We start from the raw sequence: 112,976 nt of genomic DNA, 5'->3' as shown, positions 1-112,976 counted from the left end.
TCCGGTCTTCTCGCACTCACCCAGTTGGTGACGCCCACGGACGCGGCCGCCGAAGCGCGGCTTGCGCTGGTGATCGGCCAATCGGCCTATCGCACCGTGCCGGAGCTGCCGAACGCCGCCAACGACGCCAAGGGCATGACGGAGCTGCTCGGCAGTGCCGGCTTCACCGTCACCACGGCGGCCAATCTGGCGCAGACCGAGATGCGCGCGGCGATCTCGGACTTCGCCGGCAAGGTCAGTGCCAGCGGCCCCGACACCGTCGCGCTGGTGTTCTATGCCGGCCACGGCCTTCAGATAGACGGCGAGAACTATCTGGTGCCTGTCGATCTCGATCCCAAGCGCGAGGCCGACATCCCGCTGCAGGGCGTGCGGCTGAACGACATGCTCAACACGCTCGGCGCGCTGCCGACGCGGGCGCGCATCTTCATGCTCGATGCCTGCCGCAACAACCCGTTCCCCGCGCTCAGCGGCGCCGGCCACGGCCTTGCGATCGTCGATACCAAGGCCGGCGCGCCCGGCACGTTCATCTCCTATTCGACCTCGCCCGGCGCCGAGGCCGAGGACGGCAACGGCCTCGACAGCCCCTACACGACGGCCGTGCTGACGGTCGCCAAGCAGCCGAACCTGCCGATCGAGGAGATGTTCAAGCGCATCCGCGTCGCGGTGGCGCAGTCGACCGACGGCCGGCAGATTCCCTGGGAAAGCTCCTCGCTGACCACCGATTTCAGGTTCTTCGGCGAGAGCGGCGGCAGCACGCCCGCTATTCCCGGCGCATCCGCCATGGCGCTCGCCGGCGGCACGCGCAGCGTCGCGGACTGGCGCAAGACATTGCAGGGCAAGCCGGCCATGGTCGCCTATGAGCTCGTGATCACCGAGGACACCGTGGAGGCGTATCAGGCCTATATCGAGCTGTACGCCCAGGACACCCGCACGCCGCGCCTTCGCACCGTGCTGGAGCGGCGTCGCCAGATGCTGGCGTGGGAGCGTGCCACCGCGATCAACACCCGCGCCTCGTTCGAGGCATACCTCGCGAACTGGGACAACAGCGATCTCGCGGCAACCGCGCGCCGGCTGCTGCTGCGCGTGCAGAACCGCAACTACACCGTGCCCCTGGCCGCCGCGGCGACGCCCGTCGCGGTCGCGATGGCGCCGACCTGCCCGTGCTCGACGCCCGCGACCCCGGCAACGCCGGTCCCGCCCGTGATCAAGAAGCGCGTCGAGGAGACCCCGCCGAAGCGCAAGGTGGTCGAGACGCCGCCCAAGCGACGGCCGCCGTCCGAGCAAGTGGTCTACGAGCGCGCACCGCCGCCGGATCGCGGCCCGCCGCCCGAGGCCGTGATGCAGGGCATCGGCATCGGCGTGGGGATCGGCCTCGGCATGGGAATGGGCGGCCGCGGCGGCGACCATAACAGCGGTGGCTACCGCAGATACTGAGCCGGTCCGGCAGCAGCAGCATTCGGCTCGCGCCAATCGCGCGAGCCGAGCTTATTGCGACAGGGCCGGATGGTCCCGGAGCACGGCTTCTCGAATCCAGCCTGCCTGGATCGCACGCGACAAGATCTGCGCCGTCTTGATGTCCTCAGCCTTCATGCAGAGATCCACGATGCGGCGCACGGCGTCGTCGCGCATCAGATCGTCGGAGATCTTCATCGCGATCTCCATGGCAGCGCGGGCTGCGCGCTCATAGCGCTCGCGCGTGCTGGTCGGCGCCGAAGCGCCGGCGGCTTCGGCGATCGCCCGCGCAGCCTGGCAGATGTTGCGAATCCGGTCGGCTGCGTCGATGTCGCCGAGCGGCCCCCCGATCGGCTCGTCCCAGACGTCTGCCGGCTCTCGCCTCGCGAACCACTTCATTGCCCCACCAATGGTCTTCAATTGCTCACGGCGTTCAGGACATGCGGCGCGGGCCGATCGCCTCGAACTGCGCCTTCTGCTCGTCGTTGAGCGTGGCGTAGAAATCATCGAGCGCCGCCCGCACCGACTTGATTCCGTCCAGCATGACATCGAGGCGCTTGCGGATCGCGGCCATGCGGGCCGGAGGCGTCATCACCTCATTGGGCTCGCAGGACGCCTTGAGCGACGTGCTGACTTTGGCGCTGGTGTCCTGGAGCACCTGGAGTGCCGCGCGCTGAGTGTCGTTCGGACGAAGCCGTTCTTCGATCGTGGCGCCGGGCCAATCGAACGCGGCGGACGGGCTGCAAGTCTGCACCGACGATCCGCCCGCATTGTTCGATGCCGCGGCACGACGTTGATCGTCGGCAAGCGCATTGAAGCGCGCCTTCTGCTCGTCGTTGAGCGAACCATAGAACTGGTCCAGCGCAGGCTGAACCAAATCGACGGCCTTCTGCATCGCCTCGACCCGCTGCTGCATGGCGGCGAGCCGGCCGGGCGCCGTCGCCGCGGCCTGCGTCGGACAGGAGGTGCGGATCAACGCTGCCGCGTCGACCGAGGCGTTGCCGAGCGCATCGAGAGCAGCGCCTTGCGCGTTCGTCGGCTGCACCGCGGCTGCGATCTGATCGATCGGCAGGCCGACGATGGCGCGGCGATCGCTGCCGCAGAGCTGATCGAGCGGCGCGCTGCGCGCCCGCCGCCGTCCCTGCGGCTGCTGTGGCAGATAAGCCGATAGCCGATCATAGCCATAGGGGCCGAAAATGCCGGCATAGATGTCCGGATAGCCGTAGCCCCAGAAGCCGAGCCCGTCGCCCCAGATCGTGTAATCGTAGAGATCGTTATAGGCGAACGGCCAGAACAGCGGCCCGACCCAGCCGTAGCCGCCGCCGGGATGTTGCCACCATCCGCTGCTTGCACCGCTCCAGCCGGCGAGTGCCGCCGCCGCGGCAATCTGCGCGCGGGCCGCCGGATTGCTGATCAGCCGGCCGTTGCGGAAGGCGCTGGCGTTCCAGGCGTTGCGGAAGTTCGCCGGCCGTATCGCGGCATTGCGGATCTGGCCGAAGCTCGGGCCGCCACGCCGGGCGCCGGTTGTGAACCGCATCCCGCGATGATGCCCGCCATGCGCATGCCCGCCGCCGTGGCCGCGGACATGGCCGCCGTGGTGACCGCCGCCGCGCCCGCCGCCATGGCCACCTCCATGGCCGCCGCCGTGTCCGCCCTTCGCGAACGCGGCCCCCGCAAGCATGCAGGCAAAGGCCACCGCGGCAATTCCCATGACCGGTCGCACCATCGCACCCTCCCGCGCAAAGCCCCGCCATTGAGCATCGGAAATTGGCGGGAATTGGAACCGGCAGGATTGCCGAAAGTTCCCGGTCAGAGATGCACTGGCCCTTAGGCCTCCGGCACGATCTTGCCGGGGTTGAAAATGTTGAGCGGATCGAGTGCCTGCTTCAGCGCCCGCATCGCATCGAGCGCTTCGGGGCCGAGCTCGGCCTCGAGATATTTCTGCTTGCCTTGGCCGATGCCGTGTTCGCCGGTGCAGGTGCCGTCCATGGCCTGCGCACGCTCGACCAGACGATGCATGAACTCCTCGCCGCGCGCCATCTCGTCGGCGTCGTTGGTGTCGCACACCAGCGAGCAGTGGAAATTGCCGTCACCGACATGGCCGACGATCGGCGACAGCAAATTGAGGCGCTTGAGATCCTCCTCGGTCTCGCTGACGCAGTCGGCGAGCCGCGAGATCGGCACGCAGACGTCGGTCGCGACCACGCCGATGCTGTCGCCGGGCCGCAGCGCCTTCACCGACCAATAAGCATCGTGCCGCGCCTGCCACAGCTTGGTGCGGTCCTCCGGCTTGGTGGTCCAGGAGAAATCGCCGCCGCCGCAGTCCCTCGCGATCTCGCCGAACGCCTTGGATTGCTCGGCGACCTCGATCTCGCTACCGTGGAATTCCATCAGCAGCAGCGGCGTCTCCGGCAGCGTCAGCTTGGAATAGGCGTTGCAGGCCTTGACCTGCGCGGCATTGAGCAGCTCGATGCGCGCGACGGGAATGCCGGTCTGGATCGCCAGGATCACGGCCTGGCAGGCGCCGTGGACGGTCTCGAACGACACCGCACCGGCCGCGATCGTCTCGGGGATGCCGCGCAGGCGAATGGTCAGCTCGGAGATGATGCCGAGCGTGCCTTCGGCGCCGACGAACAGATGCGTCAGGTCGTAGCCGGCGGACGATTTCTTGGCGCGCGTGCCCGTGGTGATGATCTCGCCGTCGCCGCGCACCACTTTCAGCGCCAGCACGCTGTCGCGCATGGTGCCGTAGCGCACCGCATTGGTGCCGGAGGCGCGGGTCGAGGCCATGCCGCCGAGCGAGGCATCCGCGCCGGGATCGATCGGGAAGAACAGGCCCTGGTCGCGCAGATGCTCGTTGAGCGCCTTGCGGGTGACGCCGGGCTGGATCACGCAGTCGAGGTCCTCGGCATGCACCGCGAGCACCTTGTTCATGTCGCGCAGGTCGATCGAGATGCCGCCCGCGGGCGCGTTGACCTGCCCCTCCAGCGAGGTGCCGGTGCCGAAGGGAATGACGGGCACGCGATGTCTGGCGCAGATCCGCACCACGTCCTGGATGTCGGCGGTCTCCTGCGCCATCACCACGCCATCAGGCGGCTGGTTGGGGATCCAGGTGGTGGTATGACCGTGCTGCTCGCGCACGGCCTGCGAGGTGATGAGGCGGTTGCCGAAGCGCGCGGCAAGCTGCTCCAGCGCGCTCGCGAGGGCTTTCGGCTCCGGCCGCGGCGGATTATTGGTGATGGTCGTACCCACGGAATTCCTCCCGACGAGAAGAGACCGTGGCAAAGGACATATAACCGGTCAAGTCAAGGGACCGGACGCATAGCTTGGGAAGGACACATGCCGGAGACTGCCGCCACAGCGCCGAACGCAGAGCCGTTTCGCTCCTCGATCATGCAGGTCGAGCCGCAATGGATCGACTATAACGGCCATCTCAACATGGCCTATTACAACGTGATGTTCGACCGGGCGATCGACGAGTTCTGGCTCGAGCTCGGGATTGGCCCGGTCTACAAGACAGAGCGCCACGGCTCGACCTTCACCGCCGAATGCCACGTGCGCTATTTGCGCGAGATCCATCTCGGCGATCCCGTGCAAATCCTGGTGTGGCTGCTGAACGCCGACGACAAGCGGCTGCACACATTCGAGGAGATGCGGCACGGCACCGAGGGCTGGCTGTCGGCGACGTCCGAGAACATGTCACTGCACATGGACATGAATGCGCGGCGCGTTGCGCCGTTTCCGACCGACATCCAGCAGCGCATTGCAGGGGTCGCCAAATCCCACAGCGCCTTGACGCGACCCGAGGGCATCGGCCGGAGCGTGGCGATGCCCTCGAAGCGTTAATGGCTCAGGCGCCGTCTGCCGCCTGTGGTTCACCTCTCCCCGTCGGAGAGAGGTGAACATCGCAGCTATATTCTGTTGCGGCCGCGGGCGAGGCCGACGACGGCCGAGACCAGGAACAGAACGACTGCGATGAAGAAGATGATCTTGGCGATCTCGATCGAAGCGCCGGCGACGCCGCCGAAGCCCAGGATGCCGGCGATCAGTGCGATAACCAGAAACGTCACAACCCAGCCTAGCATGGTCAAACCCTCGTCTTGATGTTGTCTGCGATCGACGCGGCTGGCCGCGCCACCTGTCCTGACAATCTCGACGCGAGAACGATAGTTCCGGTCCCGGCGGGAGCGAAATTCACTGGCTCAGCTGGAACCAATCGGCCTGCCGCGCACGTGGAAAACCCCGCCCGGCGCCCCATATAGGCACCAATCCCTGTTAAGAAGGCTCCCTTCCACCACCCCGCGGTGCCATCGTGGGGCCGATGATTCGCATGACCGAGCCGAGCAAGATCACAGCCGTACCCGACCACCAGCCCGCAGCCGGCGGCATCGCCGCGCGTGCGCGCGCCTCGGTGGGCCCGAAATACCTCGCCGGGCTCAATCCGGAGCAGCGCGAGGCAGTGGAGACGCTGGATGGCCCGGTCCTGGTGCTGGCCGGCGCCGGCACCGGCAAGACCCGCGTCCTGACCACGCGCATCGCGCACATCTTGAGCCAGGGCCGCGCCCGCCCGGCCGAGATCCTGTCGGTGACCTTCACCAACAAGGCCGCGCGCGAGATGAAGCACCGGCTCAGCCAGATGCTCGGCCACGCCGTCGAAGGCATGCCATGGCTCGGCACCTTCCACTCCATCGGCGGCCGCATCCTGCGCATCCATGCCGAGCTGGCGCAGCTCAAGTCGAACTTCACCGTGCTCGACGTCGACGACCAGGTCCGGCTGCTCAAGCAGCTGCTGCAGGCCGAGAACATTGACGAGAAGCGCTGGCCGGCGCGGATGCTGGCGGGCCTGATCGACGGCTGGAAGAACCGCGGCCTGATGCCTTCACAGGTACCGTCGGGCGAGGCCGCGATGTTCGCCAACGGCAAGGGCGGCAAGCTCTATGCGAGCTATCAGGAGCGGCTGAAGATTTTGAATGCGGCCGACTTCGGCGATCTCCTGCTGGAGAACATCCGCATCTTCCGCGAGCACCCGGATATCCTCAGGCAGTACCAGCAGCGCTTCAAGTTCATCCTGGTCGACGAGTACCAGGATACGAACGTCGCACAATATCTGTGGCTGCGGCTGCTGTCGCAGGCGCCTTCTTCCACCTCTCCCCGCTTGCGGGGAGAGGTGGCATCGCGAAGCGATGCGGGTGAGGGGGCCTCTCCAAGCACCGAGCTCGTGGAGACTCCCCCTCATCCCGGCCTTCTCCCCGCAAGCGGGGAGAAGGAGAAGACCAAAAACATCTGCTGCGTCGGTGACGACGACCAGTCGATCTATGGCTGGCGCGGCGCCGAGGTCGACAACATCCTGCGTTTCGAGCACGATTTCCCCGGCGCCAAGGTCATTCGCCTGGAGCGCAACTATCGCTCGACGGGTCACATCCTCGCCGCCGCCTCGCACCTGATCGCGCACAATGAAGGCCGGCTCGGCAAGACGCTGCGCACCGAGGACCAGGACGGCGAGAAGGTCACCGTCACGGGCTCATGGGATTCGGAAGAGGAAGCCCGCGGCATCGGCGAGGAGATCGAGCAGCTGCAGCGCCAGGGCGAGAAGCTCAACGAGATCGCCATTCTCGTGCGCGCCTCCTACCAGATGCGCGAGTTCGAAGACCGCTTCGTCACGCTCGGCCTGCCCTACCGCGTCATCGGCGGCCCGCGCTTCTACGAGCGCGCCGAAATCCGCGACGCGCTGGCCTATTTGCGCGTCATCAATTCGCCGGCCGACGATCTCGCCTTCGAGCGTATCGTCAATACGCCCAAGCGCGGGCTCGGCGACGCCACCGTGCAGATGCTGCACGACCACGCCCGCAAGCGCCGCATTCCCCTGTTCGAGGCGGCGCGCGCCGTGGTCGAGACCGACGAGCTGAAGCCGAAGGCGCGCGGCTCGCTTCGCGATCTCATCGTGCAGTTCGACCGCTGGCGTGCCCAGCGCGAGGTCACCGCGCACACCGATCTCGCCCAGATCGTGCTCGACGAGAGCGGCTATACCGAGATGTGGCAGAAGGACCGCTCGGCGGACGCCGCGGGCCGGCTGGAGAATCTGAAAGAGCTGGTGCGCTCGATGGAGGAGTTCGAGAACCTGCAAGGGTTCCTGGAGCACATCTCGCTGGTGATGGACCGCGAGGGTGGCGCCGAGGACGACGCGGTGTCGCTGATGACGCTGCATTCGGCCAAGGGGCTCGAATTCGACAACGTGTTCCTGCCCGGCTGGGAGGAAGGCCTGTTCCCGAGCCAGCGCACCTTGGACGAACAGGGCCGCGCCGGCCTGGAAGAAGAGCGCCGGCTCGGCCATGTCGGTCTGACCCGCGCCCGCCGCCGCGCAAAGATCTATTTCGCGACCAATCGCCGGATCCATGGCACCTGGTCGACCACGATCCCGTCGCGCTTCCTCGACGAATTGCCGGCGGCCAATGTCGAGATCACGGAATCCAAAGGCGGCTCCGGATGGGGCGGCAGCGGCGGCTACGGCGCCTCGCGCTTCGACGACATGGAGGCGTTCGGCTCCAGCTATTCGACGCCGGGCTGGCAGCGCGCCCAGGCCAACCGGAATCGCGGCGGCGGCCGAAGCGGCGGCTTCGAGGAAGAGGCCGCGACGTTCTCGACCTCCTCGTCATCCGGCCCCGATTTCGGCAGCTTCGCCTCGCGCCGGCGCGGGCCCCTGACGATCGAAGGCGAGCTGGTCGCCAAATCGACCGGCACGACGTCCGAATTCTCGCTGGAAGACCGCGTCTTCCACCAGAAATTCGGCTATGGCCGCGTCACCAAGATCGACGGCAACAAGCTCACCATCGCCTTCGACAAGGCCGGCGAGAAGAAGGTCGTGGACAGTTTCGTGCAGCGGGCGTGAGACCCGATATGGCTCAGTACGTTGCCATCATCGAGGACGCCGACCCGGACGAAACCGTGAGCTTGTGGTTTCCGGACCTGCCCGGTTGCATCTCCGGCGGCGACGACGTCGAGGAGGCCCTGGAGAATGCGCCCGAGGCGCTCGCATTCTATGCGCAGGAGCTGACCGCGGACGGGCGCCAGCTGCCCCCGCCGCGGACGCTGGACGAGCTCAAGGCCGATCCCGAGGTTGCCGAGGACCTCAGGAACCATACCGTCGCCCTGGTCGACTGGCCGCCCCTCGCTGAGGCCGAGTGAGGACTGTTCGCCGCACTGCGCAACTCTCGACAGTTCTCGCCCGAACGCCCCTTGACCGCCGCGAACTTCCCCGTATCAGATGCAACCCATGGTCCGGGGCTCCGTCACATTGATCGTGCTTGCATTGGGGATGCCGTCGCTTGCGGCGGCGGAGACCATGAGCTTTGGCGATTCGATCGGCAAGCTGGCGGCGAGCTGCGGGGCGGAAATCGTCGCCAATTGCCGCGGCGTCAACCCGGATTCGAACCGGCTGAAGGAATGCCTGTCGCGCAATCGCGACGTGCTCTCGCCGCAATGCACGAGCGACTATCTCGGCGTGTTCGACGCCATCCAGAAGCGCGTCGCCGCGCGCGTGACGGTAGCGAACGCCTGCCAGCGCGAGATCGTCAAGGTCTGCGGCGGCTCGACCAAGGAGACCAGCAAGTCGATCCCGTGCCTGGTCTCGACGCCCAAGGGCATCAGCAACAACTGCCTGAAGGCCGTTGACGACGCGGGGTATCGCTGATGCGCGCGAACGGGCTCGCTACCGCAGGACTGGGCTTGGCGCTGGGGCTCGCTTTGCTCGCGGGCCCCGCCGGCGCGCAGACGGCGGCGCCGACCCGCGACGACATTGTCACGAAGCTGAACCATTTCGAAGAGGCCGCCGAGGTTGACCTGCCCGCGCTGAAGCAGCAGGTGATGGAGCGCGCCAAGACCAGGATCAAGAACGATCCGGGGCCGGTGAACCGGCCGCTGATCGCGCCGGAGCTCGCCAAGCTGCCCGCCTTCAATGCGCAGATCCAGTTCGACGCCGACACGCCGATCATCCAGCCGGCGTCCTACCAGACCGTTGGCCGCATTGCGGACGCGCTGGTTCATTCCTCGCTGCTGCCCTACACTTTCCTGATCGTCGGCCACGTCGAATCCAATTCGAAGACGCGCGAGGCCAATGCGATCCTGAGTCAGCGCCGGGCCGATGCGATCCGTGACGTCCTGGTGAACACCTTCAAGATCTCGACTAAGCGGCTGCATCCGATCGGCCTCGGCGAGGAGCAGTTTCTCGATCGGGCCAAGCCGACCTCCGCCGTCAACGGCCAGTTGCAGATCCTGACTTATGCCAAGCTGCCGGAAGAGACGCGTCCGGCTGCGACGCCAGCGCCTGCGGCGAAAAAGCCCGCCAAGAAGCGCTGAGCGAAGGCGGCTCCGCGGCTGACGGAACCCCTTGAAGTGCGGATTATTTTGCAGCCTGTCCCGGGCGCGCGCGCACGGTTTCACGCGACAAAAGTGCCGGTTTGTGCACCGCTCGGTCCAGTGCTATAGCCTCTATTCGCCCTTCCCGACCCCGTGCTGCATGAGACCGAAATGGGTGGCTTTTTCCAGCGCCAACTTGCCGTTTATGTCGAGTACCATCGCGATCCCCGCAATACGGCGATGCATGTGGTCGGCATCCTGCTGCTGTTCACCGGCGCCGTGCTGCCGCTGACGCTGGTCAAGCTTCCGCTGTTCGGATTCAACGTCAGCCTGGCGGTGGTCCTGGCTGTTCCGGTCTTGATTTATTGGCTGCTGCTCGACGCGGCGCTCGGGCTCGGCATTCTGGCCGTCTCCGTCGTGCTGTTTTCGGTTGCGACGACCATCGCGGCGCAAGTCGGCACCGCGACGATGTGGGCGATTTTCGCCACGCTGGTGGTGCTCGGCCTCGCCGCACAGGCCATCGGCCACAAGGTTTTTGAGGGGCGCGAGGCCTCGTTGTTCACGTTCCCCTCGCATCTTTTGCTTGGACCGATGTTCGTCATGGCAAAATTATTCATTGCACTGGGTTTCCGTCGCGACCTTGCCGCGATTCTGGCGCCTCTTCCGGCCAATTCCCTTTCAACCCGATAACGCTCGAAGCGAAACAGCAACCTACTGCATGGCTCTCGTCCTGGTTACCGGTGGCAGTGGCTTCATCGGACATCACCTCGTAGAAGCGCTCCGCGCCCGTGGGCAGCGGGTCCGCGTTCTCGATGTCCGTGTGCCGAGCGCGGCGAACGCGGATGTCGAGCACGTCCACGGCTCGGTGCTGGACTGTGCCGCGGTCGATGCGGCGATCGCCGGCTGCGATCAGGTCTATCACCTCGCCGGCCTGCCCGGCATGTGGGTCGACAACAAGCAGGACTTTCACGAGGTCAATTGCCGCGGCACCGAGATCGTGCTGGCGGCGGCGATGAAGCGCGGCGTCTCGCGCTTCCTGCATTGCTCGACCGAATCGATCCTGTTCCCCTATTCCGACCTCAAGGGCGTTCCCGCCGAAGAGGCGCTGCAGCCGGCCGAGGCAATGCCCGGCGCCTACACCCGGTCGAAATCGCTCGCCGAGCATCATGCCGCCAAAGCGGCAGAAGCGGGCTTCCCGCTGGTGATCGGCACGCCGACCATGCCGATCGGCGCCGCCGACCAACATCTGACACCGCCGACCGCGATGCTCTGGTACTTCCTGCAGAAGAAGGTGCAGCCGCACCTCAACTTCCTGGTCAATCTGGTCGACGTCCGCGACGTCGCCATGGGCCTGGTCCTGACCATGGAACGCGGCCGCCTCGGGCAGCGCTACATCCTCGGCGGCGACTGCGTCCCGCTCGGCGACATCCTGCGCATGATGTCGACGATGAGCGGACGCCGGCAATTTCCCGTCGTCGTACCCGGCAAGATCGCCGAGCTCTCCGCGATCATGCTCGAATACATCGCCGACCACATCACGCGCCGGCCGCCCAACGGCACCGCCGAGGGCGTGCGGATCGCGCTCGCCGCGAGCGATCTTTCGATCGGCAAAGCCCGTACCGAACTCGGCTATTCGCCGCGTCCGATCGAGCCCGTCTTGCGCGAAACCATCACCCACCTGCTCGCCCGCAACGGCCAGCAGCCCTCCGGCGCCCTCAAGCATCACGCGCTGTCCTCGCGCGCGAGCTGACGCCGCTTCAAACGCAAAGAACCTTCATGTCTTTCGATTTCAGCAAGCTTCTCTCTGTCGCCTGGGGTGGCTGGACCACGACCTGGCCGACGCAACTGCTCGCCCTGATCTGGCTCGCTTTTCTGGTCAGCTGGGTCGGCGCCTCGTTCTGGCAGGGGCAGACCAAGAAGCAGGTCATGACGCTGGAGTCGCAGCGCTATCGCCTGCCGATCCTGGTCGGCGGCATCCTGTACACGCCGTTCATTGCGGAAGCCATGGGCTGGAAGCCGCTTTGGGTGCTCGGCAACACCGGCATCATCATCGCTGCGGTCCTCTCCGTCGCCGGCATCGCTTTCGCATGGTGGGGGCGGCTGCATCTCGGAAAATTCTGGTCCAACACCATCACCCAGAAGGAAGACCACCGCGTCATTGACACCGGCCCTTACGGTATCGTCCGCCACCCGATCTACACCGGCCTAATCTTCGGCATGCTGGTGACCGGCGTTGCGATCGGCTTGGTGACGACGATCCTCGGCGCGATCCTGATCTCGCTCGGCATGTGGCAGAAGGGCCGGATGGAAGAGGTGTTCCTCTCGAAGGAGCTCGGCGAGGACGCCTATGGAGCCTATTGCCGTCGCGTTCCGATGATCATTCCGTTCACGTCGCCGCGGTGAGGGCGTCACTCTCCTGTCCGGACGCGCTGCGCTGCGTCCGGGGCACGAGTGCACGATCCGACTCGCCAAGGAACCACACCTCTGCTGGTCCGTTAGCCCTCGACATCTGTCAACGGCCGCAGAGCATCGAGCCATGTCGGACGCCTACGATTATTTTCGCGCCCACGCGATCGCCGCCGTCCGCAAGGCGCGGGCGCTGCCCCCCGGGCGTACGAAGCAGAAGCAGCGCACGGTGGCGCGGGTCTATCATCTGCTCTCCAGGGAAGCGGCGCTGGCGCCGAACATCCGTCACTTGGATGATTTTCGCGCGGCACGACGGCTGGAGCGGCAGATCGGCCGTTGATCTCCGGGCCGACGCCGCGACCTGTCCCATGCAAATTCGATCGGCTGCCATTCCACGGGAATAGGCCCGTGCTGAGCTCCGCACAGGTTGACGTCGGCCCCGTCAGCCAGTTGGATGCGCGCGCAACCGGGGGCTTGTCATGACGTTTTCCAGCATCTTCGCGCAGTTCGTCGCCTTCATCGGCGGCATCGCGCTGCAATGGCGCAAGATGACGGGCACCGACCCCGCGCCGGCCTGGGGCGAGAAGCCCGCCATTCCCGAAGCGAAACCGCAAGGCGCGATCCCCACCTTGAAGATGCCGACCGCACGCGGCTGGCGCGACGGACAGAAGCCGATCGCTGCACCCGGGCTCAAGGTCGATGCGTTCGCGACCGGTCTCGACCATCCGCGCTGGATCGAGGTGCTGCCCAATGGCGACGTGCTGATCGCGGAGGCAACGCAGATCGCGGGCGCCCCGCGCAGCGTGTTCCACTATGCGATGCAGGCGACGATGCGGCGCGCCGCCGCGCTCGGCGTCTCCGCCAACCGCATCACGCTGTTGCGCGACAAGGACTGCGACGGCGTTGCGGAGATTCGCGGCGCGTTCATGGAGAACCTCAGCCAGCCGTTCGGCATGGCACTGGTCGGCGACACTTTCTACGTCGGCAACACCGACGGCGTGATGGCTTTTCCTTACGTTGCCGACGCCGACCGCATCACAGCACCGGGCAAGCGGCTGACGACATTCAAGCCCGCCGGCCACTGGACGCGCAGCCTGCTCGCCAGTCCCGACGGCAAGAAGCTCTATGCCGGCGTCGGCTCGCTCAGCAACATCGCCGAGATGGGCATGGAGGTCGAGCAAGGTCGCGCCGCGGTCTACGAGCTCGATCTCGTCGCCGGCACGCATCGCATCTTTGCGGCCGGCCTGCGCAATCCCGTGGGCCTTGCCTGGGAGCCGGCGACCGGCGTGCTTTGGACCGTCGTCAACGAGCGCGACGGCCTCGGCGACGAGACGCCGCCCGACTATCTCACCTCCGTGCGCGACGGCGGCTTCTACGGCTGGCCCTATTGCTACTGGGGCAAGACGGTGGACGACCGCGTGCCGCAGGATCCGGCGATGGTTGCCAAGGCAATTCAACCGGACTATGCGCTCGGTGGCCACACCGCTTCGCTCGGCCTGTGCTGGATGCCCGCAGGCACCCTGCCCGGCTTCGGCGACGGCATGGTGATCGGCCAGCACGGCTCGTGGAATCGCAGCAAGCTGTCCGGCTACAAGCTGGTGTTCATCCCGTTCGCGAACGGCAAGCCGTCCGGCCCCGGTCGCGACATCCTGTCGGGCTTCCTGTCGCCGGACGAGAAGGAATCCTACGGCCGCCCGGTCGGCGTCGCGATCGGTCCCGACAGGAAATCGCTACTGATGGCCGACGACGTCGGCAACGTGATCTGGCGCGTGACGGGGGCGTAATGCGCCACGCCATCGGGTGCGCGTAACCTCTCCCGCTTGCGGGAGAGGTCGGCGCGAAGCGCCGGGTGAGGGCTCTCGCCTCTTGGGGAGTGTCCCGTTGCGGAAACACCCTCTCCCCAACCCTCTCCCGCAAGCGGGCGAGGGAGCGCACTGCCGTCTGGGCTAATTGAGTCTCACCCCACTACGTCCCGACGCAGAGCGTGGCGCGCTGCTTGCGGAGCAGCGCGATCACCGACAACGCGGTGATCAGGCCGGTCTTGGGATTCTCGGACGGGATGTTCTCGATGCCCATCGAGAAGCGCGCTGAGTCCGCCTCGACCTCGATGCGGTGAACGTTGCGCGTCACGGTCGGGTCGGCCCAAACCTGGATCTCGGTGCGATCGGGCCCGATGCCCGCGAGCGACAACGCAACGGCGACATTGACGTTGGCCGGAAAGCCCTTTGCCGCTTCGCGCGCGCTGCCCTCGAACAGCTTCAGCGGTTCGCGCAGATTGTCGATGTCGATGTTGTTCTGAACGATGAACGGCGCGCCCTTCAAGCCGTCGATCGGCTTGCGGGTCACCATCTTCACGGAATGGATGGTGCCGATTGCGGCGGCGTTGACGGCATCGAGGCCGATCAGCGCGCCGGTCGGCACCAGGATACGGCCGCCATTGGCGCGGGCGAGATCGACCAGATCGAAATTGTCGAGCAAGCCGCCGACGCTGACTACGACCGCGGCCTTGCCGCGCTTCACCGCAGGCTGGACGATCGCACGCAGCTGGCTGCTCGGCGCGCATTCGACGACGATGTCGGCGGCCTTGCCGAGCTGGTCGAGCGGCAGGATTGTCGGTGGGCGACGCAAGCCGTCGATGAAGGCTTGATGCTTGGCGGGATCCCGCACGGCCACGGCCGCGAGCGACAGGCCGTCGATGCCCTGATCGAGTGCGGTCGCGATCTTGGTGCCAATCGAGCCCAGCCCTGCAACAGCCACCCGCAATTCGCCTGAAGCCGTCTGATCCGTCATCACCATCCCTCTGTCCTGGCCTCTGTCTTGGCCGATGTCATAGCCGCTCACGCCTCCCGCGCATAGCTGCGCAGGCGGGCTTCCAGAACGGCCAGCATGGCATCGCGGGCCGGATCGCGCGAGCCGCGCAGCCAAGCGGCGGCAAGCGGCAGCCGTCCGACCGGCCCGCTCTGCCTCAGTCGAAGCGGCACGAACCGCACACCGGTCACCGCCATCCGTGCGGTCCAGCGCGGCACGATGGCGACCCCGAGCTTCGTTGCCACGAGGTTGATGATGGTCTGCTTCTCGTCGGCGACCTGAACGATGCGCGGCGTCAGGCCGGCCTGTTCGAACAGCTTTATGGTGAGGTCGTGGCTGTGCGGCCGCGAGCGCCGGTCCGGCACCAGCATGGCCTCGTCGGCGATATCCGCCAGCGTGATCGCTTTGCGCCCGGCCAGCGCGTGCCGCCGCGGGATCGCAACGATCGCGCTCTCCTGGAGCAGGCCGCGGAATTCGAGCCGCTTGTCCGGCCGGTCAGGCGGACGGACGAAGGCGAGATCGAGCGCGCCGGTCAAAATCCTCGGCAGCAGCCGGACAGTCTTGTCTTCGAGGAGCTGCACCGCGATGTCAGGATGCCTGACGCGGAAATCGCGCAGGAGCGGCGGCAACAGTCCGGCCGCCGCGCTGTCGATAGCACCGACCCGCAGCCGCCGCGCGGTCCCCGCGCGCGAGCGATTGCGCAGGTTGCTCTCGACCGCCTCGACCTTGGCGAGGATGGTGCGGGCATCGCGCAGCAGCGCCGTGCCGTCCTCGGTAAGCGACACCGCGCGCGTGGTCCGCGCGAACAGCCGAGTGCCCAGGTCTTCCTCCAGCAGCCGGATCTGCCGGCCGAGCGCGGAGGGCAGCATCTGAAGCTGCTGCGCCGCGCGGCCGAAATGCAGCTGCTCGGCCGTCGCCACGAAGCATCGGAGCTGATGCAATTCCATTCGCCGTCCTCTCGCCTCGCCCGACCGCGCTTGAGACTTGCGCGAGGTCGTCATGCCCGGGCTTGTCCTGGGCATCCACGTTCTTGGGCCGCGGGGAAAGGCGTGGATGGCCGGGTCAAGCCCGGCCATGACGCCGTGGCGACCTCCCGATGATTATATCATTTTTTTGTATAAACCAGCGCCGATTGAGTTTGCCCGGCACTCCCGTCTAGATTCGCCAGCGACGCCGACGGCCGGATATGCCGGCGCGGTCTCTCAAACGGAGCCTTCCCATGCGCACCCATTCGATCGCAGCCATCCCCGCCGACGGCATCGGCCCCGAGGTGATCTCGGCCGGCGTCCGCGTGCTGGAGGCTCTCGCAAAACGCAGTGGCGATCTCGCCTTCAACGTCAAGACGTTCGACTGGGGCTCGGATTATTACAAGAAGCACGGCGTGATGATGCCGGCGGACGGCCTCAGCGAGCTGAAGAAGTTCGACGCGATCTATTTCGGCGCGGTCGGCGCCCCCGACGTGCCCGACCACATCACGCTGTGGGGCCTGCGCCTGCCGATCTGCCAGGGTTTTGACCAATACGCCAATGTGCGGCCGACCAAGATCCTGCCGGGCGTCGCCTCGCCGCTGCGCAATGTCGGCGTCGGCGATCTCGACTGGGTGATCGTGCGCGAGAACTCGGAAGGCGAATATGCCGGCATGGGCGGCCGCGCCCACAAGGGCCTGCCGGAAGAGGTCGGCACCGAAGTCGCCGTCTTCACCCGCGTCGGCGTCACGCGGATCATGCGCTATGCGTTCCAGCTCGCGCGGTCGCGCCCGCGCAAGCTGCTGACCGTCGTGACCAAGTCGAACGCGCAGCGCCACGGCATGGTGATGTGGGACGAGATCGCGGCCGAGGTCGCCGGCGAATTCCCTGACGTGACCTGGGACAAGATGCTGGTCGACGCCATGACGGTGCGCATGACGCTGCATCCGAAGAGCCTCGACACCATCGTCGCAACCAATCTCCACGCCGACATCCTCTCCGATCTCGCCGGCGCGCTGGCTGGAAGCCTCGGCGTCGCCCCGACCGGAAACATCGATCCGCAGCGCCGCTTCCCCTCGATGTTCGAGCCGATCCACGGCTCGGCGTTCGACATCACCGGCAAGGGCATCGCCAACCCGGTCGCGACGTTCTGGACCGGCGCGCAGATGCTCGAGCATCTCGGCGAGAAGGATGCCGCCTTACGGCTGATGGCCGCCGTCGAGCGTGTCTGCGCCGCGGGCGTGCTGACGCCGGATGTCGGAGGCAAGGCGACCACGAAGGAGGTCACGGACGCCGTGATCGATGCGATCCACGGATCGAATGTTTAGTCTTATCGGATCGAGTGTCGCCAAGGACTCGCTGCACCTCTCCCACTTGCGGGGAGGCGACGCGCTCGGCAGCGCAATTGCGCGCCAGAGCGCGGCGGGTGGGGGCTCTCTTCTCTGGGGTCCTCGATCGAGGAGAGACCCCCTCCCCAACCCTCCCCCGCAAGCGGGAGAGGGAGCGCACCGCCTTCTGCGGCAAGATAACGGCCCCTACCTCCGCGCCGCCGGTGACGCCGGCGGCGTGGCCATCGCGGCGGCCGGCTCGGGCGGCGTCAGATGGCGGGGGACGATGATGGTCTGGCCCGGCGTCAGCTGCGCGTTCTCGGGCAGCGAGTTGCTCTGCGCGAGCGTCCACAGCGGCACGCGGTTGGCTGCTGCGATGCTCTCCATGGTGTCGCCGCGGCGCACCGGCACCCGCACGCCGCTGTCCCACAATTCGACCAGCGTGTCCGCCGGCACGAGATAGCGCAGCGGCACGGCATCGGCCTGCGTTTGCGGCGGAATGCGCGGCAGCTGCGTCACCATCTCGACGATCTGACGATGGATATCGTCGGACTTCTCGATGTTGATGTGGGTGACGCGCGCGTTCCGCTTGAGGTCATAGCTGGCGTAATGGCCGCGAAAGCCGGGAACAGCCACGACGTCGCCGCCGCCGAGCACGCTGTCGGACAGGAAGATGTTGATGAAGCGCTCGACGTTGAGGGGGACATCGCCGGTCGCTTGCGCGGGATCGATAGCGATGACGAGGCTGATCGGGATGTTCTCCTTGGCCGCCATCTCGGAGATGACGATCGAGCACAGCCCGCCCATGGAATGGCCCATCAGCACGATCGGCGCCGGCGATTCCTTATAGCTGGAGATGGCGCGATCGCCGATCCACCGGCAGATGGTGAATTCGTAGACGTTGGCCGAGAAGCCGGCCTTCGTTAGCTTCTCTTCGAGCCGATCCATGCCGGTCGAGAAGATCGGGCCCATGGCGCCGCGGAACAGGTAGATTTTTGGCGGCGGCAACGGCTCGAACGGCGGAGGCGGCGGCGGCGCGGCGGGGGCGGTCGCGTTGGTCTTGGACTTGGGGGGAGTAGCAGCGGCCATGCCACTGCTCAAGGCGAGCAGCACCACTGCTGCCAGCGCGAGGAGTCGCCTCGAATGAATCATCAGTCCAGCAGTCCCACCACGGGAGGCAGGGGCCTCCCCTGACCGGCTTAGTGACCATCGATTGGGTGGATTTTGGGGCACGGAACCGACCATCTCTCGTCCGGCGCCCTCTCCGGCTGCCGCGCCGCTGGACGTGGCTGCGACCGTCGGCCTCAGGCGGGCCTCTCCCGGGCTAAAGCGGCAGCAGCCGGTTGAGCAATTCGAGCAGGGTGCGCTGCTCCGCCTCGGTGAGCGGGGCCAGCATCTTCCGGTTATAGAGCCCCGTCAGGCTTGCCCCGTCCTGAATGAGCTTGGCGCCCTTCGGCGTAAGCATCAACTCGACGGCGCGGCGGTCGGATTTCGAGCGGTTACGCTTGATGAAGCCGGACGATTCCAGCTCGTTCAGGATCTTGATCAGGTTCGGCAGGCGCAGGCGGAGCAGGCTGGCAAGGCTGCTGGGGGGAACGCCCGGATTGTCGCGAATGACGACGAAGATCGCGTAGGTCGCCGGCGTCAGGCCCAGTGCGGCGAACTCCTCGTAGAAGCCTTCGAAGAACTTCAGCTGCGCGAGCCGCAGCATGAAGCCGGGCGTGCGCTGCAGCGCGCGCAAGTCCAGTGACGTCTCCGACGGTTGAGCGGGCTTCGCTCCGGGTCTGACTGCTTTCGGGCTCATGATCCTGGATCCGGCGGCCACAAGTCGGCCGAATTGACACCCTCGAAAATAGCTATAAAATATAACTATTATAGAGCGGCACCAAGACCGCCCATGGGAGGGACACAATGAACAGCAAATTCCTGCATAAACTGTGCATGGTGGCCGCGGTGCTGACCGCCGCACCGGCCTTGGCCCAGGACGTCGTGAAGATCGGCATCCTGAACGATCAATCGGGGCCGTTCGCGAGCTATCAGGGCATCGGCTCGGTCGTCGCCGCCAAGATGGCCGTCGAGGACTATGGCGGAAAGGCCGCCGGCAAGCCGGTGGAAGTCGTTGCGGCGGACCATCAGAACAAGACGGACATCGGCATCGGCATCGCCCGGCGCTGGTACGAGAACGAGAGCGTCGATGCGATCTTCGACATTCCGAACTCGTCGATTGCGCTCGCCGTGGCCGGCATGAGCGCCGAGAAGAACAAGGTCTTCGTGGGCTCGGGCGCCGGCACGGTGCTTCTGACCGGGGAGAAGTGCACGCCAAACACCGTGCACTGGACCTACGACACCTATTCCTACGGGCGCGGCCTCGGCAAGGCCATCGTGCAGCAGGGCGGCAAGAAATGGTTCTTCATCACCGCGGATTACGCGTTCGGCCATGATCTGGAAAAGCAGGCCGCGGAAGCCGTGAAAGCGTCCGGCGGTGAGGTGCTCGGCAGCGTGCGGCATCCGTTGGGCACGGCTGATTACGCCTCATTCCTGCTCCAGGCCCAGGCGTCGGGTGCGAGCGTCATCGCATTCGCCAATGCAGGGGACGATACCATCACCTCGATGAAGCAGGCCGCCGAGTTCGGGCTGACAAAGGATCACAAGCTGGTCGGATTGATCCTCGGCATGAACGGCCTTCCCGCGCTTGGGCTCAAGTTTGCGCAGGGCGCGCAGATCATGAATCCGTTCTACTGGGATCTGACCGACGGCACGCGTGCTTTCGCGAAGCGCTTCGCCGAACGCATTCCCTCGAAGGCCTATCCGAACGACATGCAGGCCGGCGTCTATGCCTCGGTCATCCACTACCTCAAGGCGGTCGACAAGGCCGGCGGCGCCAAGGACGGCAAGGCCGTGGTCGCGACGATGAAGCAGATGCCGACCGACGATCAGTTGTTCGGCAAGGGCTACATCCGCAAGGACGGCCGCAAGATCCATCCGCTCTACCTGTTGCAGGTCAAGGCTCCCGAGGAATCGAATTCGTCCTGGGATCTGCTGAAGGTCGTTGCCACGATCAAGGGCGAGGACGCGTTCCGGTCCGAGAGTGACGGTCAGTGCCCGCTCGCAAAGCAATAGCGGTTCGGAGCTGACCATGAGCGGCATTGCATCCAGTCCGGTCGATCCGTTCGCGCCCGGCTTTCTGACGGATCCCTATCCCGCCTATGAGGCGCTGCGCGCAATCGGGCCGGTGTTCGAGGTGGAGCGCTACGGCGTGTGGGCCATGGCGCGCAATGCCGAGGTCGAAGCGGCCCTGAAGGACTGGAAAACGTTCATCAGTGGCGAGGGCGTCGGGCTGAACGGGATGAACCCGGCGCTGCCAAAGCCGCTGACCCTGCAGATCGATCCGCCCGACCACGACAAGGGCCGCCGCGTGCTCGGCCGCACGCTGTCTCCGGGCGTCGCAAGGAAGCTGCGCGAGACGTTCCAGCGCGAAGCAGAGAGGAAGGTCTCGGAGCTGATCGACAAAGGCACGTTCGATGCCGTGACCGATCTTGCGGAAGCCTATCCGATGAAGGTGTTTCCGGACGCGATCGGCATCCGCCCCGATGGGCGCGAGAAGCTGCTCGCCTGGAGCACGTTCGTATTCAACAGCTTCGGCCCGGAGAACGAGATCCTCGCGGCGTCGCGGAAGGACGGTCTCGCGGCGCAGAGCTGGATCATGGAATGTTGTGCGCGCGATGCGCTACGGCCCGACAGCCTCGGCATGATGATCTACCAGGCGGCCGATGAGGGCGAGATCACCGAGCACGAGGCCACGCATCTGGTGCGGCCGTTCCTCACGGCCGGGATCGACACCACCGTCAATGGCATCGGCAATACCCTGCTCGCGCTCGCCACCCATCCGGACGAATATCGCAAGCTGCACGAGAAACCAGAGCTGGCACGCAACGCCTTCGAGGAAGGTCTGCGCTACGATACACCGGTGCAGACGTTCTTTCGTACCACCTCGCGCGATGCCGAGATCGGCGGCGGCATGATCCCGGCGCACCGCAAGGTGCTGCTGTTCATGGCCTCCGCCAATCGCGATCCCGCACGCTGGGACAAGCCGGCCCGTTTCGACGTGGAGCGGGTTGCGACCGGCCATGTCGGCTTCGGCGCAGGCATACACGCCTGCGTCGGCCAGATGATCGCGCGTCTGGAGGGCGAATTGATCTTCGGCGAGCTCGCAAGGCGCGTGAAGACGATCGAGCTCGCGGCGGAGCCGAAGCGCAGGCTCAACAATTCCCTGCGCGGGCTGGAGAGCATGCCGGTTCGCGTGACGCCAGCTTAGGCGGCATCACGCGGCAGGATGCGCGACGGCTCAATTCCTCGCCGGATCCGTTGCCGCCGCCGCGCGTGCGGGCCGCGGCGCAGCGGGTTCGGCGACTCGCGCAGCCGGGGCGCGCGAGCGCATGATGGCGGCGTCGATCTCGGCGATGACGCGGCGCTGGATCGCCTCGTTCTTGTCGATCGAGATGTGGCCGACGCCACTGCCGCGGATGTCGACATTGTCGAGCTTGCCGCGGAACCCGGCCGCGGCCCGCACCGGCTCGCCGGGGCCATCGCCGATATAGATGTTGATGTAGCGTTCCGCGCCGGTCGAGAGCTTGGTCTTGAACACGGAGTCGAGGCCGATCGCGAGCTTCACGGGCACGCCGAGCTGGTTGAGCTTGGCGATCATGTCGGGCAGCGCGGTCGCACCCGAGGAATGGCCGACCAGGATGATGGTCTTGAGCCGACCGGCCTTGTAGGCAGCCGCCGCTTCATCGGCGAGCGAGGACCAGGACACGAAATTGGCGACGGTCACCGGAACGCCCTGCGCCTGGAGCCGGGCGCCGATGGTGTCGAGGCCGAGCGAGAAGATGTTGAGCACGCCGCGGAGCAGATAGACATGCGTGGTCGCCGCCGCGGCCTGGCTCGGCGCGGCCTTGGCGGTGGTCGGGCTGATGGCAACAGCTGACAGCAGGAGCAGGCCCATCGCCCAAACACGGAGGGCGGACAATTGGCTGGCGCCGGCGGTGTGACGGCCGTTCGGTCTCATCGATCTTTTCCCTGGAGACAATACGCTTCGCGATTGGCCGGAATCGTAGCCACGGCGCGCTCGCAGACGCAACAAAGAGGCGCGTGAGCGCCAATCTTAGCAGCAAGCCGTGACCATCGCGCAACACTTGCCCGGAACATGCCACTAAAGCGCCTGTTTTGAGACCATTTTTCTCCGGGGAATTGCGGAGGGACAATGGCGTTCCTATTTCAGGGCTCCGCCGACCTGTCCTCCTGGATGGTCCGGCCCCCTCCCCAGCCTTTGCTCCTCAGCCTCGCGGCCATCATGTCTTCCATCATCTCCGTCGCCAATCTGTCGAAGACCTATGGGTCCGGCTTCAAGGCGCTCAAGAACGTCAATCTCGACATCAAGCGCGGCGAGATTTTTGCGCTGCTCGGCCCCAACGGCGCCGGCAAGACCACGCTGATCTCGATCATTTGCGGCATCGCCAATCCGAGCGAAGGCCGCGTCCTGGTCGGCGGCGAGGACATCCAGACCTCCTACCGCAAGGCGCGCTCGCTGATCGGCCTCGTGCCGCAGGAATTGCACACCGACGCCTTCGAGAGCGTGTGGGCGACCGTGAGCTTCTCCCGCGGCCTGTTCGGCAAGCCGAAGAACCCCGATCACATCGAGAAGGTGCTGAAGGCCCTCTCGCTGTGGGACAAGAAGGACAACAAGATCATCACGCTCTCCGGCGGCATGAAGCGCCGCGTGATGATCGCCAAGGCATTGTCGCACGAGCCGCAGATCCTGTTCCTGGACGAGCCGACCGCCGGCGTCGACGTCGAGCTGCGCAAGGGCATGTGGGAGGTGGTACGCGGGCTTCAGCAATCCGGCGTCACCATCATCCTCACCACGCATTACATCGAGGAAGCCGAGGAGATGGCCGACCGCATCGGCGTCATCAACAAGGGCGAGATCGTGCTGGTCGAGGACAAGACCACCTTGATGCAGAAGCTGGGCAAGAAGCGGCTGACGCTGCATCTGCAGAACAAGGTGACGGCGTTGCCGGAAAGCCTCAGCCAATACGAGCTCGAGCTCTGCGACGGCGGCGCGACGCTGGTCTACGATTACGACACCCAGGGCGAGCGCACCGGCATCACCAGCCTGCTCGGCGATTTGCGCGCCGCCGGCATCCGCTTCAACGACCTCGACACGACGCAATCGTCGCTCGAGGACATCTTCGTCGACCTCGTGAGGACGTCATGAACCACCGCGCCATTCGCGCCATCTACCTGTTCGAAATGGCGCGCACCTGGCGGACACTGCTGCAAAGCATCGTCTCGCCGGTGGTCTCGACCTCGCTCTATTTCGTGGTGTTCGGCGCTGCGATCGGCTCGCGCATCAGCGAGGTCGAGGGCGTCAGCTACGGCACCTTCATCGTGCCGGGCCTGATCATGCTCTCGGTGCTGACGCAGAGCATCGCCAACGCCTCCTTCGGCATCTACTTCCCGAAATTCACCGGCACGATCTACGAGATCCTGTCGGCGCCGATCTCCTATTTCGAGATCGTGCTCGGCTATGTCGGCGCCGCCGCCACCAAGTCGATCATCCTCGGCCTAATCATCCTGGCGACCGCCGGGCTCTTCGTTCCATTGCATATCCAGCATCCGGTCTGGATGCTGGCCTTCCTGGTGCTGACGGCGGTGACGTTCAGCCTGTTCGGCTTCATCATCGGCATCTGGGCCGACGGATTCGAGAAGCTGCAGATGATTCCGATGCTGGTGGTGACGCCGCTCACCTTCCTCGGCGGCAGCTTCTATTCCATCGACATGCTGCCGCCGACATGGCGCACAGTCGCGCTGCTCAACCCGGTCGTCTATCTGATCTCCGGCTTCCGCTGGAGCTTTTACGAGATCGCCGACGTCAGCGTGTCCGTCAGCATCGGCATGACGCTGGCGTTCCTGGTGATCTGCCTGGTCGTGATCTGGTGGATTTTCCGAACCGGATACCGGCTCAAGAACTGACCACGCGGCGCTCGCGAAAATGTCAGCGCCGCCGGCCGGCGCGGCACAAAGCGGCCTTGCTTACGCCTGCCATCACGTTAACGATGGACAGGCTGGCCGCTGGAACCAACGCCGGGCTGCAGGCATAATGCACGCCGGGGGACGGAGAGCCGCGGCGCTAAGCATGAACAGGCCGGAGGCCAGAAGTCAGATGCGTTCGTTTTTTATTGCTCTCACATCCCTGATGCTTTTGAGCGCGGGCACCGCGCAGGCCAAGGTCGAGATCACCGTCGACAAGGACAATCAGCAGATGACCGTCGCCGTCGACGGGGTCGCGCGCTACCGCTGGCCGGTGTCGACCGGCCTCCCCTCGCGCGAGACGCCGAACGGCGCCTTCCGGGCCTTCCGCATGGAAGAGGATCACTACTCCAAGGAATTCGACGACGCGCCGATGCCGCACGCGATCTTCTTCACCAAGGTCGGGCACGCCATCCACGGCACGGACTCGGTCGGCCGGCTCGGCTCGCCGGCATCCCATGGCTGCGTGCGCCTGTCGCGCCAGAATGCCTCGACGCTCTATGCGCTGGTGCAGCAGCAGGGCGTGCTCAACACCACGGTGACGCTGACCGGCTCGGCCCAGGTGGCGCTGGCGCGCAATCCGCGCGGCCGCAACAACACTGCGGTGGCCCGCGCCCCGCAGCCGGCCGAAGACCAATACGCCACCACCGGCGCCCCCGTGGACCTGACCCCGCCGGCGCAGCCCGCGCGGCGCTACATGCCGCAGGACGACAATTACATCTACCCGGCCGACGGCAGCGACACCGGCGCGCGCTATCCGGCGCCGCGCTCGGCCACCCGCCCGCTCTACGACGCGCAGGTCTATCAGCAGCAGCCGCGGCCTTATTACGACCAGGGCTACGGCCAGCAGGGCTATTACTATCAGCCGCAGCCGCGGCAGGTTTATCAGCCGCGCGGCTACTACTATCAGAACTGACCCGGCGACCATCAACCGCCCTTGACCGTCGAGGCACCATGCCATCACGTGCCACGACAATCCCGGTGCTGCTCTCGCTGCTCACTGCCGGACAAGCCATGGGATCTGATTTGGCCTTCGACCTCGAGGCGCATCGCGGCGGGCGGGCGCTGCTGCCGGAAAACACCCTGCCCGCCTTCGCCCATTCGCTGACGATGGGCGTGGACACGCTGGAGCTCGACGTCGGCGTCACCGCCGACGGCGAAGTGATCGTCGCGCATGAGCGCGGGCTCAATCCCGATCTCGCACGGCGGCCCGATGGCGCCTACATCGCTCCGCCCGGCACGCCGTTCGTGAAATTGCGGCTCGACGAGATCAGGACCTATGACGTCGGCCAGATTCGGCCGGACAGTGCCTATGCGAAACAATTTCCGGGCCAGCGTGCCGTCCCGGGGACTCGCATTCCCACCTTGCGCGAGCTGTTCGCGCTGGTGCGCAAATCCGGCAACAGGCAAGTGCGCTTCAACATCGAGACCAAGATCGATCCGAACCGTCCCGATGAAACGCTTGATCCGCAAGAATTCGTCGCGAAGCTGCTCGGGGTGATCGAGACCGAGGGAGTCTCCGATCGCGTCATGATCCAGTCGTTCGACTGGCGAACCTTGCGTCGCGTCCAGCAGCAGGCGCCGAACATCCCGACCGCGTACCTGACGATCCAGCGCAGCCTGGCTCCGACGGTAGCGCTCGACAAGGCGACAAACTGGACGGCGGGGTTCAACCCGGCCGATCACGCCGGCTCGCTGCCGCGCACGATCAAGGCTGCGGGCGGCGCGATCTGGTCGCCCTATTTCGGCGACGTGACCGCGCCTCTGGTCTCCGACGCCCACGCGCTCGGACTGCGCGTCGTGGTGTGGACGGTGAACAAGCGCGAGGACATGACGCGCATGATCGAGCTCGGCGTCGACGGCATCATCTCGGACAGGCCGGATCTATTACGAGAGGTGGCCGGCGCTAAGGGAATTGCGCTGCCGGTGGGGACGCCCGTGGCGCCGTAGTTGCGATGCCTCGTAGCCCGGATGGAGCGCAGCGAAATCCGGGACAGTACCACGCCGGGAGCGCCCCCGGATTGCGCTTCGCTCCATCCGGGCTACGAAGAGAGCCCTACTCGCCGTCCTTCCAACGCCGATATAGCGCGCCCAGGATGTTGGAATAATCGTCGGTCCAGACCCGCGCTCTGTCGTCGGCTTCGGTCTGTTCCCATTGCTTGGAGGACGCGAGCCTGCCGATGTCGGCCTCCTCGCGCGCGGAGATGACGACGTCGGTGGAGAAGATGTAGTCACCATCGCGCCCGGAATCCTCGTTGAAGACCCAGCTCTTGAGATCATTGGCGTCCGCGATACCGACGACGACGGTTTCGAGATCCAGATGCCGGTTCGAGACGTGCATCACCACGGCACCGTGCGGCGCGAGCTTGTCCTTGTAGATCTTCATCGCCTCTTCGGTCGCAAGATGGATCGGGATCGCGTCGGACGAATAGGCGTCGACGATGACGAGATCATAGGCGCCGTCGGGCTCCTTGGCGAAGGTTAGGCGCGCATCCCCGATGACGGGCTTCATGTCGGGCATGCAGCTCGAGATGTAGCGGAAATTCCTGGGATCACGCGCCGCATCGACCATGGACTGGTCGATCTCGAAGAAGGTCCAGTCCTCCCCCTGCTCGGCGGCGCAGGCGAGCGTGCCGGAGCCAACGCCGATCGCGGCAACCTTCAGCGGCGCGCCCTTACGCTCGCGGATCGCGCTGACCGCCTGACCGATGCCGCCGTCCTTGTGGTAATAGGTGATCGGCTCGGGCCGGCCGGCAACAGGCGTGCCGTCATTGTTGCGGAAACGCTCGGCGCCATGAATGGTGGTGCCGTGCATCAGCACGTGGAAATAGCCGCCGGGCGTCACCACGATCTTGTGCACGCCGAAGAAGCTGCGCACGGTCGTGACGCGGCCCTCGTCCGCGGGATAGACGCGGATCAACGCCAGCGCCAGCACGACGGTGGCAAAGATCTTCCAGCGCCCGGCATTGAGGATCAGCGCGAGCAGCGCGGCGAGCACGCCGACGGCGCCGGCGACCCAGACACGATGATCCTCGAACCAGGTCGAGAGGCCACCGGTCGTATATGACGGCGCGATGAGCGCCACCGCGAGCGCGGCGAGCGCCAGCCAGTACCATTTGACGATTGCGGCCAGCCGCTCATTCCCGGACGGACGGCACAGCGCGGCAAGCGCGATCAGGATCGGATATTCGGCGATCCACGAGAAGGTGAAGGGCGCAACGAGCCCCGCGAACAAGCCGCCGACCATGCCACCGAACGACAACGCGACATAGAAGCCGGTGAGATATTTGGCGGCAGGCCGCGTCCGCGCCAGCTCGCCGTGGCAGGCCATGGCGATGACGAAGAAGCAGAGTTGATGTCCGCCGAGGGTCAGCAGCAGGTTCTGCTCGCCGCCGAAAGCCAGCAGGACGACGACGCCCGCAATCGCGACCGGCTGGAGCATCAGCATCCATTTGTGCGGCAGCAGCGGCCGGGACTGGAACACGACGACCCAGGTCAAGAGGTAAAGCGACAGCGGCAGCACCCACAAAAGCGGCGCCGCCGCGACGTCGGTCGAGATGTGCGCGGTGACGGCGATGAGCAGGCCCGATGGCACGGCGGCGAGGAAGATCCAGCGCAGCCGCGTCAAGAGGCCGGGCGCGGGTGCATTCACGTCCTCGGCCCGCGTGTCGGTCAGCGCCAACTTCGGCGAACGCAACAACAGCACGCCGCAGGCGCCGATGAGGAGGATCAGCAGGCCATAGCCACCCGTCCAGAACCGGTTCTGCATCTGCAGCGTGAACATCGGCTCCAGCAGGAACGGATAGGACAACAGCGCGAGGAAGCTGCCGATATTGGAGGAGGCGTAGAGGAAATAGGGATCATGGCCGGCCGGATGGCCGGTGCGGACGAACCAGGCCTGCAGCAGCGGATTGTTGGCGGCGAGCGCGAAGAACGGTAGCCCGATCGAGACCGCGAACAGGGCGAGCAGCCAGATTGCGTAGCCCGAAGCCGGCGGCTCGCCATAGGCGGAGGCGATGCCGAGCGGCAGCGTCGCGAAGGCGGCGAGCAGTAGCACCAGATGCACCGCCACGGGGACGATCCGGTTCCGCGCCTGCATCAGCAGATGCGCATAGGCATAGCCGGCCAGCAGCAGCGACTGGAAGAACACCATCGCCACCGACCACACCGCCGGCGAGCCGCCGAGCCGCGGCAGCACCATCTTGGTAAACAGAGGCTGCACGGAGAACAGCAGCAGCGCGCTGACGAAGATGGCAGCGGTGTAGACCGCCAGCAGCAGCCGGTTGCGCGACGACGACGGCTGCTCCGTGGCGGCGGGTTGCACGATCGAATCCATGGAAGCTCCGGCTCAAACCCCGGCGGGCGCCGGATCGCGCGCAATGGAGCACAAGGCGCCTGGACGGGCAATAAAGTGTGGCGTGATGTTGCAGCAAGGAATGCCTGATATAGAGATGTCGTTCCGATGCGACGCGCGACATCGAACCCGGAACCTCGAGATTCTCCGGTGCGGAGCCCGCATCATAGTTCGGCTCTGCCGAGTAGCCCCGGAATTATGCCAAGGAAGTCATGACAGATACCGACGTCATCATCATCGGCGCGGGACATAACGGCCTCACCTGCGCGACCTATCTGGCGATGGCGGGCCTGCGCGTGCGCGTGGTCGAGCGGCGCAAGGTGGTCGGCGGTGCCGCGGTGACGGAGGAGTTTCACCCCGGCTTTCGCAATTCTGTCGCCGCCTACACCGTGAGCCTGCTCAATCCGCAGGTGATCCGTGACCTCAAGCTTGCCGAGCAGGGCCTGCGCATCGTCGAGCGGCGTGCGCAGAATTTTCTGCCCGCGCCAGACGGCAGCTATCTCCTCACCGGCGAGGGGCGAACGAAAGCTTCGGTGGCGCGGCTCAGCGCGCATGATGCGGAAGCGCTCGACGGCTTCGCGCGCGAGCTGGAAGACATTGCCGACGTGCTCAGGCGGTTCGTGCTCCGCGCGCCGCCGAACCTGCTCGACGGTTTTGGCACCAACGCGGTCCGCGAGGCCGTGAACGCTTTGCAGAGCGCCAACATTCTGCGCGGCCTGACGCTGGAACAAAGCCGCAGCCTGCTCGATCTGTTCACGCGCTCGGCCGGCGAGATGCTGGACGAACGTTTCGAGCACGATCTAGTCAAGGCGCTGTTCGGCTTCGACGCCATCGTCGGCAACTATGCCAGCCCCTACGCCGCCGGCTCGGCCTATGTGATGCTGCATCATGCGTTCGGGGAGGTGAACGGCAAGAAGGGCGTGTGGGGCCACGCCATCGGCGGCATGGGCGCGATCACGCAGGCCATGGCGCGCGCCGCGCGCGACCGCGGCGTCGCGATCGACACGGATGCCAGTGTGCGTGAGATCATCATCGAGCGCGACCGCGCCGTCGGAATCGTGCTGGAGAACGGCTCTGCGATCCGCGCGAAATATGTCGCGGCCAATGTCAATCCAAAGCTGCTCTACACGCGCCTGATCGCGGCCGATGCTCTGCCTGCGGACTTCCTCGCCCGCATGCGGCATTGGAAGAACGGCTCCGGCACCTTCCGGATGAATGTGGCGCTGGACCGCCTGCCCTCCTTCACGGCGCTCTCAGGCGAGGGCGATCACCTCACCTCCGGCATCATCCTGGCGCCGAGTCTGGGCTATATGGATCGCGCCTGGCTCGACGCGCGCGCGCAGGGCTGGAGCCGCGAGCCTGTCGTGGAAATGCTGATCCCCTCGACGCTCGACGACACGCTGGCCCCGGCCGGCAAGCATGTCGCGAGCCTGTTCTGCCAGCATGTCGCACCAGGGCTTCCCGATGGAAAGTCGTGGGATGACCATCGCCACGAGGTCGCCGATCTCATGATCGCGACGGTGGATAAGTACGCGCCGGGATTTGCGGCAAGCGTGCTCGGCCGTCAGATCCTGTCTCCGCTCGATCTCGAGCGGCAGTTCGGGCTGCTTGGCGGCGACATCTTCCACGGCGCGCTGACATTGAACCAGCTGTTCTCGGCGCGGCCGATGCTGGGCCACGCCGACTATCGCGGGCCGCTGAGAGGCCTCTACCATTGCGGATCCGGCGCCCATCCAGGCGGCGGCGTCACCGGCGCGCCCGGCCATAACGCCGCGCAGGCCATCCTGCGGGATCACCGCGCCCTGTTCGGGAGCCGTGGATAGGGCTGTGGATTGGCGGTGGACAGGCTGTCGAAAGGCCTGTGAGCGGCCAGAGGAGGCCTGGGCGATACGGCCAGGAGCGATCCTGGGGAAAGCCGGAGGGAAATCGGCGGGGCGATCAGGGGAAAAGTGGTGGACAAAGTCCGGACAAGCAGGCGGATAAGCTGTGAAGTCGGGCTGCAAAAACGACCTCGCCCGCCAGGGGAAACCCCTAGCGGGCGGTGATCAGGAACAGCCTTTGAAGAAAATAGCCCCCGCTGGGAAATGGCGGCGGAAATTACTTCAAGGAGGTGCTAATCGAAGTGAACTTCTCGTTCATGGTGGTGCCCAGGCCGTTCACCACGGTAATGATCGCCAGGGCGATACCCGCGGCGATCAGGCCGTATTCGATCGCGGTTGCACCGGACTCATCCGACCAGAACTTCTGAATCATGCGCTTCAAGACTCGCCTCCGTTTCAATTCAAAGCTGCGTGGACTTGCTTGTACATCCGAAAATATACGGGCCACACACTGCAGGCGCGTTAATATGGGAACCTCAACTTGTCCGAAAACTGGGCAGCAAAAGTTCCAAAAATTGAACGCGACGGAACCCTGAATGCAGCCTTCCCCGACCTATCGCGCCAGCTTTTCGATCGGCAATGAAGCCGACGCCAAGCGCCTCGTCGACGTGCTCACCGAGGTCTTTTTCGACGGCGATGCGGCGGTCGCCGCGTTCGAGCGGCCTGACGGACGCTGGGACGTCACGTTGCATTTCGCCGCAGCGCCCGATCAGGCATGGCTGCGCGAACTCGTTGCAACTTCAGCAGGAAATGAGATCGCGGCGACGCTCGTCTTCGACACTGTCGAAGCCAAGGACTGGGTCAAAGCCAGCCTTGAAGATCTCGTCCCGGTGCCGGCCGGCCGCTTCGTCGTGCACGGCAGCCACGATCGCGACCGTGTGGCGCCGAACAAGCTTGCCATCGAGATCGAGGCGGCGCTCGCCTTCGGCACCGGTCACCATGGCACGACGCGCGGCTGTTTACTTCTGCTTGACCATGTCCTGAAGAGCTCCCGCCCAAGGAGCCTGCTCGATCTCGGCACCGGCACGGGCGTGCTGGCGATCGCGGCGGCGAAGGCGCTGCATCGCGCGGTGCTGGCTTCCGACATCGATCCGCCATCGGTCCGGGTGGCCGCCGAGAACGCCACGCTGAACGAAGTTGGCAACCATGTGCGGGTGATCCGCGCGACCGGCTTTGCCGCGCCAGATTTTGCGCGTGCAGGCCCGTTCGACCTGGTGCTCGCCAATATCCTTGCCAATCCGTTGCGGCAATTGGCGAGCCCGATGACGCGGCACCTTGCGCCTGGCGCCCGCGTCATCCTCTCCGGCCTCTTGACGCACCAGGCGCCCGCCGTGATCGCCGCCTACCGCGCCCGCGGCCTCGTGCCGGTGAAACATCTGCGCATCGAGGGGTGGAGCAGTCTGCTGCTGAGGAAGGTGGGATGAACTAACCGCGTCGCGACGGCGGTGCGCTCCCTCGCCGCGCTACTCGGCCGGCTTCACGTCGCGGCGTGACGCGCGCTTGCCCCGCAAGGCGCGCTTGGCGCGGCGCTCGGCGAAACGGTCGATCATCTGGCTGATGAGGCCGCGCGGCTTCTTTGTTACTGCCGCTGTCGGAGCGCGGCGCGCCGGCGGCGAAATCTTCTCAAAGGTGAACGCTGGCATTGTGTGTCCCCTCGCCGTTGAGATGAACCACCCGCTCGAATTTCCCTGTTATCCGGACGAAGCGCAACTGCCGCATCCTTTACTCCACTCGATTCGAATGGAACTATTTCAAGCACAGTCCATGCCAGATGCGACGCAAATGCGTCTACATTGCGGACTGATCTCCATGATCCTAAAGTGATCCACCATGTTCGAAGCGCACTTCCAGACATTCGAGGAGCCGGAGGCCGGCGTCGCGTTGGCGGCACGACTGGCCGCACTTCGCGAAGAACTTGCCCGTCGCAAGTTGACCGGCTTCGTCGTGCCACGTGCCGATCAGCAGCAGAACGAATATGTGCCGCCATCGGAAGAGCGGCTCGCCTGGCTGACCGGCTTTACCGGCTCGGCGGGACTAGCAGTGGTTCTGCCGCAGGAGGCTGCGCTGTTCGTCGACGGCCGCTACACGCTGCAGGCGGCCAAGCAGGTCGATGCCAAGGCATGGGTAGTGGAATCGCTGATCGACCCGCCGCCGGAGAGCTGGGTGGCGGTGCATCTGAAAGCCGGCGACCGCCTCGGATTTGATCCGTGGCTGCACACTTTTTCGGCAGCCGAGCGATTGTCCGCCGCCTGCGCCAAGGCCGGGGCCGAGCTGGTCGCGGTCGACAGCAATCCGATCGACGCGATCTGGCAGGACCGGCCGCAGCCGCCGCTCGCCCCCGTCGCGGTGCACAGCCTTCAGCACGCCGGTATCACTGAAGCGGAGAAGCTGACCCAGATCAGGGCCGAGATCGCCAAGCTCGGCACCGATGCCTTGGTGCTGTCGGACAGTCACGCGGTGGCCTGGACCTTCAACATCCGCGGCGCCGACGTCGCCCATACGCCGCTGCCACTGTCCTACGCGCTGGTGCCGAAGGACGGCCGTCCCACCATCTTCATCGACCACCGCAAGCTCTCCAACCTCACACGCGACCATCTCGAGCAGTCCGCTGACGTGCGCGAACCGGACGCCATGGCGCCGACGCTGATGGCGCTGGCCAAGAGCGGTGCGGCCATTGCGCTCGACAATGCCACAGCGGCCGACGCACTCAGCCGCCTGATCAGCGGGGCCGGCGGCAAGCCGGTGCGCGGCAGCGATCCGGTTGCACTGCTCAAGGCGGTCAAGAACGCGACCGAGATCAAGGGCACCAAGACGGCTCATTTGCGCGACGCCGTGGCGCTGGCGCGCTTCCTCGCCTGGATCGATCGCGAGGCGCCAAGCGGCAAGCTCACCGAGATCGACGCGGTCGAGGCGCTGGAAACCTTCCGCCGCGACACCGGCGCGCTCAAGGACGTCTCGTTCCCGACCATCTCCGGCACCGGCCCGAACGGCGCCATCGTGCATTACCGCGTCACCCGCAAGAGCAACCGGCGGATCGCGCACGGCGATCTCCTGCTGATCGATTCCGGCGCGCAATATGAAGACGGCACCACCGACGTCACGCGCACCATGGCGATAGGCGAGCCGACGGATGAGATGCGCGACCGCTTCACCCGCGTGCTGCGCGGCCACATCGCGATCGCGCGCGCCGTCTTTCCGGACGGCACCACGGGCGCGCAACTCGACACGCTGGCGCGGCAATATCTCTGGGCCGTCGGGCTCGATTTCGAGCACGGCACCGGCCACGGCGTCGGCAGCTATCTCTCGGTGCACGAAGGACCGGCACGAATTTCGAAGCTCGGCACCACGCCGTTGAAGCGCGGCATGATCCTGTCGAACGAGCCCGGCTACTACAAGACCAATGGCTTCGGCATCCGCATCGAGAATCTCGAGCTAGTCGTCGCCGCCGACATCAAGGGTGCCGAGAAGCCGATGAACGCGTTCGAGACGCTGACCCTGGCGCCGATCGACCGCCGTCTGATCGATGTCGCGATGCTGAGCCGCGACGAGCTCGATTGGCTGAACGCGTACCATGCGCGCGTCAGGGACGACGTGCGGCCGGCGCTGGACGAGGCGACGAAGACCTGGCTCGATCAGGCCACGGCGGAGCTGAAGCTCTAACTCCGTCATAAGACTGCCTGCGTAGGGTGGGCAAAGCATCCGCTGCCGCTCGAAGAGCGGAGGCGGATGCGTGCCCACCATCCATCTCCGGGTGACGGCAGCAATGGTGGGCACGCCGCGCAAAGAGCGCGTCTTTGCCCACCCTACAGGCCCAGCGCCTTGACGCCTCGCGCATAGCCGTATGCCGAAATGAGCGTATTCGCTCGCAACGCGATGCGGCTAGTGTCCGGCGATGCACGGCATCATCAGCAAGCCGCCCGAAGCGGCCGGCAACCTCGCGACCTCGCGTCTGGTGTTGCTGCTGCTGGTGGTGATGACCGGGGTCGCACCGATCTCGCTCTACATCCTGGTTCCGGCGCTGCCGGTGCTGGCGACGGATTTCGGCAGCGACATCTCGATCGCGCAGATGACGGTGTCGCTCTACATGGTCGGCATCGCGCTGTCGCAGCTGATCATGGGCCCGCTGTCGGACCGGTTCGGGCGGCGTCCGGTGCTGCTCGGAGGACTTGCACTGATGGTGGCGGCCAGCGTCGCCTGCATTTTCGCCGAGACCCTGCCGCAATTGATCGCCGCACGCTTCTTCCAGGCGCTCGGCGGCGCATCCGGCATGGTGATCAGCCGGGCCATCATCCGCGACATCTACGAGCGCGACCGCGTCGCCTCGATGATCAGCCTCGTGGTCGCGGCGCTGATGATCGGGCAGATGGTCTCGCCGCTCACCGGCGGCCTGATCGAGACCGCGTTGGGATGGCGCGCGATCTTTTATGCCATCACCATCGCCGCCATCGTCGTTGCCGTCGGGATCGCCTTGGCGCTGCCTGAGACCCGTCGCAGCCGCGCCGCCGGCAGCGGCTTCCGCGGCGATATCGGCATGCTCATCCGCAACCGCGCCTTCGTCGGCTATGTGATGTGCCAGGTGCTGGCGTCCCAGATCATCTTCACCTTCGCCGGCGGCGGGCCCTACATCGTGGTGACGCAGATGGGCCGCAGCAGCGCCGAATACGGCGCCTGGTTCGCAACGACGGGCTTTGCGTTTCTGGTCGGCAACCTGCTCTGCGTGCGCTTTGCGCCGCGCCACTCACTGGAGAAGCTGATCTGGTTCGGGCTCGCCCTGCAACTCTGCGGCAGCCTTGCGAACCTGCTCTGGAGCTTCGTCGGCTGGAACGAGGCGCCCGCCTGGCTGTTCGGCACCCATATGATCGTGATGGCCGGCAATGCCTTCGTGATGGCGAATTCCGCCGCCGGCGCCATCAGCATCCGTCCCGAAGCGGCCGGCACCGCCTCGGGCGCGATGGGCTTCCTGCAGCAAGGCATTGGCGCGCTGATGTCGCAGTTCGGCGCCTATCTCGGCGGCCACTCCGCAACGACGCTGCCGCTGACCTCCGCGGTGCTCGCGATCTCGATCCTTTGCGCCTGCGTGATGATGTTCGTCGTGCCCCGCCGCGAGGCGGTAGCGAGCGAGGCGCTGATCGGGCAGGCCGAGGAGGATGAGACGGGGATGATGTGAGGGGCGCCGAGCAGAGTCCCTCTGCGGAACGACTCTGGATTGCTTCGTGGAGCCTGTCATCGGGCCGCGCTTTGCGCGGACCCGGTGGCTCGCAATGACGACGCGGAGAGAGCAGTGCCAAAAATGAGAGGCGGGGCTGGGCCCCGCCTCTCTCAATTCAAGTCTGTGTTTCGGCTTACGCCTGGCTCGCGATCGCCTTGCCGAGCGCGGCCTGCGCCGCTGCAAGCCGCGCGATCGGCACGCGGTAGGGCGAGCAGGAGACGTAGTCGAGACCGATATGGTGGCAGAAGGCGACGGAGGCGGGATCGCCGCCGTGCTCGCCGCAGATGCCGACCTTGAGCGAAGTGCGGGTCTTGCGGCCGCGGGCGACGCCGATCTTGACCAGCTCGCCGACGCCTTCCTGATCGAGCGAGATGAAGGGATCGACCGTGAGGATGCCCTTCGCCACATAGGGACCCAGGAAGCTCGCCGCGTCGTCGCGGCTGATGCCGTAGGTCGTCTGCGTCAGGTCGTTGGTGCCGAACGAGAAGAACTCGGCCGACTGCGCGATCTCGCCCGCGAGCAGGCAGGCGCGCGGCAGCTCGATCATGGTGCCGACCTGATAGGCCAGCTTGGCGTTGGTCTCACGCATCACGGCCTGTGCGGTGGCATCGATCCGTGCCTTGACCAGGTCGAGCTCGGCCTTGGTCGCGATCAGCGGCACCATCACCTCGAGGCCGACGGCCTTGCCGGTGCGCTTCTGCGCCTCGACCGCCGCCTCGAAGATCGCGCGGGCCTGCATCTCGGCGATCTCGGGATAGGCGATGGCGATGCGGCAGCCGCGGAAGCCGAGCATCGGGTTGAACTCCGAGAGCTCCCGGGCGCGGTCGGCGAGGCGCCGCGGGTCGGTGTTCATGGCGCGCGCCACTTCCTCGACCTCGGCATGGGTGTGCGGCAGGAATTCATGAAGGGGAGGATCCAGAAGCCGGATCGTGACGGGCAGGCCCTTCATGATCTCGAACAGCTCGACGAAGTCGGCGCGCTGCATCGGCAGCAGTTTTGCCAGCGCGGCGCGGCGCGACTGCTCGTCCTCGGAGAGGATCATCTCGCGCACCGTGCGGATGCGCGTCTCCTCGAAGAACATGTGCTCGGTGCGGCAGAGGCCGATGCCCTCCGCGCCGAACTTGATCGCGGTGCGCGCGTCGTCAGGCGTGTCGCCGTTGACCCGGACGCCGATCTTGCGGACCTGGTCGGCCCAGTTCATCAGCGTGCCGAACTCGCCGGACAGCTCCGGCTCGATCATCGGCATGCGGCCGGCGAGCACCTGGCCGAGCGAGCCGTCGATGGTGATGACATCACCGGTCTTGAAGGTGCGCGAGCCGATGCTCATGGTGCCGCGGCCGTAATCGACGCGGATGGTCCCGCAGCCGGAGACGCAGGGCTTGCCCATGCCGCGCGCGACCACCGCCGCGTGCGAGGTCATGCCGCCGCGCGTGGTCAGGATGCCTTCGGCGGCGTGCATGCCGTGGATGTCTTCCGGGCTTGTCTCGATGCGGACCAAAATCACCTTGCGTCCGTCGCCCTGAAGCTTGGCCGCCTCGTCCGAGGAGAACACGATCTCGCCGGAGGCCGCACCCGGCGAAGCCGGCAGGCCGGTTGCGATCACGTCGCGCTTGGCGTTGGGATCGATGGTTGGATGCAGGAGCTGGTCGAGCGAGGCCGGATCGATCCGCGTCACCGCTTCCTTCTTCGAGATCAGGCCCTCATTGGCGAGCTCGACCGCGATACGCAGCGCGGCCTTGGCGGTGCGCTTGCCGCCGCGGGTTTGGAGCATCCAGAGCTTACCCTGCTCGACGGTGAACTCCATGTCCTGCATGTCGCGGTAGTGCTTCTCGAGCAGCGTGTAGATCCGCGTCAGCTCCTTGAAGGCTTCCGGCATCGCCGCTTCCATCGACGCCTTGTCGGAGCCCGACTCCTTGCGCGCCTCCTCGGTGATGTCCTGCGGCGTGCGGATGCCCGCGACTACGTCCTCGCCTTGTGCGTTGATCAGGAACTCGCCGTAGAGCTTGCTCTCGCCGGTCGAGGGGTTGCGGGTGAAGGCAACGCCCGTGGCCGATGTCTCGCCCATGTTGCCGAACACCATGGCCTGCACGTTGACCGCGGTGCCCCAGGATTCCGGAATGTCGTGCAGCTTGCGGTAGGTCACCGCGCGCGCGTTCATCCAGGATGAGAACACCGCGCCGATCGCGCCCCAGAGCTGGTCGTGCGGATCCTGCGGGAATTCCTTGCCGGTCTCGCGTGCGACCGCGTCCTTGTACTTGCCGACCAGTTCGACCCAGTCCTCGGCGGACAGATCGGTGTCGAGCGTGTAGCCCTGGCTGTCCTTGAAGGTGTCGAGGATCTCCTCGAAGTGATGATGCTCGAAGCCGAGCACCACGTCGGAATACATCGTGATGAAGCGGCGATAGCTGTCATAGGCGAAACGGCGGTCGCCCGACAGCTCGGCCAGCGCTTCCACGGTCTGGTCGTTGAGGCCGAGATTGAGCACGGTGTCCATCATGCCCGGCATCGAGGCGCGCGCGCCGGAGCGCACCGAGACGAGCAGCGGGTTCCTGGTGTCGCCGAACACCTTGCCGGTCAACTTGCCGACATAGTCGAGCGCCTTCTCAACCTGCGGCTTCAGTTCCTTCGGGTAGGTCTTGTCGTGCTCGTAGAAATAGGTGCAGACCGAGGTCGGGATGGTGAAGCCCGGAGGCACCGGCAGGCCGAGATTGGCCATCTCGGCGAGGTTGGCGCCCTTGCCGCCGAGCAGGTCGCGCATTTCCGTCCGGCCCTCGGCCTTGCCGTCACCGAACGTGTAGACCCATTTGCCGGCCTTCGCCGCTGCCGGCGCCGCCTTGGCAGGCACAACCTTCTTCGGCGCAGGCTTCGCGGCAACCTTCGGCGAAGCCGCCTTGGTCATTGCCTTTGCCACCGGCTTTGCAGTGGGTTTGGCGACCGGCTTCGGCGCGCTCTTGGCCAGCGCCTTGCGGGCCGCCGGCGCGGCCTTCGCCTTGGCGGAGGGCTTTGATTTCGCTGCAGTTTTAGAAGGCTTCGAGGCGGCTTTGGCCATAGCTTGCACACAACCTGCGAGAGGAATGGGAAATCGCGGGCCTTACACCACTTTGGGCGGGCCCGCGCAAGACGGACAGTTCCGAAAAGTGAACGCCTAGAAGCGGAGCCACTTCAGGAGCCCGAGCCCGATCGCGCCGTTGACGATGAGGAAGATCGCGACGATGAGGTTGAGAAGCCGCGGCATGATCAGGATGAGCACGCCCGCAATCAACGACAGGATCGGCGAAATGTGGGCGACGGTGATGTGCATGAACTATCTTTCTGTGAGGTGAGGCGAATCGCGCGCGGATCATAACCGGATGGGTTCCGGGAGTAGAGATGCGCAAGGGCTGCTGCGAGTTCCGGCCTCACGAAAACTGCCCGAAATTGCCGCGAATGCGGCATGCCTTTTCCCGGAACATTGGCTTGAGGCACGCATTGGCAACCGGTCGCGCCGCTCGCGCGCCCGCAGAATCACGTCGAAGGAGTTGTCCATGCGGAACAGGATTTTTGCTCTCGCAGCGCTCGCGGCCGCAACCGGCGCGCCCCTTGCGGCGCAGGCGCAAAGCGATGTCACGATTGGACGCGCGCCCGCCATGGTCGACGGCGCGCCGACGATTGCCGTCGAACAACGGCCCGCCTTCCGCGAATATGTCGTTGAACAACGTGTGCCGCCCTTCCGCATTCCGGATCGCGTGGTGGTCGGCACCACCTTACCCGAGGCAGGCGTCACCTATTATGACGTGCCGCAACGTTTCGGCGCCACGACCTATCGCTACACCGTCGTGAACGGCGAAACCGTGCTGGTCGAGCCGCGCTCGCGCCGCATCGTCGAGGTGCTGGACTAAAGACGCAGCCGCTCCATTCGATGTCCGGCGCGTCACAGCAGGCTGGCGCGAGCAGTGTAAATCGGACATCAGGCCCCGCCCGGTCCTCCCCCCGCCGGGCGGGGCTTCTTTGGGCAAGCCACATCAGCAGCCGTCATTCCGGGACACGCCGGAGGCGTGGGCTATGGTGCGCAATTGCGCACCTGAGAATCCATACTCACGATCGTGGTTATGGATTCCGGGCTCGCGCTACGCGCGCCCCGGAATGACAGCGGTGTTTGCCGCAAACCGCGCCTCAATCCTGGATCTTCGAGAAGTCCGCTACCGCGCGCGTGGCGCTGCGGATCTCGTTGAGGAGCTTCAGGCGGTTCTCGCGCACCTTCGGATCATCGTCATTGACGCGCACTTTGTCGAAGAAGGCATCGACCGGCGGACGCAGCTTTGCCATCGCACTCATCGCGGCGGCGAAGTCTTCCTTGGCCACCGCAGCGCTGGCTTCCGCCTTGACCTCACCGATCGCCTTGGCCAGCGCCTTCTCCTCAGCGAGGCTGTAGAGCGCAGCATCCGGCGCGCCGTCGAAGCTGCGCTTGTCCTTCTTCTCCTCGATGCTGAGGATGTTGCTGGCGCGCTTGGTGCCGGCGAGCAGGTTCTTGCCGTCGTCGCTATCGAGGAATTTTCCGAGCGCCTCGATGCGGCGGACGATCATCAGGAGATCGTCCTGGCCGCCGAGCGCGAACACGGCATCGACGAGATCGTGGCGCGCGCCCTGCTCGCGGAGTTGGACCTTGAGGCGATCGGCGAAGAAGGCGAGCAGATCGCTCGGAAGCTTCGAGGCATCGGCCGGCTTCACCGACAAGCCGGCGAGCGCTGATCCCGCCACCTTTATGAGCGACAGACGCAGCGCGTTCTCAGCGATCAGCCTGATCACACCCAGCGCCGCACGACGCAGCGCATAGGGGTCCTTGCTGCCCGTCGGCTTCTCGTCGATCGCCCAGAACCCAACCAGGGTATCGATCTTGTCCGCGAGCGCCACCACGACGCTGACCGGATCGGTCGGAACGCGATCAGCAGGCCCTTGCGGCTTGTAGTGCTCCTCGCAGGCCGCGGCGACGGAGGCGTCTTCGCCCTGAGCCAGCGCATAGTATTTGCCCATCAGGCCCTGCACTTCCGGGAATTCGCCGACGACTTCCGTCAGCAGATCTGCCTTTGCCAGATGCGCCGCGCGCGTCGCCTTGGCGACATCGGCGCCGACCAGCGGCGCGATCTCGGCGGCCAGGCGCTCGATGCGCTTGATGCGTTCCGCCTGCGTCCCGAGCTTCTCGTGAAACACGATCTGATCGAACTTCGGCAGCCGGCCCTCGAGCTTGGTCTTGAGGTCGGTCTCGTAGAAGAACTTCGCATCGCTCAGCCGCGCCCGGATGACGCGCTCGTTGCCGGCGATGATGGTTTTGCCACCGTCGGTCGCCTCGATATTGGCGACCAGGATGAACTTGCTCGCGAGCTTGCCCGTCTTGGGGTCGCGCACCACGAAACACTTCTGGTTGTTGCGGATGGTGGCGCGGATGACTTCGTCGGGAGTCTTCAAGAATTCCGGCTCGAACGAGCCCATCAGCACGACCGGCCACTCGACGAGGCCGGCGACCTCGTCGAGCAGATTCTGGTCCTCGACCAGCTCAAAACCTTGCGCGAAGGCGAGCTGCTTGGCGTCGGTGAGGATGGCGTCCTTGCGGCGCTCGGGGTCGAGCACGACTTTTGCTGCAAGAAGCTTAGCGTCGTAGTCCTCGAAGCGGCGCACGGAGATCGGCGCCGGCGCGAGGAAGCGGTGGCCGTAAGTGGTCTGGCCGCTCTCGATGCCGTCGACCTCGAACTTCACGACATCGGGCTCTTCGGTCTCGAGGCCGAAGGTCGCGGTAATCGCGTGCAGCGGACGCACCCAGTTCAGCGAGCCGGGCTTGCCCGAGCGCGCGCCCCAGCGCATCGATTTGGGCCAGGGGAAGGTGCGGATGATGACAGGCAGGATCTCGGCGAGCACGTCGATCGCGTCGCGGCCGGGCTTCTCGATCAAGCCGATGTAGAAATCACCCTTGGGGTCGCGCTGGATCTTGGCTTCGTCCAACGACTTCAAACCGGTCGCCTTGAGGAAGCCCTGCACGGCCGCGTCGGGCGCGCCGACCTTGGGTCCGCGGCGCTCGGTCTTCAGATCCGGCTGGCGCGCAGGGATGCCGTGCACGGTGAGCGCAAGGCGGCGCGGCGTCGCGAACGACTTTGCGCCCTCATAGACCAGGCCTTCGGCAACCAGCTTGTCGGTGACCATGCGGCGCAGATCGTCCGCCGCCTTCGCCTGCATGCGCGCGGGAATTTCTTCGGAAAACAGTTCAAGCAAAAGATCGGGCATCAGGCCGCTCCGCCCGCTTCAGTGTGGATCCAGGCCTCGCCACACGCTTTTGCCAGCTCGCGCACGCGCAGAATGTAGCTCTGCCGCTCGGTCACGGAGATCACGCCGCGGGCATCGAGCAGGTTGAAGACGTGGCTCGCCTTGATGCACTGGTCATAGGCCGGCAGCGCCATCAGATGCTGTTTCCGGTTGCCGCCGTCGCGCCAGCCCGCGTCGAGATATTTTCTGCAGGCCGCTTCCGCCATCTTGAACTGCTCGAACAGCATCGCGGTGTCGGCATATTCGAAATTGTGCCGCGAATATTCCTGCTCGGCCTGCAGGAACACGTCGCCATAGGTGACCTTCTGGTCACCGTCGCGGCCGTTGAAGTTGAGGTCGTAGACTCGGTCGACGCCCTGCACATACATCGCGAGGCGCTCGAGGCCGTAGGTGAGCTCGCCCGCGACCGGCGCGCATTCGAAGCCAGCGACCTGCTGAAAATAAGTGAACTGGCTGACTTCCATGCCGTCGCACCAGCATTCCCACCCCAAACCCCAGGCGCCCAGGGTCGGGCTCTCCCAATCGTCTTCGACGAAGCGGATGTCGTGCACGGCGGAATCGATGCCGATCGCGGCGAGCGACTTCAGGTACAGCTCCTGAAGGTTCGGCGGCGAGGGCTTCATGATCACCTGGAACTGGTAATAGTGCTGCATCCGGTTCGGGTTCTCGCCGTAACGGCCGTCCTTGGGCCGGCGCGACGGCTGCACATAGGCCGCGTTCCACGGCTTTGGCCCGAGCGCACGCAGCGTGGTCGCCGGATGGAAGGTGCCCGCGCCCATTTCCATGTCGTAGGGCTGCAGGATCACGCAGCCCTGCTCGGCCCAGAACCGCTGGAGCGCGAGGATGAAGCCCTGGAACGAGCGTTCCGGGCGCATATGGGCGGGCAATGAGGCGTCCATCGTCAGATCGGGCTCTCGCGGGGGGTTTTGAATCGCGCGGGACCGTATCGACGGCGGGGATGGGAATCAAGGCGAAGGGGGCGGATTCGGGCGTCATTCCGGGGCGCCCGCAGGGCGAGCCCGGAATCCATTGCGCCGCTCACTCCGTGGTTCGATGGATTCCGGGTTCTCGCTTCGCGAGCCCCGGAATGACGAACGCGTGGAGGTGTGCCCTAACCCGGCCGGTAAGCTCCGGTCACGGGGTCACGCTTCAGCGTCTGGATATCCCCCATGCGGGCGGCCTCGGTGACGCGCGACAGGCGCATCTCCTCCAGCTCCTGGTTGATCCGGATGGCGGTCTTGTAGGCCCAGCGGACCACGGCAAGCCCGCCCAGGACGCCCGCGAAAGCGACGAACGGCGGCATCGGTCGATCCTCGTCTCATGCTCAGCCCCCACACGCATTGTTGCGCAGATGGACCTGCGCCGCAATCGGCGCCGCCCGGGCGAAATGGCGCGGGAGCGCGAGACCTAGAACCCGAATTTCGCCCAAATCGCCCGCGTCTCGACCGCCGAGATCAGCTCGTCCGGCAGCCCGGCCATTGATTCCAGGGCCGAAAGCTGCCCCGCGCCGGGCGATTTCCGGCCCAGAAGGCCGGAGAGCAGCCCGGTCGGCTGCGCGATCACGGGGGTGAGAACCTTCTCACCATAGCGGGCACGAAGAGTTGAGCGGAGATCGCCGATGCTGTCGGCGAGCCCCAGCGCGATCGCGCTGTCCCCCGCCCAGTATTCGCCCGTGAACAGCGTGTCGTCCGCTCCCTTCAGCCGGGCGCCGCGGCTTTCCTTGACCAGCGCGATGAAGATCTGGTGGATCTCGCGCTGGATCGCCTTCAGCCTCATGACGTCGTCAGGGTTTTCCGGAAGAAACGGGTCGAGCATCGCCTTGTGCTCGCCCGAGGTGTAGAGGCGCCGCTCGATGCCGAGCCGCCTGATCGCCTCCTGAAAACCGAAACTGCCGCCGACCACGCCGATCGAGCCGAGGATCGAGGAGGGATCGCAGATGATCTCGTTGCCCGCGCAGGCGATCATGTAACCACCGGAGGCCGCAACGTCCTCGACGAACACGAGCACCGGCAGCTTCTTCTCCGCGGCGAGCTGCTTGATGCGCAAGTAGATCTGGCGCGACTGCACCGGCGAACCGCCGGGCGAGTTGATCACCAGCGCCACGGCCTTGGCGTGCCGATAGGAAAACGCGCGCTCGAGCACCCGCGCGACGCCGGCAAGCGTCAGGCCCGGACGCAGCGGCGTCACCGCACCGATCACACCGGACAGCCGCACCACCGGCACGACCGCCGTGCCGGGACGAAAGCGCGCCGGCAGATATTGCATGAGCTTGTCGGCCAGGCCGGAACTCTCACGATCGTTCAATTGTTCGGCCATGGCCTTACCTCTGATTAACCATTTCTTATCACGCGAGTGTCATTGAAAGTGCCAGGAACGTGTTTTGCAGAATCCGCGTTGGGAAGCTGCAATAGGCAGCGGAAGGAAACGCCATGAAGATCTATCTGCTGTTGCTGTTGATCGGTGCGCTTTTCACGGCGCTTCACTTTACGTCGCCGCAAGAGCAACAGACGGAATCGCTTCCGCAATAAGCCGTCACGGCCTCGCCAGCGGCAACGCCGCCCTCCCCTCCAGAATATCCTTCACCTCTTTCTTCGGCACGTTTGACTCCTCGTTGAGCATGAGGCCCGGCAGCAATTGCGTCGGTGCCCGGCCGCCTTTGACTGCGCGCACCAGCACCCGGATGGCAGGCTTTCCCGCTTCGCCATGAACCGGCAGGATCGCGAGGCTGCCGAAGCCGCGTGACAGCGCTGCCACGACGTCGCCAATTCCGTCCGCGCGCCAGATCAGGGTCAGCACGCCGCTCGATCGGAGAATGCGCCGGGCTGCATGCACCCACGCATGCAGTGTCTCCTCCCTCGCCACATGCGCGGTGTGGCGCGCCTGATCCGGCGAGCCGCGATGGCGTGCGGGATCGTTGAAGGGCGGGTTCATCAACACGGCGTCGGAACCGTCGGGCAGAAGTCCGTTCGCTGCAAACGCCTGCGCGTCGGCGGTGACGTCGAGCACGATGACCTCGGCAGGAATCGCGTTCGCGGCGGCGTTGGCCCGCGCGAGCTGCGCCAGTTCCGGATCGATCTCGACCAGGCTGAGCCTGATCCCCGCGACGCGCCGCGCCAGCGCAAGGCCCGCCGTGCCGACGCCGGCGCCAAGCTCGACCACGCGGTCACCCGCCTTAGCGTCGGTCGCTGCTGCCAGCAGGATGGCGTCGTGCCCGGCGCGGTGGCCTGACCGCTTCTGCATCAAGCGCAACTGCCCGCCGAGAAACGCGTCCTCGGTAATATCCGCGGCCTCAATCATCGCCGCGCAGTTCGTGGCTGAGGCCGGCCTCGGTGAGGAGCGCCCTGGCTTCCTCGGCGTCGTCCTCATGAACAAGGATCCGCCGCGGCAGAATGCCGAGAGACCCCTCGATGATGCTCATGTTCTGGTCCAGCACCAGATGATGGATGTTGGCGCCGTCGAGCAGCGCGCCAATCGCCGACACCAGCACCATATCGTTGGTCCGAACCAGTTCACGCAAAACGGAGGTCTCCTGCCTGAAAGTGGCTAACGCGGCAAATGTCAATGGTTCCGCGGCCCTTGCCGCATCCGCCGCCAGTTTCTATTGTATTTCCATCAGAATAGCCCTTCCGGGGCAAATATTGGAGACCGGCGTGGCCGTCATCGTACCTTTCGAAACCCCCGGCGCGTCGATCGAAGAGCTGGTTGCCCTTGTCGCTCCCGACATGGAGCGCGTCAATGCCACGATCCTGTCGCGGACCGGCTCCGACGTGACCATGATCCCTGAAGTGGCCAACCACTTGATCTCCTCGGGCGGCAAGCGCCTGCGCCCGATGCTGACGCTCGCCATGGCCAATCTCGCCGGCTACACCGGTGACGGCCACATCAAGTTGGCTGCCAGCGTCGAGTTCATGCACACCGCCACCCTGCTCCACGACGACGTGGTCGACGAGAGCGAGATGCGCCGCGGCAAGCTGTCGGCGCGCATGCTCTGGGGCAACGAGGCAAGCGTGCTGGTCGGCGACTTCCTGCTCGGCCAGGCCTTCCGCATGATGGTCGAGGTCGGCTCGCTGCGCGCGCTCGACATCCTCTCCGCGGCGGCCGCCACCATCGCCGAGGGCGAGGTGATGCAGCTCGCCGCCGCCAAGAACACCGCGACCACCGAGGACGAATATCTCGCCGTGATCCGCGGCAAGACCGCCGAATTGTTCGCCGCCGCCTGCGAGGTCGGCCCCGTGATCGCGAACCGCCCGAAGGCGGAGCAGACTGCCTGCCGCTCGGTCGGCATGAATCTCGGCATCGCCTTCCAGCTCGTCGACGACGTGCTCGACTATGGCGGCAAGAGCGCCAAGCTCGGCAAGAACACCGGCGACGATTTCCGCGAAGGCAAGATCACGCTGCCCGTCGTGCTCGCCTTCCGCCGCGGCAACGACACCGAGCGCGCCTTCTGGATCCGGGCGCTCGAGCGCGGCGAGATCGGCGATTCCGATCTCGATCACGCCATCGGCCTGATGAACAAGCACCGCGCGCTCGAGGACACGCTGATCCGCGCCCAGCACTACGGCGCCATGGCCGTGGATGCGCTGGCGCTGTTCCCGCCCTCGCCGATGAAGAACGCGCTGGAGCAGGTCGTGGCGTTCTGCTTGGCAAGGTCGCATTAGGCGACTGACGCTCACGCTTTGCGCGCTCCCCGCACCCGTCATTGCGAGCGTAGCGAAGCAATCCAGAATCCCGCCGCGGAAACAGTCTGGATTGCCTCGCTGCGCTCGCAATGACGGAGTACGCCGCGACGGCACCGCTCGCTCTCGTGTCCCGGACACGCTGCAGCGTGAAACGCTGCTGCGCAGAGCCGGACCCATGCGACATCCGCAATCGTGAGCAATATGGCCCTGGCTCTGCAGCGCACCGCTAGGAGGCGCTGCGCTGCGTCCGGGGCACGAGAGCGCGCTTCATCTCATCAGCAGAACCCAGCCTCACTCGCTCCACATGCCTCCCCGCGCAGTCACTTGCATTTTGCAAGTGACTGACCTACCTTGCCCGCATGCAACCCAAATCCCCTTCGATCCTGGAATGCCCGGTCGGCCGCGCGGTAGAGACGGTCGGCGAATGGTGGAGCATCCTAATTCTGCGCGATGCGTTTCAGGGTGCGACGAGGTTCGACGAGTTCTCGCAAAGCCTCGGCATTGCGCCGAACATCCTGTCGCGGCGGCTCTCGCATCTCACCGAAAGCGGCATGTTCGTGCGTCGCCGCTATCAGAAGCGCCCGCCGCGCTACGAATATGTGCTGACGGACAAGGCGCGGGATTTCTTCCCCGTGATCGCTACGCTGCTCGCCTGGGGCAACAAGCATCTGGCGCCGAAAGGCGAATCCATCCTGCTGGCGAACCGGAGCGACGTCCGCCCGCTCGAGCCGATTGTGGTCGATGCCGCCGACAAGCGCCCGATCACGCTCGCCAATGCGGTCGTCGTCGCAGGTCCCCGCGCCAGCCGCGGCATGCGCGCACGGCTTGCTGCGCTCAAGGCCATGAACCCGGCCGTCGCGCCGGCTGGAGACTGACATGCGTCGTATCGTCGTGACGGGAATGGGCGCGGTGTCGCCGCTTGGCTGCGGCGTCGAATTGACGTGGCGGCGGCTGCTCGCCGGGCAAAGCGGGCTGCGCCTGTTGCCGGAATGGGCAGAGGCGCTGCCCGCGCGCATTGCAGGCCTCGTGCCCGACAAGGCCGATGATGCCGAAGGCGGTTTCGATCCGGCGCAGGCTGCCGCGCCCAAGGATCAGCGCAAGATGGACCGCTTCATCCTGTTCGCGCTGCTCGCGACGGCAGAAGCCGTCGCGCAAGCCAAATGGACACCGCAGGATGCTGGCGCGCTCGAGCGCACCGCGACGATCATCGCCTCTGGCGTCGGCGGCTTTCCCGCCATGGCGGAGGCGGTGCGCATCACCGCGCAACGCGGCGCGCGCCGGCTGTCGCCGTTCACGATCCCCTCGTTCCTCGCCAATCTTGCCGCCGGCCACGTCTCGATCAAGTACGGCTACAAGGGCGCGCTGGGCGCGCCCGTCACGGCCTGCGCCGCCGGCGTGCAGGCGATCGGCGATGCCGCGCGCATGATCCGATCAGGCGAAGCTGACGTTGCGATCTGCGGCGGCGCGGAGGCCTGCATCGATATCGTCAGCCTCGGCGGCTTTGCGGCCGCTCGCGCGCTGTCGAGCGGCTTCAACGACGAGCCCGCGCGCGCCTCGCGTCCGTTCGATCGCAACCGCGACGGTTTCGTGATGGGCGAAGGCGCCGGCATCCTGGTGATCGAGGCGCTGGAGCATGCGCAGGCGCGCGGCGCGACGCCGATCGCCGAGATCGTCGGCTACGGCACGACCGCGGACGCCTATCACATGACCTCGGGGCCGCCGGATGGCGATGGTGCCCGCCGCGCCATGGAGATCGCGCTTCGGCAGGCCAAGCTTGCGCCCGCGGATGTGCAGCACCTGAACGCGCACGCGACCTCGACACCGGCCGGCGACGAAAGCGAGCTAGGCGCCATCGGCGCGCTGTTCGGCCGCAACCGCGGCATTGCCGTGAGCGCGACCAAATCGGCCACGGGTCACCTGCTCGGCGCCGCCGGCGGGCTGGAAGCGGTTTTCACCGTGCTCGCGTTGCGCGACCAGATCGCGCCGCCCACGCTCAATCTCGAAAACCCCGATGCGGGCGCCGAAGGCATCGATATCGTCGCAGGCAGCGCGCGGCCAATGCCGATGCAGCATGCCATCTCCAACGGGTTCGGCTTCGGCGGGGTCAATGCCAGCGTGATCTTGCGCCGGCTGGGCTAAGCAAGAGGTCTTGCAATCGCCGCCGGCTTCGCTACGAAAACGGCATGATCGAAACGAATTTCTGGCTGTTCCTGGCCGCAGCTCTCCTCATTGCCGCCGTTCCCGGCCCTAGCATTTTTTACGTCGCGGCGCGAACCTTGTCGGAGGGGCGTGGCAGCGGCTTCGCCTCGACCGCGGGCACGGCGCTGGGCGGATTGGTTCATGTGGTCGCGGGCAGCCTCGGCATCTCCGCCATCATCCTGGCCAGCGCGGAGCTGTTTGCCGCCGTGAAGTTCGTCGGCGCGCTCTATCTGGTCTGGCTCGGCATCAAGACGTTTCGCAGCGCCGGCAACAACCTGTCGCTCGGGAGCGAGCCGATCGGCGACAAGCGCGCGTTTCACGACGGCGTGCTGGTCGAAGCGCTCAATCCGAAGACCGCGGCATTCTTCCTCGCCTTCATTCCACAGTTTCTCGATCCGTCGGACTCGAACCCGACGCTGCAATTCATCCTGCTCGGTGCGATCTCCGTGGCCTTGAACACGCTCGCCGATGTCGTGGTGGTGCTGATGGCTTCCGCGACGCGCGCGCAGCTGACCGGACGGCCGCTTCTGATGCGTCGCCTCACGCAGGGCTCCGGCGTCTTCATCGCGGGCCTCGGCCTCTCGCTCGCCCTGGCGCGGCGGCCGGCCAATGGCTAGCGCCCCGCAAAGCCGCTTCTATGAATCGCACGGCCTGCGGCTGCACTACGCCGACTGGGGCAACGAGGGCGCACCCACCGCCATCCTGGTGCACGGCGGCCGCGATCATTGCCGCAGCTGGGATCACATCGCGCGCTCGCTGCAACCGCATTTTCACGTCGTCGCGCCCGACCTGCGTGGTCACGGCGATTCTGACTGGACGAGAGGCGGCAGCTACGCGCTGACAGAATACGTGTACGATCTCGCGCAGCTGGTTCGCACCTTAGCCACGCCTCAGGTCACCCTGATCGGCCATTCGATGGGGGGCATGGTGAGCCTGATCTTTTCGGGCGCATTCCCCGAACAGGTCACGAGGCTCGTCGTCCTCGACGGCGTGACCATGTTGCCGGACACACCGAAGCCGCCGGCGCATGAGCGCATCGGCAGATGGGTCGGCCAGCTCGACAAGCTCCACGACCGCACCCCGCGCCGCTATCCGAGCCTCGAGGACGCCGCCGCGCAGATGGTGCTTCACAACAAGCGCCTGTCACGGGACCTCGCGCTGCATCTCGCCAGGCATGGCACGCGGCAGAACGAGGACGGCAGCTACAGCTGGAAATTCGATCCCTATCAGCGCGCCTCCGCGCCACATCGGCTCTGGCCCGACGATCACATCGAGCTGTGGTCGCGGATCACGTGCCCGACGCTGCTGCTCAATGCCGGCGAAAGCTTTCTAGCGGGCGCTCGCTCCGCCGGCCTGGAGCGATACTTCCAGAACGCGCGCGTTAAGACTATTGCCGGGGCGGGACACTGGCTGCAGCACGACAAGCCGCAGGAGGTGTTGGGTGAGATCCGGCGGTTTCTCGAGCTCAACGAGGACGAAGGCTAGCTCAACGTGCCCGCATGCACCCACCAGCCGGGGTGATCGCGCCGGATCGTTTCGGCCGCGGCATGTGCCTCCTCAGATGCGCCGTAGATCGCAAAGCACGTCGCGCCCGAGCCGGACATGCGGGCGAGCTTGACGCCGGCGGAATCGCGCAAGGCGTCCAGCACCTCGCCGATCACAGGCTCGATCCGCAGCGCGGGCGCTTCGAGATCGTTGGCGACGGTCTCGAGAACCTCGACCCAATCGGAAATCGAGGCACCCTCCTCCGGCCAGGCCGGAGCGCGGATGACGTCGGTGACGCCGACCAGGAGCTCGCCGTTGCGCAAGCCCAGCGCCTGGAACACGTCCTTGGTGGCAACAGGCACGCGCGGATTGACCATGACGCAAGGCATGCTCGGCAGCGCGAGCGGCAGCAGCTGCTCGCCGACGCCGGTCATGTCGCAGGCGCGCGAGAGGAGGCACACCGGCACGTCGGCGCCGGTCGCGAGCGCGACCTTCTGAATGCGGGGATCATCGAGCGACAAATCGTTGAGACGCGCCAGGACCCGCAGCGCGGCCGCGGCATCCGCCGAGCCGCCGCCGATCCCGGCTGCAACGGGGAGCACCTTGTCGAGCGCGAAGGCGCCAAGCTGCAGGCCAGGGATCGCCTCGGCAAGGAGCTTGGCGGCCTTGAGCACGAGATTGTCGGCTGTGTCGCCGCAGGCGGCAGCCAGCGGCCCAGTCGTGGTGAGCTTCAGCTCCCCGCCCGGCTCCAAGGTGAGCCGGTCGGCGCAGTCGGCAAACGCGACCACGCTTTCGAGATCATGATAACCATCGGCACGACGGCCGACGACGCGAAGGCTCAAATTGACCTTCGCCCGTCCCTCTTCAATCAACGCCGACATTGGCGATCAGCCCCCAAGACTCACTTGTTTGCGCATGATCTGATCGGAAAACCGCTCCACACTTTTCCGGATCATGCGCCTAGCTTAGCCGCCCTTGCCGTCGTCCTTCTTCTTTTCGGCCTGCGCCGCAGAAGAGTTCGAATTGTCGTCGGGAAGGCCGTTGGCGATCTTGGCCTCGATCTTCGGCAGCTCTTCCGGCTCGGGCTTGAGATCGCGCGCATGCGACCACTGGAATTTTGCCTCCAGCGTGCGGCCGACGCGCCAATAGGCGTCGCCGAGGTGGTCGTTGATGGTCGGATCCTCGGGCTTGAGATCGATCGCGCGCTCGAGGTTCTTCACTGCCTCCTCGAAATTGCCGATGCGGTAATAGGCCCAGCCGAGGGAATCGACGATGTAGCCGTCGTCGGGACGCTGCTCGACGGCCCGCTTGATCATCTTCATGCCTTCGTCGAGATTCACGCCCTGGTCGATCCAGGAATAGCCGAGATAGTTGAGGACGTGCGGCTGATCGGGCTGCAGCTCCAGCGCCTTCTTCATGTCGGCCTCGGCCTTGGCCCATTGCTTGGAGCGCTCCTGGCAGATGCCGCGATAATAGTACCAGACGCTGTTGGCCTTGTCGTTGCCGGGCGGCAGCACCTCGATGCCTCGTGAATAGGTCGCGCCGCAATCGCCGAACCGCTTGCGGCCGCGCTCGATGTTGCCGAGCGCCATGATGGCTTCGAGGTCCTTGGGATCCTCCGAGGTGACGCCCTTGAGGATCTTGATCGCCTCGTCGGTGCGGTCGGCGGAATCGAGATCGATGGCGAGCTGAATTTGCGCGTTGCGCTTGAGCGGCGAGTTGGCGGGCACGCGCTCGTAGACCTTGATCGCCATCTTCGGCCGCTTGACTGATTCGTAGAGATCGGCGAGCGACAGCAGTGCCAGCGGATGCGTCGGCTGCAGGTAGAGCGAGAGCTGGAGATAGACCAGCGCCAGATCCTCGCCACCGCGGCGGGTCAGCGTCGCGCCGATGCCGTAGAGCGCTTCGGCGGCGCCGGCCTGCGCGGAATCGACCAGCGGCGGCATCTTCTTGCCGGCCTTGGTCTCGCGCAGGCCTTCCTGGATCAGCGGATGGCGCGCGAGCTTCTTGTCGAAGGCCTGATAGATGTTGGTAGCCGCGGCGGAATCCTTGTTGCGCGACAGCCAGCGCGCATAGGCCTCGGTCACGCGCAGCATGGAATCGTCGAGCTTGTAGGCGCGCTCGAAGCGCGTGCCGGCGTCCTTCTCCTTGCCGGAGAGCTCCAGGATCATGCCGGTGTGGAGATCCTTGAACAGCGGATACCATTCCGGACCTGTCAGCTTGTCGATGGTGGCGACACCACCCTTGGCATCGCCCGCACCATAGGCGGCCCAGCCCGACAGCAGCGTGGCGACGAGATCGGTGATCGGACCACGGATCGACTGGTTGATGTTGGTCTGCGCCGCGACGTACTTCTTCAGCTTGAGATCGTGCACGCCGACGACGAGACGGGCGACGCGGTTGGTCTTGTCGATGGTGAGGATGCGCTCGGCGAGCTTGACCGCCTCCTCGATGTCGCCGTCGGCGACCGACGAGATGAAGGCACGGTCGAGCAGCTCGTTGTTCTTGGGATCGGTGCGGAGCGCCGAACGGTAGAATGCGGCGGCCGAGGTCGCGTCGCGCTCAACGCTAGCATGGCGGGCGGCGAGATAGCTGCCGGCGCCGGTGAGCGACTTCAGATCGTTTCGCGTCGGAAATTGCGCCGCCGTGTTTTCCGGATGATCCGGCGTCTGCGCCAGGACCGCGCCGGGGACCGTCGCGATCGCGGTGCCCATGAGGGCGATGGCGGCAGCAGTCCAGCGGTTGAAACGATTTGAAAACATCAGGGCTCGCCTTGAGTTGGGTGGTGCCTGGGTTTGCAGCAGAAGACCGTATCGCAAGCGAACGCGGCCGGTGACATCCGGGCCCGGAACCGTCAGGCCGACAATGCCGCTTTTGGCGCTTCGCCGCAAGGATTCGGACCCGGGAAGATCCCCTCCGCACGCCCAAGCCGGCCCATTGAAACCGCGCCAGCGCCCCAAGACGCCGCCACTATGGCCTTATCGTGGCCGCGGCGGGTCGCCGCAGCCTCGTCCTCACGGGAACGTGCGCCTGGTCACCCGTGCGATGTCCTCACATCGCCTCGTAGTTCGGGCCGCCGCCGCCCTCCGGGGGAACCCAGGTGATGTTGCCGTTGGGATCCTTCACGTCGCAGGTCTTGCAGTGGACGCAGTTCTGGGCGTTGATCTGGAAGCGCGGACCGGAGCCCTCCTCGATCCATTCATAGACGCCAGCCGGGCAATAGCGGTTCGAGGGGCCGGCATAGACGTCGTGCTCGGACGTCTTCTGGAGGTTCATGTCCGTGACCTTCAGATGGATCGGCTGGTCCTCCTCGTGATTGGTGTTGGACAAAAACACCGAGGACAGCTTGTCGAACGTGATCTTGCCGTCGGGCTTCGGGTAGTTCCTGGGCGCGTGGCTCTTGGCCGAATCGAGCGTGGCGCGGTCGGGCTTGACGTGCGACTGCGTGCCAAACAGTGAGGCGCCGAACAGCGTATTGCACCACATGTCGAAGCCGCCCAGCGCGACGCCGAGCACGGTGCCGAACTTCGACCACAATGGCTTGACGTTGCGGACCAGGAACAGGTCCTTGCCGACCGATGAGGAACGCCAGGCGTTCTCGTATTCGACGAGCTCGTCATTGGCGCGGTCGGCGGCGAGCGCGGCCGCAACATGTTCGGCAGCCAGCATGCCGGTGCCCATCGCATTGTGCACGCCCTTGATGCGCGGCACGTTGACGAAGCCGGCCGCGCAGCCGATCAGCGCGCCGCCGGGGAAGCTCAGCTTCGGCACCGACTGATAGCCGCCCTCGGTGATCGCGCGCGCGCCGTAGGCGAGCCGCTTGGCGCCGTCGAAGGTGCCGCGGATCGAGGGATGGGTCTTGAAGCGCTGGAATTCGTCGAATGGGGACAGATAGGGATCGTCGTAGTTCAGATGCACGACGAAGCCGACGGCGACGAGATTGTCGTCGTAGTGATAAAGGAACGAGCCGCCACCGGTCTTGAGGTCAAGCGGCCAGCCGAATGAATGCTGGATCAAGCCCTTCTGGTGCTTGGCGGGATCGATCTGCCAGACCTCCTTGAGGCCGATGCCGAACTTCGGCGGCTCGCTCTTGGCGTCGAGCGCGAACTTGTTGATGAGCTGCTTGGTCAGGCTGCCGCGGGCGCCTTCGGCGAACAGCGTGTACTTGCCGAGCAATTCCATGCCGCGGGTGAAGGAATCCTTCGGCTTGCCGTCGCGGCCGATGCCCATGTCGCCGGTGGCGATGCCCTTGACCTTGCCCTCCTCGTCATAGAGCACCTCGGCCGCCGCAAAGCCCGGATAGATCTCGACGCCGAGCGCCTCGGCCTTGCGCGCCAGCCAGCGGCAGACATTGCCGAGCGAGCCGATGTAGCAGTGATGATTGTTCATCAGCGGCGGCATCATGAAATTCGGCAGCTTGATCGCGCCGCCGCCGGTCATCCAGTAGAAGCGGTCGTCCTTGACCTGCGTCTTCAGCGGGCAGTCGGCATCCTCGCGCCAGTCCGGGATCAGCTTGTCGAGGCCCGCGGGATCGATCACGGCGCCCGAGAGGATGTGCGCACCAACCTCGGAGCCCTTCTCCACCACGACGACGTTGAGCTCGGCGTTGAGCTGCTTGAGCCGGATCGCGGCCGACAGACCCGACGGGCCGGCGCCGACGATGACGACGTCGAATTCCATGGATTCGCGCGGGGGAAGTTCTTCGGTGCTCATCTGATCTCAGCCCTTGAGACGGTCCTTGGTCGTTTGCGCCCTCTTGTTTCCGATTTTTCCGGGTAGGACAACCTCGGAATCGCGTTCCGCGGGATGCAAGGCCGCCCAAACGGGACCACCCCCGGTTCTGGTACGCCAGAACCGGGAGGTCCCGATCATTTCTTAACGCGTTTTCTTCACGCGAACCGGTGTCCACCTCGCTTGAAAACGCTATGCTATAAAAGTCATTCTTTCCCATGATCCCCGAACCCGCACCCACCGTCCGAGAGCTGCTCGCCTTCTATCTGGAGGCCGGTGTCGACTGCGCGCTCGCGGAGGAACCGATAGACCGCCTGGCGGAAATCGATGCGCCGCCACCCAGCCCGCGCGCGGCCCCGCCAGCCGAAGCGCCGCGGCCGGTCGCCGCGCCCGCGGTCATGCGCGGCGAAGCCGTGCCTGCACCGGACGTCGCCATCGCCTCGGCACGCGAGGCTGCACGCACCGCGCCGACCCTGGAGGCGCTGCGCGAGCTGATGCAGAATTTCGAGGGCTGCGCGTTGAAGCACACCGCGACGCGGCTGGTGTTTGCCGATGGCAACCCGCAGGCGCGCATCATGTTCGTCGGCGAGGCGCCGGGCCGCGACGAGGACATCGAGGGACTGCCTTTCGTCGGGCGCAGCGGCAAGCTGCTCGATCTGATGATCGGAGCCATCGGCCTCAACCGCACCACCGCCTACATCGCCAACGTCATTCCCTGGCGGCCGCCCGGCAACCGCACGCCGACGCCGCAGGAGACGCAAATCTGCCTGCCTTTCATCCAGCGCCAGATCGAGCTGGTGAACCCCGACGTGCTGGTGACGCTCGGCAATCCCTCGACGCAGACGCTGCTGTCGACGCGCGAAGGCATCATGCGCACGCGCGGGCGCTGGTTCGACTACGACACCGGCCAGCGCGTGATCCGCGCGCTGCCGACGTTTCACCCGGCCTACCTCTTGCGCTCGCCGGCCTACAAGCGGCTGGCCTGGCAGGATCTGCGGGCGATTGCGAAGGCGCTGGCGCAGGGCGCCGTGTAACGACGCCCACGCCGTCATTCCGGGGCTCGCGAAGCGAGAGCCCGGAATCCATCGAGCGGCAGAGTTGGTGGATGAATGGATTCCGGGCTCGCGGCTTCGCCGCGCCCCGGAATGACACCGACCTACGTCCCCTTCGGCCGCACGATGGCCCAGCCGATGCGCAACAGCTGCTGGCGGCCGGTCACCAGCCATTCGAAGGCGCGCGGGACTTCCGGCACGATGCCGGGAAAGCGCTTGAGGATCTCCGGCGGCGGCGTGCCCGCGGTATCGGAGGCGCGCCAGACCACGACGCCGCCGGTCTCGCTGAACTTGGTCTGGCTCATCCACGGCGTCCGCGCGGGGGCGGCGTCGATGAACAAATGCGGCCGGCCGGAATGCAGCGCGATCAGGCTCGCGAGCTGGGTCTCGCCGGCGACGGCGCGCAGGCGATGGTTGGTGCGGCGGGCGAAGCTCTCGTCGAAGAAGTCCGAGATCGCGCGCGCCGGCATCGAGGTCGCAATTTCGCTAGTGCCCGTCCAGGGCAGGAACAGGACGGCAAGCACCACGCCGGCGGCGGGCGCGGCAACGGCGGCGGCCCAGACCATGCGGAGCATGCGCGCGCGGCGCATCGCGATGAGATCGCCGGCCGCGACGACCACGGTAAGCCCCGACATGATCAACACGACGCCGGGGCCGCCGACGACGGAATCGAGCCCCAGCAGGCCGGAGATCAGCACTGCGCCGAGCGGCAGAGCGAACGCGAAGAAATAGACGAAGTTGCGCGCGAGCGGCTCGACCGGCGGGCGGTAGATGATCGGTGGCTCCTCGCCCTTGCCGGCGAACATTCCGGTGTTGAGAAAGGTCAGCGCCGGGATCGCCGCCGCCCCCAGCACGAGGCCACCGAGCAGCCAGGCCGCATGCAGCGCGCGGGCGTTGAGCTCGGCGACTGGCGGCAAGTCCGGCAGCGCCAGCGTCTCGGCCCGCATCAGAAAGACCGCATAGGGCAGCGCCAGCACGGCGACGACGATCAGCGCGAACAGCGGATCGAGCCCGCGCAGCGTCCGGCGGCCGCCGGCGGTCGTAACCGCGAAGACGACGATCAGCAGCAGCAGGAAGATCGCGGCGGGCGTCGTCAGCAGCAGGAGGCCGGCTTCGATCGACCAGGCGAACCAGGCATTGCCGCGGCGCTGGCCGATGATCTGCCAGGAGTGCAGCAGCAAGAGCGCCCAGAGCGGCCGCGCCAGGATCAGCGGGCCGAAGTCCAGCGCCGAGGAGGAGAAGGCCAGCACCGTCATGGTGAGGAGCACGGCAAGCACCGCCTGCTGCGAGCCGACCACGGCACGGGAGAGATGATAGAGCGCGATGAAGGTCGCGATCTCGCAGAGCTGGGCGAGCACATAGACGCCGAGCATGTGGCCGCCGGCGGCGCGATAGGCGATGTCGGCGAGCCAGATGGCAAGCGGCGGGCCGAGATCGGTGCCGACCTGGTATTCCCTGCCGAAGGCCAGAAGGGTCGCGAGAGTGCCGGGCGGGCTGCGGTAGAACACCAGCGCCACGAACAGCCACATCGCGGCCTGCAGCAGCACCGCAATCCAAACGATCAGCCGCGGCCGGGCGCGAATGAGCTCGATGACCAGGGAGGTAAACCGCATGCAACGTCCGAAGGTGCAGCCAACCCGTCCAGCCGGCCCTATTCGCTCACGTCTGTTTTGATAAAGGGCGTCACGGGTTGTGGCAACCGCCGCAGTTCGTCATGCCCGGGCTTGTCCCGGGCATCCACGTTCTTCGTGCCGCTGGTAAGACGTGGGTGGCCGGGTCAAGCCCGGCCATGACGGATGGGAAAGCTGTAGGAGGATCGCTAGAGATTTACGGAAGCGTCGATCTCGACGCTCGCCTCCACCTGCACCTCGACCTCGGTCACCGAGAACAGGTCGTGCACCGGCTCGACGGTCCAGGGCATGTGCTTGGCGCGGGCGGCGGCGACGGGAGCGAAGAAGCTGCGGTGGTGGATGGAAGGGCCGAGGCGATCAAGCGCGTCGAGATGCTCTGGCACGGCGTAGCCCTTGTGCTGCTCGAAGCCGTAGCCCGGGCAGTCCTGCGCCAGCGCGCACATCAGCCGGTCCCGGGTGACCTTGGCGACGATGGAGGCCGCGGCGATCGACAGCACGATACCGTCGCCGCCGATCACGGCCTCGCAGTCGCATGCGGTGTCGAGCCGGTCGCGGCCGTCGACGAAGACGTGCCTGGGCGCCTCGGGCAGGGCCACCACGGCGCGCTTCAGCGCCCACAGCGAGGCGCGCAGGATGTTGTCGCGGTCGATTCGCGCCGGCGAGGCGACGGCGACCGAGACCTGCGCGGTGGCGCAGATCTTGTCGAACAGCTTTTCGCGCTCCTCAGCGGTCAGGCGCTTGGAATCGTCGATGCCGCGCGGAATGCGGTCGGGATCGAGAATCACAGCGGCGGCCACCACGGGACCTGCGAGCGGGCCGCGGCCGGCCTCGTCACAGCCCGCGACCGGCCAGACGCCGCGCTTGATCAGCGCGCGCTCGCGGCGGAAGCTCGGAGGAGCAACGGCAATGATGCCTTTCCTACCGGCAGGAACCTTCGCAGCATCGGCCGCAGATATCTTTGCCGCCTTGGCGGGCACAGCCTTCGGCGCGGCCTTTTTCTTCGGCGCGGCTTTGGCTGGGGTCTTGGCGGAGGGGTCCCGAATCATGGCCGGGATCGTGCGCCAGGGGGCTTCGCCAGCGCAACCGGGAACCCAGGATATTCCCGTTATTCAGGCCGCCCGCCCTACTCCGCCAGATGCACCCGCCGGTCCTCGCCCACCTCGATGCCGGGTGCGACCACGACTTCCCAGACATGTGCATCGGGATCGGCAAAATACCCGCAATAGCCGCCGTAATCGGTCGCGTGCGCCGCCTTCAGCAAGGTGGCCCCCTTCTCGACGGCGAATGCCAGCACCTCGTCGACCTCCTCGCGGGTCACGCAATTCCAGGCAAGCGTCATGCCGCGAAAGGTCGTGGGCCTCGGCTGGTCCTCCAAGGACGCGTCCGCCGCGAGCCGATCCCAGTGATAAAGCGCTAGCACCGGACCGCCGGTGTCGTAGAACGCAACCGCCTCGCCGGTCTCCTTCAGCCGGCGCGAGAAACCGAGCGCGTCGTAGAAGGCGATGCTGGCGCGGATGTCGTTCACACCGAGCGTGATGACGGTCAGCCGCGGCACCGGCACGGTGAGTTCCTTGAGCATGCGACACCTCTTGCACGTGTCCGCTCAAAACAGGCTGAGCTGATCACCGTTCCGCTTCGGCCGCGCAAAGTGATCAATGGTCAGCTTGGAGCGCCGCTTGTTGAGGCCGAGTCGCTCGCAGGCGATCTCGAAGCGGCGGCCGATGGTCCAGGCCATCGGTCCGGTGCCCTTCATCCGCTCGCCCCATTTGGCGTCGTAGTCGCGCCCGCCGCGCATGTCTCGGATCAGGGTGAAGACGTGGCGATAGCGGTCCGGATAGTTCGCCATCAGCCATTCGCGGAAGAGATCGCGCACCTCCAGCGGCAGCCGCAGCAGCACATAGGCGGCTTCCTTGACCCCGGCATGGGCGGCGGCATCGAGGATGCGCTCGATCTCGGAATCGTTCAGTGCGGGGATCACGGGCGCGACCATTACCGTGGTGGGAATGCCGGCGTCCGAGAGCTGCTTCAGCGCCTCCAGCCGTTTCGGCGGCGTCGCGGCCCGCGGCTCCATGGTGCGCGCCAGCTTCGGATCGAGCGAGGTGACCGAGATCGCGACCTTGGTGAGGTTGCGCTTGGCCATCCGCTGGAGAATGTCGATGTCGCGCAGCACCAGCGCCGACTTGGTGACGATGCCGACGGGATGCCCTGCGCGCTCCAGCACTTCCAAAATGCCGCGCATGATTTTGCGCTCGCGCTCGATCGGCTGGTAGGGATCGGTGTTGGTGCCGATCGCGATCATCCGCGGCTCGTAGCCGGGAGCCGCAAGCTCCTTCTCGAGCAGCGAAGGCGCCTCGGGCTTCACGAACAGTTTTGACTCGAAGTCGAGCCCCGGCGACAGGCCGAGATAGGCGTGGGTCGGCCGCGCGAAGCAATAGACGCAGCCGTGCTCGCAGCCGCGATAGGGATTGATCGAGCGGTCGAAACCGATGTCGGGGGAATCGTTGCGGGTGATCACCTTGCGTGAGGTGTCGATGGCGACACTCGTCTTGAACGGCGGCAGCTCGTCGAGGCTCTGCCAGCCGTCGTCGAAAGCGACGCGCGCCTCGGCCTCGTAACGGCCGCTGGCGTTGGACTGCGCGCCCCGCCCTCGCCGTCGCGCGCGGTCGATGGCGACGCCAAGCTCGGGGAAATCTGAAGGCGCACCCGCCGGCTCGGAGGGCGCCGTGACCGGCGGGTGCTTGAGAGCATGAGAGGATGCTGGACTCATGCAGCCAAGATAGCACGACATAGGAACAAATCAAGAACACAAACCAAAAACGTGAAAACAACCCCATGCACAGTAGAGCTGCCTAAACTTCGCGCGCCTGCCTTTGACCTCACGCAACACGGCCGTCACGACCATCCCGTTTCATGCCCGACGGATCGATCGCCCCGGAACCGGGTTGGTGACGATCGCGAAGTGAAGGTCGGCAGGAACATGACAATCCAACAAAAAACGGCCGAAGCGAGCAGCGACCTCGATCTGCTCGATCGCTATTGGCGCGCCGCCAACTACCTCTCGGTCGGGCAAATCTACCTGCTCGACAATCCGCTGCTGCGCGAGCCGCTGCGGCCCGAGCACATCAAGCCGCGTCTGCTGGGTCATTGGGGCACGACGCCGGGCCTGAACTTCATCTACGCCCATCTCAACCGCGTCATCCGGGCGCTCGATGTCAGCGTGATCTATGTCTGCGGTCCCGGCCATGGCGGTCCGGGCATGGTCGCCAACACTTATCTCGAAGGCAGCTACAGCGAGATCTATCCCGAGATCGCGCGCGATGCGGATGGATTGCGCAAGCTGTTTCGGCAGTTCTCCTTCCCCGGCGGCATTCCGAGCCATGCGGCACCGGAAACGCCCGGCTCGATTCACGAAGGCGGCGAGCTTGGCTATGCGCTGGTGCACGCCTATGGCGCCGCATTCGACAATCCGGATTTGATCGTCGCCTGCGTGGTCGGCGACGGCGAGGCCGAGACCGGCCCGCTCGCTGCGTCCTGGCACTCCAACAAGTTCCTGAACCCCGCCCATGACGGCGCAGTGCTGCCGATCCTGCATCTCAACGGCTACAAGATCGCCAACCCCACCGTGCTCGGGCGGATGCAGGACGCGGAGATCCGCGACCTTTTCCGCGGGTTCGGCCATGAGCCGCTGTTCGTCAGCGGCGACGATCCCAAATTGATGCACCAGGCCATGGCCGATGCGCTGGACGTCGCATTCGCCAGCATCCGCTCGATCCAGCAGCATGCCCGCGACGGCCGCACAACCGTCGAGCGGCCGCGCTGGCCGATGATCGTGCTGCGCAGCCCGAAGGGCTGGACCGGCCCGAAGGAGGTCGACGGCAAGAAGGTGGAGGGCTTCTGGCGCGCGCATCAGGTGCCAGTCGCAGGCTGCCGCGAGAACCCGGAGCATCTCAAGGTGCTCGAAGACTGGATGCGCAGTTACGAGCCGGAAAAGCTGTTCGATGGCAACGGCGCGCTCGTTGCCGAGCTTCAGGCGCTTGCGCCCGAAGGCGTCAGGCGCATGGGCGCCAATCCGCATGCCAATGGCGGCGTGCTGAAGAAGGAGCTGAAGCTGCCCGACTTCCGCAGCTTCGCGATCGAGGTGACGCAGCCCGGCGAAGTCGTTGCGGAAGCGACGCGCGAGCTCGGCAAATTCCTGCGCGATGTCATCCGCCTCAACGCGAAGGAGCGCAACTTCCGCATCATGGGCCCGGACGAGACGGCATCGAACCGGCTCGACGCCGTGTTCGAAGCCACCGAACGCGTCTGGATGGAGCCCACCGAGCCTTACGACGTGCACCTCGCCCAGGACGGCCGCGTCATGGAGGTGCTGAGCGAGCATCTCTGCCAGGGCTGGCTGGAGGGCTATCTGCTCACGGGACGGCACGGCTTCTTCTCCTGCTACGAGGCCTTCATCCACATCGTGGATTCCATGTTCAACCAACACGCCAAATGGCTGAAGGTGACGCGGGAGCTGCCGTGGCGGCGTCCGATCGCCTCGCTCAATTATCTGCTGACCTCGCATGTCTGGCGCCAGGACCATAACGGCTTCAGCCATCAGGACCCCGGTTTCGTCGATCTCGTCGCCAACAAGAAGGCCGACATCGTCCGCATCTACTTCCCGCCGGACGCCAATACGCTGCTGTGGATCGCCGACCACTGCCTGCGGACCTATAACCGCATCAACGTAATCGTCGCCGGCAAGCAGCCGGCGCCGCAATGGCTGTCGATGCAGGACGCGGCGACGCATTGCGATGCCGGCATCGGCATCTGGACCTGGGCGGGCACGGAGGACGGAAAGGGCGAGCCCGACGTCGTCATGGCCTGCGCCGGCGACGTGCCGACGCTGGAGACGCTCGCTGCCGTCGACCTCCTACGCAAGGCGCTGCCGGACTTGAAGATCCGCGTCGTCAACGTCGTCGACCTCATGACGCTGCAGCCGAGGGAGCAGCATCCGCACGGCCTGTCCGACCGCGACTTCGACAGCCTGTTCACGCGCGACAAGCCTGTGATCTTTGCCTATCACGGCTATCCCTATCTCATTCACCGGCTGACCTATAATCGCACCAACCATGCCGGCATGCATGTGCGCGGCTTTGCCGAGGAGGGCACCACGACGACGCCCTTCGACATGGTCGTGCTCAACGAACTCGACCGCTACCACCTCGCGATCGAGGCGATCGAACGCGTGCCGGGACTGGCGACCAAGGCCGCTCAGGTGAAGCAGCAATTCCGCGACAGACTGATCGAACACTCCCGTTATGTCCGCGAGCACGGTGAAGACATGCCTGAGATTCGTGACTGGGTCTGGCAAAACAGCGCCGGCGGCAACACGCCGGCCGAGGCCGGCGATTAGCGATGTCGGACACGGTCCTCGTCCTCAACGCGGGATCGTCGAGCATCAAGTTCGGCCTGTTCGATGTCGCGGCGGCCGAGCCTGCCCTGCTCTGCAAGGGCCTGCTCGACGAGCACGAGGCCAAACCCCGGCTGGTGGTGAAGGGCCCCACGGGCGAAGACCTGTTCGAGACAAGCAATCAGGCGCCTGACGGAGCCCGCGGCCATCTGTTCGCGGACGTGCTCACCTTCATCGAGGACCGGTTCGGTGGACGCAGCCTGCGGGCCATCGGCCATCGCATCGTCCACGGCGGGCCGGATTATTCAGGCCCGGAGGTCCTGACAGAGGACATCATTGCGAAACTGGAGGCCTTGACGCCGCTGGCGCCGCTGCACCAGCCGCGCTGCCTCGCGCCGGTGCGCACGCTCGCGGCGATCCGGCCCGAGCTGACGCAGATCGCGTGTTTCGACACCGCCTTCCACCACGGCCTCGCGCCGCCGGCGAGCCGCTTCGCCATTCCCCGGCGATTCGAGGCGCGTGGCGTCAGGCGCTACGGCTTTCACGGCCTCTCGTTCGAATATGTCGCGGGACGCCTGGCCGAGATCGCGCCGGAGCTCGTGGCCAAGCGCACTGTCATCGCGCATCTCGGCAATGGCGCCAGCCTCTGCGCCCTGCGCGATGGCCGCAGCATCGACACCACGATGGGGCTGACGCCGCTCGACGGCCTCGTGATGGGCACGCGTTGCGGTGCGATCGATCCGGGCGTGCTGCTCTATCTGCAACAGCACGAGAACATGTCGATCGAGGATGTCCAGCACCTGCTCTATCACGAGTCAGGCCTCTTCGGCGTCTCCGGCTTGTCTGCGGACATGCGCACGCTGCTGGCGAGCCGCGAGGCTGCGGCGCGTGAAGCCGTGGATCTCTTCACCTTCCGTGCGGCGCAGCAGGTCGCGATGATGGCGGCCACGCTCGGCGGCCTGGACTGCCTGATCTTCACCGGCGGCATCGGCGAACATGCCAAGGACATCCGCGGCGCGATCGGCGAGCGTCTCGCCTGGATGGGCGTGCGCATCGACGCCGCAAGCAACGATGCCGCGCGCGAGCGCATCAACGGCAGCGGCAGCATGGTCGAGGTCTTCGTCATTCCCACCAACGAAGAGATGATGATCGCGCGCCATTGCGCGGCTCTGATCTAGGGCGTTATCCCGTTGCGAAAACACCCTCTCCGCAAGCGGGAGAGGGAGTGCACTTACGTTATAGCAATCAAACCTGATCTCATCCTGCTTAGTGACCGCGGCCGGTCAGGAGCTGAAAAGTCCCCATCGCGACCTCGATCAGGATCAGCACCACGACGGCGATCTCCAGGCGGAGCGAGCGCTGGGTATCGATGATATCGGTCAGCGCGTTGGCGGTCTCCGACACCGCGGCAAGCTTGCGCTCGAGCGTGTCGAGGCGCTCCTTCAGTTCGTATTCGTCCTCCAGGCGCGAATAGAGCCGGTCGAGCTCGGGCTTCTCCCAGAGCACGTCGGGCTTCTCGGCGACGGCGACGCGGCCGGCGACCCGCTGCTGCACCAGCAGCGCGTTGCCGATCAATTGCAGGATACCCTTGCGCCGTTGCGGCGTGCGACCGCGCTCGGCGAGCTCCCGTGCAAACGGCTCGATGACGTCGAAGACCGCGGCGACGCGCCGCTCGTCGCGCGCCAGCGACGTGCTCTTGGCGAGTGCGTCCGCAACCAGCAGCAGCCGGTCGTCGGAGAACTTGGCGAGGCAGATCGGCCCGCCCGGCTGGATCGTCTCGCCGGCTTCCTCGTTGCAGAGCTGCGCCTGCGCGATCTCCTCCTCGTAGGGGCTGAACTCTCCGGTAACGCGCGATCTCAGGTTGTCGACGAGGACCTTCTCCTCCGACGGCAACAGCCCGATCAGCACGACGACGCCGTAGCGAAAGATCACGGCAAGGCCGGCATGAACGCGGAAGGCGGCCGGCGTCGAGGACACCAGCGTGCCGATCTCGAGGCCAGACGCGTTGATGCGGTCGCCCAGCATCAGCGCCCGGATCCGCAAGGTCGGCGCGGCCTCCTGCTTCGGCGATGTTGGCGCGGTGCCAACGGCGAGGTGATCGGCGTTCATGCAAAGTCTCTCCCGGGCAGCGAAACGTCGCCACGAAGCATTCGGGGTTAATACCGTCAGGATCGGCTTGTGCCGAAACATTCGGCAATATTACCAGCCGCGCCTGGCACATCTGGTCGTGATGAACTCGCGGCAGTTTACCATCGCACGCCGAAGCCCCTTCCGAAAGTTGCACTCGGCAGCGCGACGGGTTTATGACAACATCATGCAACGCTACGCTTCTCCCGAAGTGCGGAAACTGAAGCCTCAATCATGCTGAGCGTCATCATTCCGACCGAAGGTGTCGAGCAGACGGCGGTCGCAACCCTGGCCGCGCTGGTGCCCGGCGCCGCAGCCGGCGTGATCCGGGAAGTGCTTCTCGTCGACGGCACGCGCAACGGCGTCATCGAGCGCGTTGCCGACGTCGCGGGCTGCCGTTTCATCGGCTTCGAAGGGCCTTCGCAAGGCGCTGCGCTCGCTGCCGGGGCGCGCCAGGCCCGATCGCCCTGGCTGATGTTCCTGCCTGCGGGCGCGGTGCTGGAAACCGGCTGGATCGAGGAAACCACCCAGTTCATCCAGGCCGTCGCCACCAGCGGCCGGGATCGTGCCGCGGTGTTCCGCTATGCCCGTTCGCCCTACGCAAATACCGCAGTGCGCGACGTCCTCTGGGCAGTGGCGCGCAGGCTCGTCGGTCCTCTCGGCGATCAAGGGCTGCTGATCGCGCGCGATCATTACGACCGGATCGGCGGCTACCCGCCACACGCCCGGCATTCCGAGGCACGGCTGCTCCGCCGGCTCGGCCGGTCGTCCCGGACCATGCTGCGCAGCCGGATTGTCATGGTCGGCTGAAGCGCCGAGATACTTGCCAATGTCAAATAATCAATTGACAATGGCAAATATCGAGGTGATCCCATGCTATCGAAAGCTTTGCCGTCAAGCGCCGTGGCCGAACAGGCTGCCGACGACCACGTCGCAGCGGTTCGCGCCTTCAACCGCTTCTACACCCGCAAGCTCGGTGTGCTCGACCAGCACCTCGGCAAGAGTCCATTCTCGCTCAGCGAGGCGCGGGTGCTCTACGAGCTCGCCCATCGCGACGACCTTGCCGCAAAAGAGATCGGACACGAGCTCGGTCTCGATCCCGGCTATCTCAGCCGCATCGTCCAGAGCTTCGACGAGAAGGGGCTGATCACGCGAAAGCCGCTGCCCGTGGACCGCAGGCAGTACCAGCTCAGCCTGACCGCCAAAGGCCGGCAGGCTTTCGCCAAGCTGAACCTGAACTCGCAAAACGAGGTCGCCGCGATGCTGGCTCAGCTTTCGCCTGGCGATGCGACCCGGCTCACGCAGGCGATGGCCACGATCGAGGCCGTGCTGGAGCAACGCCGAAGCCCGCCCGCTTCTTTCATGCTGCGTAGCCATCGCGTCGGCGATATGGGTTGGGTCGTCTCCCGGCAGGCTGCCGCCTACGCCGCGGACTACAATTGGGACATCAGTTACGAGGCGCTGGTCGCCGAGATCTGCGCACAGTTCATCAGGAATTACGACGCCGCGCGCGAGCATTGCTGGATCGCGGAGGTCGGTGGCGAGCCGGTCGGCTCGGTGTTCCTGGTCAAGGCCACGGACGAGATCGCCAAACTCCGCCTGTTGCAGGTTGAGAAGAAAGCACGGGGCCTCGGCGTCGGCCGCGCCCTCGTCGAGCAATGCATCCAGGGCGCCCGCGAGCGCGGCTACAGCAAGATGACGCTGTGGACGCAGAGCATTTTGGTGGCTGCGCGCGGGATTTATCAAAGCGCGGGATTCAAGCTGGTCGCGACGGAGCCGCATCACAGCTTCGGTGCCGACCTGGTCGGCGAGACGTGGGAGCTGGATATCTGATCTCGCAGCGAGCGAGATGCGCGTTGCTGCGCCCTCTCCCCTTGCGGGAGAGGGCATGTCAACTAGCAAACGCAAGCTCGCTTGGGTGAGGGGTATGTCTCCACAAGCATTGGTGCGCGCGGAGAGAACCCCTCATCCGGCGCTTCGCGCCACCTTCTCCCACAAGGGGAGAAGGGAAGAAAAGCAAGAACTCACACCGTCGCGCCTTGCGCCTTTGGCCGGCGCAGATGCTCGTCCAGCCGCGGCATGATCTCGACAAAGTTGCAGGGGCGCGTGCGGTAGTCGAGCTGAGCTGCGAGGATGCCGTCCCAGCCGTCGCGGCAGGCGCCGGGCGAGCCCGGCAGGCAGAAGATGTAGGTTGCGCCCGCGACGCCCGCGGTGGCGCGACTCTGGATCGTCGACGCCCCGATCTTGGCGTGGCTCAGCATGTGGAAGGCGATCGAAAAGCCGTCCATGCGCTTCTCGAACAGCGGCTCGATCGCCTCGGGCGTGACGTCGCGCCCGGTAAAGCCGGTGCCGCCGGTGGTGATGACGACGTCGATGCCGCTATCGGCGATCCAGCGGCGGATCACAGCGCGGATCTCCTCGACATCATCGGTGACGATCTCGCGCGCGGCAAGATGATGACCCGCAGCGGTGAGACGATCGGCGAGGGTCTGACCGGACTTGTCGTCCGCAAGCGCGCGCGTGTCGGACACCGTGAGCACCGCAATGTTGAGCGGGATGAATTGTTTGGATTCGTCGATGGAGGCCATTCTTCACCCTCGCTCGTCGTTCCGGGGCTAACGCGTTACAACGCCCCCGCACCGAACGTGTTGCAGGCCTGGACCGTGCCCTGCTGGTAGCCGATCATGAACCATTGCTTGCGTTGCGCCGCCGAGCCGTGGGTGAAGGAGTCGGGTACCACGCGGCCGGTGGCCTGGCGTTGCAGCGTGTCGTCGCCGATCGCGCTTGCCGTGGTCAGCGCGGCCTCGATGTCGCCGGGCTCGAGGAAGTTCGGACGCTTCTTCGCCTCGCGGTTGACCCAGACGCCGGACAGACAATCGGCCTGCAGCTCCACCTTGACCTGGAGCGCATTGGCCTCGGCCTTCGAGCCGACCTGCTGCTGCAGCCGCGTCACGCGCGGAATGATGCCGAGCAGGTTCTGGATGTGATGGCCGACCTCGTGCGCGATGATGTAGGCGGTGGTGAAATTGCACGCCGACTTGCCGGAGCAGCCGCGAAAGCGGGTCTCGACCTCGCGGAAGAAGGCGGTGTCGAGGAAGATGGTCCGATCGGGCGGACAATAGAACGGCCCCATGGCCGACTGCGCCATGCCGCAGCGGCCGCCATTGGTGGCGTTGCGGAACAGCACGATCTTCGGACCGGTGTACGACTGGCCGTTAGCCTGGAAGATCTCGCTCCAGCGATCGTCGAGCTCGCCGAGGATGCCGGAGATCATACTGCCCATCTCGTCGGTCGGCGCGCCGCGCTTGCCGGAGGAGGCCTGACGATCGGTCTGATAGGTCGGCGCATGGCCGCCGCCGGAGAGGATCTCGGCGCCGCCGATCAGGATGCGGGGATCGATGCCGAAGGCGTAGCCGACCAGGCCGAGGATGATGATGGTGCCGATGCCAAGCCCGCCACCGCCCATCGGCAGGCCGAACCCGCCGCCTCCGCCTCCGCCAAAGCCACCACCTTCGTCGCGACGATCCTCGATGTCGTCGCTGCGGCGGAAGTCATCGTAGCGCATGGCGGCCTTTCCTCTGGGGTCCCTGATTCAAGTTTCGACGGCGCACAGAAACGCGAAAGCTCAACGCGCCACATACGTAAAATTTCCGTTGCTTTTATCAATATCGTGGCCGGCAAAAATTGCCTAGTGCGACAGCCTGTCGATGCCAGCAAATTTTTCCGAGGGCCGAGCAGTTTTTTCCGAGAGAAATTTACAGCCTTTTTCCCGCCACGATCGCTCCAGCGAACCGCGCAAGTACGAAATGCACTGTAAAACAAGGCGAATGCGCGCAGCAATGTGTGCGCGAACGATGATGCGAGGAGTGCTCACGAAAGCGGCTGGTTAAGTCGATTTTTACTTTGCCCCTTCAATGTAACGGCCAGTCGGTTGTTTGGTCCCGCGTCGCCGACAGCGTCGCCTGAGTCAGAGTACTTGAGTCATGGTAGAGTCGCGTCGCGGGGCGTCTGCAAGGGCGCCCCGCACAAATTTTGAGTCCCCTTCGCATCGCATCATCGTCGGTGATTGCGTCGCCGAGATGTCGAAGCTGCAGGCAGGCAGCGTCGACCTGGTGTTCGCCGATCCGCCCTACAATCTGCAACTCAAGGGCGACCTCAAGCGTCCCGACGAATCCCATGTCGATGCCGTCAACGACGACTGGGACAAGTTCGATTCGTTTGCCGCCTACGACGACTTCACCCGCGCCTGGCTGCTCGCCGCACGCCGCGCCATGAAGCCGTCGGCGACGATCTGGGTGATCGGCTCCTATCACAACATCTTCCGCGTCGGCGCCATCATGCAGGACCTCGGCTTCTGGCTGCTGAACGACATCGTCTGGCGCAAGACCAATCCGATGCCGAATTTCCGCGGCCGCCGCTTCACCAACGCGCACGAAACCATGATCTGGGCCGCGCGTGACGAGAAGGCCAAGGGCTACACGTTCAACTACGAGGCATTGAAGGCCGCCAACGAGGATGTGCAGGCGCGGTCCGACTGGCTGATTCCGCTCTGCACCGGCGAGGAGCGCCTCAAGGGCGCCGACGGCAAGAAAGTGCATCCGACACAGAAGCCGGAAGGCCTGCTGGCGCGCGTGCTGCTGTCCTCGTCCAAGCCCGGCGATCTCGTCATCGACCCGTTCAACGGCACCGGCACCACCGGCGCGGTCGCCAAGCGCCTCGGCCGCTCCTATGTCGGCTTCGAGCGCGACAAGACCTACGCCAAGGCGGCCGAGGCGCGCATCGCCAAGGTCGAACCGTTGCCGGAAGAAAGCCTTGCCCCGTTCATGACCGCGCGCGAGGCGCCGCGCGTTGCGTTCTCCGAGCTGATCGAGCGCGGCATGATCATGCCCGGCACCAAGCTGTTCGACGCCAAGAAGAAGTTAGGGGCGCTGGTGCGCGCCGACGGCGCCATCATGCTTGGCGACAAGGTCGGCTCGATCCACCGGATCGGCGCGGTGGCGCAAGGCGCGCAGGCCTGCAACGGCTGGACCTTCTGGCACGTCGAGACCAGGAAGGGCCTCAAGCTGATCGACGAGCTGCGCGCCGAGATCCGCGCGGGAATGGCGGCGGAGTAGCTTTCCCACCGTCATTCCGGGGCTCGCGAAGCGAGAACCCGGAATCCATCGAGCCACGTCCCATGCCGCCCAATGGATTCCGGGCTCGCGCCAAGAGGCGCGCCCCGGAATGACAGCGGCGTGAGTTGAAAGCCGCGCCAACCAGGACTAGATTCGCCCGACTAGCCCCCTCCTGACCGGTTGGGCTCCCATGCGACGACAGTCCGAGACATTGCTGCTGGTGCCGCTGCTGCCGATCTTCCTGATCGGCATGTTTCCGATGTTCCTGATCGCGCTGCTCGGATTCTTCGGCCTGGCGCTGTTCGGCGTGCTCGTGATCTGCGTCGGGCTCGCCAGCAGCAACGAGGCGCACGACAATTTCAACCACGACGTTATCGTCCACGGCTATGCGCGCGGGTCGGAGCGCGCGGCACGGGCCTCCGACATGCATCTCGCCGCGCGGCTCGGCCTGCGGCTGGAGGCCGTGGGCGCGGCCATGGTCCTCGCGGCGGCAATCGGCCTCTGTTACGCCGCCTGATCTGCGTACCGCGCAGACACCGCCCGGCAAACTCGCCGGTTGCTCTCTCGGGCGAGGTTCAGGCAAGACAGGCTCGCCCAACGAGGCCGCGGCCGCGCGCGGCAATATAGACACCGGGGAGATGCTTGATGCTCAAGTTCTATTTCAATGGATCACCGAACCCGACCAAGGTCGCGCTCTTTCTCGAAGAATCCGGCCTGCCCTACGAGCCGATGAAGGTCGACACCCGCAAGGGCGAGCAGTTCGCGCCGGAATTCCTCAAGATCAATCCGAACGGCAAGGTGCCGGCGATCGACGATGGCGGCACCATCGTGTTCGATTCGAACGCCATCCTGCTCTATCTCGCCGAGAAGACCGGCAAATTCCTCCCCTCCAACCGCGCCGAGCTCTTGTCCTGGCTGATGTTCGTCGCGAGCGGCGTCGGGCCCTTTTCCGGTCAGGCCGTGCATTTCAAGCATTTTGCGCCGAAGGACCAGAACCACGACTACGCCCATAACCGCTATCAGTACGAGACCGACCGCCACTACAAGATCCTCGACGCTCACCTGAAGGACCGCCGCTACATGGTCGGCGACAGCTATTCGATCGTCGACATGGCGATGTGGGGCTGGGCGCGGATGGTGCCGTTCAAGCTCGGCGACGACGCCTTTGCGCGATACCCGAACGTGAAGCGGCTGGTCGACGAGATCTCGGCGCGCCCGGCGGCGGCGCGCGCGGTCGCCCTGAAGGACAAGTTCACCTTCAAGGCCGAGATGGACGACGAAGCGCGAGCCAACATGTTCAAGCACATGACCACCAAGGTGGCTTGATCGCGCCGCTGTTCGAGGCCACGCGCATCCGCGTGGCCTCTTGCTTTCAAGACGTCAGGCAGCGTGGACCGAGCTCAGGAACTTGGCGACTTCCTGCTTCAACCGGTTGCTGTCGGCCGACAGCGAGCGCGCCGCCGACAACACCTGCGAGGAGGCCGAGCCGGTCTCGGAGGCGCCGCGCTGCACGTCGCCGATGTTGGACGAGACGAGCTGCGTGCCCTGGGCCGCCTGCTGCACGTTGCGGGAGATCTCCTGCGTCGCCGCGCCCTGCTGCTCCACGGCCGCGGCGACCGTTGAGGCGATCTCCGACAGCCGCTCGATGGTGCCGCTGATCTCCCGGATCGAGCCGACCGACTCCTCGGTCGCGGCCTGGATGCCGGAGACCTGCTGGGCGATCTCGCCGGTGGCCCTTGCCGTCTGCTCGGCGAGCGCCTTGACCTCGGTAGCGACCACGGCAAAGCCGCGGCCGGCTTCGCCCGCACGCGCCGCCTCGATCGTGGCGTTCAGCGCCAAGAGGTTGGTCTGGCCGGCAATGGTGCTGATGAGCTCGACCACGTCACCGATCCGCGCGGCGGCCTTGGAGAGCGCACCGACGCGCTCGTTGGTCCGGCTCGCCTGACCGACAGCCTCGGTGGCGATGCGGGCGGATTCCTGCACCTGGCGGGCGATCTCGGAGACCGAGGAGGAGAGCTCCTCGGTCGCAGAGGCGACCGCCTGCACATTGGCCGAGGCCTCCTGCGAAGCGCTGGCGACCTCCGTCGAGAGGTCCTGGGCGCGCGCGGCAGTCGTCGTCAACGTGCCGGCGGAGGCTTCGAGCTCGCCCGATGCCGACGACACCGTGTTGACGATCTCGCCGACGGCCTGCTCGAACTGATCGGCGAGCCTGGCCATGTCTTTCCTGCGGTTCTCGGCCTGCCGCGCCTCGAGTTCGGCCTGCTCGGCGCGCATGCTCTCGGTCTCGATCATGTTGTCCTTGAAGACCTGGATCGCCTTGGCCATGTCGCCGATCTCGTCGGCCCTGCCGCGGCCGGGAATCTCGACCTCGAGATTGCCGCCGGCAAGCCGCCCCATCGCCTGCGTCATCGAGGTCAGCGGACCGACGATGCTGCGGGCGATGAGGAAGGCGACGATGCCTCCGAACAGGATGGCGAGGCCGCCGGCGATCTCCTGCACGGTCGTCGTTCCCGCGATCACGGCCTCGGCGGTGGTGCGCGATGCCTGGTAGTCCTCCTTCAGCGTCGTTTCCGCCACCTTGAGCTTGCCGATGCTGTCGACGATGAGGGGCGCGAGGCTCTTGTGGTAGATCTCGTCCGCTTTAAGCATCGCTGCGGAGGTCGTCTCGAACGCCGTCTTGTAGGTTTCAAGCGAGGTCTTCACCGGCGCCAGCGTGGCGCGCAACGCCGCCGCCTGCGGGCTCTTTTCGAGTGCCCCGAGCCGTTGTAATGCCCTGTCGATGCTCGCCCTGAAGGTCGCAGGGCCCTGCGCATCGCGAAGGGCCAGAAAACGCCAATTTACGATCCTCACGAGCAGGATTCGGGATTCGAGATCGGCGACGAGGGAAGCGGTATCTTCATCGACGGCGGCGCGCGCCACGTCGACGAGCTTGTTCGTCTTGGTGGCCAGGTCCTCGCCACTCGGCAGCAGCGTCGCCTTGCCCGTTCTCGTCTCGTTGACGGCGTCGCCGAGATTGTCACGCAGGCGTCGCATTTTCGCGATCTCGTCGATCAGGCCGTTGTAGAGCGCGCGCCGCTCCTCGGAGAGCGCCCCCTGAGCGCCGACCCGGAGCAGCTCGCTCGCCGCGGTCTCGCGCTCTTGCGCTTCCTTCATTGCGGACTCGTTGCCGTCGTAGACGTAGCGCAAATTGGCCCGCTGAATCGCCTGCAGATGGGCCGATATCTCCAGCACCCGCGCCGTGCTGTCCGAGAGGGCGGATTGTCTTGCGACCTGATCCTGCACGTCCCGCAAATTCCAGACGGCAACCACCGCCATCACGAGACCGACCGCCACCAGGGCCATGAAGCCTGCGTACAGGCGTCCCCTGATCCGCAAACGAAATTTCGGCATTCCCACTGTCCACCCAGATACATGTGAATTCGAGGGGCCGAACGACTCCGGCGATCGTCACGGCCACTCCGGCAGCCGCACGCCGCGCCCTGGCGGCCTACGCTGCACCGCGACACAATGGGGGACACTTCTTAATTGAACCTTCAAATTCCTCGCGCGCCCGATCTCGACCTGCACCAAATCTGCTGATTTTGGCGGCAGCTATGCAAAGCCGCATGCGAATCCGCTGTGCCATGCACGCCGATGCATGCTGTTCGTCAGGGGATGCCTATTGGGCGCCGGCCTGCTGCAATTTGCCGAGTGCATTTTCGACCACTTCCAGCGTGTAGGGCTTCTGGACCACCGGCGCGGAGGCCAATGGCTCGGGGATCGGCGCGCGCTCGCCATAGCCGGTCGCGAAGATGAAGGGCACCCCGATCTCCTTTAGCTTCTGCGCCACCTTGATGCTGCTCTCGCTGCCGAGATTGAGATCGAGCAGAGCAAAGCTCGGCCGCGAACGCTCGATCGAGCGCAGTGCCTGGTCGACGGTTGCGGCGGTGTCGACGTGGCGGGCGCCGAGGTCGAGCAGGATGACCTCCGCGGCCATCGCGATGATCAGGTTGTCCTCCACGATCAGGGCCGTGTCGGAAATCCGTGGACGGGCAGATTGCTGCTCCTCGATACGCATGGCGGCTCCCGCGATGGATGGGACGAGCTGGACGAAGTTGGGCGGAATGACGAACTTCGCCTGGACGCCCAGGAGGTCGAAACGGATCTCGGCATCGCCCTTGAGATCGAACGGCACCGACCGCTCGATGATGGTGGTGCCGAAGCCGCGCCGCGACGGCGGCTGCACGGGCGGACCGCCGCTCTCCTTCCACTCGATGACGAGGCTGGAAGACGGGTCGAGGCGCCAGACCACCTCGACACTGCCGGTGGAATCGGCAAGCGCGCCGTACTTGGCGGAATTGGTCATCATCTCATGGACGACGAGTGCCAGCGTCGCGAACGCCTTTGGATCGAGCGCGACGTCCGGACCGCCCATCTTCACCCGGTCTGCGCGCGCACCGAGATAGGCGCCGGCCTCGGACTCGACCAGGGTGCGGAGCGCGACGGGTGCCCAGTTCAGGTTCGTGATCTGGTCGTGGGCGCGCGCGAGGGCCTGGATGCGGCCGCCGAGCACGCTGGCGAACTCCTCGATGCCGGTCGCGGTCTCCTTGCTCTGCGCCACCAGGGCGCGCACGAGGCTCAGGATGTTGCGGACGCGATGATTGAGCTCAGCGATCATCAGCTCCTGCCGCTCCTGCGCCCCGCGGCGCTCGCGCGCGGCGAGGTCGGACAGTTGCAGGATCACCTCCAGCAGCGTGACGCGCAGGCTCTCGGCGATGCGGATATCGGCCGCCGACCACGGCTTCGACTGCCCCGCCACCGTTTCCTGCCACAACTCGAAGCTCTTGCGCGGGGTGAGGCGCGGCCCGTGCGGACCTTCGTCGTAGACCTTGTTGGGATCTGCGGCCCACTTCACCGATCGCGTGACCTCGCGGCGGAAGAAGATCAGGCAATCGCGCGGCGTGCGCGAGATCGGGATGGCGAGAAAGCCCGCCGCGCGGTCACGGAAGGCCTGGCCGGCGGCGTAGACCTGGGCGATCTCGGCGCTGGCGAAGATCCGGCCAGGCGAAGTCCGGTTGATGAAGGCGACGAGACCCTTCACCTCGTCTTCGGTCGGGGTCTCGCCCTCGAGCGCGATGGTGTTATCGGACCAGACTGCGACGCCGTCGCACTCGATCATCTTGCGATAGTCGCCCAGGAAATCGACGATCGCCCGCCGGCTGTGGTCGTGCGAGGCCGCGATCTCGATCAATCGCTCCTGGACCTGATGCGCGCGGGCCTCATAGGCGACGTCGCCCTCGCGCTCGCGGCCTTCCACGATCCACGAGAACATCTGACCGAACAGCTCGGAGGCCGTGCGCTTGTCGAACGAAATGTAACGCGGCGAATAATGGTGGCAGGCAAACAGACCCCACAGCTTGCCGTCGCGCAGGATCGACACCGACATGGAGGCGGCAACGCCCATGTTGCGCAGATATTCGATGTGGATCGGCGACACCGAGCGCAGCACGCTCATCGACAGGTCGAGCAGTCCCGCATTATGCGTGGCCGTGGACATCAGCGCGGCAGGCCGCGCGTCGACGTCGGCGATGATGCGCAGCCAGTTGCGCTGATAGAGCGCGCGCGCCTGCCTTGGGATGTCGGAGGCGGGGTAACGCAGACCGAAAAAGGATTCGAGCCCAGACTCCGCCGTCTCGGCGATCACCTCGCCAGACCCGTCCGGGTGAAACTGATAGACCATGACGCGGTCGAAGCCGGTCAGCACCTTAAGCTGACGCGCCGCCTCGCGCGCAAGATCGGCCATTCCGCGCGTCTTGCGGATCCGTTCGAGCATCAAGCGCACGAGCTCGCCGGAATTGACGCCGGGCTCGTGGACGCTCGGCTCCGCCTCGACGATCAGATAGACGCCGGAGAGATGGATCGAAAGATCAAAGGGTGGCTTGCCGGGCTGCAGCTCGACGCCGAACAGGCGCTCGGTCGCATCCGGACCGCCGAGATGATCGACCCGGCTGCGGATCGTTTCGACCGCCGCCTCGGAGATCACGCCCGACAGCGGCCGCTGCAGCAGGTCGGCAACATCCGTTCCAAGAAAGCTCCCGACGTTATCCGAGGCCATGCAGATCGTGAAATCCGAGAGCACGGCCAGCAGGAAGCCAAACGGCTGCACACTGCCGGGAATGTGGATCGGCTCGCGGTCGCAATTGGTGAGATTGACGGCCTGGTTCATGCCCGGTCCGCCGCCTGCTCGAATGCGGCGAAGGCGATGCGGGCCGCCTCGATTGCCTCGTCTTCGTCCCAGCACTCGTTGGTTGCAAGCTTCGCCAGGAAACTCTGCCAGAGCCGCCTGCCGGTGCCGTGACTGAGATAGGCGACAGCTTCGCGGAGGCGCGGATCGGCGGAATCCGCGACCATCTTCAGCAGGAATTTTGCCCCGAGACGGGAGCCTTCGAGCACATACATCGTGCCCACAACGCCGCTGCGCGTCAGTGGGGACACGGACACCAGCCGCGGCACCGCGCTGCCGAGGCGCTCGAGATCAGCCAGAATTGCCGCGCTTCGCGACCGCTCCGGCCAGTCCGGGAAAGCGCTGCTGACGCCGGCCTCGACGAGTGCCGTCTCGAGCGGCAGCAGGGCGCCGGCGCTGGCTTGCAGAAAGCGCCGATAGCCGGAGAGCTCGCCCAGCTCGAACGCCGACAGCTGCGCGTCGAGGTCGCGGTGCGCGGCCGACGTTGCGTCTCTTAGTCGTTCGCGGAGTCCGGAGAAGCTGCGGCCTCCCTGCGTTGAAACGTCCGAAGCCCCAGCCAGCATGAAATTCCCGAGAACGCAGGTTGCCGCGGGCGCGGCGCGCCCGGCAACCGAGGGAACGCCGGCGGCACGCAATAGTTCCGCCGGCCTTGGCACCGCGAGAGGCGAGACATGGGGGGTCCACTCCGTTCATTTCCGCCGAACCGTCCTTCTGAGCTCGTGCTCGATCTCGCTCCGGGACATCCCGAAATCCTGAAGCTCGCGTTCGGTCATGGCCGCGAGCTGGCAGCGGATCCGAGACCGCGCGTGCCGGGTCTGCAGGAGTTCCAGCAGCGTCCGACAGGCTCGCACAAACATCGCGGGCCGTGGCGAACAGGAGCGGCCGGTGGACGCGACCTGGTCCAATCCGGTCAGCTCGCTGCCCTCGCGGAGGCTTGCGGAAACGGGCCGAGCGCCTTCTCGGTCAGCATGGAGTCGCAGTACTCGCGAATCTCCTTGATCTTGCCGTCCTCCAGGCGAAACACGAGGCAATAATCGTTGTCGTAACGCACGCCCTCGGGCGTGACGTTATCTCCCTTGGCTTCGACCACGACGGTGTCGCCATCGGCGATGAAGCGATGGGCGACGGTCCGCGTGCGGTCGCGCAGGCGCGTGCGGACATAGCCGTGCAGATCTTTGAGGATCGCGTCCTTGCCGGCAAAGGTGCGCGACCAGGAATATTGCCCGGTGACGACCCATTTGGCGTCGTCGGCGAGACTTGCTGTAAACAGGGCGCGGTCGCGCGCGGCCGGATCGGGATTGGCGGCCGCGGCAAAGATATCCTGCAGCAGTTTCTTGTTGGCGCTCGCGTTCATGGCGGCATCTCCTCGTGGTGACAACGCGGAGATCATCGCCGGGCCAACGTCATTCTTCAAATCGATATGAAATATGATATCTATTCACCTCATGAATTTGAAAACGCTCGACCTCAACCTATTGACCGCGCTCGACGCATTGCTCCGCGAAGCCAATGTCAGCCGCGCGGCCCTGAGGATCGGCCTGTCACAGCCGGCCACGAGCCACGCATTGCAGCGCCTGCGCGACATCTTCGGTGACCCGCTGCTGGTGCGCACGGGCGTACGGATGGAGCTGACGCCGCGGGCGCTGGCCCTGCGTGCGCCGCTGGCGCAGGCGCTCGACCAGGTGCGCGGGCTGTTCGTGCCCGATGACTTCGATGCCGCGCGCAGCGAGCGGCAGTTCCGCCTGATGATGCCAGATCTCGCGGTCGAGCTGTTGATGCCGCCCTTGATGGCGAAAGTGACGCGCCTTGCCCCCAACGTCCGCATCGACGTGGTGCCGTGGCGGGGACCTGCGATCTTCCACGCCGAGTTCGCCCGCACCATCGATCTCGTGATCTCGATCGGCAACGCCTTCAAGGGGTTTCATCGCCAGCTGCTCTACACCGACAGCGACGCGCTGGCGGTGCGGCGCGGCCATCCCGTCGGATCGAGGCTGAAGCGGCGCGAGGCGTTCCTGGCCGCCCGCCATGTCGGCGTGATCATCCGCGGCAATGCCGAGGATCTCATCGACACCTGGCTGCACAGCAAAGGCGTCGAGCGACATATCTCGCTTGTCGTGCCGGGCTATCTCGAAGCCTTGCACGTTGCCGCGCGCACCGATCTCGTCGCCTTCGTGCCGCGCCGGCTGATCGCCGCGCTGTCGCAGCAGCTCGGCCTCGTCACGGTGACGCCGCCGCTCGATCCAGGGATCGACGAGCAGTTCATGTTCCACCCGACGCGCGCACAGATGGACCCCGGTTCGATCTGGCTGAGAAGGCTGATGCTGGAGACGGGGCGGCAGCTGGAGCAAGCCAGGCGGAAACTCCCGTAGCAAGCTCTCGTAGGGTGGGTTAGCCGAAGGCGTAACCCACCACTTTGGTTTCCGCAGCAACAGAAGAGGTGGGTTACGCTGCGCTAACCCACCCCACAACAGCTGCGCTCCTACGCCTTCTGCGCCGCCATCACCTTGCTCACCGCGGGGCGATCGGACATGCGCTTGAAGTGATCGGCGATCTTCGGCGTCGCATTGATGTCGACGCTGTCGCCTTCGAGCCAGGTCGAGAGCGTATAGAGATAGGGATCGCAGATCGTGTACTGATCGCCCATCACCCAGGGTCCCCGAAACATCTTCTGCTCGATCAGCTTGAAGCAAGCGCCCATGGTCTTCGGCACCATCGCCTTCATGTCGGCGAACGAGCTCTCCTCCGTCGCCCAGCGCGCGCCGCGCATCTTGTGGGCGTGGTTGATGTGCACGGTCGAGCAGAGATAGGAGTTGAACGACTGCACCTGGGCGAAGTCGAAGGGATCGTCGAGCGGCGCGAGCTTCGCCTTGGGGAAAGTCTGCGCGAGATAGGCCAGCATCGCCGGCGTCTCGGTCAGGACGCCGCGGTCGGTGACCAGCGCCGGCACTCGGCCCTTTGGGTTGATGGCGAGATAGTCCGGGCTGTTCTGCTGGTTATCCTTGAAGCTCAGCCGCTCAGCGGTGTAGTCGGCGCCGGCCTCTTCCAGGGTGATGTAGGTGGCAAGCGCGCAGGTGCCGGTGGCGTAGTAGAGCTTGAGCATGTCGGACCTCATAGGGAAAACCGGAGGTTAACGGTCCTCCGCCGCGCCGTCCATAGGCGGCCTGTTCGCAGTTGCCCACGGCCGCCCGGCTGTGCCAAGACGCCTCCATCGGAGGGGTTTTCTCATGACGGTACTCATCGCCGGTGGCGGCATCGGCGGGCTGACGCTTGCGCTCAGCCTGCATCAAATCGGCGTTTCCGTGAAAGTGTTCGAGAGCGTCGCGGAACTGAAGCCGCTCGGGGTCGGCATCAACGTGCTGCCGCATGCGGTGCGCGAGCTGATCGAGCTCGGCCTGCTGGACAAGCTGGACGCCAGCGGCGTGCGGACGCGCGAGCTCGCCTATTTCTCCAAGCACGGCAAGCCGATCTGGAGCGAGCCGCGCGGCCTGGAGGCCGGCTACAAATGGCCGCAATTCTCGATCCATCGCGGCACGCTGCAGCAGATCCTGCTCGACACCGCGCTCGAGCGGCTCGGCCGCGACAACATCCTCACCAGCCATCATCTGACCGGCTGGACCGAGACGGCGGGCGGCGTGCGCGCCGACTTCGTCGACAGGGCGACCGGCAAGGCCGCCGGCACCTACGAGGGCACGATCCTGATCGCCGCCGACGGCATCCATTCCGCCGCACGTGAAAAGCTCTATCCGAACGAAGGCCCGCCGATCTGGAACGGCCGTATCCTCTGGCGCGGCGTCACGCCGGCCAAAGCCTTCCTCACCGGCCGCAGCATGATCATGGCCGGTCACGAGATCCTGAAATTCGTCTGCTATCCGATCTCGAAAGAACCGGATGCAAACGGCAACCACCTCATCAACTGGGTCGCGGAGCGCCACATGCCGCCGACCTATCAGTGGCGTCGCGAGGACTATAACCGCACGGCGCGGCTCGAGGAGTTCCTGCCCTGGTTCGAGAGCTGGCAGTTCGACTGGCTCGACGTGCCCGCCCTGATCAGGAACTGCCCGCACGCCTACGAATATCCGCTGGTCGATCGCGATCCGGTGTCGCAATGGACCTTCGGCCGCGCCACGCTGATGGGCGATGCCGCGCATCCGATGTACCCGATCGGCTCGAACGGCGCCTCGCAGGCGATCCTCGACGCGCGCGTCATCACGCGCGAGATCCTGGCGCACGGCCCGACGCAGGCGGCACTGCTCGCCTATGAGGCCGAGCGACGGCCCGCAACCACCGACCTCGTCCTGCTCAACCGCAAGAACGGTCCCGAGCAGGTGATGCAGCTGGTCGAGGAGCGCGCGCCTGACGGGTACAAGGTCGTCACCGACGTGCTGTCGCAAAAGGAGCTGGAGGACATCGCCGCGAACTACAAGCGCGTTGCGGGATTTCAGGTCGAGGCGCTGAATGCGAAGCCGCCGATCGTAAGCAAGAACGCGCGGGCGAAGGGGTGAGTTCTTTGCTCAAGGCGAGATGTGCGCGAATACGCCCTCTCCCCTTGCGGGAGAGGGCAGCGACGCAGGTAGAAGCGGACTCACTTGGGTGAGGGGTTCTGTCCGCAGGTAAATCTTTTGCAGTAGAATTCGCTGAGGCAACCCCTCATCCGGCGCTTCGCGCCACCTTCTCCCGCAAGGGGAGAAGGAAGAGCAGTGCGCACCGCCGAACTATTTTCCCACCACCCTCGCCGCCTCCAACAATCGCTCGCTGGCGCTTGCCGTCGCCAGCACCGTGCCGTCCTCTGCCATCAGCATGGCTTCGACGAAGGCGATGGTCTTGCCGAGCTGCGTGACCTTGGCTTCGCCGGTGATCGGACCGGGCTTTGCGGGTGCCAAAAAATTCACGGTCATGCTGATCGTGGTGGTGTAGAGCCGGCCCTCGCTCATCACCAGCACCGCCGGACCCATGGTGTCGTCGAGCATCGCCGAGAGCATGCCGCCCTGGATGAAGCCCGCGGGGTTGCAGAACTCCGGCTTGCCGTCGAAGCCGAGCTTGATCCAGCCCTCCTCCGGACGGGCATCGAGCAGGCGCCAGCCGAGCAGCTCGGCGCATGGGGGCCTTGGGAAGTTATCGAGCGCGGTCTTGACCATGCGAGATCTCCTTTGCCCCCTGTTAGCGCAAGCCTGCTGACAGCCTGCTGTCAGCAGGATGGATGCTAGAGATCCAATCCATGCGCGATGACCTTGCGCATGACGTTGGGCAGCGCCTCATCTGCCAGAGTCGCGATCGGCACCCAACGCATGCCCTCGGGCGCGCGGACCCGGGCCTCGGCCTTGGCCGTGTAGACCACTAGCTCGAGCGGAAAATGCGTGAAGACGTGGGTGACGGCGCCCACCTTGCGCTGCCAGCGCGACAGCCCCTTCAGCTGCGGCGCCTGCTGCTTCGCCGTTGCATCGTCCTGGCCGGCGAGCCAGTCCGAGCACGGCACCTCCGTCATGCCGCCGAGCAACCCCTTTTCGGGCCGCGAGCGAACCAGCAATTCGGCGCCGCGCGTGACCACGAAGGCGGCACCGCGCCTGAGCATCCCGCTCTTCTTCGGTGCCTTGCGCGGGAGCGTCTCCTGGGTGCCCTGCGCGCGTGCCGCGCAGTCCTCGTTCAGCGGACACAGCGAGCAGGCCGGCTTCTTCGGCGTGCAGATCGAGGCGCCGAGATCCATCAGCGCCTGCGCGCTGTCGCCGGCGCGAGACTCCGCCAGCAGCGTCGCGGCGAGTTGCTGGATGAGCGGCTTGGCTTGCGGCAGCTCCTCCTCGACCGCGAACAGCCGCGACACCACGCGCTCGATGTTGCCGTCGACCGGCATGGTGCGGCGGTCGAACGCGATCGCCGCAATCGCCGCCGCCGTGTAGGGCCCGATCCCCGGCAGCGCGCGCAGCCCCTCCTCGGTATCCGGAAACACGCCGCCATGCTCGCGCGTCACCGCCACGGCGCAGGCATGGAGGTTGCGTGCGCGCGAGTAATAGCCGAGCCCGGCCCACATCCGCAGCACGTCGTCCTGCGAGGCTCGCCCCAGCGCCGTGACATCCGGCCAGCGCGCGACGAATTTTTCGAAATAGGGGCCGACCGCCTTCACGGTGGTCTGCTGGAGCATGATCTCGGAGAGCCAGACGCGGTAGGGATCGGATGCCTCGCCCGGCGCGGCGCGCCACGGCAATCGGCGGCGGTGGCGGTCGTACCATTGCAGGAGCGCGAGCGGGCGAACCGACGACGCCGTACTCTGTTCCTTCTTGCGCGCAGTCGTGGAGAGCATGCACCTTTACTAGAGGAGGATTCCGCCTGTGGCCAGCGCGACCGGACCGTTGCGCGCTATAACGCCTTGCGTTATACACAGACATGATCCAGAGCTTCGCCAACTCCGAGACAGAGTTGATCTGGTCCGGTCGGCGAAGTCGAAAACTGCCGTCCGACATTCAGAATGTGGCTTTGCGAAAGCTGCGCTTGTTGAACCAGGCGCGGGTGTTGGCGGATCTCAAGGTTCCTCCGGGCAATCGGCTGGAAGCCCTGAAAGCCAACCGCGAAGGTCAGCACTCGATCCGGATCAACGATCAGTGGCGCATCTGTTTTGTGTGGGATGAAGGAGGACCGAGAGATGTCGAAATCGTCGACTACCACTAGGAACGGGTTCCTCCGCAATCCCCATCCCGGCGAGATCCTGCTGGAGGAGTTTTTGAAGCCGATGGAGCTGAGCCAGAACGCGCTGGCGCGGGCCGTTCACGTCCCGCCGCGGCGGATCAACGAGATCGTCCTCGGCAAGCGCGACATCACCGCCGACACTGACCTGCGGCTCGCCCGCTATTTCGGTCTGTCGGAGGGCTTTTTCCTGGGTCTGCAGATGGACTATGATCTGATGCAACGACGGCGCGAGATCGATCGCGACCTCAAGGCCATCCGGCCTCGCGCCGCGGCATAACGGACGGCTCATGTCCAAATCCGGCCCCATCTTCAAGCCCGGCCCGGTCAGCGCCAAACCGCTCGGGATCCTGCTCGACGACGTCTTTGCCGAGGCCTATGCCAAGCAGGGCTTTGCGGCGCGCGAGCTGGTGACGCGGTGGGCACAGATCGCGGGGCCGGAGATCGCGGCCCATGCCGAGCCGCTCAAGATGCAATGGCCGCGGCCGGTCGAGGGTCAGCCGCAGGAGCCGGCAACCCTGGTGCTACGGGTCGAGGGGCCGATGGCGCTGGAGATTCAGCATTCGGCCGACGTGATCCTGGAGCGGGTCAACCGCTTCTTCGGCTGGAGCGCGGTCGGCAAGCTGGCCTTCCGCCAGGCGCCCCTGTCGCGGCCGCGGGCCCGGAAGCGGCCCGGCCCACCCGACCCCAAGGCCGTCGCCAAGGTGGCGGAGAACCTGACCGAGATCGAAGATGAAGAACTGAAGACCGCGCTGGCGCGCCTCGGGGCCGCCATCAAGCGAAATTGAGCCTCATTCCGCGGCCAAACTGGACCTGTCCGTAGCGCCCGCCATTGCCTCAAACGACGTTTCAAGCTAGCGACAGGCCGTCCGAGCAGGAAACCTTGACCCGTCCTTTGGGCGAACCTTGCCAATCCCGGGAGCCGACCTTGATCATCACCCGCCGCGCCTTCACCACGATGCTGTCGCTGACCGGGCTTGCCGCGTTCGCCGGGCTCTCGCCGCTGCGGTTCATCTCGGACGCCATGATCCCTGAAGCAATGGCGCAGTCGGCCGCCGATGTCGCCAAGCCGGTGTCGCTGCCCGACATGGCGCTCGGCCCGAAGGATGCCGCCGTCACCATCACCGAATACGCCTCGATGACATGCCCGCACTGCGCCGCCTTCAACGAGCAGGTGTTCCCGAAGATCAAGACGGAATACATCGACACCGGCAAGGTGCGTTACATCTTCCGCGAGTTCCCGCTCGACATCAAAGCCGCCGCCGGCTCGATGCTGTCGCGCTGCATCGCCAAGGACGATGCGCCGAAATACTTCGCGGTCACCGACATGCTGTTCCGCCAGCAGAATGACTGGGTGATGAAGAACACCACCGAGACCCTGACGCGGATCGGCAAGCAGGCCGGCCTCACCCAGCAGCAGGTCGAGGCCTGCCTGAAGGACCAGGCGCTGCTCGACAGGATTGCCGCCGACCAGAAATATGCCAGCGACGTGCTCAAGGTGGATTCGACGCCGACCTTCTTCATCAACGGCGAGAAGATCAAGGGCGACACCTCGTTCGAGGAGTTCGCCAAGAAGATCAACCCGCTGCTGAAGAGCTGATTCGCGCGTCAAGATCCTGATTCGCATCTCGAAAGCCGTATCTTTCCCGGCATAAATCCCTTGGGAAAAACGGCTTTCGCCGGTTGCCCTCGCGGCGCACCGCGGCCATTGTCCAGCCGCATGAGGCGCCTCGCGCGACTCACCCAGACAGCGACATTGCCTTCCATGGTATTGTCCCGGCAGGGGGATTCGCGCCTGCCAACAGAGATGCGTGCTTATGAAAATCACCCGCCTGCGCCTTCACGGTTTCAAGTCCTTCGTTGAGCCCACGGACTTCGTCATCGAGCCCGGCCTGACCGGCGTGGTCGGCCCCAACGGCTGCGGCAAGTCCAATCTCGTCGAGGCGCTGCGCTGGGCGATGGGCGAGACCTCCTACAAGTCGCTGCGCGCGGCCGACATGGATGCGGTGATCTTCGCCGGCTCCGGCAACCGTCCGGCGCGCAACCATGCCGAAGTGACGATGACGATCGACAATGCCGATCGCACCGCGCCGGCGGCGATGAACGACAGCCAGATCCTGGAAATCTCCCGCCGCATCGAGCGCGAGGCCGGCTCGGTCTACCGCATCAACGGCCGCGACGTGCGCGCCCGCGACGTGCAGATCCTGTTCGCGGACGCCGCCACCGGTGCGCGTTCGCCCGCCCTCGTCCACCAGGGCAAGATCGGCGAGATCATCCAGGCCAAGCCCGAGCAGCGCCGCCGCGTGCTGGAAGACGCCGCCGGCGTCGCCGGCCTGCACGCCCGCCGTCACGAGGCCGAGCTGCGGCTGAAGGCGGCCGAAACCAACCTCACCCGCGTCGAGGATGTGATCGGCCAGCTCTCCGGCCAGATGGAAGGCCTGAAGAAGCAGGCTCGCCAGGCCGTGCGCTATCGCGAGGTCGCCGCCAAGGTCCGCAAGGCCGAAGCCACGCTGTTCCACCTGCGCTGGGTCGGTGCCCATGCCGACGTCAACGAATCCGGCCAGACCCACGATCTCGCCGTGCGCGAGATGGCCGAGCGCACCCAGCACCAGGCCGAAGCCGCCCGCATCCAGGCGATCCGCGCCGCCGAGATGCCGGCGCTGCGCGATGCCGAAGCGCGCGCCGCGGCCGGCCTGCAGCGCCTGACCAATGCCCGCGAGCAGCTCGACCGTGAGGAAGAGCGCGCCAAGGAGCGCGTCACCGAGCTCGAGCGCCGCCTTGCCCAGTTCGAGGGCGACATTTCCCGTGCTCAGCAGCAGACCATGGATGCCGACGTCGCGCTGCAGCGGCTCGACGCCGAAGATGCCGAGCTGAAGGAAGAGATCAAGTCGCGCGTCGAGAAGCGCTCCGGCGTCGACGAGCGCGTTGCCGAGGCCGAGGCGGTGCTGACCGAAACCGAGCAGCGCTTCGCCGAGCTCACCACCGCGCTCGCCGACCTCACCGCCAAGCGCAACCAGCTCGAGGCCAACGTCCGCACCCATCGCGACAAGCTCGCCCGGCTCGATCAGGACATCGCGAACGTCACGGCGGAAGAGCAGAAGCTCACCGAAGCAACCGGCGGCTTCGGCGATCTCGACGAGCTGACCGCGCTGGTCGAGACGGCGGAAGAGACGCTGGCGGCCTCCGAAGCTGCGGCGCAGGCCAGCGAAGCTGCGCATGTCGCGGCACGCCAGACGCTGGAATCCTCACGCTCGCCGCTGGTCGAGGCCGACAAGCGCGTGCAGCGGCTCGAGACCGAGGCGCGCACGATCTCCAAGATCGTCAACGGCGAGACCAAGAATTTGTGGCCGCCGATCATCGACGGCATCACCGTCGACAAGGGCTTTGAAAAGGCGATCGGCGCGGCACTCGGCGACGATCTTGACGCTCCGATCGATCCGTCGGCGCCGATGCGCTGGACCAATGTCGGACACACCGAGGGCGATCCCGAGCTGCCCGAAGGCGCCGTGCCGCTCTCCAACCATGTGCAGGCGCCGGCCGAGTTGGCCCGCCGTCTCGCCCAGATCGGCGTGGTGCCGCGCGAGCGCGGCGCCGAGCTGGTCTCGCAGCTCAAGACCGGCCAGCGGCTGGTCTCGCCCGAGGGCGACGTCTGGCGCTGGGACGGCTTCGTCGCCGCGGCGCACGCACCGACCGGCGCCGCGCGGCGCCTGGCCGAGCGCGCCCGCCTCGTCGACATCGAGAACGAGCTGGAGCAGGCCCGCATCGACGCGCAGATCAAGCGCCAGGCGCTGGAGAATGCCGAGTCCGAGCTGCAGATGGCGGCCAGCACCGAAGGCGCCAGCCGCGAAGCCTGGCGCGGCGCCCAGCGCGAGCTCAACGTCGCGCGCGAGCGCCACGCCAATGCCGAGCGCGAGATCAGCCGCCATGCCGCGCGCAAGGCGACGCTGTCGGAGGCGCACAGCCGGCTCGCCGCCGATCGCGCCGAAGCCGAGGCCGCCTACGAATACGCCCAGGCCGGCATCGGCGAGCTGCCGTCGAGCGAAGACACCGAGACCCAGCTCGCCGCCGTCCGCAGCGACATCGAAGGCCGCCGCCGCATGGCCGCCCAGGTCCGCGCCGAGGCGCAGGCGCTGGCACGTGAGGCCGAGCTCGCCGATCGCCGCGTGCAGGCGATCCTCGCCGAGCGCACCGAGTGGCAGAACCGCAAGGAGAGCGCGGCCTCCCACATCGACACCATCCAGGCCCGCATCGCCGAGCTCACCATCGAGCGCAGCGAGCTCGAAAACGCCCCGGCCGTGTTCGCCGAGAAGCGCAGCGCGCTGATCACCGAGATCGAATACGCCGAGAACGACCGCCGCATGGCCGCCGACGCACTTGCCACCGCGGAAACCGCAATGGCCGAGACCGACCGCGTCGCCAAGCTGACGCTCGAGGCGCTCTCCAGCGCCCGCGAGGCCACCGCCCGCGCGGAGGAGCGCATGGAAGGCGCCCGCCGCCGGCTCGAGGACATCGAGCGCGAGATCCGCGACATGCTCGAGGTCGAGCCGCAGGCCGTCGCCGACCTTGCCGAGCTCGAGCCCGGCGCCGAACTGCCGCCGCTGCACGAGATCGAGGAGGACCTCGAGAAGATGCGCCGGGACCGCGAGCGCCTCGGCGCCGTCAATCTGCGCGCCGAGGAAGAGCTGCGCGAGGTCGAGACCCAGCACACCGGCCTTGTCACCGAGCGCGACGACCTGGTCGAGGCCATCAAGCGGCTGCGCCAGGGCATCCAGAGCCTCAACAAGGAAGCCCGCGAGCGGCTGCTGACCTCGTTCGACGTCGTCAACGAGCACTTCAAGCGCCTGTTCGTCGAGCTGTTCGGCGGCGGCGAAGCCGCGCTGCACCTGATCGAGAGCGACGACCCCCTGGAAGCCGGCCTCGAAATCATCGCCAAGCCGCCGGGCAAGAAGCCGCAGACGCTGTCGCTGCTCTCGGGCGGCGAGCAGGCGCTGACCGCGATGGCACTGATCTTCGCGGTGTTCCTGACCAACCCCTCGCCGATCTGCGTGCTGGACGAAGTCGACGCGCCGCTCGACGACCACAACGTCGAACGGTACTGCAACCTCCTGCACGAGATGACCGGCTCGACCGACACGCGCTTCATCATCATCACGCACAACCCGATCACGATGGCGCGGATGAACCGCCTGTTCGGCGTCACCATGGCCGAGCGCGGCGTGTCGCAGCTGGTGTCGGTGAGCCTCGCCGAGGCCGTGGACATTCTCGACCAGAACGTGGCGTGATAGCTCGATCGCGCCACACCCATTGCGTTATCATCCGCCTTGTGCGCAAATTGCGCACTGGTGCGGACTGATCCAGTACGCCGCGGCTTCTCGGTTAACGGCACTGTCTCGGAGTACTGGATGCCCCGCCTTCGCGGGGCATGACTGCGGATGATGATCTCCCCCACCCTTCCCGCCGAACTGAAAGCCGCCCTCGACGGCAAGCTGCAGGGCTTCTCTCGCAGCGACGCGGCCCGGCGCTCGCAGAAGATCTCGACTACGTATCGCGCCGGCGGCACCTCCGGCACGATCAAGTCGGACGCAGATGCGCTCGCGTATGCGCTGGCGCGCATGCCCGCGACCTACGCGGCGGTGGCGGCGAGCCTCAATGCGCTCACCGAGATCGCGCCTGATCTCGCCCCCGAAACATTGCTCGACGTCGGCGCCGGTCCGGGCACCGCCAGCTGGGCCGCCGCGGAAGCCTTTCCGTCGCTACAGGATTTTACCCTGCTCGATGCCAACGCCACGCTGAGCCGGCTCGCGCTCGAACTGGCACACGGCAGCTCGCGATTGGCGGAGTGCCGTTATCTGCCCGGCGATGCCGGCGGCAACCTCGCCGAGGTCTCACAGGCCGATCTCGTCATCGCCAGCTACATCATCGGCGAGCTCAGCGAGGCCGATCAGCGCAAGCTGACCGAGGCGATGTGGGCCAGGGCGCGCCACGCGCTGGTGGTGATCGAGCCCGGCACGCCCGCCGGCTATGCCCGCATCCTCGCCCTGCGCCAGCAGCTGATCGCAGCTGGCGCCTTCGTCACCGCGCCCTGCCCGCACGAAAGGCCGTGCCCGCTCATCGCGCCCGACTGGTGCCATTTCAGCCAGCGCCTGCCGCGCTCGCAGGCGCACCGGCAGATCAAGGGCGCCGAGGTGCCGTTCGAGGACGAGCGCTTCATCTACGTCGCCCTGACCCGCACCCCGCCCGCGAGCCGCGCCGCGCGCGTGCTGGCACCGCCGGACATCGGCAAGGCCGAGATCGCGGCCAAGCTTTGCACGGAGGCTGGGGTTGCGCCGGCAAACGTCCCGCGGCGGGACAAGGCGGCCTATGCCGAGGCCCGGCGCTGGCGCTGGGGCGATGCCGTCATGTCCGAAAGTTAATTTCGCTGGCCGTGCCTGCCTTGAACTCGGGCCGTTCCTGATCCGACCAAGTCTTACCTTCCCTCCGCGCCGGGCTCTCATCCTGCGTTAATTTCGTCTACCCTAGCGCCCGCCTTCTTCCCTCTTCAGGAGTTCTCCATGTCGACCGGCTGGATCGTTCTCGGCGTCATCGTCGTCCTCGCGCTGATCGCTTTCAGCGCCTACAACCGCCTGGTGGCGCTGAGCCAGCGTGTCGGCCAGGCCTTTGCCGACATCGACGTGCAGCTCAAGCAGCGTCACGACCTGATCCCGAACCTGGTCGAGACGGTGAAGGGCTACGCCTCGCACGAGCGCGGCACGCTCGACGACGTCATCAAGGCGCGCAATTCGGCGATGTCGGCACAGGGCCCGGCGCAGGTGTCCGCGGCCGAGAACCAGCTCTCCGGCGCGCTCGGCCGGCTGATCGCGCTGTCGGAGGCCTATCCCGACCTCAAGGCCAACGCCAATTTCCAGCAGCTCGCGTCCGAGCTCTCCGACCTCGAAAACAAGATCGCGGCGAGCCGCCGCTTCTTCAACAACGCGGTGCAGGAATACAATACCGGCATCCAGCAGCTGCCCGCCGCCTTGTTCGCGGGCATGTTCGGCTTCACCAAAAAGGACTTCTTCGATCTCGGCGCCAGCCGCACCGAGGTCGAGACCGTGCCGCAGGTGAAGTTCTGATTTGAGCCGATAGGCCGGCAGGGCATCGCGTCATGGCCGCGTATGGTCTCTACACGCACATCGCCTCGAACAAGCTTCGTTCGATGCTGCTGCTCGCCGGCCTGTTCGCGCTGGTCTATGTGCTGGTCTATGCCGGCGCGCTGGTGGCCGAGGTGTTCATCGACGACAGTGAGACCGCCGCGTACTATCTGAGACACGCCTTCTCGGACCTGCTCAAGGCCGCGCCGATTGCAACGGTCGTGGCGGCGGTCTGGATCGTGATCGCCTATTTCTTTCACCAGTCGATGATCGATGCCGTGACCGGCGGCCACAGCGTCACCCGGCAGGAACAGCCGCGGCTCTACAATCTGCTCGAGAACCTCTGCATCTCGCGCGGCCTCACCATGCCGAAGCTGAAGATCATGGAGAGCCCGGCGCTAAACGCGTTCGCGACCGGCCTCAATCCGCGGCAATATTCCATCACGGTCACCACGGGTCTCCTCGATGCGCTCAACGACAAGGAGATCGAGGCGGTGCTCGGCCACGAGCTGACCCACATCAAGAACGGCGATGTGCAACTCATGGTGGTCGCCGTCATCATCGCCGGCGTGGTCGGCTTCTTCGGCGAATTGTTCTTCCGCCTGTTCACGAATCTGAACTGGAGCTCGGGCGGCTCCTCGTCCTCGGGCTCCTCCTCGTCGTCGCGGTCGTCCTCGAGCGACAGCAAGAGCTCCGGGGGCGGCGCGATCATCGTCATCATCATCGCCATCGTGCTGATCGTGCTGGCCTGGCTGCTGTCGCAGGTGGTCAAGCTCGCGCTGTCGCGGTCGCGCGAATATCTCGCCGATGCCGGTTCGGTCGAGCTGACGAAAGACCCCGACGCGATGATCTCGGCGCTGCGCAAGATCGAGGGCCGCGGCGAGCTGCCGGGCGCGACCTCGGCGGTGATGGAGCTCTGCGTCGACAATCCGCGCGAGGGCTTTGCCGACCTGTTCGCGACCCACCCTTCCGTGCAGTCCCGGGTCGACGCGCTGGTCAAGTTCGCCGGCGGGCGCGATCCGGGACCGCTGCCGGACCCCGCCGAAGAGACGGAACAACTCGAGACCGAACATGCCGGCGCACAGGACGGGCCGCCGCCGCTCTCGCAGGGGCCGTGGAGCGATGCGGCCGGTCCCGCCAGCCCGCCGCCCGTTCCCGCGCCCAGTCCCTCTGGAGCCCCGGCAGCCAATCCGATGGGACCGTGGGGCCGTCACTGACGGCGTGATTTGCCGCTTCATGCGCCGGGTTTCCCGGCAATCGGGAAAATCCTCGGGAATTGCCGTAAGTGGAGCGCGAGGAATTGAATTCTCCCTTGTTTCTGCCATGTTCGCGCCCAACAGCAGACTCGGGACGTCTTTCGGGACATCGATTTGGGGCCCGGCCGATTGCGACCTCGCGATCGGGGGCGCGCGTTAGGGGACAGCAATGGCAAAGCCGGCAGTGGTTGTGGTGGGCGCGGACAAGGGCGGGGTCGGCAAGACCACGGTATCGCGCACCCTGCTCGATTATTTCTCGGCCAACAACGTGCCGACGCGGGCGTTCGACACGGAGTCGCCGCGCGGAACCCTGAAGCGCTTCCACCCCGACATCACCGAGATCGTCGACATGACGACGACGGCCGACCAGATGAAGATCTTCGACACGCTCAACGCTGTCAGCCCTTCGGTCACCGTGATCGACGTCCGCGCCGGCCTGCTTTCGCCGGCGCTGGCCTCGCTGCGCGACATCGGCTTCCTCGACGCCGCCAAGGCCGGCCAGATCACCTTCGCCGTGTTCCACATCCTCGGACCCTCGATCGCCTCGCTGGAGGAGATCGCGGAGACCGCAGGCTTCATGGGGGGCGCGAAATATTTCCTGGTGAAGAACTTCATCAACGACACCCAGTTCTTCCAGTGGGACCAGGCGACCTATAATTCCTACTTCCACCGCATCAAGGACGCGACCGAGCTGACCATCCCCAAGCTCAACGAGATGGCCTATGAGCAGGTCGAGGTCTCCTCGGTCCCGTTCCTGAAATTCGTGGCCAACAAGGGCATCAGCGACGAGGCCGCGAACTATTCCTTCGTGCTGCGCGGTTATGTCCGGCACTGGTTGGCCAATGTCTGGAGCGAATACGACCGCATCCGCCTGACTGACATCGTCGGGTCGAAATCCGCCAGCCGCAACAGCGAAAAATAGTTGCGCAAGCCGGGCTGATACGGCTGGATTGGGCGGTGAGTTGGCCTGATATAGCTGGCGATGCCCGCGACACCCGTCTACATCATCTGCTCGCCCCGCCCGCAGGTCGGCAAGACCTTGCTGGCGCGGCTTTTGAGCGAATTCCTGCTGCTCAAGAACGGCAACGTCGCGGCCTTCGACGTCAACCTGAAGGAGCCGTCGCTGCTCGATTACCTACCGAAGGTGACCGAGACCGCCGACGTGATCGACACCTTCGGCAAGATGCAGCTGATGGACCGCGTCATCGTCGATGACGGACTTGCCAAGGTGATCGACCTCGGCTTCCACGCCTTCGACGAGTTCTTCAAGATGACCGACGAGATCGGCCTGCTGAAGGAGGCGGCGCGGCGCCACGTTGCGCCGATGATCCTGTTCGTCGCCGACACCGACCGCGTCTCGGCCCGCGCCCACGAGATGCTGCGTGGGCGGATCCCGCGGATGAACCTGGTCACGGTGGACAACGAATATGTCGTCCGCGGCGAGCTGCCGCCGGCAATGGGAGGCGGCCGGCTGTTCCGCCTTCCCGCGCTGCCCGGTTTCCTCAAGACTTATATCGACCGGCTGAATTTCTCCTTCACGGGCTATCTGCGCCAGGAGAAGGACTCTTCGACCGAGCTGCACCAATGGACCCGGCGCAACTACATCGCCTTCCGGGAGCTCGAGCTCAGCCTGATATTGCAGCGGTCGTGAAGCATTCGATCGGGAAGCTCGGTGTTCACCTCTCCCCAGCGGGGAGAGGTGAACCGCGTCCTTGGCCCACACACCGCCCCCGAAGCTTGTTCTGCCTCGTTGACGCTCAGTGCCCCTCGAACGACATCAGCGTGCGCACGGGCACGTCCATGGCGCGCAGCTTGGCGGCGCCGCCGAGCTCGGGCAGGTCGACGATGAAGCAGGCGGCAACCACGTTGGCGCCGATCTGGCGCAGCAGCTTGACCGCGCCTTCCGCGGTGCCGCCGGTGGCGATGAGATCGTCGACCAGGATCACGCGCTCGCCGGGTGCGACCGCGTCGACATGCATCTCCATCTCGTCGATGCCGTATTCGAGCGAATAGGCGATGCGCACCGTGGTATGCGGCAGCTTGCCCTTCTTGCGGATCGGCACGAAGCCCGCCGAGAGCTGATGCGCCACCGCGCCGCCGATGATGAAGCCGCGCGCCTCCATGCCGGCGACCTTGTCGATCTTGTTGCCGGCCCAGGGGTTGACGAGCTCGTCCACGGCTCGGCGGAACGCGCGCGCATCCGCGAGCAGGGTGGTGATGTCGCGGAACATGATCCCGGGCTTGGGATAATCCGGGATGGTGCGGACGCTCGCCTTGATGTCGTGGTCAAAAGTCATTCGTGCCTCTCAATTGACCGGCGCATCCAGCCGGAACGCGTTTTCGACAATACGTAGCCCCACCTCGCCGCCGAGCGACATCAGCGATTCCGGGTGGAATTGCACGCCGGCGACCGGCAGGGTCTTGTGCTCCAGCGCCATGGCGACGCCGTCCTCGGTGCTGGCGGTGACGCTGAGCACCTCCGGCATGCTGTCGCGCTCGACATAGAGCGAGTGATAGCGTCCGATGACGATCTCGTTCGGCAGGTTGCGCATCAGGCGGCCGCCGCGCACCTGCACCCGCGAGGGCCGGCCGTGGGCGGGATGGGTGAGCTGGCCGAGCTCGCCGCCGAAATATTCGCCGATCGCCTGCACGCCGAGGCAGACGCCGAACACCGGCAGCTTCCTCTCCAGCGCCGCATCGATCGTCGCCTTGATCCCGAAATCCTCAGGGCGCCCGGGGCCGGGCGACAGCACCAGCAAGTCCCACCTCTTCTGCTTGAGCATGTCGAGCGCATGCACATAGCGGACCACGGTGACGCTGGCGCCGACCTGGCGGAAATAATCGGCGAGCATGTGCACGAAGCTGTCGTCATGGTCGATCAGCAGCACCTGCTTGCCCGAGCCGGTGGCATCAGGCGCAAAGGTCGAGAGCGGCTTCGGCGGATCGCCGCGCAGCGCCTGGAACAGCGCGGCCGCCTTGACCTGGCACTCGCGGTCTTCTGCGGCGGGGTCTGAATCGAACAGGCAGGTGGCGCCGACGCGCACTTCGGCGAGGCCATCCTTCATGCGGATGGTGCGGATGGTGAGGCCGGTGTTAATGCTGCCGTCGAAATTCACCGCGCCGATCGCGCCGGCATACCAGCGCCGCGGCGAGCGCTCGTGATCCTCGACGAATTGCATGGCCCAGAGCTTCGGCGCACCGGTGACGGTGACAGCCCAGGCGTGGGTGAGGAAGGCATCGAGCGCATCGAAGCCGGGGCGCAACATGCCCTCGACGTGGTCAACGGTGTGGAACAGCTTTGAGTAAGTCTCGATCTGGCGGCGCGCCAGGACCTTGATCGTGCCGGGCACGCAGACGCGCGCCTTGTCGTTGCGGTCGACGTCGGTGCACATGTTGAGCTCGAACTCGTCCTTCTCCGAGTTCAGGAGCTGGCGGATCTGCTCGGCATCGCCGATCGCATCAAGGCCGCGCGCGATCGTGCCCGAGATCGGGCAGGTCTCGACGCGGCGGCCGTCCGAGCGCACGAACATTTCGGGCGAAGCCGAGACGAGAAACTCGCCCTCGCCGAGATTCATCAGCGCACCATAGGGCGACGGGTTGATGACGCAGAGGCGCTGGAACACTTCGGCCGGCGAGCGGTCGCAGGGCTCGGCGAACAGCTGGCCCGGCACGGCCTCGAACAGATCGCCACGGGCAAAGGCGGCGCGCGCTGTCTCGACCGTGGCCTGATATTCGCCCGGCGCGTGATCGGCAAAGCCCTGGCGCGGCGTCTTCAGATAGGGGCTGTCGGCGGTCTCGCGCGGCAGGCCTTCGGTCGACTTGCCCTTCCAGGCGAAATCGTAAGAGAGCACCACGCCGCGGCCGGTGGCACGGTCGTAGGCGAGCAGGCGATCGGGCACGTAGAGCACGATGTCTCGCTGGTCGGCCTCGCGCGGGCGCTTCTGCACGAGGTCCTCGATCTGAAAGACGAGGTCGTAGGCAAAGGCGCCGAACAGGCCGAGCAGGCCGTCATCACTGGCGGAGAAGGCGGCGACGAGATCGCGCACCAGCGACATCACGCTGGCACGCCGCGTGCGCTGGTCCTCCTCGACCGGCGCATCACCGCGGATGATGTGGCCGGCAAGGCGGCTCGCCGTTCTCTCGGAGATGACGACACAGGGTTCGCGCAAGACATCGCCGAGGAAGGCGATCAGCACCTCTCCGCGCGCGTTCAGCGCCTCCAGCTTGAAGTTGACGCCAACGGTCTCGAGCTTGAGCGGCGGATCGGAGAAGCCGAGATCGAAGCTCTCGTAGCGGCCGGGCACGGTCGTGCCCGAGGACAGCACCACGCCGCGGCGGCGGTCGAGCAGGCTGACGAGATCGTCGAGCCGGCTGGCGCCGCCGGTGAACTGCTCGGCCACGCGCGTGATCGCAAGACCGGCGCGGGTCGAATAGGCGCTTCTGGCCGGGAGGGCAAAGACTGTCCTGTTCATGTCGTCCTCTTACGAAACTTGTTGAGGGAACGCCACACAGGACAAACGATCAGGCCGCCGCGCTGTGCAGGCGACCTCAGACGATTTTGGGAAAAGAAATCGCACCGGCCACCTCGTCAGGAGGTGCGCCACCAAAGACGGGCTGGGCGGACGGCGGTGCTCATGGGCGGATAATCACCATGGCGCGGGGGCGCCGTCAAGGGTGCGGCAAGGCGGTAGCCCGGATGGAGCGCAGCGCAATCCGGGGTTCGTCCACAATCGGAAAGTCCCCGGATTCCGCTTCGCTCCATCCGGGCTACGGACTAGAGGCCGCACCGCTTCCAAAGCGCGGCCATGTCTGCATCGGTCGCGTACTCGGCTCGATCGGCCTCGCGGAGCCCCTCAAGAACGGCAGCGCGATGGTCCTCCGGGATCTTGAAGGCCTCACGCTTCGACTGCGCATCGGCTTCAGATTTGTCCTTCACGCTCCTACCCCAGATGCTTCCTGAAAAACTCCGTCGCTCGGCCCCAGGCGAGCTCGGCGGCTTCGCGGTCGTGCACGGCCTGGCGCTGCTCGTTGACGAAGGCGTGCTCGGCGTCATAGCGGAACAGCTCCAGCGACTTGCCGGCGGCCTTCATGGCCTTCTCGAAGCCGCCCACCAGCTCTGGTGTGCACCAATCGTCCTTGTTGGCGAAATGGGCCTGGAGCGGGATCTTGACGTCGGCGGGCTTGGCCGCCTGCTCGGGCGGGATGCCGTAGAACACGACGCCCGCCGCGAGCTCCGGGATCTTGGTCGCGCCGATGATGGTCACGGCGCCGCCGAGGCAGAAGCCGGTTAGCCCGACCTTGGCACCGTTGCGCGACAGATATTGCGTGGCGCCGCGCACGGTCTGCGTGGTGGCGTCCATGAAGTCGAGCGAGTTCATCTCCTTGTTGGCGCTGTCCGTGTCGTGATACGGCACCACCTTGCCCTTGTAGAGATCGGGCGCCAGCGCGTCGAAGCCGGCCAGCGCGAAGCGGTCGCACAGGCCCTTGATCTGATCGGACAGGCCCCACCATTCCTGGATCACGACGACGCCCGGCGCATTGCCGCGCCCGGCATTGGCGAGATAGCCCGAGGCGTCCTTACCGTCCGGGCGCTTGAAGGTGATGCTGGTTCCCATGGTGTCCTCCGGTGAGTTTCTGGGGGATCGGTTGGCGGTATTTTGGCGGGTGGGAGCGCGCGGCGCAATCCACACTCTTGTCATTCCGGGGCGATGCTTCAGCATCGAGCCCGGAATCCATTCATCACCATCTCCGCCGCGCAATGGATTCCGGGCTCGCGCTTTCGCGCGCCCCGGAATGACAGCCCAACAAAAAGCCCCCTTGCGGGGGCTTTTTCATTTCTCGTCTTTCGCCGCTCAGTGCGAGGCGGCCCAGACCTTCTTCTTGGTGAAGTACATCAGGCCCGCGAAGACGATCAGGAACACGAAGACCTGGAAGCCGAGGCGCTTGCGCGCTTCCATGTGCGGCTCGGCGGTCCACATCAGGAAGGTGGTGACGTCCTTGGCGTACTGCGCAACCGTAGTCGGCGAGCCGTCGTCATAGGTCACCTGGCCGTCGCTGATCGGCTTCGGCATCTTGATGGCGTGGCCCGGGAAGTACCTGTTGAAGTACGAGCCCTCCGGGAGGGTGACGCCCTCCGGCACCTTGTCCTCATAGCCCTGGAGCAATGCGGCGACGTAGTCAGGCCCCTGCTCCTGGTACTGGGTGAAGACGTCGAAGATGAACCAGGGGAAGCCGCGCTTGTAGGAGCGCGCCTTGGTGATCAGGGATAGGTCCGGCGGGGCCGCACCGCCGTTCGCGGCACGCGCGGCCTGCTCGTTCGCGAACGGCGAGGGGAAATAGTCCGCCGGCCGGCCCGGCCGCTCGAACATGTCCCCCGCATCGTTCGGGCCGTCCTTGACCTTGTACTCGGATGCAAACGCCGCGGCTTGCGCCACCGAATAGCCGGGCCCGCCGGGCTCGGCGAGGTTACGGAAGGCGACGAAGGACAGGCCGTGGCAACTGGCGCAGACCTCCTTGTAGACCTTGAGGCCGCGCTGCAGCGCGCCGCGATCGAACTTACCGAAAGGGCCCGAGAACGACCATGTGTTGCCTGGCGGCTTATCGCTGCCTTCGGCTGCTTTCGCGCTGTCGATCGAGCCCGCGAACAGCGAGCCGGCGAGCGCCAGCACGATCGCGGTCGAGACCATCGGCGTCGACCGGCTGCCGGTCTTGGCCAGCACGGCATCCGAGATCGAGTTCGGCACCGGCCGCGGCTTCTCGATGCGCGCGAGCAGCGGCAGCACGATCAGGAAGTAGGCGAAATAGCAGAACGTCAGGATGCGGCCGGCGATGACGTAGATGCCTTCCGGCGGCTGTGCGCCGAGATAGCCGAGCAGGATGCAGACCGCGACGAAGATCCAGAAGAACTGCTTGGCGAGCGGTCGGTACTTCGAGGACCTGGTCTTGGCGGTGTCGAGCCAGGGCAGGAAGCACAGGATGATGATCGCCCCGAACATCGCGATGACGCCCGCGAGCTTGTCGGGAATCGAGCGCAGGATCGCGTAGAACGGCAGGTAATACCATTCCGGCACGATGTGCGGCGGCGTCACGCCCGGGTTCGCGGGAATGTAGTTGTCGGCGTCGCCGAGATAGTTCGGCATGTAGAAGATGAACCAAGCGTACAGCAGCAGGAAGCAGGCGACGCCGAACATGTCCTTGATGGTCGCATGCGGCGTGAACGGCACCGTGTCCTTTTCCGTCTTCGGCTCGACGCCATCAGGGTTGTTCTGGCCAGCGACGTGCAGCGCCCAGACGTGGAGCACGACGACGCCTGCGATCACGAACGGCAAGAGATAGTGCAGCGAGAAGAAGCGGTTCAGCGTCGGGTTGCCGACCGCATAGCCGCCCCAGAGCAGCGTCACGATGCTCTCGCCGACATAGGGAACGGCCGAGAACAAATTGGTGATGACGGTGGCGCCCCAGAAGCTCATCTGGCCCCAGGGCAGCACGTAGCCCATGAAGCCGGTCGCCATCATCAGGAGGTAGATGATGACGCCGAGGATCCACAGCACCTCACGCGGCTCCTTGTACGACCCGTAGTACAGACCGCGGAACATGTGGACGTAGACGGCGACGAAGAACATCGAGGCGCCGACCGCGTGCATGTTGCGCAGCAGCCAGCCGTAGTTCACGTCACGGACGATCAGCTCGACCGACTTGAAGGCGAGATCGGCGTTCGGCGTGTAGTGCATCGCCAGGATCACGCCGGTCAGGATCTGCATTCCGAGCATGAAGGAAAGAATGGCGCCGAAGGTCCACCAATAGTTCAGGTTGCGCGGGGTGGGATAGGCGACGAAGGAGGAATGGATGAGACCAAAAATCGGCAGGCGCCGCTCGATCCATTGCAGGGCCGGATTGCTCGGCTGGTAGTCGGATGGTCCGCTCATGATGCGATCCTGAGGAAATAGTACGACGAGACGGCGCGAAGCTTCGGACTTGAGTCCGAAGCTCAGCCGATCTGGATTTTGGTGTCGGAAACGAACTGGTACGGCGGCACGGCCAGGTTCGTGGGCGCTGGGCCCTGGCGGATGCGGCCGGACGTATCGTAGACCGAACCATGGCAGGGGCAGAAGAACCCGTCGTAGCTGCCTTCATGAGCGATCGGGATACAGCCGAGATGGGTGCAGATGCCGATCACGACCAGCCACTGCTCGTGGCCCGACTTGACCCGGGCCTCGTCGGTCTGCGGATCCGGCAGGCTCGCCACGTTGACGGAGCGCGCCTCGTCGATCTGCTTCTTGGTGCGGTGACTGATGTAGATCGGCTTGCCGCGCCAGAACACCTTGATGTCCTGGCCTTCCGCGATCGGGCTGAGATCGACCTCGATCGGCGCACCGGCGGCGATGGTCGAGGCATCCGGATTCATTTGGGAGATGAAGGGCCAGAGCGCAGCCGCGCCCCCTACTGCTGCAAATGCCCCTGTTGCAACGAATAAGAAATCACGGCGTGTCGGATGGTCCGCCGAAGACGCTGTCGTCACGATTCCAACCCTTTCTTCTTGCGCTACCGGTGGAACCGCTCCGAGGGGCGCCCAAGAGGTCCCCGGAAAGGCTGCCGGCACCCGCGGCCCCCCGCGGCGGCAGAACTTGGCTTGTTCACCTCTAAACGGGTGAAACAGCAGTCCAGAATCGTTCTATTGGCACCCTTGCCGGGCGAGCGCAAGCCCGCTAACGGCGTGAGAGCGTGCAATGCACGAATTCCCGGGCGGGCGATGTTTTATTGAGACATTTTGCGCCCGCAAGCCAACTCGCCGCCGCCCATGCAGATCGCACTTTTCCAGCCCGACATCCCCCAGAACACCGGCACGATTCTTCGCCTCTGCGCCTGCCTGGGGCTCGATGCCCATATCATCGAACCGGCGGGCTTCCCCATCTCGGACCGCCTGTTCCGCCGGGCGGGAATGGACTACCTCGACCATGTCAGGCTGGCCCGCCACGTCTCCTGGGCGACATTCGAGGACTGGCGTGCAGGCCAGGGCCACCGGCTGCTGCTGTTCACCACCAAGGCCGCCACCGACTACCGCGATTTTCATTACCAGAGCTCGGACATCCTGCTATTCGGGCGCGAGAGCGCCGGCGTCACCGATGCGGTGGTCGAGGCGGCCGATGCGCGTCTGGTGATTCCGATCAAGGCGGGGCTGCGGTCGCTCAATGTGGCCATGAGCGTAGCCATGGCCGCCGGCGAGGCGCTGCGGCAGACCCGGAACCCGCAAGGTTTGACAGGTTGAGGAGAGAGGCTTGAGTTACGCGGTCAAGGAGATCTTCCTGACCCTGCAAGGCGAAGGCGCCCATGCCGGGCGCGCGTCGGTGTTCTGCCGCTTTGCCGGCTGCAACCTCTGGAGCGGGCGGGAGGCCGACCGCGCGGATGCGACCTGCAAGTTCTGCGACACGGATTTCGTCGGCACCGACGGCACGCTCGGCGGGCGCTATGGCTCGGCTGCGGAACTCGCCGATACCATCGCCGCGCAATGGACAGCGGCTGCCGCCAATCGCTACGTCGTGCTGACCGGCGGGGAGCCGCTGCTCCAGGTCGACGCCGCGCTGATCGAGGCGCTGCACGAAAGAGGCTTCGAGATCGGCGTCGAGACCAACGGCACGATCGCAGCTCCTGATGGGCTCGATTGGATCTGCGTTAGCCCCAAGGGCGGCAGCGAGCTGGTCCTGCGCCAGGGCCACGAGCTGAAGCTGGTCTATCCACAGGCCTTGGCGATGCCCGAGGCATTTGAGGATCTCGCCTTCGAGCGCTTCTCGCTGCAACCGATGGACGGGCCTGAGGTCATCGAGAACACCGCGCGCGCGATCGATTATTGCCTGCACCATCCGCAATGGCGGCTCAGCGTGCAAACCCACAAATCGCTCGGCATCAGATAGGACGCAACCCGCGAATGCAGATGGACCTGACGACGATCGAAGCCCGCAAGGCCCGCGCCCGCGCCTGGTTCGAGCGCTTGCGCGACGACATCTGCGCGAGCTTCGAGCGGCTGGAGGATGACGCGCCGCAAAGCCTCTATCCGGGCGAGGTCGGCCGCTTCAAGCGCACGCTTTGGCAGCGCACCGACCATTCCGGCGCGGCTGGCGGCGGCGGCGTGATGTCGATGATGCATGGCCGGCTGTTCGAGAAGGTCGGCGTGCACTGCTCGACCGTGCACGGCGAGTTCGCACCCGAGTTTCGGGCCCAGATCCCCGGCGCGGCGGAGGATCCAAAATTCTGGGCCTCCGGCATCTCGCTGATCGCGCACATGCGCAATCCGAATGTCCCTGCCGTGCACATGAACACGCGCTTCGTCGTCACCACGAAAGCCTGGTTCGGCGGCGGCGCCGACCTGACGCCGGTGCTGGAGCGAAGGCGGACGCAGGACGATCCCGACAGCATTGCCTTCCATGCCGCGATGAAGCAGGCCTGCGCGCAGCCGAGCGGCGTTGCCGACTACGACAAGTACAAGAAATGGTGCGACGAGTATTTCTACCTGCCGCACCGGAAAGAGGCGCGCGGCATTGGCGGCATCTTCTACGACTGGCACGACAGCGGCGACTGGGACGCCGACCTCGCCTTCACCCAGGACGTCGGCCGCGCCTTCCTGAAGATCTATCCCGAGATCGTACGGCGCAACTTCGCGAGCGCCTGGACGCCTGCGGACCGCGAGGAGCAATTGATCCGACGCGGCCGCTACGTCGAGTTCAACCTGCTCTACGACCGCGGCACCATCTTCGGGCTGAAGACGGGCGGCAACGTGGACTCCATCCTGTCGTCGCTGCCGCCGGAGGTGAAGTGGCCATGAACGCCATGCTGCCGCCGCTGCCCCGCGCCATGCTGATCGACATGGACGACACCATCCTGTCGGCCTATGGCCGGCCCGAGATCGCCTGGAACACGATCACGGCCGAATTCGCCGCGGAGCTCGCCCCGCTGCCGCCGCCGATGGTCGCAACCGCGGTGCTGGCCTTCGCGCGAAACTTCTGGGCCAGTGCCGAGCCGGCGTGGCGGATGAAGCTCGCCGAGGCGCGGCACCTGACGGTGAAGGGCGGCTTCGCCGCGCTCGCGGCCGGAGGCCACCGCGCCCTGCCCGACGACCTCGCCATTCGCCTCGCCGACCGCTTCACCGCCTACCGTGAGGAGGAGATGTTCGTCTTTCCCGGCGCGCACGAGGCGATCGACCAGTTCAAGGCGCTCGGCATCAAGCTCGCGCTGGTCACCAACGGCGCCGCCAACATGCAGCGCGCCAAGATCGAACGCTTCGAGCTGGCGCATCGCTTCGACCACATCCAGATCGAAGGCGAGCACGGCTTCGGCAAGCCCGAGGAGCGCGCCTATCTGCACGCGATGCAGGCGCTCGGCGTCACCGCTGAGGACACCTGGATGATCGGCGACAATCTGGAATGGGAAGTGGTGACGCCGCAGCGCCTCGGCATCTATGCGATCTGGATGGACGTGCATGGCGAGGGCCTGCCCGAGGGCTCCACGGTCAGGCCCGACCGCATCATCCGCTCGCTCGGCGAGCTGCTGCCCGACCGGCCGTAATCAGCCGGTCAAAACAAGACTCGAAAAACAACCCCATGCACAGTAGCGCGCTGCTGTAAAATCAAGGACTTACGGATTTTACGAAAAATTTCTGACCCGTCGGGCAAAACAGGGGTATTGTGGCATCGTCGCGAGGGTTGCCATCGACCCTAGAGCGCGATGCGATGAGGATGAATCGTCATCGCGCTCTAGCTTATTGTTTGAGCATGATCTTTTCGGAAAACCGCTACGCACTTTTCCGGATCATGCTCTTGTCCCTCCCGCGAGAGGCTCGAGCACGCCCAAGGCAACCTATTCCGCGGTGATATTGCCGGTCTCGATGACTCGCTTCCAGCGGGCCAACTCAGAGACCAGAAACTCCTGGAATTGCTCCGGGGTGTTGGCCACGATTTCGAGGCCGATATCTTCCATTCGTTTGCGTACGTCCGGTGCCTTCAGCGCCGCGACGATCTCGCCATGCAATTTTGCTTTCACGTCGGCAGGAAGGCCCTTCGGAGCAGCCACCGCCTGCCACGAAAAGACGTCGACACCTTCAATCCCAAGTTCCTTCAAGGTAGGCACTTCGGGCAAAAGAGGGGATCTGGCATCGCCGGTGATGGCGAGAACCTTGAGCTGCTTGGATTGAATTTGCCCGATGACGGCGTTGATGTTTTGAAACGATACGTTGACATGCCCCGCGAGGAGATCACTCACGGCAGGCGCCCCGCCGCGATACGGCACGTGGAGACCGGTCGTCCCAGTGCGCTGCCAGAACAGCGCCGCCGTGAGATGATCGGACGAACCCGCACCCGAGCTTGCAAAAGTGATCTTGCCGGGGGCCTTCTTCAGTTGCTCCACCAACTCGGCGACGGTGTTTGCCGGAAAGTTCAAGTTGGCGACCAGGACGTTCGGTGCGCGCACAGCGACCGTCAAAAGGTCGAAGTCCTTCAGAGGATCATACTTCAGATTAGGCTGAAGAAATGGATTCGTCGCATAGACACCGATCGAGCCGACGAGAATGGTGTATCCGTCCGCTGGCGCCCGGGCAACCGCCGTTGCTCCAAGAGCGCCCGTTGCGCCGGACCGGTTTTCGACGACCACCGGCTGCCCCAACGTATCGGAGACCTTCTGTCCGATTGCGCGCGCGACCATGTCGGACGAGCCTCCCGCCGGGAATGGGACGATGAAGGTGATATTCCTTTCCGGCCAGGCCGCGTATGCCATCGAGGTTGCGGCAAGAAGCAGGATGCCAGCTGCACCAAATCGAATCTTCGATAAAAGAGTTGCATTGCCCATTGTCGATCCTCCGTTGCGACGTTTTCTGAGGGCCTATTTTAGGTGCTCATGCCATCCCGATTGATGCTCAGATTGTATTGATTGATCCACTATTTATCACGGGCGCTTTGTCGCGGTGAAATCGCCGATGTGCAAACCTGCCGAGGGGTGGCGCTTCGCTCTTCCAAGCGCTGTCGAGTTTTGCCTACGCGTTGTCTCAACTCCCACGCTTCACCTTGAGCGTCAGCAGCGGCTTGCCTTTCTCGGCGATGTAGGTCGCGAGCTCCGCCGCGTTGCGGGCGCAAACGCGGTCTTTCACGCCCCAATCATTGCGCAGCGTATCTCGCGGTCAACGAATGACCGTGCAAGCTACCGGAGAAGACCACGATCGCCTTTGGCGACAGCTCGGCCTGCAGCTTTCCCGTCATCATGTTGGGATTGGCCGGCGCAAGCGGAACGGTGACCGTCTTGCCGCCATCCTGAACCGTTGCGCGTCCCCGCATATCCTTCGTCGACAGCGGCGATCCATCGTCGTCGCCAACGTAAAAGACGATGTCGGTCCCCTTGCTGACGAATTCGATCGGATGCCCCTGCGACTTGACGACGGGACCGCCGTTGCTGCCCTTCGTCTGCGCCGCGGCAACATCCAGCGTCGCGATCATCACAGCCGTCACGGCGAGGCCGATATAAGTTCTCATTGCAGGCTCCTCGGTGGTTGTCCGCGCGCATCAATAGGCTTCCGCGGGGGTGAACGTTGCGGCGTGTCCGGCCACCAGCCGCTGCAGCGGCTGCTGGCCGAACATCAGAAACAGAATCGGGGTCACGATTGTGTCGAGCACCGTGGCGCTGAGCAGGCCGCCGAAGATCGTCACGGCCACCGGGTGCAGGATTTCCCGGCCCGGCTCGTCCGCGCCGATCAAGAGCGGCGTGAGCGCTAGTCCTGCGCAAAGCGCCGTCATCAGCACCGGACTGAGGCGCTCCATGCTGCCGCGAATGACCAGCCCGGCCCCGAAACGCTCGCCTTCGTGGATGGCGAGATTGATGTAGTGCGAGATCTTCAAGATCCCGTTGCGCGCCGAGATGCCGGCCAGCGTGATGAAGCCGATCATCGATGCCACCGACAAGGGCTGCCCGGAGATCTTCAGCGCGGCGACGCTGCCGATCAGGGCGAGCGGAATACCTCCCATGATGATCAGCGCCAGTGCGATCGACCGGTAGCGGCTGTAGAGGACCACGAAGATCATCGCCATCGAGGCCAGCGACAGAATGCCGATGCGCCAGATCGCCTCCTGCTGGGCCTGGAACGCGCCTTCGAGGCTGGTCGTGTAGCCTTGCGGGAAATCGAGCTCGCGAACCGACCTCTGAATGTCGGCCGCGATATCGGCGATGTCGCGGCGTCCGTCCCCGTTGCCGTACACGACGATCCTGCGCTGGGTCCCCTCCCGCTGAATCTGGTTCGGCCCGTCTGTCTCGACGATGTCGGCCAAAGCGCTCAGCGGGACGAACTCCGAGCCGGTCGGGATGAGCAAATTGTGCAGTCCCGTCGTCGAACGGTCTTGCTCCGACAGGCGCATCACGACGTCGAAACGGCGATTGCCGTCGACGATCTGGGAGACCTTCCGGCCATTGGACAGCGCGTCGAGTGCCTGGGTGACCGCAGCCGGCGTCAGGCCGTGAAGCGCGGCGCGAGCATGGTCGATTTGAACCCGCACTTGCGGAATCAGCACCTGCTTCTCGACCTGGAGATCGACCAGACCCGGGATCGTCGATAGACGCTGGCGCACCGTTTCGGACAGCCGCCGCAACATCTCGATGTCCTGGCCGAAGATCTTGAGCACGATCTGGGCACGAATACCGGACTGGAGATGATCGAGGCGGTGGCTGATCGGCTGTCCGATGGCCACCGACGCCGGCAGCGCGGACAGGGCTTCCCGGATGCTCGCATAGATGTCCGCCTTCTGGCGCTTGGACGGTGTGAGATCGACATCGACCTCGCTGTAGTGCACGCCTTCGGCGTGTTCATCCAGTTCGGCGCGGCCGGTGCGCCGTCCGACCGATTTCACCTCGGGCACCTTTGCGAGCAACTGCTCCGCCAATAGGCCAAGACGGTTGGATTCCGCGAGCGAAATGCCTGGATTGTACTGCAGCGACAGGACCAGCGTCCCCTCGTTGAAAGGAGGAAGAAAGCTGCGGGGCATCTGGCTCGCGGCATAGCCTGCCACCGCGACCGCAGCGGCGACGAAGACCAGCACCAAACCCTGCCGCTGGAAGGCCCAGCCGAGCACCCGCCGATTGGCCTGCTTCAGCTTCGTGACGACAAAGCTCTCGCGGTCACCTGAATGAGCTCGTCCCGAAAGCAGATAATAGGACAGCACCGGCGTCACCGTGATCGAGGTCAGCAGCGAAGCCAGGATTGAGACCACATAGGCCACGCCAAGCGGCGTGAACAGCCGCCCTTCGATTCCCGGAAGGGCGAACAGCGGCACAAAGACGAGGACGATGATCATCGTTGCATAGACGATGCTGGAACGAACCTCCTGGCTCGCGCCGGAGATCACGTCGAGAACAGGGCGCGGCGTGCTCGACGCGGCGTTCTCCCGCAGGCGCCGCAGGATGTTTTCGACGTCCACGACGGCATCGTCGACCAGCTCGCCGATCGCGATGGCGAGGCCGCCCAGCGTCATGGTGTTGATCGTGAGGCCGAAGGCGCGAAACACCAGGACCGTCACCAGGATCGATATTGGAATGGCCGTCAGCGAGACGAACGCGGCGCGACCGTTCATCAGGAAGACGAACAGGACTATTGCGACGACGATCGCGGCCTCGATCAGGACGCGCTCGACATTGCCGATCGAGGTCTCGATGAAGGTCGCCTGCCGGAACTGCACGTTGGTGACGCTGATGCCCCCGCGCATGGTGCGTTGCAGCTCCCGCAGCGTTGACTCGACATTGCGCGTCAGTGCTACAGTATCCGCAGCCGGTTGCTTCATGACGCTGACGATGACAGCGGGCTTGCCGTTATATCCTGCGTCACCGCGCTTGGTCCGCGCGGCAAAATCCACAGAGGCAATCTGCTTCAGCAGGATCGGCTGCTCTCCGCGGTTGACGACGACGGTGTTGCGGAGGTCCTCGATACGCCTGGTGAGACCGACATTGCGGATCAGATATTCGCGGCCATGCTGGTCGACGAAGCCGCCGCCGCTGTTGGTGCCGAACCTTGCGACCGCCTGCTCGATCTGATCGTGGGTGACGCCGAGTGCCTGCATGGTGGCGACGTTCGGCGTCACGCGATATTGGCGGACCTCGCCGCCGATGGGTATCACCTGGGCGACGCCGGGAATGGCGAGGAGTTGCGGTCGGACGACGAAGTCGGCGATCTCGCGCACGTCCATGGGTGAAGCCGTGCCATCGCTCGTCAGCGCGATCAGCATGATCTCGCCCATGATCGAGGTCACCGGGCCCATCTGGGGATTGACCGCGGACGACAATTGCTCGCGGATCAGCGCCAGCCGCTCGGAGACGAATTGCCGGGCGCGGTAGATTTCGACGCCCCAGTCGAACTCGACATAGACGACCGACAGACCAACGCCCGAGACCGAGCGCACGCGAATGACGCCGGGCATGCCGTTCATCGACGTCTCGATCGGGAACGTCACCAGCTGTTCGACCTCCTGGGGCGCCAGTCCCTCTGCCTCGGTCAGGATGTTGACGGTCGGGCGGTTGATGTCAGGCAGGACGTCGACCGAAACGCTCGGCAGGACGAACAGGCCGTAGCCGACCAGGACGGCGGCGACCGCCAGCACGAATAGGCGATTGCGCAAGCTTGTCTGGACGATGAGCTTGAACATGGTCGGCTACCGGATCTGGTTGATGAGGTCGGTGCCGCGCACGACGATATGTTCGCCTTCGTTGACACCGGCGGCCACAATCACGCGGGCTGCGTCTACCTGCACCACGCGAACCGGCCTCGGCTCGAAGCGCTCGGGCTCTGTGTGCAGCCAAACGATATTCTCACCGTTGCCGCTTCGAACGACGGCATTGCGCGGCACGACCAGGCCAGACACGGGCGCTCCGGCCTGGACCATCACATTCAACGGCTGACCGATGTTGAGACCTGCTGGTGGCTCCGGAATGGCGAACTGAACCACGGACGCATGCTGGCGCAGCGCCCGGCTCGTCCCGACGAAGCTCAGCGCAATCTGCTGCCCGTTCGGAGCCATTGCCGTTGCGGCTTCAGGCTGCTTCAAGCCGATTTCGTCATAGGCGAGCGCCTCGACCCAAAGACTGCTTGGGTCCGCGATCTGAAACAGGACGTCTTGGGGCTGTATGACCTGGCCCGGCGCGACCTTGGCTGAGGTGATGATGCCATCGGTCGATGCCCGCAGTTCCTCGAAGCCGGTGCGGGAATTGCGAACGGTCTCGCGGCGCGCCCGCAGACCCTCCAATTCGCTTTCGAGGTCGTTGACCTGCCCTTGCGGCACCGCGCCGCGTTCGGCCAGCGGCCGGAGACGCCGCAGCTTGTTGTCCGTGATCGCCATCAGCTGTTCGATCTCGCCGACCTTCTCGAGGATTGTCGTGCGGTCGGCGATTGGCAGATGCGGCTCGATCCGGATGAGCAGATCGCCCTTGCGGACGGTTTGCCCGATGCGGGGGATGCCGTCATCGCCGGGAACCACGCGGCCGCCGTAGATGCTCTGCACGATGCTGCTGCGGTTGGGGTCGGCCATGACACGGCCGATCAGGGTGACGGCGGGATGAATCGTCTGCGGCTCGGCTGCAGCGGTGCGTACCTCGAGCAGACGCTGCGTCGGCTTGGCCGCGAAGACGGTGCCGTCTTGCAGACGGCGCGGGGCATCGCTCAGCGCGGGAACATCCGGCGGACTTGGTTGCGTTGCATTAGTCCGGCCCTCGCCGAACATGATGGCGGCGAGAATGACCAAAGCCCCCGCCATCACGGCGGACGTCGAGGCCGCCATGAAGCGGCCACGACGCCTCCAATAGGCGAAGAGACCGCCGAAGCCCAAGGCGGCGAGCGCGGACGCGGCGATGGCGGCTCGGTTCGATAGAAGCCAGCCGGGCTCGTGCTTGTGCTCCGCGGGCCGGGCCTCTGCACGCGGTACGAACGAGTCGACCAGCAGATCATTTCCCCTGCTAGCGCTGATCGAGAAGATCACCTCGACCGATCCGGACGGCGTGCCGTTCGGAATCTGGGCGGTGTAGACGCCGTCCTCCTGGCTCGATGCCTCGATCGGGGCAGAATCGCCGATCGTGACCTGCAAGGCGGCGTCCGAGACCGGCTCGTTCGTCGCGACATCATCGATGAAGACGGACAGCCTGCCCTCTTTCAGGATGCCGACGACTTCGTAGAGCTCGGAGCGCGCGGCAATCCTCGGATAGGCTGAGGACACGACCGCCGTCTTCTCGGCGTCGCCGTGATCGTGCCCCTCATGGCCAAAGGCGCCCGACAAGCCAAAGACCAGGCTCGCCAACCAAAAAGCGCCAGCGAGCCCACGAGCTGCGAGCCGCCCTTTCGGGCAGCGCTGATTCATCAACATCGAAAGATCCTTCAGACATGCGAAAAGGCGGCGACCGAAGCGCCGCCGGGACTACGCGATGCTGAAGGTACTTGGTGGCCGGACGAGTCCGTCGGGGCGCACCCCGACAATGGCCCGCGCGAGCGGCAGGTCCATGGCGCCGAGCACTTCGAAGACGCTGAGCAGGTGAACGACCTGCGCTGAGGCGATCGAGGTGCCAAACATGTCCCAGGCCACGCCGGGAGCGCCGTCCTCGTCGTGATCCGGCCCGTCATGGACGTGGCCTTCCGCGTCGTCGCCGGCGTGGGAATGCACGTGGCCGGCCAGCTGATCGTGGAAATGCAGGGAACCGCTGAGCGTGACGGACGGCATCGGAATGGCGCCAACAGCCGCCTGCGCCTGCGAGACCGAGATCAGGGCCGCCTGAAGCACAAACGCGGATATCGCCACGAACATGGCCGTTCTGGCGAGTTGACGAAGATGGTGGCGGACACCGTGCGGCACGCCGAAAAACTAGGCGATGCCGACCGCGAATTCAAGGCGACGTTCGCATCGCGTGGAAGGTGGTCCAGACACCCTCCCCGTTCGATCGAGGAGCTACCGCCGCCCGATATCCGGCAGCCCGCCTGCCTCACTTGAAGTGAAATGCTTCACAAGCCGCAATCCGGGATTGCGGTAGCCTCGTGCCATGGGGCGTGGCGAGTTGGAGGCGACAATGGAGCAGGACCTTCCGAAGCAGACAGCGCGCACGCGATCCCCGGTGAAGGCGGCGGGTATCTGGCAGAGAATTCAATCCTGGGACAGCCGCCTCTCGGTCACCAAGGGACTGACGGCCGTGACCCTGCTGACCGGCTTCCTGGGCGGATATTTCCAGTACCTGAATTCCTATGAACAGAAGGTCGGCGAGCAGGCCAAGGCGGACATGCAGAAGGCGACCGACACCTTCCTCGAGATCTCGGACGCCTTCGCCGACGTGCAGATCCAGCAGGAGACCATGCTGCGCGAGCAGTTCGGCTCGCTGAAGGCGCAGGCAAGCCCCGCTTTCATTCCGGTGGACTCCAAGACATTCGGCTCGTTCTCGGACTATTGGAAGGCGCGCACGTCGCTGCGGCGGAACGGCGCCATCTTTGCGCGCAAGGCGGAGATCTACATCGACTGGCCTAGCGACCTCGGGCGCGATCCGGCCGCAGAGCACACGCTCGACCAGGATCCCCTGACGGCAACGCTGCTCACCAAGTACAATTTCGATTGCGATTCCGACGCCAACCTTCCGCAGTTCAAGGGTGCGATCTTCAATGGCGCCGATCCTGGACGCCCCAGCGACGAATTGTGCAACGACCCGACGGCCAATGGGCTCAAATCCTACGTCAACCTCTGTGCCAGGCGGGCGGATGGCGAGATCGATGCGTTGCAGAAGGTCGTGACCATCAACTGGTGGAGCGCCAAGCACCACGTCCTGGTGATGCACCATTGCTTCGAGGTGCTCCGCGGCGGGCCGAATGCGTTGCAAGCTCCGGCCTCCGGCAACGACGTGCCGAACGATCGCAAGCTCGACAAACCACGCGACAGCAATGAGCACAGGCTACAGCTTCAGGCCCGCCGGCTGGACGCGTTCATGACGCTGACCATGGCGCAGCTGGATCGCATCAGGGTGCGATACCGCCCCACCGGCTTCTTCTGCCATGTTCCGCTCGCGCGCGATGCCATCGGCTATTTCAGCAACCAGTGCCTGCCGAACCAGCCGGTCACGAGCGAGCGCAGCTGAGTCGTACCGCGGAGACACCTTCCGGCGCCGGCAGCCGGCGTGATCGGCCTGTCATGACGGCCTGTTAGCGTCGGCCGCGTCGATCAACCCGAAAGGACAATCCATGGATCTGAAGGCCGGCGATGTCGTGATGCTGAAATCCGGCGGTCAGCCGCTGACCGTCGCGGAGGTGAAGGAGAACGAGGCGCTGTGCCTGTGGATGGGCATGGAAGGCGACCTGTTCCGCGAGACGCTGCCGCTCGCCGTGCTCGTGCAGGTGGAAGAAGACGACGAGGACGACGAAGACGAAGATGATGACGAGGAGTAGGCACTTCTCGGACTGCATTCTCGTGCGAGCCGAGCGCTTCCCTTGATGACGGGCGCGGGTTGATCAGACGAGGATACGAGGCGCCGCCGTGGCCGTGTCTCCGGAATTCGGCGTCCCCGTCGGTTCGATCAAGAGGATGTGCACTTCCCCACGCGCCACCGGCCGGTGCTCAACGCCCTTCGGCACGACAAAAACCTCGCCGGGGTTGAGGGTGACCGTGCGGTCCCGCAGCTCGATGTCCAGCGTCCCGCTGAGCACGAGAAAGAAGTCGTCCGTGTCCTCGTGCTTGTGCCAATGAAAGGGCCCCTCAAGCTTGGCCACCATGATGTCGTTGTCGTTATAGGTCGCCACCGTGCGCGGGGAGAAGCGATCGGTAAACGTTGCGAGCTTCTCGGCGAGATTTGCGGGTGCTTTCATGGCGTCTCCCTGGACAAGCAGCAGTCTGGTCCGCGTTTGCAAGACGAGCTGCGCCGGTTAGCACGAGCTGAATCACAATACGAGACTGCTGCGACGCCAGGAGTGGCGCAAGGATGGGTTTCGCAACGGCGAAACCCATCCCTACGAGCTGATGTCGGTCAGATCAGAACCGATAGTTGATGCCGCCCTTGGCTGTATGAAGCTGAACCTCGGTGTCCGTGAAGGACGCTCCGGGGAATGCAAGAGCATTGCCGTTCGACTTTCCGAGATTGATGTAGATGTACTCGGCCTTGAACGTCCAGCGCGGGTCGAAAGCCCATT

Annotated in this window: 104 protein-coding genes (1 of these 104 running past the window's edge); 54 read left to right on the top strand and 50 right to left on the bottom strand. The window is 65.6% G+C overall.

The annotated features are described in order from the left end of the window. Positions 1–1,434 carry the 3' portion of a caspase family protein gene (locus I6F37_RS18485; protein ID WP_036024947.1) on the top strand. It extends 36 nt beyond the left edge of the window, so only the last 1,434 of its 1,470 coding nucleotides appear in the window; the start codon falls outside the window, past its left edge; its stop codon occupies positions 1,432–1,434. 51 nt (positions 1,435–1,485) lie between these two features. Here I6F37_RS18485 and I6F37_RS18480 read toward each other — a convergent pair whose 3' ends face one another. The 3 genes from I6F37_RS18480 to I6F37_RS18470 all read right to left on the bottom strand — a co-directional run bounded on the left by I6F37_RS18480 (position 1,486) and on the right by I6F37_RS18470 (position 4,704). Then, the gene (locus I6F37_RS18480; protein WP_036006488.1) at positions 1,486–1,851 is read right to left on the bottom strand and encodes a hypothetical protein; all 366 of its coding nucleotides are present in this window, start codon (positions 1,849–1,851) and stop codon (positions 1,486–1,488) included. Between the two features lie 34 nt (positions 1,852–1,885). Beyond that, positions 1,886–3,178 carry a Spy/CpxP family protein refolding chaperone gene (locus tag I6F37_RS18475; RefSeq protein ID WP_074448131.1) on the bottom strand — a complete coding sequence of 431 codons (1,293 nt, stop codon included), beginning with the start codon at positions 3,176–3,178 and terminating at the stop codon, positions 1,886–1,888. 101 nt (positions 3,179–3,279) lie between these two features. Next, the gene (locus tag I6F37_RS18470; RefSeq protein ID WP_036024936.1) at positions 3,280–4,704 is read right to left on the bottom strand and encodes an FAD-binding oxidoreductase; all 1,425 of its coding nucleotides are present in this window, start codon (positions 4,702–4,704) and stop codon (positions 3,280–3,282) included. An 87-nt stretch (positions 4,705–4,791) separates the two neighbouring features. Between I6F37_RS18470 and I6F37_RS18465 the strand changes: the two genes are divergently transcribed. Next, complete coding sequence (locus I6F37_RS18465) at positions 4,792–5,298, top strand: thioesterase family protein (protein WP_036024934.1); 507 nt, start codon at positions 4,792–4,794, stop codon at positions 5,296–5,298. A 65-nt stretch (positions 5,299–5,363) separates the two neighbouring features. Here I6F37_RS18465 and I6F37_RS18460 read toward each other — a convergent pair whose 3' ends face one another. Next, positions 5,364–5,537 carry a DUF1328 domain-containing protein gene (locus tag I6F37_RS18460; protein ID WP_036006471.1) on the bottom strand — a complete coding sequence of 58 codons (174 nt, stop codon included), beginning with the start codon at positions 5,535–5,537 and terminating at the stop codon, positions 5,364–5,366. Positions 5,538–5,773: 236 nt separating this feature from the next. On the opposite strand from I6F37_RS18460, the gene I6F37_RS18455 reads away from it, so the two are divergent. The 9 genes from I6F37_RS18455 to I6F37_RS18415 all read left to right on the top strand — a co-directional run bounded on the left by I6F37_RS18455 (position 5,774) and on the right by I6F37_RS18415 (position 13,994). Continuing rightward, positions 5,774–8,338, top strand: a complete 2,565-nt coding sequence (locus I6F37_RS18455) for an ATP-dependent helicase (RefSeq protein ID WP_036024933.1) — start codon at positions 5,774–5,776, stop codon at positions 8,336–8,338. 8 nt (positions 8,339–8,346) lie between these two features. Next, positions 8,347–8,634, top strand: a complete 288-nt coding sequence (locus I6F37_RS18450; RefSeq protein WP_036024931.1) for a type II toxin-antitoxin system HicB family antitoxin — start codon at positions 8,347–8,349, stop codon at positions 8,632–8,634. Positions 8,635–8,722: 88 nt separating this feature from the next. Next, positions 8,723–9,139, top strand: a complete 417-nt coding sequence (locus tag I6F37_RS18445) for a hypothetical protein (protein ID WP_036006450.1) — start codon at positions 8,723–8,725, stop codon at positions 9,137–9,139. Continuing rightward, a complete protein-coding gene (locus I6F37_RS18440; protein ID WP_036024930.1) occupies positions 9,139–9,804 on the top strand; it encodes an OmpA family protein in 666 nt (221 codons plus the stop codon). The genes I6F37_RS18445 and I6F37_RS18440 overlap by 1 nt, the downstream gene beginning before the upstream one ends. Positions 9,805–9,975: 171 nt before the next feature. Further along, positions 9,976–10,494 (top strand): DUF962 domain-containing protein, encoded by a 519-nt coding sequence (locus tag I6F37_RS18435; protein ID WP_036006444.1) that lies wholly within the window; start codon positions 9,976–9,978, stop codon positions 10,492–10,494. Between the two features lie 28 nt (positions 10,495–10,522). Next, a complete protein-coding gene (locus I6F37_RS18430; RefSeq protein WP_036024929.1) occupies positions 10,523–11,554 on the top strand; it encodes an NAD-dependent epimerase/dehydratase family protein in 1,032 nt (343 codons plus the stop codon). A gap of 26 nt (positions 11,555–11,580) precedes the next feature. Continuing rightward, on the top strand, positions 11,581–12,207 hold the full coding sequence (locus I6F37_RS18425) for an isoprenylcysteine carboxylmethyltransferase family protein (protein WP_036006440.1): 627 nt from the start codon (positions 11,581–11,583) through the stop codon (positions 12,205–12,207). A 133-nt stretch (positions 12,208–12,340) separates the two neighbouring features. Continuing rightward, positions 12,341–12,550 carry a hypothetical protein gene (locus I6F37_RS18420; protein WP_025038081.1) on the top strand — a complete coding sequence of 70 codons (210 nt, stop codon included), beginning with the start codon at positions 12,341–12,343 and terminating at the stop codon, positions 12,548–12,550. A gap of 139 nt (positions 12,551–12,689) precedes the next feature. Continuing rightward, complete coding sequence (locus I6F37_RS18415) at positions 12,690–13,994, top strand: sorbosone dehydrogenase family protein (protein WP_036024928.1); 1,305 nt, start codon at positions 12,690–12,692, stop codon at positions 13,992–13,994. A 181-nt stretch (positions 13,995–14,175) separates the two neighbouring features. Here the strand turns inward: I6F37_RS18415 and I6F37_RS18410 are convergent, their stop codons facing one another. Then, positions 14,176–15,000: an aspartate dehydrogenase gene (locus tag I6F37_RS18410; protein ID WP_036024938.1), complete on the bottom strand. Its 825-nt coding sequence runs from the start codon at positions 14,998–15,000 to the stop codon at positions 14,176–14,178. Between the two features lie 47 nt (positions 15,001–15,047). After that, positions 15,048–15,965, bottom strand: coding sequence for a LysR family transcriptional regulator (locus I6F37_RS18405; protein WP_074448130.1), 918 nt, complete (start codon positions 15,963–15,965; stop codon positions 15,048–15,050). Positions 15,966–16,237: 272 nt separating this feature from the next. Here I6F37_RS18405 and I6F37_RS18400 point away from each other — a divergent pair, with 272 nt between their 5' ends. After that, positions 16,238–17,311 (top strand): tartrate dehydrogenase, encoded by a 1,074-nt coding sequence (locus tag I6F37_RS18400; RefSeq protein WP_036006429.1) that lies wholly within the window; start codon positions 16,238–16,240, stop codon positions 17,309–17,311. Positions 17,312–17,518: 207 nt separating this feature from the next. Here the strand turns inward: I6F37_RS18400 and I6F37_RS18395 are convergent, their stop codons facing one another. After that, positions 17,519–18,463: a LysM peptidoglycan-binding domain-containing protein gene (locus I6F37_RS18395; protein WP_036006428.1), complete on the bottom strand. Its 945-nt coding sequence runs from the start codon at positions 18,461–18,463 to the stop codon at positions 17,519–17,521. Between the two features lie 172 nt (positions 18,464–18,635). Beyond that, positions 18,636–19,115, bottom strand: coding sequence for a MarR family winged helix-turn-helix transcriptional regulator (locus I6F37_RS18390; protein WP_036024920.1), 480 nt, complete (start codon positions 19,113–19,115; stop codon positions 18,636–18,638). Positions 19,116–19,222: 107 nt separating this feature from the next. Here I6F37_RS18390 and I6F37_RS18385 point away from each other — a divergent pair, with 107 nt between their 5' ends. Continuing rightward, on the top strand, positions 19,223–20,431 hold the full coding sequence (locus I6F37_RS18385) for an ABC transporter substrate-binding protein (RefSeq protein ID WP_050995928.1): 1,209 nt from the start codon (positions 19,223–19,225) through the stop codon (positions 20,429–20,431). Positions 20,432–20,447: 16 nt separating this feature from the next. Next, the gene (locus I6F37_RS18380) at positions 20,448–21,626 is read left to right on the top strand and encodes a cytochrome P450 (RefSeq protein WP_036024918.1); all 1,179 of its coding nucleotides are present in this window, start codon (positions 20,448–20,450) and stop codon (positions 21,624–21,626) included. A 30-nt stretch (positions 21,627–21,656) separates the two neighbouring features. Here I6F37_RS18380 and I6F37_RS18375 read toward each other — a convergent pair whose 3' ends face one another. Continuing rightward, positions 21,657–22,376 carry a hypothetical protein gene (locus I6F37_RS18375; RefSeq protein WP_036024916.1) on the bottom strand — a complete coding sequence of 240 codons (720 nt, stop codon included), beginning with the start codon at positions 22,374–22,376 and terminating at the stop codon, positions 21,657–21,659. Between the two features lie 285 nt (positions 22,377–22,661). Between I6F37_RS18375 and I6F37_RS18370 the strand changes: the two genes are divergently transcribed. The 4 genes from I6F37_RS18370 (at position 22,662) to I6F37_RS18355 (ending at position 26,350) form a co-directional block, all read left to right on the top strand. Then, a complete protein-coding gene (locus I6F37_RS18370) occupies positions 22,662–23,585 on the top strand; it encodes an ABC transporter ATP-binding protein (RefSeq protein WP_036006409.1) in 924 nt (307 codons plus the stop codon). Next, positions 23,582–24,343, top strand: a complete 762-nt coding sequence (locus tag I6F37_RS18365; RefSeq protein WP_036006407.1) for an ABC transporter permease — start codon at positions 23,582–23,584, stop codon at positions 24,341–24,343. The genes I6F37_RS18370 and I6F37_RS18365 overlap by 4 nt, the downstream gene beginning before the upstream one ends. A 163-nt stretch (positions 24,344–24,506) precedes the next feature. After that, positions 24,507–25,316: a L,D-transpeptidase gene (locus tag I6F37_RS18360; RefSeq protein WP_081492937.1), complete on the top strand. Its 810-nt coding sequence runs from the start codon at positions 24,507–24,509 to the stop codon at positions 25,314–25,316. Between the two features lie 38 nt (positions 25,317–25,354). Next, positions 25,355–26,350 carry a glycerophosphodiester phosphodiesterase gene (locus tag I6F37_RS18355; protein ID WP_036024914.1) on the top strand — a complete coding sequence of 332 codons (996 nt, stop codon included), beginning with the start codon at positions 25,355–25,357 and terminating at the stop codon, positions 26,348–26,350. Positions 26,351–26,456: 106 nt separating this feature from the next. Here I6F37_RS18355 and I6F37_RS18350 read toward each other — a convergent pair whose 3' ends face one another. Beyond that, complete coding sequence (locus I6F37_RS18350) at positions 26,457–28,736, bottom strand: fused MFS/spermidine synthase (protein ID WP_036024912.1); 2,280 nt, start codon at positions 28,734–28,736, stop codon at positions 26,457–26,459. Between the two features lie 230 nt (positions 28,737–28,966). Between I6F37_RS18350 and I6F37_RS18345 the strand changes: the two genes are divergently transcribed. Continuing rightward, positions 28,967–30,577: an NAD(P)/FAD-dependent oxidoreductase gene (locus tag I6F37_RS18345; RefSeq protein ID WP_036024911.1), complete on the top strand. Its 1,611-nt coding sequence runs from the start codon at positions 28,967–28,969 to the stop codon at positions 30,575–30,577. Between the two features lie 274 nt (positions 30,578–30,851). On the opposite strand, the gene I6F37_RS18340 is transcribed toward I6F37_RS18345, so the two are convergent. After that, positions 30,852–31,016: a Flp family type IVb pilin gene (locus tag I6F37_RS18340; RefSeq protein WP_036006397.1), complete on the bottom strand. Its 165-nt coding sequence runs from the start codon at positions 31,014–31,016 to the stop codon at positions 30,852–30,854. A gap of 154 nt (positions 31,017–31,170) precedes the next feature. Here I6F37_RS18340 and I6F37_RS18335 point away from each other — a divergent pair, with 154 nt between their 5' ends. Continuing rightward, positions 31,171–32,058, top strand: a complete 888-nt coding sequence (locus I6F37_RS18335; RefSeq protein WP_036024909.1) for a 50S ribosomal protein L11 methyltransferase — start codon at positions 31,171–31,173, stop codon at positions 32,056–32,058. Between the two features lie 39 nt (positions 32,059–32,097). Here the strand turns inward: I6F37_RS18335 and I6F37_RS18330 are convergent, their stop codons facing one another. After that, complete coding sequence (locus I6F37_RS18330; protein ID WP_036024908.1) at positions 32,098–32,277, bottom strand: hypothetical protein; 180 nt, start codon at positions 32,275–32,277, stop codon at positions 32,098–32,100. Positions 32,278–32,464: 187 nt separating this feature from the next. Between I6F37_RS18330 and I6F37_RS18325 the strand changes: the two genes are divergently transcribed. Further along, positions 32,465–34,294 (top strand): aminopeptidase P family protein, encoded by a 1,830-nt coding sequence (locus I6F37_RS18325; protein ID WP_036024907.1) that lies wholly within the window; start codon positions 32,465–32,467, stop codon positions 34,292–34,294. Positions 34,295–34,526: 232 nt separating this feature from the next. Next, a complete protein-coding gene (locus I6F37_RS18320) occupies positions 34,527–35,801 on the top strand; it encodes a multidrug effflux MFS transporter (RefSeq protein WP_036024906.1) in 1,275 nt (424 codons plus the stop codon). Between the two features lie 175 nt (positions 35,802–35,976). Here I6F37_RS18320 and ppdK read toward each other — a convergent pair whose 3' ends face one another. Next, on the bottom strand, positions 35,977–38,892 hold the full coding sequence (ppdK, locus tag I6F37_RS18315) for a pyruvate, phosphate dikinase (protein ID WP_225152268.1): 2,916 nt from the start codon (positions 38,890–38,892) through the stop codon (positions 35,977–35,979). Positions 38,893–38,988: 96 nt separating this feature from the next. Beyond that, positions 38,989–39,144, bottom strand: coding sequence for a DUF3096 domain-containing protein (locus I6F37_RS18310; RefSeq protein ID WP_008562090.1), 156 nt, complete (start codon positions 39,142–39,144; stop codon positions 38,989–38,991). Positions 39,145–39,367: 223 nt separating this feature from the next. Here I6F37_RS18310 and I6F37_RS18305 point away from each other — a divergent pair, with 223 nt between their 5' ends. Beyond that, positions 39,368–39,721, top strand: a complete 354-nt coding sequence (locus tag I6F37_RS18305) for a DUF1236 domain-containing protein (RefSeq protein WP_036006381.1) — start codon at positions 39,368–39,370, stop codon at positions 39,719–39,721. Positions 39,722–39,995: 274 nt separating this feature from the next. Here the strand turns inward: I6F37_RS18305 and glyS are convergent, their stop codons facing one another. From glyS to I6F37_RS18275, 6 genes are all read right to left on the bottom strand, one after another. Further along, on the bottom strand, positions 39,996–42,095 hold the full coding sequence (gene glyS / locus I6F37_RS18300) for a glycine--tRNA ligase subunit beta (protein ID WP_036024904.1): 2,100 nt from the start codon (positions 42,093–42,095) through the stop codon (positions 39,996–39,998). Continuing rightward, positions 42,095–43,033 (bottom strand): glycine--tRNA ligase subunit alpha, encoded by a 939-nt coding sequence (locus I6F37_RS18295; RefSeq protein ID WP_036024903.1) that lies wholly within the window; start codon positions 43,031–43,033, stop codon positions 42,095–42,097. The genes glyS and I6F37_RS18295 overlap by 1 nt, the downstream gene beginning before the upstream one ends. 212 nt (positions 43,034–43,245) lie before the next feature. Further along, complete coding sequence (locus I6F37_RS18290; protein ID WP_036006375.1) at positions 43,246–43,437, bottom strand: hypothetical protein; 192 nt, start codon at positions 43,435–43,437, stop codon at positions 43,246–43,248. Positions 43,438–43,541: 104 nt separating this feature from the next. Beyond that, entirely contained in the window at positions 43,542–44,450 is a 909-nt protein-coding gene (locus tag I6F37_RS18285; protein ID WP_036006373.1) for a S49 family peptidase, read from the bottom strand. Between the two features lie 216 nt (positions 44,451–44,666). Continuing rightward, on the bottom strand, positions 44,667–45,431 hold the full coding sequence (locus tag I6F37_RS18280) for a tRNA1(Val) (adenine(37)-N6)-methyltransferase (protein ID WP_036006371.1): 765 nt from the start codon (positions 45,429–45,431) through the stop codon (positions 44,667–44,669). Next, positions 45,424–45,651, bottom strand: coding sequence for a DUF2007 domain-containing protein (locus I6F37_RS18275; protein ID WP_008562067.1), 228 nt, complete (start codon positions 45,649–45,651; stop codon positions 45,424–45,426). The genes I6F37_RS18280 and I6F37_RS18275 overlap by 8 nt, the downstream gene beginning before the upstream one ends. 133 nt (positions 45,652–45,784) lie before the next feature. Between I6F37_RS18275 and I6F37_RS18270 the strand changes: the two genes are divergently transcribed. The 5 genes from I6F37_RS18270 to I6F37_RS18250 all read left to right on the top strand — a co-directional run bounded on the left by I6F37_RS18270 (position 45,785) and on the right by I6F37_RS18250 (position 50,497). Then, positions 45,785–46,792 carry a polyprenyl synthetase family protein gene (locus tag I6F37_RS18270; protein ID WP_036024923.1) on the top strand — a complete coding sequence of 336 codons (1,008 nt, stop codon included), beginning with the start codon at positions 45,785–45,787 and terminating at the stop codon, positions 46,790–46,792. A 380-nt stretch (positions 46,793–47,172) separates the two neighbouring features. Beyond that, entirely contained in the window at positions 47,173–47,688 is a 516-nt protein-coding gene (locus I6F37_RS18265; protein WP_036024902.1) for a helix-turn-helix domain-containing protein, read from the top strand. 1 nt (position 47,689) lies between these two features. Further along, positions 47,690–48,952, top strand: coding sequence for a beta-ketoacyl-ACP synthase II (gene fabF / locus I6F37_RS18260; protein ID WP_036024901.1), 1,263 nt, complete (start codon positions 47,690–47,692; stop codon positions 48,950–48,952). A gap of 44 nt (positions 48,953–48,996) precedes the next feature. Continuing rightward, positions 48,997–49,629 (top strand): LysE family translocator, encoded by a 633-nt coding sequence (locus I6F37_RS18255; protein WP_036024900.1) that lies wholly within the window; start codon positions 48,997–48,999, stop codon positions 49,627–49,629. Continuing rightward, positions 49,622–50,497 (top strand): alpha/beta fold hydrolase, encoded by an 876-nt coding sequence (locus tag I6F37_RS18250; protein ID WP_036024898.1) that lies wholly within the window; start codon positions 49,622–49,624, stop codon positions 50,495–50,497. The genes I6F37_RS18255 and I6F37_RS18250 overlap by 8 nt, the downstream gene beginning before the upstream one ends. Here the strand turns inward: I6F37_RS18250 and I6F37_RS18245 are convergent. From I6F37_RS18245 to I6F37_RS18235, 3 genes are all read right to left on the bottom strand, one after another. Next, positions 50,494–51,378 (bottom strand): 4-(cytidine 5'-diphospho)-2-C-methyl-D-erythritol kinase, encoded by an 885-nt coding sequence (locus I6F37_RS18245; protein ID WP_036024896.1) that lies wholly within the window; start codon positions 51,376–51,378, stop codon positions 50,494–50,496. The two genes, I6F37_RS18250 and I6F37_RS18245, sit on opposite strands and share 4 nt — an antisense overlap. A gap of 84 nt (positions 51,379–51,462) precedes the next feature. After that, a complete protein-coding gene (locus tag I6F37_RS18240) occupies positions 51,463–53,259 on the bottom strand; it encodes a tetratricopeptide repeat protein (RefSeq protein ID WP_036024894.1) in 1,797 nt (598 codons plus the stop codon). 289 nt (positions 53,260–53,548) lie between these two features. After that, positions 53,549–55,210, bottom strand: coding sequence for an electron transfer flavoprotein-ubiquinone oxidoreductase (locus I6F37_RS18235; RefSeq protein ID WP_036024892.1), 1,662 nt, complete (start codon positions 55,208–55,210; stop codon positions 53,549–53,551). A 236-nt stretch (positions 55,211–55,446) separates the two neighbouring features. On the opposite strand from I6F37_RS18235, the gene I6F37_RS18230 reads away from it, so the two are divergent. Next, entirely contained in the window at positions 55,447–56,262 is an 816-nt protein-coding gene (locus I6F37_RS18230; RefSeq protein WP_036024890.1) for a uracil-DNA glycosylase family protein, read from the top strand. A gap of 122 nt (positions 56,263–56,384) precedes the next feature. On the opposite strand, the gene I6F37_RS18225 is transcribed toward I6F37_RS18230, so the two are convergent. From I6F37_RS18225 to I6F37_RS18210, 4 genes are all read right to left on the bottom strand, one after another. Next, entirely contained in the window at positions 56,385–57,893 is a 1,509-nt protein-coding gene (locus I6F37_RS18225) for a glycosyltransferase family 39 protein (protein ID WP_036024888.1), read from the bottom strand. A 206-nt stretch (positions 57,894–58,099) separates the two neighbouring features. Continuing rightward, entirely contained in the window at positions 58,100–58,957 is an 858-nt protein-coding gene (locus I6F37_RS18220) for a ribonuclease HII (RefSeq protein WP_036024886.1), read from the bottom strand. A 77-nt stretch (positions 58,958–59,034) separates the two neighbouring features. Further along, positions 59,035–59,490 (bottom strand): VOC family protein, encoded by a 456-nt coding sequence (locus I6F37_RS18215; RefSeq protein ID WP_036024884.1) that lies wholly within the window; start codon positions 59,488–59,490, stop codon positions 59,035–59,037. 24 nt (positions 59,491–59,514) lie between these two features. Further along, positions 59,515–60,678 carry a PA0069 family radical SAM protein gene (locus I6F37_RS18210; RefSeq protein WP_074448128.1) on the bottom strand — a complete coding sequence of 388 codons (1,164 nt, stop codon included), beginning with the start codon at positions 60,676–60,678 and terminating at the stop codon, positions 59,515–59,517. Between the two features lie 210 nt (positions 60,679–60,888). Here I6F37_RS18210 and I6F37_RS18205 point away from each other — a divergent pair, with 210 nt between their 5' ends. Beyond that, positions 60,889–63,303 carry a phosphoketolase gene (locus tag I6F37_RS18205; protein WP_036024921.1) on the top strand — a complete coding sequence of 805 codons (2,415 nt, stop codon included), beginning with the start codon at positions 60,889–60,891 and terminating at the stop codon, positions 63,301–63,303. A 2-nt stretch (positions 63,304–63,305) separates the two neighbouring features. After that, positions 63,306–64,478, top strand: a complete 1,173-nt coding sequence (locus tag I6F37_RS18200; RefSeq protein ID WP_036024881.1) for an acetate/propionate family kinase — start codon at positions 63,306–63,308, stop codon at positions 64,476–64,478. Between the two features lie 88 nt (positions 64,479–64,566). Here I6F37_RS18200 and I6F37_RS18195 read toward each other — a convergent pair whose 3' ends face one another. Then, the gene (locus I6F37_RS18195; RefSeq protein ID WP_036024879.1) at positions 64,567–65,409 is read right to left on the bottom strand and encodes an RMD1 family protein; all 843 of its coding nucleotides are present in this window, start codon (positions 65,407–65,409) and stop codon (positions 64,567–64,569) included. Positions 65,410–65,661: 252 nt separating this feature from the next. Here I6F37_RS18195 and I6F37_RS18190 point away from each other — a divergent pair, with 252 nt between their 5' ends. Together I6F37_RS18190 and I6F37_RS18185 are read left to right on the top strand one after the other, a co-directional pair. Next, the gene (locus I6F37_RS18190; protein WP_057026293.1) at positions 65,662–66,237 is read left to right on the top strand and encodes a hypothetical protein; all 576 of its coding nucleotides are present in this window, start codon (positions 65,662–65,664) and stop codon (positions 66,235–66,237) included. Between the two features lie 63 nt (positions 66,238–66,300). Next, a complete protein-coding gene (locus I6F37_RS18185; protein WP_050995927.1) occupies positions 66,301–67,260 on the top strand; it encodes a helix-turn-helix domain-containing GNAT family N-acetyltransferase in 960 nt (319 codons plus the stop codon). Positions 67,261–67,451: 191 nt separating this feature from the next. Here I6F37_RS18185 and moaB read toward each other — a convergent pair whose 3' ends face one another. Both moaB and I6F37_RS18175 read right to left on the bottom strand, forming a co-directional pair. Next, complete coding sequence (gene moaB, locus I6F37_RS18180) at positions 67,452–68,015, bottom strand: molybdenum cofactor biosynthesis protein B (protein WP_036024863.1); 564 nt, start codon at positions 68,013–68,015, stop codon at positions 67,452–67,454. Between the two features lie 35 nt (positions 68,016–68,050). Then, positions 68,051–68,992, bottom strand: a complete 942-nt coding sequence (locus I6F37_RS18175) for a neutral zinc metallopeptidase (protein WP_036006315.1) — start codon at positions 68,990–68,992, stop codon at positions 68,051–68,053. Between the two features lie 418 nt (positions 68,993–69,410). Here I6F37_RS18175 and I6F37_RS18170 point away from each other — a divergent pair, with 418 nt between their 5' ends. The 3 genes from I6F37_RS18170 (at position 69,411) to I6F37_RS18160 (ending at position 71,867) form a co-directional block, all read left to right on the top strand. Continuing rightward, positions 69,411–70,541, top strand: a complete 1,131-nt coding sequence (locus I6F37_RS18170; protein WP_036024862.1) for a site-specific DNA-methyltransferase — start codon at positions 69,411–69,413, stop codon at positions 70,539–70,541. Between the two features lie 190 nt (positions 70,542–70,731). Continuing rightward, positions 70,732–71,058, top strand: coding sequence for a hypothetical protein (locus I6F37_RS18165; protein ID WP_036024861.1), 327 nt, complete (start codon positions 70,732–70,734; stop codon positions 71,056–71,058). A gap of 128 nt (positions 71,059–71,186) precedes the next feature. Continuing rightward, the gene (locus tag I6F37_RS18160; RefSeq protein ID WP_225152266.1) at positions 71,187–71,867 is read left to right on the top strand and encodes a glutathione S-transferase family protein; all 681 of its coding nucleotides are present in this window, start codon (positions 71,187–71,189) and stop codon (positions 71,865–71,867) included. Positions 71,868–71,921: 54 nt separating this feature from the next. Here I6F37_RS18160 and I6F37_RS18155 read toward each other — a convergent pair whose 3' ends face one another. From I6F37_RS18155 to I6F37_RS18135, 5 genes are all read right to left on the bottom strand, one after another. Beyond that, positions 71,922–73,931 carry a methyl-accepting chemotaxis protein gene (locus tag I6F37_RS18155; protein ID WP_036024859.1) on the bottom strand — a complete coding sequence of 670 codons (2,010 nt, stop codon included), beginning with the start codon at positions 73,929–73,931 and terminating at the stop codon, positions 71,922–71,924. A gap of 268 nt (positions 73,932–74,199) precedes the next feature. Then, positions 74,200–76,746 (bottom strand): HWE histidine kinase domain-containing protein, encoded by a 2,547-nt coding sequence (locus tag I6F37_RS18150; RefSeq protein WP_036024858.1) that lies wholly within the window; start codon positions 76,744–76,746, stop codon positions 74,200–74,202. Beyond that, positions 76,743–77,399, bottom strand: coding sequence for a biliverdin-producing heme oxygenase (locus I6F37_RS18145; protein WP_306469133.1), 657 nt, complete (start codon positions 77,397–77,399; stop codon positions 76,743–76,745). The genes I6F37_RS18150 and I6F37_RS18145 overlap by 4 nt, the downstream gene beginning before the upstream one ends. Positions 77,400–77,453: 54 nt before the next feature. Beyond that, entirely contained in the window at positions 77,454–77,621 is a 168-nt protein-coding gene (locus I6F37_RS18140; RefSeq protein ID WP_074448127.1) for a DUF1127 domain-containing protein, read from the bottom strand. A gap of 53 nt (positions 77,622–77,674) precedes the next feature. After that, positions 77,675–78,118, bottom strand: a complete 444-nt coding sequence (locus I6F37_RS18135) for a nuclear transport factor 2 family protein (protein WP_036024857.1) — start codon at positions 78,116–78,118, stop codon at positions 77,675–77,677. 91 nt (positions 78,119–78,209) lie between these two features. On the opposite strand from I6F37_RS18135, the gene I6F37_RS18130 reads away from it, so the two are divergent. Further along, positions 78,210–79,133: a LysR family transcriptional regulator gene (locus I6F37_RS18130; RefSeq protein ID WP_036024856.1), complete on the top strand. Its 924-nt coding sequence runs from the start codon at positions 78,210–78,212 to the stop codon at positions 79,131–79,133. Positions 79,134–79,243: 110 nt separating this feature from the next. Here I6F37_RS18130 and I6F37_RS18125 read toward each other — a convergent pair whose 3' ends face one another. Then, entirely contained in the window at positions 79,244–79,864 is a 621-nt protein-coding gene (locus tag I6F37_RS18125; protein ID WP_036006329.1) for a glutathione S-transferase family protein, read from the bottom strand. 124 nt (positions 79,865–79,988) lie between these two features. On the opposite strand from I6F37_RS18125, the gene I6F37_RS18120 reads away from it, so the two are divergent. Further along, the gene (locus I6F37_RS18120) at positions 79,989–81,266 is read left to right on the top strand and encodes a flavin-dependent oxidoreductase (protein ID WP_225152263.1); all 1,278 of its coding nucleotides are present in this window, start codon (positions 79,989–79,991) and stop codon (positions 81,264–81,266) included. A 210-nt stretch (positions 81,267–81,476) separates the two neighbouring features. Here the strand turns inward: I6F37_RS18120 and I6F37_RS18115 are convergent, their stop codons facing one another. Both I6F37_RS18115 and mutY read right to left on the bottom strand, forming a co-directional pair. Then, positions 81,477–81,899, bottom strand: a complete 423-nt coding sequence (locus tag I6F37_RS18115) for a PaaI family thioesterase (protein WP_225152261.1) — start codon at positions 81,897–81,899, stop codon at positions 81,477–81,479. Between the two features lie 65 nt (positions 81,900–81,964). Beyond that, complete coding sequence (gene mutY / locus I6F37_RS18110; protein ID WP_225152259.1) at positions 81,965–83,056, bottom strand: A/G-specific adenine glycosylase; 1,092 nt, start codon at positions 83,054–83,056, stop codon at positions 81,965–81,967. Between the two features lie 83 nt (positions 83,057–83,139). Here mutY and I6F37_RS18105 point away from each other — a divergent pair, with 83 nt between their 5' ends. The 10 genes from I6F37_RS18105 to I6F37_RS18060 all read left to right on the top strand — a co-directional run bounded on the left by I6F37_RS18105 (position 83,140) and on the right by I6F37_RS18060 (position 93,473). Continuing rightward, a complete protein-coding gene (locus I6F37_RS18105; RefSeq protein WP_225114458.1) occupies positions 83,140–83,421 on the top strand; it encodes a type II toxin-antitoxin system RelE/ParE family toxin in 282 nt (93 codons plus the stop codon). After that, positions 83,396–83,716, top strand: coding sequence for a HigA family addiction module antitoxin (locus I6F37_RS18100; protein WP_036024868.1), 321 nt, complete (start codon positions 83,396–83,398; stop codon positions 83,714–83,716). The genes I6F37_RS18105 and I6F37_RS18100 overlap by 26 nt, the downstream gene beginning before the upstream one ends. Before the next feature lie 10 nt (positions 83,717–83,726). Further along, on the top strand, positions 83,727–84,224 hold the full coding sequence (locus I6F37_RS18095) for a DUF721 domain-containing protein (protein WP_225152257.1): 498 nt from the start codon (positions 83,727–83,729) through the stop codon (positions 84,222–84,224). A 140-nt stretch (positions 84,225–84,364) separates the two neighbouring features. After that, positions 84,365–85,036 carry a DsbA family protein gene (locus I6F37_RS18090; protein ID WP_225152255.1) on the top strand — a complete coding sequence of 224 codons (672 nt, stop codon included), beginning with the start codon at positions 84,365–84,367 and terminating at the stop codon, positions 85,034–85,036. A gap of 217 nt (positions 85,037–85,253) precedes the next feature. Beyond that, positions 85,254–88,718 carry a chromosome segregation protein SMC gene (gene smc / locus I6F37_RS18085; protein ID WP_225152253.1) on the top strand — a complete coding sequence of 1,155 codons (3,465 nt, stop codon included), beginning with the start codon at positions 85,254–85,256 and terminating at the stop codon, positions 88,716–88,718. 150 nt (positions 88,719–88,868) lie between these two features. Then, positions 88,869–89,849 carry a small ribosomal subunit Rsm22 family protein gene (locus I6F37_RS18080; protein ID WP_225152251.1) on the top strand — a complete coding sequence of 327 codons (981 nt, stop codon included), beginning with the start codon at positions 88,869–88,871 and terminating at the stop codon, positions 89,847–89,849. Positions 89,850–89,987: 138 nt separating this feature from the next. Next, positions 89,988–90,548 (top strand): LemA family protein, encoded by a 561-nt coding sequence (locus tag I6F37_RS18075; RefSeq protein WP_036006288.1) that lies wholly within the window; start codon positions 89,988–89,990, stop codon positions 90,546–90,548. A 32-nt stretch (positions 90,549–90,580) separates the two neighbouring features. After that, positions 90,581–91,783 carry a M48 family metallopeptidase gene (locus I6F37_RS18070; RefSeq protein WP_225152249.1) on the top strand — a complete coding sequence of 401 codons (1,203 nt, stop codon included), beginning with the start codon at positions 90,581–90,583 and terminating at the stop codon, positions 91,781–91,783. Between the two features lie 208 nt (positions 91,784–91,991). After that, complete coding sequence (locus I6F37_RS18065; protein WP_036006284.1) at positions 91,992–92,744, top strand: hypothetical protein; 753 nt, start codon at positions 91,992–91,994, stop codon at positions 92,742–92,744. A gap of 60 nt (positions 92,745–92,804) precedes the next feature. Then, the gene (locus I6F37_RS18060; protein WP_036006282.1) at positions 92,805–93,473 is read left to right on the top strand and encodes a hypothetical protein; all 669 of its coding nucleotides are present in this window, start codon (positions 92,805–92,807) and stop codon (positions 93,471–93,473) included. A 106-nt stretch (positions 93,474–93,579) separates the two neighbouring features. On the opposite strand, the gene I6F37_RS18055 is transcribed toward I6F37_RS18060, so the two are convergent. From I6F37_RS18055 to petA, 6 genes are all read right to left on the bottom strand, one after another. Beyond that, the gene (locus I6F37_RS18055; protein ID WP_036024845.1) at positions 93,580–94,119 is read right to left on the bottom strand and encodes an adenine phosphoribosyltransferase; all 540 of its coding nucleotides are present in this window, start codon (positions 94,117–94,119) and stop codon (positions 93,580–93,582) included. Between the two features lie 9 nt (positions 94,120–94,128). Further along, positions 94,129–96,294, bottom strand: a complete 2,166-nt coding sequence (locus I6F37_RS18050) for an anthranilate synthase component I (RefSeq protein WP_225152247.1) — start codon at positions 96,292–96,294, stop codon at positions 94,129–94,131. 302 nt (positions 96,295–96,596) lie between these two features. Further along, entirely contained in the window at positions 96,597–96,758 is a 162-nt protein-coding gene (locus tag I6F37_RS18045; protein ID WP_225147862.1) for a hypothetical protein, read from the bottom strand. Between the two features lie 4 nt (positions 96,759–96,762). After that, complete coding sequence (locus I6F37_RS18040) at positions 96,763–97,437, bottom strand: dienelactone hydrolase family protein (RefSeq protein WP_036006275.1); 675 nt, start codon at positions 97,435–97,437, stop codon at positions 96,763–96,765. 237 nt (positions 97,438–97,674) lie between these two features. Next, positions 97,675–99,747: a cytochrome b/c1 gene (fbcH, locus tag I6F37_RS18035; protein ID WP_225152245.1), complete on the bottom strand. Its 2,073-nt coding sequence runs from the start codon at positions 99,745–99,747 to the stop codon at positions 97,675–97,677. A 62-nt stretch (positions 99,748–99,809) separates the two neighbouring features. Further along, the gene (gene petA / locus I6F37_RS18030) at positions 99,810–100,340 is read right to left on the bottom strand and encodes a ubiquinol-cytochrome c reductase iron-sulfur subunit (protein ID WP_036024842.1); all 531 of its coding nucleotides are present in this window, start codon (positions 100,338–100,340) and stop codon (positions 99,810–99,812) included. A 279-nt stretch (positions 100,341–100,619) separates the two neighbouring features. Here petA and I6F37_RS18025 point away from each other — a divergent pair, with 279 nt between their 5' ends. The 4 genes from I6F37_RS18025 to I6F37_RS18010 are packed head-to-tail and all read left to right on the top strand — an operon-like array spanning position 100,620 to position 103,378. Beyond that, positions 100,620–101,087, top strand: coding sequence for a tRNA (cytidine(34)-2'-O)-methyltransferase (locus I6F37_RS18025; RefSeq protein ID WP_225114465.1), 468 nt, complete (start codon positions 100,620–100,622; stop codon positions 101,085–101,087). Between the two features lie 10 nt (positions 101,088–101,097). After that, positions 101,098–101,730 carry a 7-carboxy-7-deazaguanine synthase gene (queE, locus tag I6F37_RS18020; protein WP_225114466.1) on the top strand — a complete coding sequence of 211 codons (633 nt, stop codon included), beginning with the start codon at positions 101,098–101,100 and terminating at the stop codon, positions 101,728–101,730. A 20-nt stretch (positions 101,731–101,750) separates the two neighbouring features. Then, complete coding sequence (gene hemF / locus I6F37_RS18015; RefSeq protein WP_225152513.1) at positions 101,751–102,638, top strand: oxygen-dependent coproporphyrinogen oxidase; 888 nt, start codon at positions 101,751–101,753, stop codon at positions 102,636–102,638. Between the two features lie 5 nt (positions 102,639–102,643). After that, positions 102,644–103,378 carry an HAD family hydrolase gene (locus tag I6F37_RS18010; RefSeq protein ID WP_225152511.1) on the top strand — a complete coding sequence of 245 codons (735 nt, stop codon included), beginning with the start codon at positions 102,644–102,646 and terminating at the stop codon, positions 103,376–103,378. 291 nt (positions 103,379–103,669) lie between these two features. On the opposite strand, the gene I6F37_RS18005 is transcribed toward I6F37_RS18010, so the two are convergent. The 5 genes from I6F37_RS18005 to I6F37_RS17985 all read right to left on the bottom strand — a co-directional run bounded on the left by I6F37_RS18005 (position 103,670) and on the right by I6F37_RS17985 (position 110,622). Beyond that, positions 103,670–104,653 carry a tripartite tricarboxylate transporter substrate binding protein gene (locus I6F37_RS18005; protein ID WP_225152243.1) on the bottom strand — a complete coding sequence of 328 codons (984 nt, stop codon included), beginning with the start codon at positions 104,651–104,653 and terminating at the stop codon, positions 103,670–103,672. 305 nt (positions 104,654–104,958) lie between these two features. Continuing rightward, a complete protein-coding gene (locus I6F37_RS18000) occupies positions 104,959–105,330 on the bottom strand; it encodes a hypothetical protein (RefSeq protein WP_036024835.1) in 372 nt (123 codons plus the stop codon). Positions 105,331–105,360: 30 nt separating this feature from the next. Continuing rightward, positions 105,361–108,480, bottom strand: coding sequence for an efflux RND transporter permease subunit (locus I6F37_RS17995; protein WP_225152242.1), 3,120 nt, complete (start codon positions 108,478–108,480; stop codon positions 105,361–105,363). 6 nt (positions 108,481–108,486) lie between these two features. Then, positions 108,487–109,911 (bottom strand): efflux RND transporter periplasmic adaptor subunit, encoded by a 1,425-nt coding sequence (locus I6F37_RS17990; RefSeq protein WP_225152241.1) that lies wholly within the window; start codon positions 109,909–109,911, stop codon positions 108,487–108,489. Between the two features lie 327 nt (positions 109,912–110,238). Further along, a complete protein-coding gene (locus I6F37_RS17985) occupies positions 110,239–110,622 on the bottom strand; it encodes a hypothetical protein (RefSeq protein ID WP_225147871.1) in 384 nt (127 codons plus the stop codon). Between the two features lie 259 nt (positions 110,623–110,881). Here I6F37_RS17985 and I6F37_RS17980 point away from each other — a divergent pair, with 259 nt between their 5' ends. Continuing rightward, entirely contained in the window at positions 110,882–111,931 is a 1,050-nt protein-coding gene (locus I6F37_RS17980; protein ID WP_141697675.1) for a hypothetical protein, read from the top strand. A 103-nt stretch (positions 111,932–112,034) separates the two neighbouring features. Continuing rightward, positions 112,035–112,238 carry a DUF2158 domain-containing protein gene (locus tag I6F37_RS17975; protein WP_036024831.1) on the top strand — a complete coding sequence of 68 codons (204 nt, stop codon included), beginning with the start codon at positions 112,035–112,037 and terminating at the stop codon, positions 112,236–112,238. 63 nt (positions 112,239–112,301) lie between these two features. Here I6F37_RS17975 and I6F37_RS17970 read toward each other — a convergent pair whose 3' ends face one another. After that, the gene (locus tag I6F37_RS17970; RefSeq protein WP_225152239.1) at positions 112,302–112,655 is read right to left on the bottom strand and encodes a cupin domain-containing protein; all 354 of its coding nucleotides are present in this window, start codon (positions 112,653–112,655) and stop codon (positions 112,302–112,304) included. Between the last annotated feature and the right edge of the window lie 321 nt (positions 112,656–112,976).

It is taken from the genome of Bradyrhizobium sp. NBAIM08, from assembly GCF_020193935.1.
GTDB lineage: Bacteria > Pseudomonadota > Alphaproteobacteria > Rhizobiales > Xanthobacteraceae > Bradyrhizobium > Bradyrhizobium yuanmingense.
Note: the sequence above shows the minus strand (reverse complement) of the source record. Positions and strands in the feature narration are given on the sequence as shown.

What these genes read in the sequence shown, in the direction of transcription:
- I6F37_RS18040 (WP_036006275.1), bottom strand. Translation starts at nt 97,437, where the DNA reads ATGGGAACCAGCATCACCTTCAAGCGCCCGGACGGTAAGGACGCCTCG.
- fabF (WP_036024901.1), top strand. Translation starts at nt 47,690, where the DNA reads ATGCGTCGTATCGTCGTGACGGGAATGGGCGCGGTGTCGCCGCTTGGC.
- I6F37_RS18385 (WP_050995928.1), top strand. Translation starts at nt 19,223, where the DNA reads ATGAACAGCAAATTCCTGCATAAACTGTGCATGGTGGCCGCGGTGCTG.
- fbcH (WP_225152245.1), bottom strand. Translation starts at nt 99,747, where the DNA reads ATGAGCGGACCATCCGACTACCAGCCGAGCAATCCGGCCCTGCAATGG.
- I6F37_RS18185 (WP_050995927.1), top strand. Translation starts at nt 66,301, where the DNA reads ATGCTATCGAAAGCTTTGCCGTCAAGCGCCGTGGCCGAACAGGCTGCC.
- moaB (WP_036024863.1), bottom strand. Translation starts at nt 68,015, where the DNA reads ATGGCCTCCATCGACGAATCCAAACAATTCATCCCGCTCAACATTGCG.
- I6F37_RS18245 (WP_036024896.1), bottom strand. Translation starts at nt 51,378, where the DNA reads ATGTCGGCGTTGATTGAAGAGGGACGGGCGAAGGTCAATTTGAGCCTT.
- I6F37_RS18410 (WP_036024938.1), bottom strand. Translation starts at nt 15,000, where the DNA reads ATGACGGATCAGACGGCTTCAGGCGAATTGCGGGTGGCTGTTGCAGGG.
- I6F37_RS18435 (WP_036006444.1), top strand. Translation starts at nt 9,976, where the DNA reads ATGGGTGGCTTTTTCCAGCGCCAACTTGCCGTTTATGTCGAGTACCAT.
- I6F37_RS18055 (WP_036024845.1), bottom strand. Translation starts at nt 94,119, where the DNA reads ATGACTTTTGACCACGACATCAAGGCGAGCGTCCGCACCATCCCGGAT.
- I6F37_RS18430 (WP_036024929.1), top strand. Translation starts at nt 10,523, where the DNA reads ATGGCTCTCGTCCTGGTTACCGGTGGCAGTGGCTTCATCGGACATCAC.
- I6F37_RS18370 (WP_036006409.1), top strand. Translation starts at nt 22,662, where the DNA reads ATGTCTTCCATCATCTCCGTCGCCAATCTGTCGAAGACCTATGGGTCC.
- I6F37_RS18320 (WP_036024906.1), top strand. Translation starts at nt 34,527, where the DNA reads ATGCACGGCATCATCAGCAAGCCGCCCGAAGCGGCCGGCAACCTCGCG.
- I6F37_RS18400 (WP_036006429.1), top strand. Translation starts at nt 16,238, where the DNA reads ATGCGCACCCATTCGATCGCAGCCATCCCCGCCGACGGCATCGGCCCC.
- smc (WP_225152253.1), top strand. Translation starts at nt 85,254, where the DNA reads ATGAAAATCACCCGCCTGCGCCTTCACGGTTTCAAGTCCTTCGTTGAG.
- I6F37_RS17985 (WP_225147871.1), bottom strand. Translation starts at nt 110,622, where the DNA reads ATGTTCGTGGCGATATCCGCGTTTGTGCTTCAGGCGGCCCTGATCTCG.
- I6F37_RS18225 (WP_036024888.1), bottom strand. Translation starts at nt 57,893, where the DNA reads ATGCGGTTTACCTCCCTGGTCATCGAGCTCATTCGCGCCCGGCCGCGG.
- I6F37_RS18460 (WP_036006471.1), bottom strand. Translation starts at nt 5,537, where the DNA reads ATGCTAGGCTGGGTTGTGACGTTTCTGGTTATCGCACTGATCGCCGGC.
- I6F37_RS18390 (WP_036024920.1), bottom strand. Translation starts at nt 19,115, where the DNA reads ATGAGCCCGAAAGCAGTCAGACCCGGAGCGAAGCCCGCTCAACCGTCG.
- I6F37_RS17975 (WP_036024831.1), top strand. Translation starts at nt 112,035, where the DNA reads ATGGATCTGAAGGCCGGCGATGTCGTGATGCTGAAATCCGGCGGTCAG.
- I6F37_RS18310 (WP_008562090.1), bottom strand. Translation starts at nt 39,144, where the DNA reads ATGCACATCACCGTCGCCCACATTTCGCCGATCCTGTCGTTGATTGCG.
- I6F37_RS18010 (WP_225152511.1), top strand. Translation starts at nt 102,644, where the DNA reads ATGCTGCCGCCGCTGCCCCGCGCCATGCTGATCGACATGGACGACACC.
- I6F37_RS18130 (WP_036024856.1), top strand. Translation starts at nt 78,210, where the DNA reads ATGAATTTGAAAACGCTCGACCTCAACCTATTGACCGCGCTCGACGCA.
- I6F37_RS18210 (WP_074448128.1), bottom strand. Translation starts at nt 60,678, where the DNA reads ATGAGTCCAGCATCCTCTCATGCTCTCAAGCACCCGCCGGTCACGGCG.
- I6F37_RS18330 (WP_036024908.1), bottom strand. Translation starts at nt 32,277, where the DNA reads ATGCCAGCGTTCACCTTTGAGAAGATTTCGCCGCCGGCGCGCCGCGCT.
- I6F37_RS18360 (WP_081492937.1), top strand. Translation starts at nt 24,507, where the DNA reads ATGAACAGGCCGGAGGCCAGAAGTCAGATGCGTTCGTTTTTTATTGCT.
- I6F37_RS18285 (WP_036006373.1), bottom strand. Translation starts at nt 44,450, where the DNA reads ATGGCCGAACAATTGAACGATCGTGAGAGTTCCGGCCTGGCCGACAAG.
- I6F37_RS18480 (WP_036006488.1), bottom strand. Translation starts at nt 1,851, where the DNA reads ATGAAGTGGTTCGCGAGGCGAGAGCCGGCAGACGTCTGGGACGAGCCG.
- I6F37_RS18280 (WP_036006371.1), bottom strand. Translation starts at nt 45,431, where the DNA reads ATGATTGAGGCCGCGGATATTACCGAGGACGCGTTTCTCGGCGGGCAG.
- glyS (WP_036024904.1), bottom strand. Translation starts at nt 42,095, where the DNA reads ATGCCCGATCTTTTGCTTGAACTGTTTTCCGAAGAAATTCCCGCGCGC.
- I6F37_RS18355 (WP_036024914.1), top strand. Translation starts at nt 25,355, where the DNA reads ATGCCATCACGTGCCACGACAATCCCGGTGCTGCTCTCGCTGCTCACT.
- I6F37_RS18080 (WP_225152251.1), top strand. Translation starts at nt 88,869, where the DNA reads ATGATGATCTCCCCCACCCTTCCCGCCGAACTGAAAGCCGCCCTCGAC.
- I6F37_RS18450 (WP_036024931.1), top strand. Translation starts at nt 8,347, where the DNA reads ATGGCTCAGTACGTTGCCATCATCGAGGACGCCGACCCGGACGAAACC.
- I6F37_RS18235 (WP_036024892.1), bottom strand. Translation starts at nt 55,210, where the DNA reads ATGAGCACCGAAGAACTTCCCCCGCGCGAATCCATGGAATTCGACGTC.
- I6F37_RS18050 (WP_225152247.1), bottom strand. Translation starts at nt 96,294, where the DNA reads ATGAACAGGACAGTCTTTGCCCTCCCGGCCAGAAGCGCCTATTCGACC.
- I6F37_RS18100 (WP_036024868.1), top strand. Translation starts at nt 83,396, where the DNA reads ATGTCGAAATCGTCGACTACCACTAGGAACGGGTTCCTCCGCAATCCC.
- I6F37_RS18075 (WP_036006288.1), top strand. Translation starts at nt 89,988, where the DNA reads ATGTCGACCGGCTGGATCGTTCTCGGCGTCATCGTCGTCCTCGCGCTG.
- I6F37_RS18290 (WP_036006375.1), bottom strand. Translation starts at nt 43,437, where the DNA reads ATGCCGCCGTTCGTCGCTTTCGCGGGCGTCCTGGGCGGGCTTGCCGTG.
- I6F37_RS18255 (WP_036024900.1), top strand. Translation starts at nt 48,997, where the DNA reads ATGATCGAAACGAATTTCTGGCTGTTCCTGGCCGCAGCTCTCCTCATT.
- I6F37_RS18215 (WP_036024884.1), bottom strand. Translation starts at nt 59,490, where the DNA reads ATGCTCAAGGAACTCACCGTGCCGGTGCCGCGGCTGACCGTCATCACG.
- I6F37_RS18405 (WP_074448130.1), bottom strand. Translation starts at nt 15,965, where the DNA reads ATGGAATTGCATCAGCTCCGATGCTTCGTGGCGACGGCCGAGCAGCTG.
- I6F37_RS18395 (WP_036006428.1), bottom strand. Translation starts at nt 18,463, where the DNA reads ATGATTCATTCGAGGCGACTCCTCGCGCTGGCAGCAGTGGTGCTGCTC.
- I6F37_RS18175 (WP_036006315.1), bottom strand. Translation starts at nt 68,992, where the DNA reads ATGCGCTACGATGACTTCCGCCGCAGCGACGACATCGAGGATCGTCGC.
- hemF (WP_225152513.1), top strand. Translation starts at nt 101,751, where the DNA reads ATGGACCTGACGACGATCGAAGCCCGCAAGGCCCGCGCCCGCGCCTGG.
- I6F37_RS18345 (WP_036024911.1), top strand. Translation starts at nt 28,967, where the DNA reads ATGACAGATACCGACGTCATCATCATCGGCGCGGGACATAACGGCCTC.
- I6F37_RS18265 (WP_036024902.1), top strand. Translation starts at nt 47,173, where the DNA reads ATGCAACCCAAATCCCCTTCGATCCTGGAATGCCCGGTCGGCCGCGCG.
- I6F37_RS18365 (WP_036006407.1), top strand. Translation starts at nt 23,582, where the DNA reads ATGAACCACCGCGCCATTCGCGCCATCTACCTGTTCGAAATGGCGCGC.
- I6F37_RS18465 (WP_036024934.1), top strand. Translation starts at nt 4,792, where the DNA reads ATGCCGGAGACTGCCGCCACAGCGCCGAACGCAGAGCCGTTTCGCTCC.
- I6F37_RS18200 (WP_036024881.1), top strand. Translation starts at nt 63,306, where the DNA reads ATGTCGGACACGGTCCTCGTCCTCAACGCGGGATCGTCGAGCATCAAG.
- I6F37_RS18420 (WP_025038081.1), top strand. Translation starts at nt 12,341, where the DNA reads ATGTCGGACGCCTACGATTATTTTCGCGCCCACGCGATCGCCGCCGTC.
- I6F37_RS18240 (WP_036024894.1), bottom strand. Translation starts at nt 53,259, where the DNA reads ATGTTTTCAAATCGTTTCAACCGCTGGACTGCTGCCGCCATCGCCCTC.
- I6F37_RS18295 (WP_036024903.1), bottom strand. Translation starts at nt 43,033, where the DNA reads ATGGACGCCTCATTGCCCGCCCATATGCGCCCGGAACGCTCGTTCCAG.
- I6F37_RS18375 (WP_036024916.1), bottom strand. Translation starts at nt 22,376, where the DNA reads ATGAGACCGAACGGCCGTCACACCGCCGGCGCCAGCCAATTGTCCGCC.
- I6F37_RS18120 (WP_225152263.1), top strand. Translation starts at nt 79,989, where the DNA reads ATGACGGTACTCATCGCCGGTGGCGGCATCGGCGGGCTGACGCTTGCG.
- I6F37_RS17980 (WP_141697675.1), top strand. Translation starts at nt 110,882, where the DNA reads ATGGAGCAGGACCTTCCGAAGCAGACAGCGCGCACGCGATCCCCGGTG.
- I6F37_RS18250 (WP_036024898.1), top strand. Translation starts at nt 49,622, where the DNA reads ATGGCTAGCGCCCCGCAAAGCCGCTTCTATGAATCGCACGGCCTGCGG.
- I6F37_RS18065 (WP_036006284.1), top strand. Translation starts at nt 91,992, where the DNA reads ATGGCAAAGCCGGCAGTGGTTGTGGTGGGCGCGGACAAGGGCGGGGTC.
- I6F37_RS18205 (WP_036024921.1), top strand. Translation starts at nt 60,889, where the DNA reads ATGACAATCCAACAAAAAACGGCCGAAGCGAGCAGCGACCTCGATCTG.
- I6F37_RS18305 (WP_036006381.1), top strand. Translation starts at nt 39,368, where the DNA reads ATGCGGAACAGGATTTTTGCTCTCGCAGCGCTCGCGGCCGCAACCGGC.
- I6F37_RS18025 (WP_225114465.1), top strand. Translation starts at nt 100,620, where the DNA reads ATGCAGATCGCACTTTTCCAGCCCGACATCCCCCAGAACACCGGCACG.
- I6F37_RS18155 (WP_036024859.1), bottom strand. Translation starts at nt 73,931, where the DNA reads ATGCCGAAATTTCGTTTGCGGATCAGGGGACGCCTGTACGCAGGCTTC.
- mutY (WP_225152259.1), bottom strand. Translation starts at nt 83,056, where the DNA reads ATGCTCTCCACGACTGCGCGCAAGAAGGAACAGAGTACGGCGTCGTCG.
- I6F37_RS18325 (WP_036024907.1), top strand. Translation starts at nt 32,465, where the DNA reads ATGTTCGAAGCGCACTTCCAGACATTCGAGGAGCCGGAGGCCGGCGTC.
- I6F37_RS18165 (WP_036024861.1), top strand. Translation starts at nt 70,732, where the DNA reads ATGCGACGACAGTCCGAGACATTGCTGCTGGTGCCGCTGCTGCCGATC.
- I6F37_RS18335 (WP_036024909.1), top strand. Translation starts at nt 31,171, where the DNA reads ATGCAGCCTTCCCCGACCTATCGCGCCAGCTTTTCGATCGGCAATGAA.
- I6F37_RS18115 (WP_225152261.1), bottom strand. Translation starts at nt 81,899, where the DNA reads ATGGTCAAGACCGCGCTCGATAACTTCCCAAGGCCCCCATGCGCCGAG.
- I6F37_RS18150 (WP_036024858.1), bottom strand. Translation starts at nt 76,746, where the DNA reads ATGAACCAGGCCGTCAATCTCACCAATTGCGACCGCGAGCCGATCCAC.
- I6F37_RS18440 (WP_036024930.1), top strand. Translation starts at nt 9,139, where the DNA reads ATGCGCGCGAACGGGCTCGCTACCGCAGGACTGGGCTTGGCGCTGGGG.
- I6F37_RS18455 (WP_036024933.1), top strand. Translation starts at nt 5,774, where the DNA reads ATGATTCGCATGACCGAGCCGAGCAAGATCACAGCCGTACCCGACCAC.
- I6F37_RS17970 (WP_225152239.1), bottom strand. Translation starts at nt 112,655, where the DNA reads ATGAAAGCACCCGCAAATCTCGCCGAGAAGCTCGCAACGTTTACCGAT.
- I6F37_RS18170 (WP_036024862.1), top strand. Translation starts at nt 69,411, where the DNA reads ATGGTAGAGTCGCGTCGCGGGGCGTCTGCAAGGGCGCCCCGCACAAAT.
- I6F37_RS18140 (WP_074448127.1), bottom strand. Translation starts at nt 77,621, where the DNA reads ATGTTTGTGCGAGCCTGTCGGACGCTGCTGGAACTCCTGCAGACCCGG.
- I6F37_RS18415 (WP_036024928.1), top strand. Translation starts at nt 12,690, where the DNA reads ATGACGTTTTCCAGCATCTTCGCGCAGTTCGTCGCCTTCATCGGCGGC.
- I6F37_RS18105 (WP_225114458.1), top strand. Translation starts at nt 83,140, where the DNA reads ATGATCCAGAGCTTCGCCAACTCCGAGACAGAGTTGATCTGGTCCGGT.
- I6F37_RS18070 (WP_225152249.1), top strand. Translation starts at nt 90,581, where the DNA reads ATGGCCGCGTATGGTCTCTACACGCACATCGCCTCGAACAAGCTTCGT.
- I6F37_RS18190 (WP_057026293.1), top strand. Translation starts at nt 65,662, where the DNA reads ATGCTGAGCGTCATCATTCCGACCGAAGGTGTCGAGCAGACGGCGGTC.
- I6F37_RS18350 (WP_036024912.1), bottom strand. Translation starts at nt 28,736, where the DNA reads ATGGATTCGATCGTGCAACCCGCCGCCACGGAGCAGCCGTCGTCGTCG.
- I6F37_RS18005 (WP_225152243.1), bottom strand. Translation starts at nt 104,653, where the DNA reads ATGGGCAATGCAACTCTTTTATCGAAGATTCGATTTGGTGCAGCTGGC.
- ppdK (WP_225152268.1), bottom strand. Translation starts at nt 38,892, where the DNA reads ATGGCCAAAGCCGCCTCGAAGCCTTCTAAAACTGCAGCGAAATCAAAG.
- I6F37_RS17995 (WP_225152242.1), bottom strand. Translation starts at nt 108,480, where the DNA reads ATGTTCAAGCTCATCGTCCAGACAAGCTTGCGCAATCGCCTATTCGTG.
- I6F37_RS18475 (WP_074448131.1), bottom strand. Translation starts at nt 3,178, where the DNA reads ATGGTGCGACCGGTCATGGGAATTGCCGCGGTGGCCTTTGCCTGCATG.
- I6F37_RS18195 (WP_036024879.1), bottom strand. Translation starts at nt 65,409, where the DNA reads ATGAACGCCGATCACCTCGCCGTTGGCACCGCGCCAACATCGCCGAAG.
- I6F37_RS18095 (WP_225152257.1), top strand. Translation starts at nt 83,727, where the DNA reads ATGTCCAAATCCGGCCCCATCTTCAAGCCCGGCCCGGTCAGCGCCAAA.
- I6F37_RS18135 (WP_036024857.1), bottom strand. Translation starts at nt 78,118, where the DNA reads ATGAACGCGAGCGCCAACAAGAAACTGCTGCAGGATATCTTTGCCGCG.
- I6F37_RS18230 (WP_036024890.1), top strand. Translation starts at nt 55,447, where the DNA reads ATGATCCCCGAACCCGCACCCACCGTCCGAGAGCTGCTCGCCTTCTAT.
- I6F37_RS18380 (WP_036024918.1), top strand. Translation starts at nt 20,448, where the DNA reads ATGAGCGGCATTGCATCCAGTCCGGTCGATCCGTTCGCGCCCGGCTTT.
- I6F37_RS18160 (WP_225152266.1), top strand. Translation starts at nt 71,187, where the DNA reads ATGCTCAAGTTCTATTTCAATGGATCACCGAACCCGACCAAGGTCGCG.
- I6F37_RS18000 (WP_036024835.1), bottom strand. Translation starts at nt 105,330, where the DNA reads ATGAGAACTTATATCGGCCTCGCCGTGACGGCTGTGATGATCGCGACG.
- I6F37_RS18445 (WP_036006450.1), top strand. Translation starts at nt 8,723, where the DNA reads ATGGTCCGGGGCTCCGTCACATTGATCGTGCTTGCATTGGGGATGCCG.
- I6F37_RS18060 (WP_036006282.1), top strand. Translation starts at nt 92,805, where the DNA reads ATGCCCGCGACACCCGTCTACATCATCTGCTCGCCCCGCCCGCAGGTC.
- I6F37_RS18125 (WP_036006329.1), bottom strand. Translation starts at nt 79,864, where the DNA reads ATGCTCAAGCTCTACTACGCCACCGGCACCTGCGCGCTTGCCACCTAC.
- I6F37_RS18425 (WP_036006440.1), top strand. Translation starts at nt 11,581, where the DNA reads ATGTCTTTCGATTTCAGCAAGCTTCTCTCTGTCGCCTGGGGTGGCTGG.
- I6F37_RS18220 (WP_036024886.1), bottom strand. Translation starts at nt 58,957, where the DNA reads ATGATTCGGGACCCCTCCGCCAAGACCCCAGCCAAAGCCGCGCCGAAG.